Genomic DNA, 84904 nt, shown 5'->3' with positions numbered 1-84904 from the left:
TCTTTGGTAATATCACAAAAGATAATACTTAGTTTGATTAGTTTACTCTCCTACTTGTTAAAAATTTCATCCTGATAATTTAAAATTATTAGGATGGATGTTGTTATATTTTTTTATTTTTGTTTTATTATTTAATTTTATAAAAATATAATTATCTTTTTATGCAACTTATAAGATAATATTAGATTTTAATGTAACTATCAAGGAAAAATATGTTTGATAAAATTCATTATTATTATTTTAATGCTAATTATGAAAAATGTTTAAACTTGAGTGAGCAATTTTTAAAAGAAAGTCCAAAATTTGCTTTAGAATTTGCTACGCTTTCTTCTTATAAACTTTCTCTTTTTCAAAAAGCTTTATATTATGCTCAAGAGCTTTTTTCTTTAAATCCTACAAGTTTTAATGGTCTTATGCTTGCTAAAAGCTATATTGAAAATTTAAGACTTGATGAAGCCTTGAATTTATTACAAACACTTTTAACTCGCAAAGATGATTTAGAGGATGAACTTAAGTTAGAATTGGCTTTTATTTATAAACTGAGCAACAAACTAGAAGAATCTGAACAAATTTTCAAAGAATTGCTTTCTAAAGATATGTATAATCTTAATCTATGGAAAAATTATGCAGAAATTTATTTTAAACATGATTTTACTAAGGCATTAAATGCACATGAACACTTGTGTCATTTTATGCAAGATTTGATTGATAAACTGCAAAAAGGAATCATTGCTGAACAAACCAATCTTAATTTAGTCAAACTCGAAGATAGGCTTCACAGTAAAACCAAAGAAAACCTTACTATTTCTAAAATAGAAGATTTTTTAACTCATCAAATTTTACCCCAAAAAGCATACTTACTTTTTAAGCTTTTTAGAATATCTGATTCTTTAGAACTTTTTCAATCACTACAAGAAACCAATCAACACCATGCACAGTTTTGGCAAAACTATGCTAAGGTCTTAGAATTTAACTCAAACTATCAAGAAGCTTATCATGCTTATAAAAAATGTCTTAGTTTGGATTCTCATGCAACCTATCAATTTGATTTGGCTTATCTTTTGATGCGTATGGGAGTGGATGATAATTTTGAAGAGGGTAAGAAGTATTATGAAAGTAGATTGTTTTATGCTCATAATGAAACTTTTTCTACTTATCATTATAATGAAAGCATAAAAGCTTTTAATAAATTTGGCATTGATGCTTTTAAAAATAAAGAAGTTTTAGTATTTTGCGAGCAAGGCTTTGGCGATACTATAATGTATGCAAGATGCTTAGAAAAACTTTGCAAAATCGCTTCAAAGGTTTTATTTGCTCCTCAAAGTGCCATGTATGAAATGTTTAAAAATCAAATCAAATTTTTAAATCAAAATGATGATATTTTTAAAAATGTAAAGGTTTTAAAAAATCTACCTACAAATTTTGATTATGCTATTCCTATTTGTTCTTTGCCTTTTTTTATTGATATTAAGCTTGATGAGATTTCACGATTAAAAACACCTATATTGCCACAGAAAAAACCGCATAATAAAAGAAAAAAACTTGGTATTTTTTATGCTACTCCTAATGCTGAAAATTCTGATTTATTAAGAAATGTAAAATTTGAATTTTTATTTGATATATTAAAAGACTTAGATTATGAAATCATTTCTTTTCAAATGCAATTAAAAGAAGAATTGCCTAAGGTAATAGAAGATAGAAGCAAGCTTATAAAAAATTGGAATGATACTCTAAATTATTTATATGATATTGACTGTATGCTTAGTATTGATAGTGCTATAGCGCATTTAAGCTTAGCTATGGATATTCCTACTATAGTTCTTTTACATCCTAGATTTGATTGGCGTTGGGGAAAATTTGAAAATCCTAAAAGTTATTTTTGGCCAAAAGCAAAATGTTTTATCATAAAAGAACAAGAAGAAACAAAAAGGAATTTGCAAAAACTGATTAAAGATATTTTAAACTAAAGCTTAGTTTAAGAGCTTTAGGTGGAAAATTTGGTTTTTGATAACATCAGCTAGCATTTTTGGCATTTGGTTTATAATATCTTGATAATTTTGCTTTGCATCTTGATCTTTTAATGTCAAATTTAATTTTGCATTTTTAGCTGAAAGAATTTTTCCATTGCTTGTAGAAATAATTTTAAAATTAACATTAGCCACACCCTCTTTACTAGTTGTGATAAAATAATTTGTAATATTTACATAAAAATCTTGCAAATTTACCACCACAACATAATCTGTAAATTTAGCATACATTTTAGCCTTGTCTTTTTCTTGTGTTAAAAAAGGACTTACATTTATAAGTTTTGCATCTTTAGGACTAAAATGTGACAAAGTTTTAGAACTTTGATAAATACCATTTGCAGCAGAATTAACCCAATTAAGCTTTAAACTTTGAATCAAATTTTTAGCAAATAATGTAGAAAACTCCTTATCACTCACTCTAAAACCATCTAAAAAATAACCAAAATTTTTCCTAAAAGTTAATACAATAGCAAAATCAATATCTTTATCTTTGGTGATTTGTGATTTTTTTTCAATCAAAGTAGAACTATCAAACAATGCTTTTTGTTGATTTAGATTTGGATTTGCAACATTTTGATTTAGATCTATTAGCTCAAAACTATCTGCGCTTTTTTCAATTTTAATAACTTTTTTCTGAGAAAAATTATTTGCCAAAAGATTAGAACTTAAAACTAAACTTAAAAACAAAATGAAACAATACCTCATTTTCATCCTTGTAAATTATTTAAATATAAAATTATACTCTTTATTTTATAAAAAATCTTGTAAAAAATTCATAGATGAAACACAAATAAAAGGACTGGATTTATAATCTAAAGGGTTATATAAAATGTATTTTTTAGAAAAATCCCCCATAAATCCTCCATTTTGATTAATCAAAAAATCTCCTGCTACAATATCCCAAATATTAAGCTTTTCAAATCTTTTATAAACTCCTGCCTTAGCCTCTAAAATAGCACAAAATTTTAATCCAGAGCCTATATTAATAGCTTCTAATTGATGCTCTTTTGCAAAGTCTTCATCTTCTTTGCTAAGATGATTAACACTCAATAAGGCTTTATATTTATTTTTCTCGTATTCTTGCTGGTCAATTTGCAAAGGTTTATCGTTTTTATAAACCTTGGTTTTTGCATGAGCATAGAATATATCACCTTTTGATGGATTTTGTATAAGCGATAAAACAGGGCGATTGTCATGAACCAAACTTATCATAACACAAAATTCATCACTGCCTTTTAAAAAACCACTTGTTCCATCAAGAGGATCGATAAGCCAAAAAGTTTTTAATTCTTCACACTCTTCTTTGCTGAGTAATTTTTCTTCTGATAGAATTTTAATATCCGTAGAACCTAAAATATCATTTAGAATTTTATTAGAAGCAAGATCTGCTGATGTAAGCGGGCTTTTATCTTCTTTTTCCCAAGTTTTAAAATTTTTTCTCTCTTCTAAAATAGCTTTAGAAGCTTGATTGCTAGCATTTATAGCAATTTCTAAAAATTTATCAAGATTAAGCATGATTATAAGACTTTCTATAAGATTTTTTAAAATTATACAAGAAGATTTTGTGGAATTTTTAATTTCCACAAAAATTTTTAATTAAATTTTACTAGTTTCACCCAAATAAAGTTGTCTTGGACGGACTATTTTAAGACTTTCTTGCTCTTTTTGTTCTATCCACTGAGCTATCCATCCTGGGGTGCGTCCTATAACAAATAAAGTAGCAAACATTTCATTTGGAATACCTAAGGCTTTTAAAATAAGTCCACTATGAAAATCAACATTCGGATATAGCCCTCTTTGAACAAAATAATCATCATTTAAAGCAATCTCTTCTATACGCGTTGCTACTTTAATAAGATTGGTATCAATACCCAACTCATCAATAAGTTGATCACGAAGTTTTTTAAGTACTTTTGCTCTAGGATCAAAATTTTTATAAACCCTATGCCCAAAGCCCATCAAACGGAAAGGATCGTTTTTATCCTTAGCCCTTTTGATGAATTCATCTACCCTATCAACACTACCTATTTGCTCAAGCATTCTAATAACACCTTCATTAGCTCCACCATGTGCATGACCCCAAAGTGCACCAATACCTGCTGCTATACAGGCATAAGGATGAGCATGAGTTGAACCCACAGAACGAACCGTTGAAGTTGAAGCATTTTGCTCATGATCTGCATGAAGCATAAAAACTGTATCAAGTGCTTTTACTTCTATAGGTTTAAGCTCTACATGATCGTAAGGATAAGTTCTTAACATATATAAGAAATTTTCTGTAAAACCACGATCTAAATTTGGATAAGCCATAGGAAAGCCATGTTTATATCTATAAGCGGTGGCGACTATAGTAGGGATTTTAGCGACTATTCTAGCTGCCATTTCCATATATTCTTCTTTTACGTTCATATTTAAATGATCAGGATAAAAAGCACTAAGCGATGAAACAGCACCTTGTAAAACTGCCATAGGATGAGCATTATCAGGGAAAGAATCAAAAAGACGATGCATACCTTCATGGATAAAAGAACGCTTTTTCATTTCATAACGAAACGCTTCAAGACGCGTAGCATCAGGTAGTTCTTTATAAAGTAAAAGATGAACCACATCTAAATAAAGTTTGTTTTCAGCAAGCCACTCTATAGGATAGCCACGGTGCATTAAAATTCCGTTTTCTCCATCAATATAAGTGATTTTTGATTTACAAGTAGCTGTAGAAGTCAAGCCCTCATCATAAGAAAACATTCCTGTTTGTTTATAAAAACTTGACATATCCACAACGCTTGGGCCAGTTGTACCATCATATATAGGAAATTCATAGCTTTTTCCATTTCTATTATCGGTTATAGTAACGGAATTTGACATTTTCGCTCCTTTTATTGTTACTTTTATTAATTCTAACAAAAAAGGGCGATTATGAGTTTTTTTATTATTAAATTTTTAAGATTTTGTTTGCTTTTTTGAGTAAAAAAGTAACTTTCATTTTTTAGAATTGGAAAGAAATTTAATCATACTCATAACAATAATAGCCTCAAACAACGCTGTTAAAATAAGTGCTGAATAAAGCTTCTCATCAATAACCTTGCCCGAATAACCCAGAGTAGCTGTTGCTATAAGCAAGGTTAAAGGCATAGAATGACTAAGACCAAATAAAATCATATTTTTAAAACCAATTCTTTTTAAAAAAACACTTGCACATAAAATTCTTAAGCCCACCATAACAAACATAAGTAAAAATGCTTGTAAAACGATTTTATAATCTAAAATCATTTTAAGATCAAAGGTTGAACCTATATGGATAAAAAAAATAGGGATCAAAAACCCGTGTCCAAAAGTAGAAAGCTTGTGCTCAAGATCTTTTTTATGATCAAAAAAAGTAGCTATAAATGAACCTGCTATAAAAGAACCAAGAACGATTTCAAGTTTTGTAATAACCATAGCAACAATGATCAGTATAAAAATCGCCATACAAAATCTTATATCTTTTTCATTTTTATCTTCCCATGGCATAAGCACAACTTTAAGCTGAGGATACCACCAAAAAAGCACACCAAGCATTTTAAACCCAAGCAAACAAAGTCCCAAAAAGATATTAAGATATAAAATACTTTGCACTACATCAATAATACCTGTTCCTTCGCGCAAAAAAGCTCCCGCTATAGTCAAAAGCACAATAGAAATCACCTCAGCTAAAGTAGCTACTATCATAGCAATATTTAGCCAATAACACTCTTTTCCAAAATCCTTAAAAAGTAAAGATAAAAGCCCTACACTCATCACAGGTATAATGATAACAAATACTAAAGAAAGTCCAAAAATCCATACTATAAAAGAAGATAAAGCATAAAGTAAAAAAATATAAAAAAAGCTTTTTTTGACAACTTCTTTATCCATATTGAAAAAAGCTCTTAAATTGACTTCCATACCCGCTATAAACATTAGATAATAAAAACCTACATTTGCTAAAAGTGCAAAATTTTCACTTTTTCCTATGAAACCAAAATACGCTATTATCGCCCCTAAAATAATTTCAGTAGCCGAAAGAGGCAAGCGTAAAATTTTTGCAATATGCGGAGAAAAAAGTAAGCATAAAGCTATAACAATAAGAATTTTTAGATCAATTAAACCTTGCGGATCAATGACACTCTGATGCAAAAGTAAATCCCATTTCTTTTAATTTTATTATATCTTGACTTGGTTCTTCACCTTTAGTGGTTAAATAATCCCCTATAACAATAGCCCCAGCACCTGCTTGAAAAATTTCATATTGTCTTTCTCGTAATACCACTTCACGCCCACCTGCTACCATTACCACGCTTTGCGGTAAAGCCTCTTTGGTATCACGCACGATTTTTAAAGCTTCATCAGCGCCAAGTCTTGGAACTTGTAGTTTTAAATTTTCATTTGCTATAAAAAAATTAATAGGCGTTGAAAAAGGCTGTAATTCTTGCAAAGATTTTCTAAAACTTAGCCTATCTTCTTCACTCTCACCCATACCATAGATTCCACCACAACAAAGCATAAGCCCTGCTTCTTTAGCGTTTAAATTGGTTTGAAATCTACTTTCCCAAGTATGCGTGGTGCAAATTTGTGGAAAAAATTCCTTAGAAGTTTCAAGATTGTGATTATAAGAAAAAATTCCTGCTTTTTTAAGTTCTTTGAGTTGCTCCACGCTTGCCATGCCATTACAGGCAATTAAAAGCAAGTTAGGCACTTCTTTTTGCACAGCCTTAGCAGCTTCGCAAACATACTCAAGCTTTTCATCATCAATCCCAAGTCCTGCTGTAACCAAACAAAAACCCAAGGCTTCATTTTTCTTTGCCATTTTTGCTTCTAAAACGATTTGTGAAAGTTCTTTACGACGATATTTTTGAATATCTGTTTTTACATGGGCACTTTGGGTACAGTATTTACAGTCTTCTGAACAATTTCCACTCGCTATATTTGAAATAGCACAAAGCATGATTTGCATTTTAATCCTTCATTTCTTTTTTGATTTTGCACTTTAAGCATTCTAAGAATGTACCTTTTTTAAGCTCTTTTATCACTAAAGTTTCGCCACACTCTTCGCATTTTTCTTCACTTGGTTTGTATTTGCTTATAAAATTGCATTTTGGATAAGCACTACAACCATAAAATTTACCGCGTTTTGAAAAGCGTTCTACGATTTCACCTTTTTGACAACTTGGACAAGTAATACCTGTACCATTGGCTTTGGCTTTTGCGGCTGTGTTTTCGCTTTCATTTTTACTTTCACTTTTTAAATTTCTTGAATACTTGCATTTTGGGAAATTTAAACACGCTACAAATTCTCCAAAACGCCCTTTTCTAATAGCAAGTTCCCCGCCACAATCAGGACAACTTTCACCTAGTTTTGTGACAGTTTTTTGACTAGCAATTTTTGTTTTTCCTTCTTCGATTTTTCTCATAAAAGGATAGTAAAATTCTTTTAAAATTTCTTGCCAATCTGCCTTATCTTCAGCGATTTCATCTAAGGTGTTTTCAAGGTTTGAAGTAAATTTACTATCTACTATATCGCTAAAATTTTTCTCAAGCACTTCGGTTACATTAAAAGCGATTTCACTAGGAATGAGTTGTTTTTTGTCTATTTTTACATAATCACGGCTTGTAAGTATAGAAATAGTTGGCGCATAAGTAGAAGGGCGACCTATACCCAAACTTTCAAGTTTTTTTACAAGGCCTGCTTCTGAATACCTTGAAGGCGGTTCGGTAAAATGTGAGCTCATTTCTAAATTTTGTATTTTTAAATTTTCACCTATTTTAAGATTTGGTAAAATTTTATCCTTATCCATATCGCCATAAACTTTATAATATCCATCAAAAAGGATTTTTCTACCGCTTATTTTAAAAACTGCTCTATCATTTTTTACAAACACATTTTGAGTTTGAGAAATAGCAGGATTCATCTGACAGGCTAAAAAGCGATTGTAAATAAGTGTGTAAAGTTTTAACTCATCTTTGTCTAAAAATTTAGCCGCAATTTCTGGGGTAAAACTTAAATTTGTAGGGCGTATAGCTTCATGGGCTTCTTGAGCACCTTTGGCCTTTGTAGTATATACATTTGCTTTGCTTGGAAGATAATCTTGGCCAAAATTTGCTTGTATGAATTTTCTTGCATTTTCTATAGCTTCTTTGGCCAAATTTAAACTATCAGTTCTCATGTAGGTAATAACCCCCATCACGCCCTCGTGAGTATTTACTCCTTCATAGAGTTTTTGAGCTATCATCATGGTTTTTTTAGGGTTAAAACCAAGGCGATTGCTAGCACTTTGCTGTAAAGTTGAAGTCATAAAAGGAGGTGGTGGAGCGATTTTTCTTTCTTTGCTTTCAATGTCACTTATAGTATAAGCTTCATTTTTGCAAGCTTCCAGTACAAGTTTGGCACGATCTTTGTTGATAATGGTAAGTTTTTCTATCTTAGCTTTGTCAAACTCAACTAGTTCTGCATCCAAATCTTTTTGAAAAATCATATCTATGCTAAAATATTCCAGTGGTACAAAGGCACGAATTTCTTTTTCACGATCGACTATGATCTTTAAAGCCGCACTTTGAACACGCCCTGCGCTAAGTCCTCTTTGAATTTTTTGCCCCAATAAGGGGCTGAGTTTATATCCTACAATGCGATCTAAAAGGCGTCTAGTTTGTTGGGCATTTACAGAGTGCATATCTAATTTTCTTGGATTTTTTAAAGCATTTTCTATAGCACTTTTAGTAATTTCATGGAAAACGATGCGTGGCAAGGTGTTTTCATCTTTTCCTATAGCTTTTGCAATATGATAAGCTATGGCTTCTCCTTCTCTATCCTCATCCGTTGCAAGATAGACTTCTTTGGCATCTTTGGCTTTGCTTTTAAGTTCTTTAACTAAGGCGCTATGATCGCTTGTGATTCTATACTCAGGGATAAATTCATCATCTTCTATTTTAATCCCAAAGCTTGATTTAGGTAAATCTCTAATATGTCCTTTAGAAGCAATCACTTCATAATCTTTTCCCAAAAAATTTCCTATGGTTTTAGCTTTTGCAGGAGATTCTACTATGATTAAATTTTTCTTCATTTTACACCCTTGTTAAATAAAAAGCTGAATTTAGCTAAAATTATTTAAAATTCTACTTATAAAATATATTTTAAAAACAAAACTATCATAACAAAATAAATAAAATATAATTTTAAGTAATTTTAAATACAAATCATAATTTTTGGAGTATAATAAAATAAAAAAGGCAAAATTATGAATGGCAAAACTTATAAATTTCATCCAAATGATACAAAAATGGATAAAAAAATAATTCAAATTACCGAAAAATCCGGATTTAAAGCAGCTGTGTTTTCTATGGCCGCTATGACTATGCTAGGAAGTGTAGTCATTTCATCTGCTCTACCTGCTATCAACAGACATTTTGAAGAACTTTTAACCCAAAGTGGTGCTACTCTTGCTTCAAGTTTCACATTAGCTCATCTTGATATACTTGTTCGCTTAGTTTTAACCATTCCTGCTATTTTTGTTGTCATTTTATCTCCATTTGCTGGTATTTTAATGGATAAATTTGGCAAATTAAAATTCATTCTTCCGGCTATGGTGGTTTGGACTATTTCTGGGGTAAGTGGCTTTTTCTTAAATGATATTTACGCTATACTGACTTCAAGAGCTATTTTTGGTATGGCAACTGCTTTTATAATGACAGGCGCTTCGGCTTTACTTGGAGATTATTATAGTCGCGGTGGCTTTAATCGCAGAGAAAATGCTTTAAGTCTTCAAGGATTTTTTTGTGCGGTAGGGGGTGCTATTTTTATTTCTATTGCGGGATTTGTTTCAAGTTATTCTTGGCGTTATCCTTTTTTGGTGTATGGACTTGGAATTTTAATTACCTTAATGGCTATCATTTATCTTTTTGAACCTAGAAAATTTAAATTCTATAATCATACAAAAATAGAAGCAAAAACAAATTATTGGCAATTTTTCCCTATCTATTTTATAGGTTTTTTTATCATGGTAGTTTATTATATTTCGCCAACTCAACTTCCTTACTATATAGAAGAACATTTAAGATTGGACCCTAAATATATAGGTATTTCGATGTCTGTATCTGCACTATGTTATGGTTTTTTCTCTCTAAGCTATAGATATATTATAAAATTCTTAAGTATTAAAACTATCTATGTTTTAACTCTTTTTATCGTATCTTGTTCTTTTTTGCTGCTTTTTTTAGTAGATAGCTTTTTCACAGTTTTAATCGCCTTAGCTTTGCTTGGAATGGGCGGAGGTATTATGCTTGTAAATAATACGGCTTATCTTTTTTCAATCTGTCCCGAAAATGCTCGCGCTAGGGCTTATGGAATTTTAGCAAGTTGTATATTTTTAGGACAATTTTTAAGTCCTATTATCTCTCAACCTATCGTTAGGCAAATGGGTCTTGTAGATGCTTTTTTAATATGGTCAATAGTAATTTTTATAGTGTGCATTGTGTTTTTATTTTTAAAGCAAAAACCTAGGATAAATTAGCAAGAAAAATCTTGCTAATTTTATTTATTACAAACCTACTGCACTTAAAGTTTGGTATTTACTCATATAAATTTGAGCTTCAATTTTTCTCATTGTATCAAGCGCTACTTGAACTACAATAAGTACAGAAGTACCGCCAAAATGAAAAGGCACACCCATAAATTTCACCAAAACCCAAGGCAAGGTTGCAACAAGCCCTAAATAAATAGAACCTGATAAAGTTAAACGAGAAGCCACTTCATTAAGATAATTTGAAGTTCCTTCACCTGGACGAATTCCAGGGATAAAACCGCCTTGCTTTTTCAAATTTTCTGCTATGTCTTTAGCGTTAAATACAATAGAAGCATAAAAATAAGCAAAGAAAATTACAAACAAGAAAGTTAAAACATGAAACAAATAACCATTTGGATTTAAAAAGTCATTAATGGCTTGTAGATAAGGATTTGTACTAGTTTGTAAAATCGTTGTTGGAAACATCAAAATCGCACTAGCAAAAATCGGTGGAATAACTCCACTAAGATTGAGTTTAATAGGAATATAATTCATAATGCGTTTGTTTTGATTTTGCATTACAACTTTACGAGAATAAGAAATAGGAATTCTTCTTTCTCCAAGTTCTACATAAATAATCACGCCTATAGTGATTAAAATCAAAGCAAAAATTGCAAAAGCGGTTAAGAAATTCATCTCACCTGAATTAATTTGTCCTACAGTTCCTGAAATCGCTCTTGGAATACCTGAAACAATACCTGCAAAAATGATTAAAGAAATACCATTTCCTATACCTCTTTGTGTAATTTGTTCGCCAAGCCACATTAAAAGCATAGTTCCTGCAAGCATAGAAATAGCACAAAGTGCGATAAACATATTTAAATCTTCCACCATTATAGCCCCTGCGCCACCACGACCATGTAAGCTTTGCAAACCTATAGCAACGCCTATACTTTGAACCAAAGTAATCACAATAGTCGCATAACGGATAATTTGCATATATTTTTGCATACTATCACGCTCTTTTTTCATCTTACCAATATTTGGAAAAGTTGCTGCAAGAAGCTCCATAATAATAGAAGCAGTAATATAAGGCATAATACCTAAAGAAATGATAGAAAAGCGTTCAGCCGCTCCACCACTAAAAACATTAAATAAACCCAAAGCATTGTTTTGATTGTTATTAAAAAATTCCGCAATCACATCAGCATTGACGCCAGGAACTGGCACATAAGCCAGAACCCTATAAGCAAACAAAAATGCTAAGGTGATTAAAATCTTATTCGTCAATGCTCTATTCATTATTTTGATCCGGTGACGCTAATATTCTCGTCTTTGATTTTTGATACTAAATCTTTTGCACTTGCACCAATTAATTTGATTTTATTCACAGATTTTGAAATTTTGTGAACACTTTTAATACTCTCAAATGTAATTTCACTAAGCTCTTTTACAGCTGTGATTTTTTCAACATTGATCACATAAGGTTTTTGAATTTTAGAAGTAAAACCTACTTTTGGTAGTCTTCTTTGAAGCGGTTGTTGACCCCCTTCAAAACCTCTTTTTTCATTATAACCTTTTCTAGCAGTTTGACCTTTACCCCCTTTAGTAGCAGTCTTACCCATGCCAGAACCTTGACCACGGCCAATTCTTTTAGTTTTATGCGTTGAACCCGCTGCTTTTGTTAAATTCATCTTCTTATCCTTTTAACATTGTTAAAGCTTTGATTGTAGCACGAACCACATTAGCTGAATTATTTGAACCCAAAGACTTGGTTAAGATGTCTTTAATACCTGCAAGTTCCACGATAGGGCGTGTAGAACCACCTGCGATAACTCCTGTACCTTCACTAGCTGGTTTAAGTAAAATTCTACTTGCATTATATTTTACCTCTACATCGTGAGCGATAGTTGAGCCTTTAGTTTTAACTTCAACGATATTTTTAAACGCATCGTCAACAGCTTTACGGATAGCATCTGGAACTTCCTTAGCCTTACCATAACCAACACCTACTAAACCTTTGCGGTTTCCAACGATAACTAAAGCAGTAAATCTAAATCTTCTACCACCTTTAACAACCTTAGTAACTCTGCCGATATCGACGATTACTTCTTCAAATTCTTCTCTATTATATTTTTCCATCGATTTACCCCTTATAGCCTAATGCCATTTTCTCTTAAAGATTCAGCCAAAACTGCAATAACACCATGATATACATAACCATTTCTATCAAAAACAGCTTGTTCTATCTTTTTAGCTTTTAAAGTTTTAGCAAATTCAGCAGCGATTTTTTTAGCGCCTTCTTTATTTGCTTTAACGCCAAGTTTGCGTCCATCAACTGCTGCTAAAGTTACAGCTTTTGCATCATCAATCGCTTGGATATATAGAGTTCTGTTCGATTTAAATACAGAAATTCTTGGAAAATTTTCACAACCTGAAATTTTCGCTCTAATTCTTTTTTTTCTTTTGATTCTTAAAGTTAGTTTTCTTTTTAATACATTTGCTCTCATATTCTACCCTTACTTCTTAGATGTCTTACCAGCTTTGCGGATAATGCGTTCATCAGAATACTTAACGCCTTTTCCTTTATATGGCTCTGGTGGTCTAAATTCACGAATTTGAGCAGCAACTTGACCTACAACTTGTTTATCACTTCCTTTAACTGCAATAGTATTTTTATCCACTACAATTTCAATTCCTTCTGGAATATCATAATTAATAGGATGAGAAAAACCAAGGCTTAGTTCTAAAACTTTACCTTTTAAAGCTGCTTTATAACCAACTCCATTGATTTCAAGAGTTTTTGAAAAACCTTGAGTTAAACCTACAACGATATTGTAAGCTAAAGCTCTGTAAGTTCCCCAATAAGCTCTACTTTGTCTATCTTCACCTTTTGGAGAAAAAAGAATATTATTATCTTTAATCTCAACATTTACATTTGCTTTAGTATCAAGTTCTTTTGCCAAATTTCCTTTTTTAAATTTAAGCAAATTTCCTTCTAATTTTACTTCTACTCCTGCTGGAATAGCAATCGGTTGTTTACCTATACGAGACATATTTTTCCTTTTTATTTGTCTAGGATATTTCTACTTTTTTAAAAGAATGGATACCCAATGCCATAAAAAGCAGATTTTTTACCAAATAGTACATAAAATTTCGCCGCCAACACCTGCTTTATAAGCTTCATCATTAGCCAAAACGCCACGACTTGTGCTAACTACAATAGTACCATAACCATTTTTAAAACGCTTGATTTCATCTTTACCTTTATAAACACGACGACCGGGCTTAGAAATTCTTTTAAGCTCATTGATAACACTCTTACCTTTTTCATCGTATTTTAAAACTACATTGATAAATTTCTTTTTATCTTCTTCAATAACGTTAAAACTCTCAATATAGCCCTTAGCTTGAAAAATTCCAACTAAAGCTTCTACAACTTTAGAATGTAAAAGCTTGGTTGTTTCAAGCTTTCTCATTCCTGCATTTCTGATACGAGTGAGTGAATCTGAAATAATATCATTTATCATATTTTATCCTTACCAACTTGCTTTCTTAAGACCTGGAATCAAACCTTCATTGCCCATTTTTCTTAAGCAAACTCTGCAAATTCCAAAATCTCTATAAACCGAATGCGGACGCCCACAAATTTGGCATCTCGTATAAGCTCTAACCTTAAATTTAGGCTTGCGTGCCGCTTTTGCAATCATTGATTTTTTAGCCATCTTACTTTCCTTTTGTAAATGGCACACCGATAAGTTCTAATAACTTTTGTGCCTGTTTGTCATTTTGTGCTGTTGTAACTACAGAAATATTCATACCATGAGTTCTTAAAATTTTATCATACTCCACTTCTGGGAACATCAACTGCTCATCAAGACCGAAGTTATAGTTTCCGCGTCCATCAAAACCATCTCTACTTAAACCTCTAAAGTCTTTCACTCTTGGCAAAGCAATAGAAATTAATTTATCAAGAAAAGCATACATATTTTCTTTTCTTAAAGTTACCATTACACCCACAGGAAAACCTTCGCGAACTTTAAATCCTGCAACTGATTTTTTAGCTTTAGTAATTACAGCCTTTTGTCCTGCAATTAAAGAAATAGTATCTGCAACATTTTGCAATACTTTTTGATCTTTAGCCAACTCACCAGCACCTACGCTGATAACTACTTTTTCGATCACAGGGATAAGCATAGGATTTTTAATATCAAATTCTTTAACCAATGCAGGTTTAATGCTTTGATTATATTTTTCTTTTAATCTCATCATCGCTTACTCCTGAACTTTTGCCACATTGGAAATATCCATTGGCATTTCTTTATTGATAAAACCACCATTTGGGTTTTTCTCACTCGGCTTAATAGCTTTTTTAGCGATTTTACATCCTTCAACTACCACTTTAAGTGTTTTTGGATATACCGCTAAAACTTTACCTGTTTTACCTTTATCATCGCCTGTGATAACCTTAACGCTATCACCTTTTTTGATTTTTAATTTAACCGCCATTATAATACCTCCGGTGCTAGTGAAACGATTTTCATAAAGCCACCATATCTAACTTCTCTGCCCACTGGCCCAAAGATACGAGTTCCGATAGGCTCTCTTTTGTTGTCAAGAATAACCGCAGCATTTTCATCAAAACGAATCAAAGAACCATTATCTCTATGAATTTCTTTTTTAGTTCTAACGATAACCGCTTTTACCACTTGACCTTTTTTAACTTTTCCATTTGGTAAAGCTTTTTTAACAGATGCAACGATTACATCACCTACGGTAGCGTATCTTCTTTTGCTACCCCCTAAAACCTTGATACACATTAATTCTTTTGCACCGCTATTATCAGCAACTGCAAGTCTTGTAAAACTTTGAATCATTACTCAACTCCTGTAGCTAATACAGATTTTAAGCGAAATGATTTTCTTTTTGAAAGTGGTCTGCATTCTACTGCAACAACAGTATCACCCACTTTAACTTCATTTCTCTCATCATGAATTAGATATTTTTTAAAGCGTTTAACAATTTTTCTATATCTTGGATGAACCACTTTTCTTTCAACCAAAACACTTGCGGTTTTTTCACCAGCGATTTTAACAACAACGCCTTGAATTTCTCTTTTAAATGCCATTTTCTCTATCCTTATCTTAAAGCGTTAATTGCTGTATTTATTCTAGCAATGTCTTTTTTTACTTGGCTAATCTCTTTTGGATTAGTAAGTTGCATTGTTTTTAGCTTTTGTTTTAAAGTGAATAAAAGCACCTTTTTTTCTTTTAGCATTGTTGCAAGCTCAGCTGCTGTTTTATCTTTAATCTCAGTATATTTCATTTTGGCTCTCTCTTGTAACAAACTTAGTTTTAAATGGAAGTTTATGCATAGCTAAAGTCAATGCTTCTCTTGCCATTTCTTCGCTTACTCCTGCCATTTCATAAATGATACGGCCTGGCTTGATATTCATTACCCACTCCTCAACAGCACCTTTACCTTTACCCATACGAGTTTCTAAAGGTTTTTTTGTCAAAGGCTTATCTGGGAAAACTCTAATCCAAGTTTTTCCTTGTCTTTTAACAAAACGAGTTAAAGCAATACGCGCTGCTTCGATTTGGCGTGAGTTAATACGTCCTGCTTCAGTTGCTTTTAATGCAAATTCACCAAAAGTAAATTCTGTTCCACGATTAGCATAACCTCTGTTACGCCCTTTCATCATTTTGCGATATTTAGTTCTTTTTGGCATTAACATGATTATTTACCCCTTCTTGTGCGTCTTGGCTTTTTAGCTGGAGCACTTTCTTCAGTTTTTTCAGGTTGCATACCTTTGTGTAATACCTCACCTTTAAAGATCCATACTTTAACCCCTATGTTTCCATAAGTAGTTCTAGCTTCTGCAAAACCATAATCGATTTTTGCTCTTAAAGTATGAAGTGGAACGCGTCCTTCAAGATACCATTCTGTTCTTGCCATTTCAGCACCGCCTAAACGACCAGAAACTGAAACTTTAATCCCTTTAGCACCTGCTTTTTGCGCGCCTTGAATTACTTTTTTCATTGCTCTTCTAAAAGCAATTCTTTTTTCAAGTTGAGTTGCAACACTTTCAGCAGCAAGTTGAGCTGAAGCTCCTGCTTTTCTTTCTTCTTTGATATTGATATTTACATCTTTACCGATTAAATCTTGCAATTCTTTTCTTAAATTATCAACATCACTACCTTTTTTACCGATGATGATACCTGGTCTTGCAGCAACTACAGTAACGCGAAGTTTTTTAGCAGTTCTTTCTACTAAAATTTGGCTAATTCCTGCGTAATAAAGTTTTCTTTTTAAGAAAGCTCTGATTTTGTAATCTTCACCGATATTTTCTACTAAATTTGCTTTAGTTGGAAACCATCTTGATTCCCAGTTTCTATTGATTCCTAGTCTTAGACCAATTGGATTAACTTTTTGTCCCATTAGCTTTCCTTTTTCACTGTTGCTTTTTTAGTGCTTGTTGTTTTTTTAGCTGGAGCTTTTGTTGTAGTAGTTTTTTTAGCTACTGTTTTTTTCTCTTCAGCTTTCACTTCTGCTTTTGCCACTTCTACTAAAATATGTGAAGTTGGTTTTCTAATACGACTTGCACTTCCTCTAGCTCTTGGTCTAAATCTTTTTAACACCGCAGCTGCATCCACGCGACAACTTTTTACAATCACTTCGTTTGCTTCAAAGCCACCATTTGCTACTGCACTTGAAATTGCGTTTGCGATATATTTTGCACCTTTATTTGGCATAAATTTTAAACTAGCCATAGCTAATTCTGCATTCATCCCCTGAACTTCCCTAGCAATCAATCTTGCTTTAGTTGGAGATAATCTTATGAATTTAATTAATGCTTTACTCATATCTTATCCCTTACTTACCAATTTTCTTTTGCACAGAGCCTTTATGCCCTTTAAATGTGCGTGTTGGAGCAAATTCACCAAGCTTATAACCGATATGATTTTCAGTAATATAAACTGGAATAAAGCTTTTACCATTATGAACATTAAATGTAAGTCCTATCATATCAGGAGTAATTGTGCTTCTTCTTGACCAAGTTTTAATTGGTTTATTATCATTAGCCTTTTTAGCAGCGATGACTTTTTTCATTACATGATCATCAACAAAAGGACCTTTTTTTAGTGATCTAGCCATCTTACTTTCCTTTTCTTCTTGAAATTATTAGCTTATCGCTAGCTTTTTTACGACGAGTTTTCGCACCTTTAGTTGGTTTACCCCATGGAGTTACTGGATGACGGCCTGAATTTTTCTTACCTTCACCCCCACCGTGCGGGTGATCTACTGGGTTCATAGCAGAACCACGAGTTTGTGGACGGATACCTCTATGGCGATTTCTACCTGCTTTACCGATAGTTACATTAGCCCATTCTTCATTTCCAACTTCGCCGATACTTGCCATACATTCAGCTAAAACTTGTCTCATTTCGCCACTTGCAAGTCTTAAGATAACATATTTTTCTTCTTTACCCATAAGTTGCGCATAAGCACCTGCAGAACGGATCATTTGACCGCCTTTACCTGGTTTTAACTCAACATTATGAACAATAGTACCCACAGGAATGTTTTTAAGCTTCATTGCATTACCTGGTTTAATATCAAGTCCGCTTTCAGCAGCTGCAACGATATCTCCAACACTTAATCCACGTGGTTGAAGAATATATCTTTTTTCCCCATCTTTATAAGCAATCAAAGCAATTCTACAATTTCTGTATGGATCATACTCGATCGCTTCTACTTTGCCTTCTATACCGAATTTACGACGTTTAAAATCAATAATTCTGTAAAGTTTTTTAGCACCCGCTTCTTTATGACGACTTGTAATTCTTCCATAGCTGTTGCGACCTGCGTGTGCTGGAAGTTTAACAAGTAGTGAGCGTACACTTGGTTTAGCTGTAATATCTTCAGAGCTTAAACCTGTGATATATCTTCTACTTGGAGTATATGGTTTATAAGTTTTAATTGCCATCTTAAGCCTCCGTATTTTCTAAGCTAACACCTTCAGGTAGCTTAACATAGAATTTTTTGTAATCGTTTCTTTGACCTAAACGACCTCTAAAACGCTTAACTTTTCCATCCATTCTTAATGAATTGATGCTTTTTGGAGTTACACCAAAATACTCTTTTAAAACCGCTTTTAAGCCTGTTTTAGTCATCTTTGGTGAAGTTTGAATAACTACGACACCTTGCTCTTGCAAATTCAAACTTTTTTCTGTGTAAAGTATAGTCTTTATATCAGTAATATCTGCCATAATTATCCCTCTTTTGTAATAGATTCTAACGCTGATTTTTCTATGATAACAGCATTAAATACAGATACTAAATAAGCATTTACTTCAGTTACATCAACTACATAGCAATTTGCTAAATTTCTGTAAGCTAAAAGTGTTTTTTCATCTAGTAAATCTTTAACGATTAAAGCATCTTTGACGCCAAGTTTTTTAATCACAGCGTTTGCATCTTTTGTTTTACCACTTTCAATAGCCAAAGAATCAGCAGTAAATAACGTACCTTTAGCTGCTTTATCTGCTAAAGCTCTTTCAAGCGCCAATCTTTTTTGTTTTTTATTTACTTTTTGAAAGTAGTTTCTTTCATTTGTTGGACCAAAAGCAACCGCACCGCCTACCCAAACGTTAGTTCTTGTTGAACCCGCTCTAGCACCGCCACGACCTTTTTGTCTCCAAGGTTTTTTACCACCACCGCTTACATCACTTCTACCTTTAGTATGAGCTGTATTTGCTCTTAAACTTGCAAGGTAAGATTTTACATATAAGTAAAGATTGTGTGGATTTACTTCCGCATATTTTGAAGGTAAATCAAGTTCACCTGCTTTTTCTAATTTATCATTTAAAACAACTACTTTACTCATTTTGCAATCCTTATTTTACCCATAGCACCATTATAACCTGGTACTGCACCCTTAACTACTAAAATTTTGTTTTCAGAATCATAAGATACAACTTCGTTTTTAACGGTTACTTTAGTATTTCCATAGTGTCCTGCCATTTTCATACCTGGTTGAACACGACCTGGCCATTCTCTATTACCAATAGATCCGTGGCGTCTATGAAATCTCGAACCGTGACTTGCTGGACCCCCTGCAAAGTTATGTCTTTTCATAACACCGCTATAACCTCTACCTTTGGTGTTAAAGCTTACTTTTAAAATTTTTGCTTCATTTAATGGAGTTTCATCTAAATCTCCTGCTTCAGTATTTGCTACTTCTAAAGTCGCAAATCTATTGTATTCTGCAGAAAGATTATACTTTTTTTGTTGTCCTGCGACACATTTATTACTTGCTTTACCTTTTGGATATGCTACTAAAGCCTTTCCGCCTTCAACTTCACATACTTTTGCATTTACAACTCTTAGTAAAGTTACAGCGATACTTGGATTAGTAATTGTTCTGCTCATTCCGATTTTTTCTACAATATATTCCATATCTTATCCTTACTTACCCATAGCTCTTACTTCAACGCTTACTTCTGGCGCTAAATCAAGCTTAGTTAAAGAATCAACTGTATCTGGAGTCGCTGCTACTATATCTAGCATACGCGCGTGAATTCTTATCTCAAACTGCTCACGAGAATCTTTGTTAATGTGTGGAGATTTTAAAACTGTATAGCGTTTGATTTTAGTAGGCATTGGTATCGGACCTCTGATATCCGCACCTGTTCTTTTAACAGCTTCTACGATTGCTGCAACTGTTCTGTCTAGTACTCGATGGTCATAAGCTTTTAGCTTAAGCCTAATTCTTTCCATAATATTTCCTTTAAAAAGAACTCGTTAGTTAAAAACTAACCAATTTATAAAAATTGAAATGAGAGTATATAAAATCTTGTTTTCAAAGTCAAGGAATTTGATGAAATTTTTCTATTATTTTCCTTTTAAAAAGGATAATAATAATAGAATTTTTAGAATTTAAAAATTATCATTATTTTTTAAATTTTTGTATATAATGATCAATATCTTATTTCATTAAATTTCAAAAAATCTCTTAATTTTTCATATTCGCCATTTTCTAAATAACGGTGTTTTCCCGCCTTTAACATACCAAGATCTAAAGCCCCAAAAGCAACACGCTTAAGATCCATAACCTCAAGATCAAAATGTCCAAAAAAGCGTCTAAGCTCTCTATTTTTACCTTCATTTATAACCACTCTAAGCTTAGTATAGCCTCCACTTGATCCAAAAATTTCAAAGTCTATAAAAGGAGCAAAACTCATAGAGGTAATTTTAGTTTTTGCATGCGCGCCTTTTTTTTCATTTTTAATCTCAAGTCCATTTTGCATGGCTTCGATGACTTGTTTGCTCACCGTGCCTTTAACTTTAAGGTAGTATTCTCTTTCTAAATCGCTATGCATTAAAGCATCGGCAATCACAGGAGAATCTGTAAGCAAAAGTAAGCCTTCACTTGCATAATCCAGCCTGCCTACGCTAAGCCAAGTACTAAATTGTCTTGGCAAGGTATCATATATAGTTTTTCTTCCACGATCGTCTTTTTTACTGACAATTTCACCTTTTTGTTTATGGTAGATTATCACGCTAAATTGCGTTCTTTTTTGTACTCTTTTACCTTTAACAAAAACTTTATCATCAAATTTAACTTCATCGCTTAAAAGGGCAATTTTGTTGTTTATTTTTACTAAGCCTTGTTTGATAAGTTCATCGGCTTCACGGCGTGAATAGCGGGTGTTATGGGATATAAATTTATTAATTCTCATTTGATCTTCCTTAAAAAGGGCGTTTTTGCCCTTTTTTACATTACAAAAATAGTTGGAACTATGGTTGGGTATTTTTTAATCTTTCTAAAGATGTGTTTTCTTAAAACTTGGCGGATTTGATTTTCTAAAAATCTTGGATCATTGAGTACTTCATCTTTAACATTGATGAAAAATTGTCCTAAAACTTCAGCCATATCTTTGCTAAAAGCATGATCGTGTTTGTCAGCTACTAGCCCATAGCTAAATACTCTTGGTTTGTTGATCAGTGTTTTTGTAGCTTTGTCAATTTGTGCGATAATAACTACTATACCACTATCTGCAAGTTTTTGGCGATCTATAACTACATCATCGGCGATTTGTTTGTTGATTTGATTATCTACAAAAACTTTACCTGTTTTTACGGTTTTTATGCGTTTGACATATTTTTGGCAAAGTTCTACTTGATCGCCATCACTCATAAGATAAATATTTCTTTCAGGGATACCGCACTTCATTGCTGTTTCTTTGTGTTTGGTGATATGGTTGTATTCCCCATGAACCGGTAAGAAAAATTTAGGTTTAGTAAGAGTTAGCATAAGCTTTTGCTCTTCTATACTAGCGTGTCCGCTTACATGAATTTCACTAAATTCTTGATACGCTACTTTAGCTCCTGCTTTTAAAAGATAGTCAAGCACTGCAGAAACGCTTGCTTCATTTCCTGGTATAGCTTTAGCTGAAATGATTACTTGATCTGTAGGTTTGATTTTTATAAATTTATGCTCATCTGTTGCCATTCTATAAAGCGCACTCATAGTTTCACCTTGACTTCCTGTAGTTACGATAAGCACTTCATTGTCTTTGTATTTGCTTACTTCATCAGCATCGATGAAAATTTTTCTATCAAGTTTGATATAGCCTAATTCCATAGTAGTATAAAGATTTCTTTCCATAGAACGACCGATCACACAAACTTTTCTACCGTATTTTAAACCATAAGTGATAGCTTGATAAACGCGGTGGATATTAGAACTAAAAGTACTCATGATCACCCTGCCTTTGGTACGTGCAAAGATTTGATCAAAAGTTGGCCCTACGGAGCTTTCACTTTTTGTATAACCTTCTTTGTACGAATTTGTACTATCGCTTAAAAGACATAAAACCCCTTCTTCTCCATAATGTGCCAAACGCCCTAAGTCTGTTGGATAGCCATCGATTGGAGTTTGATCAATTTTAAAATCACCTGTGTGGATAATCGTTCCTGCTTTTGTTTTGATCGCAAGTGCTGAAGCATCAATGATAGAATGCGTGATGTGGATCCACTCTATATCAAATTCACCTATTTCATAAACTTTACGTTTTTCTACAGGACGAAACCATTTGCGTTCTGCTTTTAAGCCATGTTCTTCAAATTTGTTTGAAATCATTCCTAAAGCCAAAGGTGTAGCGTAGATAGGAAATTGAAATTCTTTAAAGAAATAAGGCACCGCACCGATATGATCTTCGTGTGCATGAGTGATCACTATACCGCGAATTTTATCTTTAATTTTTCTTACATAGTCAAAATCAGGGATGATAATATCTACCCCATGCATAGTTCCATCAGGAAAACTCATACCTATATCTACTATAATTGCGTCTTTATTGGTTTCAAAAACACTGATATTTCCACCAATTTCCCCTAAGCCTCCTAAAGGAGTGATGCGGATTTTATGTTCGCTAGAATTATTATATTTTAAGGGGTGTAAGCGGTTTTCATGTGAAACACGGTTAGCTTCTATACATTCTGCAAGAGCGATTTGCCAATCTTCATTGCCTGTGAGTTTTGAAGGAAGATTGCGATTTTTTTTCTTTTTTTTCTCAGTTTTATTCTCTGAGTTTTCAGAAATTTCCTTGTTAGAATTTTGATCGATTTTTGAAGTATCGTTTTCATTTTGCAAAGAATCGGCTAATTTTTTTCTGCGATTTTTATATTTATAGCGTTTATTGTTTTTTGAATTTGAGTTCGGATTTTGTTCGTTTTTATTTATCTCTTTGTTTTCGTCCATATTCATCCTTTAATTTGTCATAAATTTTAAGGTATGAATCAACGCAAATTTCATGTGGTCTGATGTTTTCTTTTAAGCCAAGAGTGCTTAAAACTTCTAAAACTTTTGCTTTGTATGTTTTTAAATTTCCTAAGAGTTGTTTTCTAGGAGCTTTAAAACAGTCTTTTAGAAAATTTTTGAAATTTTCTATTTCGCAAAGTTCATCAAAATCCTTAGTTTTAATTAAACTCATCACCGCTGACATAACTTTTGGCGGTGGATTAAAACATTGTGGATCAACATCAAAAAGTATTTTTCTTTTGCAAATCATTGCACTTAAAACACCTAAGGAAGAAAACTCACTATTTCCTTCTTTAGCGCAGAATTTTTCAGCCATTTCTTTTTGCACCATTACAATAAGCCCTAGACAATTTTTATCTTCTAAAGCTTTTAATATAATGTGACTTGCAACATAATAAGGCAAATTTGCAACCAAAAAATATGCTTTTTCATCAAGACTAGGATTAAAAGCTTCGCTTGCGTCTTGATGAATCAAGTTAAATTTTCCACATTCAAGTTCTTTATGAAATTTCTTTTTTAAAATAGGTATGAGATCATTATCGATTTCATAAGCTTTTACTTGAGAAATTTTTAAAAGTTCTTGCGTTAAATCACCTAAGCCAGGCCCAATCTCGATGATATTGTTCATCTCTTTGGGTATGGCTTGGATGATTTTTACTAATACGCTTTTATTGATTAAAAAATTTTGTCCGTATTGTTTTTTTGCTTTAACCATAAGAAATAATTTTATCTAAAAATTCTTAATTAAGTCTTTTTAGGTAGAATTATTTTTGTAAAATTTTATAAGGATCAAAATGATTGTTTGTGCGGGTGGAAATGAAAATTTTTCTTTTGCAAAAGCTATAGGCATAGGTTTGGTTGAATCAGCTTTTCATTTGAGTCAACTTTGTTTCAAAGAAAAACCATCAAAACTTATATTTATAGGAACTTGTGGGCTTTATGATAAGGGAGAGATTTTAGAAATTTATAGAAGTTTGCACGCTTTTAATGTAGAATTTTCTAAAATTTCACATGCATTTTATACTCCTGCAAAATATGAAATTTGCTTAGAAAAAGAAAATGTTTCTCGTGAAACAATAAAAATCAATTCTTCAAATTATATTTGTCAAAATTCAAAAGCAGCAAAAGAATTTTCAAAATTAGGTTTTTTTGCAGAAAATATGGAAGCCTTTTCTGTTTTGAGCGTAGCTAAAAATTTAAATATTGATGCAGAGTGTATTTTGTGTGCAACAAATTTTTGCAATGAAAACGCTCACGAAGATTTTATAAAAAATCATCAAAAGGCAAAAGAAAAATTAGAAGAATACTTAAAAAAATATCATTATATTTAAAAATTCAAAAAAGGAAAATAATTTTGAAAGAGCTTGTTAATATTTTAGATTTTTTACCTGAAGAATTAGGAGAAAAAATCAAACCGATGTTTCGCGTGAAACAAATTTATCAATGGATTTATCAAAAATACGCCAATAATTTTTCCGATATGTCAAGTTTACCAAAAGATCTACGTTTAGAACTTACGCAAAATTTTCATTTCTCTCCTGTAAAATGTGTTAAAAATGAGCAAAGTAAAGATGGAAGTATAAAATATCTTTTTGAACTCGTTGATGGTTTAAGGGTAGAAAGTGTGCTTTTGCCTATGAAAGAAGAAAAAATAGACGCAGAAGGCAAAAGAATTTCTTATGCAAGATACACTATCTGTGTTTCTTCTCAAGTGGGTTGTAAAAGTGGATGTAGTTTTTGTCTTACTGCCAAGGGTGGTTTGAAAAGAAATTTAAGTGCAGGGGAGATAGTCGGACAAATTTTATGGATCAAAAAACAAAATAATATCCCTTATGAACGCCGTGTAAATATAGTATATATGGGTATGGGCGAGCCTTTGGATAATCTTAAAAATGTTTCTAAAGCGGTAAAAATTTTAGCACAAAATGATGGGCTTGCCATAAGTCCTCGCCGTCAAACCATCAGTACTAGCGGTTTGGCAAAACAAATCAAAGAATTAGGTCAAATGAATTTAGGTGTTTTACTTGCTATATCATTACACGCGGTTAATGACGCGCTTCGAACCGAACTTATGCCTATCAATAAAGCTTATAATATCGCTACGATTATGGATGCGGTGCGTGAATTTCCTATAGATCAAAGAAAAAGAGTGATGTTTGAATATCTTTTAATTGATGGTATCAATGATAAGCTTGAACACGCTAAAGAATTAGTCAAGCTTTTAAACGGCATTAAAGCTAAAGTGAATTTAATACTCTTTAATCCACATGAAGGAAGTTTATATAAACGCCCTAGTTTAGAAAACGCGATTAAATTTCAAGATTTACTCAGCAATAAAGGTGTAACTTGTACTATAAGAGAAAGTAAAGGACTTGATATCTCAGCTGCTTGTGGACAGCTTAAAGAAAGGGCGAAAGAACAATGACAATGCTAGATATTTTCGAAATCATTTTTATAACAGCTGTTGTAATTATAGGTTTTGGTGGAATTGTTTTTGTAGTAACAAAAGAAAAAAAATAATTCTTACACTTAATGGTGTCAAGGGGGAGACTTGAACTCCCGACCTCCGGCTTATGAGACCAGCGCTCTAACCAGCTGAGCTACCCTGACTAAAATAAAAATATAATTATACTACTTTTTACTAAAAATTTTCTGATTTTTTTAAAAAATAATTTTATTTTCAATATTTACAAAATTTCTTTATTTTTAAAGCTTTTATTAGATATAATGAACACTTTATTTCATAGACAGGTGTCCGAGCGGTTGAAGGAGCACGCCTGGAACGCGTGTAAAGTGCAAGCTTTCGAGGGTTCGAATCCCTTCCTGTCTGCCATTCTTATTTTTAATATTTAAAAATTATTGTTTTGTCAAAAGTTATTTTATTGTTTACAAATTCTTAAATTTTTGATAAAATATTAAAAATTTTATTTATTAGGTTTTTTATAATGCTACAATCAAGACTTTTGATGAATTTAAAAGGAATAGGAATATCTTTTATACCAAGATATTTTTTTCAAATAAATTTAGATAAAATTTTTAATGATATTTTAAAATACAATATTAAAGACTTAGAAGAAATACAAACTCGAGTTAAATATTATAATCAAATAAATGAATTTTTTACACCTACAGCAAAGGAAAAAATAGGAAAATTTCCTTTTAAAGACACCTCTTATGCTTTTGATGCTTATGAAATCAGTAAATACTTTAAAGATGAATTTTTATGGAATAAAGAATTTGGCGATGTAAGACATACTTTTAAAGAAGCAACTATTTGCAAATCGAGATCTTTGGAAAATAATATAAATAATATTTTATTAAAACTTGATAAAAATAGGCATTTTTGCTTTTTAAAAGATAACATAAACTATGAAAATAAAAAGGATATAGCGATATTTAGAGGAGCGGTATTTCAAAAACATAGAAAAGAATTTTTTGATTCTTATTTTGGTAGAACTTTTTGCGATATAGGAGATACTTCAAAACAATCTAGCCAATGGAAAAAAACTTTTTAAATAAAAAAGAACAAATGAAGTATAAATTTATAATTTCTTTAGAGGGTAACGATGTAGCAAGCAACTTAAAATGGGCTATGAATTCTAATTCTTTAGTTTTAGCTCCAAAAATAACTTGCGAAACTTGGTTTATGGAAGGAACTCTAAAACCAAATTATCACTTTGCTTTGATTGATAATGAGAATTTGTCAGCAGTAATTGAATATTTTAAAAGTCGCCCAAAAGATGCATTGGAAATTATGAATAATGCTCATCAATATATTAAGAAATTTTTAGATAAGAAAAAAGAATTCCATATAGGAATTTTGGTTTTGACCAAATATTTTTATTATTCCAGACAACTTGAACTTAACAAAAAAAGAGATATTTTAGAATTAATCAAATAGTAAAATTACTCTCATTAATTCTCTAATTTTTCATAAAAAATAAATCTTTTTATACATTTATCACAGCTTATCATTTTTGGCAAAAATATATGGGTATTGTTAAATTTGGGAAAAATGGTTTTGTGCTTACATCGAATATAGATGAAGATGCGGAACAAGGTGGAGAAATAACTTATTATGAAAAATATTATTATAATTTTGAAATCGTAGGCAATATCCATGAAAACAAGGAGTTATTAGAAGTTAAGGAGTGAAAATTTTATAATATAATACTATATAATATAATATTGATTATCTTTGGAATAAAAGGAGAAAAAAATGAATAACAAAAGAAAAGTTAGGGAATTTCTGTCTTATATGGAGAAATATCTGTTTTTTGTATTGGGATGGTTAAATTAATAGAAAAATTGATAAAATAAAAAAAAATATTCTATCATTATAAAAAATAGGAAAATAAAATGAATTTAAAAGATGTTCTAAAGGAAATTGATATTCTAAAAGATTTTTTGAAAGAACACAAACTAGCTTTTGAAACTAAAAAATCACTAGAAGAAGATTTTAAATTAAGATATACAAATGATTCTAATGCAATCGAAGGAAATACACTTACCTTATTTGAAACAAAAGCAGTGCTTGAAGGTATGACTATTGCAGGAAAAAGTGTAAAAGAACACTTAGAAACCATAAACCATTCACATGCTATTGATTTTATGTTAGAACTTGCAAATGCTAATACAACTTTAAATGAATTTGATATTAAATCTTTACATCAAATTATTTTACAAACAATTGATATAAAGAATGCTGGAGTATATAGAAAGGCTAATGTAGTGATTAGCGGTGCAAAACATATTCCACCTGATTATTTGAGTATTGATTTTGAAATGAAAAACTTTTTAAATTGGTATGAGAATGAAGCACAAAATTTACACCCTATTATTAGAGCTTCAAGAATACATATTGACTTTGTTAGAATACACCCATTTATTGATGGTAATGGAAGAATGTCAAGGCTTTTAATGAATTATGAGCTTGTTAAAAATAATTATCCACCTATCAATATTAAGTATTCTTCAAAAGAAGAATACTTTCAAGCTTTGGAAGAAGCTTGTTATTATAAAAACTTTGAAAAATTTGACACAATAGTAATAAAAGAAGTTAAAAATGAACTAGAAAAAAGAAAACATTTCGCTCTAAAAAATGAAAAAAATGAATATCAAGAAAATTTAAAAGATAAAATAAGAAGGAACTAAAATGAAAAAAGAAAAAAGTTTGCATTTAATTATTTTTGGATTATCTTTAATTTTTATAGGTTGTGGAGAACCTAAAACTTAAAGAATATACTTATAATTCAGAGCAAGGAAGTAAAGAAGGATATGAATTTGCACTTAAAAAAATTGATGAAGAGTATAAAACACGTGGAAAGTATTCTTTAATTGATTTAAACGAAATAAAAAATATTAAAACACTTAAAGAAAGAGATTATAATTTTCTTTTAAATTCACAAAAAGAATCTAAAAAAGAAATTGAAAATGGAAGATATCAATATGCTGATATAATGATTATAAATTATAATGATCATTATAGTATACTTAGCGTTGAGTGCAATTTGCGAAGGAAATTTTGTGATATTTCTAATAATTAAAATGTTTTTATGGGTTGAGTTGTGTTAATGCCTAACTCTTCAGCTTTTTTATCTAGTGTTTCTTTGAGTTTAGCATTTTTCGAAAAAACTTTTAATCACTTTCGATTAAAAGTTTCCATATCTTTCATAATAAGATGATAAATATGGAAAACCTAAACTGTCAGCTCTCTCTTGAAGGTATTCTTTCGTCTTATCGCTAATTCTTAATTGTATAAGATTGCTCCCCTTACTTTCTTTCTCTTCTACCATTTTCTTTTTATCCTTTTCTATATCTTTTTCTTTTGCATTTGGATTTGTAATCATGATATCAAGATGATTTTTTCTACTTCCTATAATCAGTTCCTAAAAATTTTTAAAACATTTCTCTATGCTACAAAATCATAATAATCTGTTTTTTTCATTTTAAATCCTTGTATTTAAATAAATTTAAATAAATTTAATTTTTCAAGTTCTTCTTCTATAAATTTTTCATTTATTTTTATATAATTTGCTTTTTCTAATCCATAATAAAGCATTTTTTCATCATAATCATTGCCTCCAAAACCATCTGTTACAATTTTAAATCTATCTACCCATACATTTTCTTTATCTTTTTGGAAATATATGTTAATCATTCCTTTTCTTTTTTTATCAATTATTCTTATGAAATATTCTTTTGTTGTTGAAACTAACAAATTTTCAAATTGTTTGTCATCAATGATAAGATTTTTATATAACTCATTTAAAAAACAAATAAGCACAAGGTAACTTCTTTTTTTTATTGAATGCTTCCTATCTTTATCAAATAATTTTAATTTATCTTTTATATTTTTTTAAATTCATTGTTTCTAAATACATTATCAAAAAATATTTCCATTTCAGCATTTTTTAAATTATGGAAATGCTTTAAATTTACAAACTTTGTATTTTCATTTCTTGCTAGGGTTAAAATTGCAAAAAATTTATCCATATAATTTTTTGCAATATCATCAATATCATTTTGTAAGGAATGAAAAAAATACTGATTATTTTCTTGTATATTCTCTAATAGCATTTTAACTCCTTTTTTCTTGCTAACTAAAATTTTTTATGCAAAAGTTTATACTCATCTTCAATTGATTTACTGCAAAGAATGGTGGTTATATATTTTAATTCTTTAACTTTTAGTTCTTTTAGAAACATAAAAATTGTTTTGGGCTTAAATTTTCATTATTGCCTAATTGAAAATAAGGAATTATTTTTATATTATGCTTTTTAAAAAAATCGGGGATTATAAAATCCCAATTTTTAAAATCAATCTTGATAGTTTGTTCTGCTAATTCTTTGAAAAATGGGGTTTCCATAAATAATTTCACAACTTCCATATTGTTTTCCACTTTTGGATTATTAAGAAATTCATCAAAATATTCTTTTCCTACCCACACTCTAAGCGACATTTCAAAATAATCATCGCTATCATATTTCTTTTCATTTTTATAACCAAATATAACTCTTATTACATCGTTTTCTATAAACTCTTTATAATAGTCTTTCTTGTCCATCATTGCAAGTTCCATCATTAAATTGCTCATTTTCTTCTCCTTTGAAATTTATATTCTTTATTGGAATTTTCTTCTTTTATATTATTTTTGTTAAAATTAATAATGTGATTTACTACTTTTTCAATATCTTTTAAGCATAAATCTTCATCTAACTGAGTATTTATCCTACTTTTATTCCAAGAATGATTTTGATCAAAAAATATGATTTTAGTAACATTCTCGTCTTTTTCAAATAAATCAGTGTCAAATTTTTCTAAATAAATAGGGGCTATACAAACTTCATTTTCCAACTTATTAAAATCTAATTCTTGTTCGTGTTTTAAGCCAATATAGCCACAAAGCCATTGTCCTTTGTCATTTTGCATTAATAAATCCTTATCTTTTAATTCTTTTAGATTAGGATATTCAACTTTCAAAATAACATATGGAATGTCATTGATTTGTCCTTCTTTTCTTTCAAGTTCTATATATTTTTTTCATTTTATTTTCCATTTTATTCCTTTGTATATATTTGGTTTAGTTGAGATTTCTTTAAACAATATTTGCTCTCTTGTTTAAAGTGTTTTCCATACCTTGAGAAATCATTTCACTTTGTTTTCCATCAATACCTACTAATGATAAAGCCCATGAAGACCCTTTAATAATTAAATTCCACATAATTACCGCTGAAGCAATTTTTGCAAATATAGTTAATAAGCCTGTGATTGCACCTATAATAAAGTTAGTGTGAAAATTATATACGCTAGTTTTAATTCCTGTAAATTGTTCTACAGAAACAAATAAGAAAAATTCGTCTACTAAAACATTTATAAATAATGATAAATATATAAAGAGAATAATTAATACGGGTTTTAAAAATATAGCCATACCATTAATTAAGAATTCAATAATTTTATCCATTCTTTTAGTTGCTAAGGAGAAAGCTACAACGAATGGTGAAATATAAAAATATTTTATCAAAGAAACTAAATAAGATACAAATATTATAATAGAAGCTGTAGTGCAAACCAATAATGGTATTTTTTGAAAAGTCCATTCTATTAACATTATAGCTATAGCATATCCTGTAATTGTTGAGGCAACTGTTCCTGTTATGTATCCAACGATAGCTCCACCTACTGTTCCTATGATTGGCACAGTAGAAGCTGCTGCTGCTTGAATTACAGCCATGAATTTTCCAGTATTTTCCATTACAAAATCTTTTATAGTTGAAGCTCCTGGTAACATCATCCATACTAATTTACCTGCTATCCATCCTAAAGAGCTATCTGTAATATCATCTTTACTAATTTCAATATCTCCTTTATTTATATTTTCTTTAGTGTTTTGAATATTTTTTTTAGTTGCTTTAATCATCCTTTCTTTTTGTTCATCTTCATCACCTTGCTCTTCTTTAAACATAGTTACTTCTGCTAAAATTGCACTACTTGGCGTAAATAAAGAATTTATCCATCCAAGTTGCATTTCTCTTACTGCAAAATAAGCATCAAGATTTTTCATTTCATTGATTTTTTGAGTGTTATCTCTTAATTTATCAATTTTTTCCATTTGAGAATTTATTTTAGTTATTTCATTTCTTGCTTTTAAAATATCAGCTTCTAAAGCTATACAAGCTTCCAAGGAAATATCGCCATTTTTTCTTGCCATATCATTACTATCTTCAGCTAAAAATCGTTTTATTTTTTCTTTATCTTCATCTGTTAAAGAAGTGATATAGCTTTCTCTAATAGCAGATAGTTGGTTTTTATATCTTAAAGAACAAGTTTTTTTATAAATTTCATCTCCTTAACTTATAAGAAACTCATTTTCTTTCTTTTTTTCTAATAAGGCTTTAATACCTTGAATATTTACTCCACCTATACTTTTATAAATTTTATCCATATAGGTTTTTCCACCAATTGCACTAGCCATATCTGCAATATCTGTTGATTTTAATGCAAAATATCTAATGACGTTTTGCATAATTGTTGAGCGAGCTAAACCATTTCCTTCAGGTATAGGCATAAAAAATGTTCCTATCATAATCATTGGAATATAAAATTTATGTAAAAATTTTTGTTTTCCTTCGCTTTCACCCTTATTTTCTAAGTAAGCTTGAATTTTTTCTGCACTAATTGAAGTAAGAAAAAATCCGCCAACTAAAACAAGAATTAGAATTTGTAAATGTTGATAAATTTTTTCATTGGTTAAAAATAGATTTGAAAAATACGCCATATTGTTTTTATTAAAACCATCTACAGCTGAAGCTTCTTGCAAACTTATACTTGAAGTAGAAAATCCTTTATTTTGATTTAAAACAGAATTTGGAGCTATCAAAAAATCCATAAAACTTTGATTTTTTTGTATAGTTTTAATGCTAAAATTATCTATACCATCTTTTAAGGTTAATTCTCCTAAATTATAAGTTTTTTCTCTATCAATAATATTTGGATTTAAAGTTGCTAAAGCAACTAAATATTTTGCAAAATTAATTTTAGTATCGCTTGGCGTCCATTTAATTATACTTTCTAAATTAATTTTTCTATCTATATTTTCATAATTTTTTAATTCAGTATCAAGTCCTGTATACACTTGTTTAGCACAAGATAAATTAGTTTTTGAAGCATTAAATTTTAAATCTAAATCAAAATTTTCATTTTTATAAACTCTACAAAAAGTTGTCCCATTTTTAAAATCAAATCCTATGATTTGAGTTCCATATCCGCTATTAACCTTTCTACACTCCCAACTACATCCATCATTAGTTTCTATGTCATCATTTCTATTAGAAAATATTTTTTGCATTTCTTCTTTAGTAGTTTCAGAAATAACTCCTTGCCCATTATTTGTTCCTTCTGCAAATAAGAAATTAAACAGCAATAAAAATAAAATTATTTTTTTCATTTGTATTTAACCTTTTGCTTATAATTGTTTTGAAAATTATTTTTAGCATTTAAATTAGGTTCGCCATTTAATTCAGGACACATAAATTTACAACCATTTTTCCATTCAGAACAACCATACCAAAATTTGTTTTTTTCATTTTTACTTTCTCTTTTTATTAAGTTTCCTTGATTACATTGAGGACATTTAAAAGATGTATTTAAATTAGTGCTTTTATTTTCTAATTCAGGTTTTCCATTAACAGATTTTGCCTTAAAATCACAACCATTAGAATATTCAGAACAAGAAAAGAATTTTCCAAATTTTCCATTTATTTCTCTTAAAAAACCTTTTTGACATTTAGGACAAGTTATTTTTTCTTTTTCTTCATTAGAAACAATTTTTTTGTTTAAACTCTTTTCATTATCAATTATTTTTAAAATAAAATCATTAATTGAATTTAAAAAATCGCTTCTTTTTAGTTTTCCTTCTTGTATTTCTTTTTGAGATTCAAACCATAAAGCTGTCATGTCTGGATTTGTCAATATAGGATCTAAATTTTGGATTAAATTAATTCCAAGTTCTGTAGCATTAACAACTTCCTTTTTATCCTTTGAAACTACAATATAGCCTCTGTTTATTAAAGTTTCTATGTGATTACTTCTTGTTGCTGGAGTTCCTATTCCGCCATTTTCGCCTTTTTTATCTTTATCTTTTTCTATTAAAAGTTTTTTAATTTTTTCATCTTTAACATACTTAGAAACTTGATTTAAATCTTTTAATAAAGTAGTATATTACATCATAAATTAAAAATTTGATTTTAGTTTTCAGCCAAAAACAAGTAATATTACGATAAAATCTCGGACTTACAAAGGGGCATTAGCTCAGCTGGGAGAGCACAACGCTGGCAGCGTTGGGGTCAGCGGTTCGAACCCGCTATGCTCCACCATATGGTTCCGTAGCTCAGCTGGTAGAGCACTACCTTGACATGGTAGTGGCCGTTGGTTCAAGTCCAATCGGAGCCACCATCACCCTTCCTTATACAAAGGATTATCATGCAAAACACTATCATACAAAAAGCCATCCATAAAGATTTAAATTCTATACTTGAAATCACAAAAGATGCTTTAAATGCTATGAAAGCTATGAATTTTCACCAATGGGATGAGAATTATCCCAATGAAATAGTTTTTCAAGAAGATATACAAGCACAAGAACTTTATGTGTTTAAAGAAAATGATGAAATTTTAGGCTTTATCTGTATCAATGAAAAATTTGAACCTGAATTTTATAAACAAGTTATTTTTAACAAAAATTATGATGATAAAGCCTTTTATCTACACCGTTTAGCCGTCAAACAAAAGGCAAAGGGCAAAGGCGTAGCACAAAAACTTTTAAATTTTTGCGAAAATTTTGCCTTGGAAAATCACAAGGCAAGTTTAAGAGCAGATACTCATAGTAAAAATTTTCCTATGAATTCGCTTTTTAAAAAGCTCGATTTTAATTTTTGTGGAAATTTTAACATACCTAATTACCAAGATCCTTTTTTAGCTTATGAAAAAATTCTAAACCAAAAAGCTTTTTGAGTTTTTCTCATAGGCTTTGATTTGTGCTTCATGTTTTAAAGTCAAAGCTATATTATCAAGTCCTTCCAAAAGACAAATTCTGTGAAAATCATCTAAATCAAAAGAAAAAATCTTATCTTTAAAAAATACTCTTTTTTTCCAACAAAGAAATTTCTATATTTTATCTTGGGATTTTTTTAACTCATCAACTATTTCCAAAACCTCATCTTTAGTAAGTTCTATGGTAAGCAAACCATTTCCTAAGGCATTGTTTTTAAAAATATCTGCAAAAGAAGGTGCGATAATAACTCTAATACCATAATCAACCAAAGCCCAAGGCGCATGCTTTCTTGAAGAGCCGCTACAAAAATTTTCAAAACTCACCAAACATAAACATCATCTAAATTATAAATATTTTCATCGTAGTCTAAATTTTCAAGGCAAGTTTTTATCGCCATAACCACTTCTTCTAAATCGCATTTTCCACATCACGCAAAGTGGTATCAAAGATTATGATTTTATTATCTTTCATGATTTAATCCTTTAAAACCAAATAGACTAAATGAATAAAATTTCAAAAACTTAACAACAATGATAAAAAATTAAAAATGTAAAAAATGATTAAAAATAAAATTGAGTTTTAGAGTGAGAGTTGCAGTAGCAGATTAAAAGTATTGTCTTTACTTTTTTGTTGGACTGAATTTGAAATTTACAAATTTGCTTCATCTTTTCCTCCTTTGTTAAAACTAATCCTTGATGTATCATATTTTTAGTAAATGTATTTGTAAAATTCTTAAATTAAGAAAATTATTGATATAATTGTAATTTTAAGTAACAAAAAGGATGTTGATGTTAAAAGAACTCTTAGAGATTAAAAAAGAAATGGAACCTGTTATTCACGAAGCCAATGTAAAATTAAATATGCTAGCCCGTGAAGTCATAGTCCGAAAAAAAGAATACGAAATTTATGGCCCTATGGTAGATCGTGTTTATCTTGATAATGCCATTTATGTTAAAGTTATGTCAAGTGGACGCGATGTAAAAACAGACAATGTAGCTATAAAAAACGGTTTTTACATGGTTTTTGTCGCCCCTGAAAAGGAAAGTACAAAAGATATCAAAAACAAACTCAAAGTAGCTTATGAGGGACTTGATAACAAATTTATCGCTACACTCATACGATCTTGCCAACGCTTTAAAGAAATCATAAATAAAACCCAAGCCACACTCGCTAAAGCTTCTAAAATGAATGTAGTAGTAAAAACAAATTTAGGAGAAGCAAGCGCTGCGCTAAAATTTAACATCAATATAGAATACACTAGAGACACTCAAAAACTCACTCGCGAAAATTCAAAATCAGCAGGAAGCTTTAGAGATACTAAAACTTATATAAATCTTATAGTAGAAAAAAATACAGATTCTCAAATTTGTGAAAAATTACTTGATGATGTAGAAAAATACTTTATCGGTGGAGGTTGATTTCATTAATGCAAGTTATAAAAACTTGCATTAGATTAAAATTTATAATTATATCCTAAATATACACCATAATTTGTTTGTTTAGGATCGTAAAAGTTTGAGCCCACTTTATTTTGATAAAAATTTCTAGAATTATAATGAATTTGCTCTGCTTTAAAGCCTAATTCTATTTCATTATGTGGTGTCAAATCATATAAAGCACCTATTTTCGCTCCATAAAAATAACCGTCAAAATTTTGCGACAAAGATAAAAAGCTTGTTTTTAAGGTAAGATCTGTTCTTGCATATCCTCCATACACACCTAAAACAGCTCTGGTTTTTTCAAAAAGCTTAGGAGTAAAATCATAACCTGTTAAAAATTTATGTGTAGTAAAATCACCTTCGATTTGAATTCTAGGAGTTTTGATAAAATCACTAAATTCATCAGAATAATTATAACCAGCATAAATTCTATGATTTTCATTTAAACGATATCCAAGTTTTAGACCAAATGATGGTATATTACCTGAAATATCTCCATTAAAATTTTGCTTTGTATTCTTATGTTTTAACTCACTTTTTACTTGAGCATGCATCCAAGCTGCATCAGCACCTATAAAAAAACCGGAATTCTCATCTGCTAAAGCCAAATTTGAAAACAAAGTAGCACTTGCGACAATGCTTAAGAATTTTTTATTCATAACCTAACTCCTTATAATAAAATTCGATCTAAAAATTTTAGATCTTTTTATATTATATATTCTTCAAAGATTAAATAAGAATTTTTTATAAAATATTTAATCTTTACATAAAAATATGTGAATATTTTACTCAAATATTATTTTGGAACAACTATATCACTACGACATTCTATTACCGTATGCACATTTCCACGCGGGTTAAAATCCCCCACAACTTTAATCCATTTTGGTTTTAATTTATCTTTTAAAGTATTATAAATTTCATTGATACTTGCTTCATGTGAAACATTTCTATACATAAAAGTATTGATATAAAGCTTTATCGCCTTAAGCTCAACCACAAATTTATCAGGCATATATTCAAGATAAATCGTCGCAAAGTCAGGATAACCCGAACGCGGACAACAACACATAAATTCAGGCAAAGTAATTTTAATGATATAGTCATTTTTCGCATCATTTGGCCAAATTTCCATATTTTCTACATCAAATTCTTTGATTTCTTTTTCACCATAACGCATAGATTTTCCTTAAAAATTTAAATTTCGAGCAAAAATTATAACAAAATAAGTTTTTAAAACGATTATGATACAGATAAGAAAATGCAATTTTATTGCAACTCACCCCTAGCAAGAGTGAGTTAGCAATAAATTGAAGGCAGTTCAAGCCTAAGCCTAGTATTACAAGACTACCAAGATAGGCTTGTAAAGCAAGGCTTGCTCCCTTTAAGGGAGCAAAAAACAATATTTTATAGAATACTAAGCTTAAATTATTGTTTAAGCTGGATCAAGGTTTGAAGCATTTGATCACTGGTTGAAATGGTTTTTGAGTTTGCTTGATAACCCCTTTGGATAATGATAAGTTCTGTTAAAGAACGGCTCAAATCCACATTTGACATTTCAAGAGCTGAGGTTTTCATCTCACCACGACCCCCTGTTCCTGCTTCACCTACTACGATATTACCACTATTTGCAGTAACTTTGAAAAGGTTTCCGCCGATTTCCTCAAGACCTGAGTTATTAGCCACTGAAGCCATAGCGATTTTTGCTACAGCAAAGGTTTTACCATTGGTAAATTCGCCCAAGATATTTCCTTTATCATCAACGCGGATTGCATCAGGTTTTAAATTCCCTGAAGTATAACCATCGGTTGCTTGTCCTGTTAGAGTTGAAGCAGAATTTGAGCTTACAAGGCCGTCATTGCTTCCGCTTGTTCCAAAGGAAAGTTTGATTTGTTGATTTGGCGCAGCACCATTATTTGGTGAGAAATTGATCGTTTTTGGTGTATAGCTTGCCAAAGATCCATCATTATTAAATCTTGCAGTCCCTACGATGATATTGTTTGGACCTTCTCCTGTGGTATTGATTTCCGCAGGTTCTGGCACACGGATGATCATTTGCCATTCATTACCCCCATCTTGAGTGGTGCTTTGTTTTACAAATTGCACTTCTAAAGTGTGTTTTGAACCTAAAGAATCATAGATATCAAGCGCGGCTGAAAAAGATGAAAGTTTAAATTGCTCACTTTCTTTGATCGATCCACCTACAACCAAAGGACCATCAAAAGCTTTAAACATAGCTGTAAAAGCATCATTTTTACTGACTGTGCCTTCTTTGTTAGTATAAGCTGTGATATTAAAGCTCATATTTTTTGGATTAGTCGTTTGTGTTGTTCCCGCTATAGCATTTGGAGGAATAGTAGAATCTTCTTTTGCATTAGATATAGCAAAATTTCCGTTTTCTGTTACCACTACTTTTACAGCTTGATTGATATCTGCTGCTGCAAAAGTTCCACTTCCATCATAATCCACCCCATATCTAGCATCTCTTTGTAAAAGCTCTCTTAAATCTTCAGTCGTTCTAAAAGTTCTTGCATCTGTATTTAAAAGCTTGCCATGAACTGCATCATAATAGGCTGCTGAAGCAGGATCTGCTGGTCGTGTATTTTGATCAGCTCCACCTTTAAATCCAGGACCACCATCAGGATTATACATAGGACCTATATCCACAGGATTTGAACTATAAATATATTTATGAGCTGTAATAACTTTTACTGGATTTCTATCACCTTCTAAAGCACCTGCATTTCCACCTGTTGCTGTCCATAAAGAAGTTTTATCTTGTTTATTATGTGTAAAAGTATGTTTTTGTGTAGCATTATCCCATTTTGCTGTCCAAACCTCACCTGCTGTATTTGTAGTTAAAACACTAAGATTAATATTTTTCATATTATCTGTAGTGCCATCAGAATTTGTATTGATAAAATCAATTCCACTGCCATCTTTATTTTTAACCGCTTTTACCCCTGTTCCATCTCTAGTATCGGTTGGTGCAGTGAAAGTATTAATATAAGCTATAGCATCATCTATGCTTTGAATATCACTATTTGTAATTCTTACACCATTTAAAGTTATATCTAAAGTTACTTTTTGATCTGCTGTTCCCCAAAAAGCTGCAGTTTGATTGCTTTGTAAATTTGGATCAAAAGCGCTTACACCTAATTTATTTGTAGAGTATTTCGCATCCGCATAAGATACCCAAATTCCTTGTCCATCTCTTAAATTTAAGCCTTGCCCTTTTGCATTAAATAACGATCCTGCATCCACGCCTTTTTCTGTTACTTCTATAGCATTTTTAGAAGTAGTATAAAACTGAGTCGTTCCTGTATCATTTTCATCTTCTGCTCTGTTGGTTTTATTATTATAACCATGAACAGAATCAAGTGCATAAAGATTTCTACTTGAAGTTCCTATATTTAAACCACTATTTAAATTTGCTTTGATAGCTACTTCGGTTGATTTTGCTGCAGGGATATGCATACCTGGATCGATAAAGATATTTTGCGGAGTTCTTGAACTATCTATAGTTTGATCGTCCCAATTGATATTCCAACCTTGCACAACAAAACCGGCATTATTTACGAAATTCCCATAAGCATCAAGTTTAAAATCCCCGCTTCTTGTAAGATAGTTTGTAAGACCACCATCATCACTCACCATGAAAAAACCATCACCATTGATAGCAACGTCAGTGTTTTTATCTGTAGTTTGAACTGAACCTTGAGAGTGAATTCTTGTAGTAGAACTTACTGAAACGCCAAGACCGATTTGAAGTGGGTTTTGTCCGCCTCTTCCATCAGTTGGAGCAGTAGCGATTTTTACTGTTTGGCTAAACATAGTTCCAAAATCTGCACGAGAGTATTTAAAACCAGTAGTATTAACATTTGAAATGTTATTACCTTCAACATCCATCGCAACTTGATGTGCTTGTAGTCCGCTTACGCCAGACCAAAGTGATCTCATCATCTTAAATCCTTTATAAAATATTGCTTTAAAAATTTAACGCTTTGGCTTTAAAAAACTTTTGCGTTTATGTGAAGTTTTACAAGCAAGTTCTGTTCCAACTTTTGAAATTTTTTATGAATTTTTTAAAAATTTATAGAAAAAATTTAAAGGTATTTTAGGAGTTTATGGAACTTTGGGCTTTTATGTAATAAAAATTACCAAAATCACACCCTAACTCTTAAATTTGCCGCATGGGTTAAAGCCACTGCTATAGCATCTGTGATATCTAAAGGCTTGATATCTTTACTAAGTCCTAAAAGTCTTTTTACCATAAAAGCAACTTGTTCTTTGGTTGCTTTGGCTTTTCCTGTGACGGCTTTTTTCACTTGTAAGGGAGTGTATTCTGCAAAGTCTCCATGAATTTGAAGAATTTTTAAAGATAGAGCTCCACGAAATTGTGCAAGTTTTAAAACGGTTTTTGGATTGTAAGCAAAAAAGATATCTTCTATAGCCACCTCATCAAAAGAATGATTTTTAAAAATCAAATCCAAACCCTCGCAAAGCTCTGTGATTTGATACTGTAAGATGCTTGGCTTTATCTTTATAAGCCCTGCTTCTATGAGAATGTTTTTTCCTTTGCTGGCTTCTATAATAGCATAACCACAATTTCTCGAACCTGGATCTATACCTAAAATTTTCAAATTCATACCTTTTGAAAATAAAATACAAAAGCGGATTTTAACCTTTTTTTATGAAATTTAAGATAAAATTTATACATTATGCAAAATTTAAAGAGAGATTATGAATCCAAGCCAAATACTTGAAAATTTAAAAAAAGAATTAAGCGAAAACGAATACGAAAATTATCTATCAAATTTAAAATTCAACGAAAAGCAAAGCAAAGCAGATCTTTTGGTTTTTAACGCTCCAAATGAACTCATAGCTAAATTCATACAAACAAAATACGGCAAAAAAATCGCACATTTTTATGAAGTGCAAAGCGGAAATAAAGCCATCATAAATATACAAGCACAAAGTGTTAAACAAAGTAACAAAAGCACAAAAATCGACATAGCTCATATAAAGGCACAAAGCACGATTTTAAATCCTTCTTTTACTTTTGAAAGTTTTGTTGTAGGGGATTCTAACAAATACGCTTATGGAGCATGTAAAGCTATAATACATAAAGACAAGCTTGGAAAACTTTATAATCCTATCTTTGTTTATGGACCTACAGGACTTGGAAAAACACATTTACTTCAAGCGGTTGGAAATGCAAGCCTAGAAATGGGAAAAAAAGTCATTTACGCTACAAGTGAAAATTTTATCAATGATTTTACTTCAAATTTAAAAAATGGCTCTTTAGATAAATTTCATGAAAAATATAGAAACTGCGATGTTTTACTTATAGATGATGTGCAGTTTTTAGGAAAAACCGATAAAATTCAAGAAGAATTTTTCTTTATATTTAATGAAATCAAAAATAACGATGGACAAATCATCATGACTTCAGACAATCCACCCAACATGCTAAAAGGTATAACCGAACGCTTAAAAAGTCGTTTTGCACATGGGATTATAGCTGATATAACTCCACCTCAACTAGATACAAAAATAGCCATCATAAGAAAAAAATGTGAATTTAACGATATCAATCTTTCTAATGATATCATAAACTATATCGCTACTTCTTTAGGGGATAATATAAGAGAAATCGAAGGCATCATCATAAGTTTAAATGCTTATGCAACCATACTAGGACAAGAAATCACACTCGAACTTGCCAAAAGTGTGATGAAAGATCATATCAAAGAAAAGAAAGAAAATATCACCATAGATGACATTTTATCTTTGGTATGTAAAGAATTTAACATCAAACCAAGTGATGTGAAATCCAATAAAAAAACTCAAAATATAGTCACAGCAAGACGCATTGTGATTTACCTAGCTAGGACACTTACGGCTTTGACTATGCCACAACTTGCGAATTATTTTGAAATGAAAGATCATACAGCTATTTCACATAATGTTAAAAAAATCACAGAAATGATAGAAAATGATGCTTCTTTAAAAGCAAAAATCGAAGAACTTAAAAACAAAATTCTTGTTAAAAGTCAAAGTTAAGTGAAAGGATGTGAAAAATAAATTCTAGAGTGTGAAAAAAAGAAATTAAGCAAAGTATGATAAAATACAAATTTGATTATTTTGCTTTGAAGAATTTCACAATTTCAACAAGCTTATTATTACAACGAATTTAAAATTAAAATAAACCAAGGAGAAAAAATGAAGTTAAGTATCAATAAAAATACTTTAGAATCTGCAGTGATTTTATGTAATGCTTATGTAGAAAAAAAAGACTCAAGCACTATTACTTCTCATCTTTTTTTTCATGCTGATGAAGATAAACTTCTTATTAGAGCTAGTGATTATGAAATAGGTATCAACTATAAGATAAAAAAAATCCGCGTAGAATCAAGTGGTTTTGCTACTGCAAATGCAAAAAGTATTGCAGATGTTATTAAAAGCTTAAACAATGAAGAAGTTGTTTTAGAAACCATTGATAATTTTTTATTTATAAGACAAAAAAGTACAAAATACAAACTTCCTATGTTTAATCATGAAGATTTTCCAAATTTTCCAAATACAGAAGGAAAAAACCAATTTGACATTGATTCAAGTGATTTAAGCCGTTCTCTTAAAAAGATATTACCAAGTATTGATACAAACAACCCAAAATACTCCTTAAATGGTGCATTTTTAGATATAAAAACAGATAAAATTAACTTCGTAGGAACCGATACAAAACGCCTTGCAATCTATACTTTAGAAAAAGCAAATAATCAAGAATTTAGTTTTAGTATCCCTAAAAAAGCTATTATGGAAATGCAAAAACTTTTCTATGAAAAAATAGAAATTTTTTATGATCAAAATATGCTTATTGCTAAAAATGAAAATTTTGAATTCTTTACAAAACTTATCAATGATAAATTTCCAGATTATGAAAAAGTTATACCAAAAACTTTCAAACAAGAACTCAGCTTTTCAACTGAAGATTTTATAGATAGTCTTAAAAAAATTAGCGTTGTAACTGAAAAAATGAAACTTCATTTTAACAAAGATAAAATCATCTTTGAAGGTATAAGTTTAGACAATATGGAAGCAAAAACAGAGCTTGAAATTCAAACAGGAGTGAGTGAAGAATTTAATCTTACTATAAAAATCAAATATTTACTTGACTTCTTAACTTCTATAGAAGAAGAAAAATTCACTTTAAGTGTAAATGAACCTAATTCAGCATTTATAGTCAAATCCCAAGGACTATCAATGATTATCATGCCTATGGTTTTATAATAAGAACAAGTAAAAGATAAAGGAAAAATATGCAAGAAAATTACGGTGCGAGTAATATTAAAGTCCTAAAAGGCCTAGAAGCTGTTAGAAAACGCCCAGGTATGTATATAGGAGATACAAACATAGGCGGACTTCATCATATGATTTATGAAGTTGTGGATAATTCTATCGATGAAGCTATGGCAGGACATTGTGATACTATAGATGTAGAAATCACTACTGAAGGAAGCTGTATAGTTAGTGATAATGGTCGTGGTATTCCTGTTGATATGCACCCAACTGAAAATATGCCAACTTTAACCGTTGTTTTAACTGTCCTTCATGCAGGGGGAAAATTCGATAAAGATACTTATAAAGTTTCAGGTGGTTTGCACGGTGTTGGGGTTTCAGTTGTAAATGCACTCTCTAAAAAACTTGTAGCTACAGTTGAAAGAAATGGAGAAATTTATCGTCAAGAATTTTCAGAAGGTAAAGTTATCAGTGAATTTGGTGTGATAGGAAAAAGTAAAAAGACAGGAACAACTATAGAATTTTGGCCTGATGATCAAATTTTTGAAGTGACTGAATTTGATTATGAAATTTTGGCTAAAAGATTTCGTGAACTTGCATACTTAAATCCAAAAATCACTATAAATTTTAAAGATAACCGCGTAGGCAAACATGAAAGTTTTCACTTTGAAGGTGGAATTTCTCAGTTTGTTACAGACTTAAATAAAAAAGAAGCTTTAACTAAAGCAATTTTCTTTAGCGTAGATGAAGAAGATGTGAATGTTGAAGTAGCTTTGCTTTACAATGATACTTATAGCGAAAATTTACTCTCTTTTGTAAATAATATCAAAACTCCAGATGGTGGAACACACGAAGCTGGTTTTAGAATGGGCTTAACTCGTGTGATAAGTAACTACATAGAAGCAAATGCAAGTGCTAGAGAAAAGGATAATAAAATCACGGGTGAAGATGTGCGTGAAGGTTTAATCGCTGTTGTGAGTGTAAAGGTGCCTGAACCACAATTTGAAGGACAAACCAAAGGAAAACTTGGTTCAACTTATGTGCGTCCTATAGTTTCAAAAGCAAGTTTTGAGTATTTGACTAAATATTTTGAAGAAAATCCTATCGAAGCAAAAGCTATTATGAATAAAGCTTTAATGGCTGCTCGTGGTAGAGAAGCAGCGAAAAAAGCCAGAGAATTAACGCGTAAAAAAGAAAGTTTAAGCGTAGGAACTTTACCAGGGAAATTAGCTGATTGTCAAAGTAAAGATCCAAGTGAAAGTGAAATTTATCTTGTGGAAGGGGATTCTGCAGGAGGTTCTGCAAAACAAGGTAGAGAAAGATCTTTCCAAGCTATATTGCCTTTGCGTGGTAAAATTTTAAATGTTGAAAAAGCAAGACTGGATAAAATTTTAAAATCTGAGCAAATTCAAAATATGATTACCGCTTTTGGCTGTGGTATAGGTGAAGATTTTGATCTTTCAAAACTAAGATATCATAAAATCATCATCATGACAGATGCGGATGTTGATGGATCACATATACAAACCTTGCTTTTAACTTTCTTCTTCCGTTTTATGAATGAACTTGTAACAAATGGACATATTTATTTAGCACAACCGCCTTTATATCTTTATAAAAAAGCTAAAAAGCAAATTTATTTAAAAGATGAAAAAGCTTTGAGCGAATACCTGATAGAAACGGGAATAGAAGGTTTAAATTATGAAGGTATAGGAATGAATGATTTAAAAGATTATTTAAAAATCGTTGCAGCTTATCGTGCGATTTTAAAAGATCTTGAAAAGCGTTTTAATGTGATTTCTGTGATACGTTATATGATAGAAAATTCAAATTTAGTTAAAGCAAATAATGAAGAATTATTTAGTGTAATCAAACAATTTTTAGAAACACAAGGACACAATATCTTAAATCATTATATCAACGAAAATGAAATTCGAGCTTTTGTTCAAACTCAAAATGGCCTAGAAGAACTTGTGATCAATGAAGAACTTTTCACTCATCCACTATATGAAGAAGCAAGTTATATTTTTGATAAGATTAAAGATAGAGGCTTGGAATTTGATAAAGATATTTTAGAAGTTCTTGAAGATGTTGAAACCAATGCTAAAAAAGGTGCTACTATACAACGCTATAAAGGTTTAGGGGAAATGAATCCTGAGCAACTTTGGGAAACTACAATGGATCCAAGCGTAAGAAGACTTTTAAAAATCACTATTAAAGATGCACAAAGTGCAAATGATACCTTTAATCTCTTTATGGGTGATGAGGTTGAACCAAGACGCGATTATATCCAAGCACACGCTAAAGATGTAAAACATTTGGATGTGTAAATTTATCATTGAAGAAATGATTTCTTCAATGAGTTTTGTTTTGTAAGAATATAGCTAGAGGAATTCTTCTTCTTGTATCGTATTTTTCTCCATAATATTTTTCAAGATAATTTAAAATTTTTTCTTCATCTTCAGGTTCTATTTCCCAAAGTCCTTCACTATCTTGCATCCATCTTATAGCTGCTAACCAAGCTTTTCTACTTGCGTGCATATTGGTAATGAGATTGGATCCATGACAAGCTAAACAATTTGCTTCCACTAAAGGTGAATCAGGATCGATAATCAATCCTGTATCAGGGTTAATTTCAAGATTTTGAGCCCAACTTGCACTTAAAAACAATGCTAAGATCAATATAATTTTTTTCACCATTCTTAAACTCCATAAACATTAACTCTATGGCATGCATTATTGATATATCCTCCTGGATTCCACTGTGCTAAAACCATAGGTTGACTGTTACCTTGACTATCGATAGCTCTTGCCCAAATTTCATAATATCCTTTTGTCGGTATTGATATTTGAGCACTCCATTTTTGCCATGCTAATCTATTTAATGGTTTTTCTACTTTTGCTTTGGTCCATGTTACGCCATAATCATTGCTTACATAAACTTCACTAACTTCAAGTTCGCCAGCCCAAGCTTTACCTCTAACTTCAAATTTTTTATTTGCTTTTATTTCAGAACCATTTTTGATATTAGTGATTACAGATCTTACAGGCATTGATTCTATGATTTTCATCTCGCCTTTATAGTTAAAATCTCCTGGTTTTACTGGATTTACAGGAACTTTATAAGAACCTTCCATTTTTTCACCATCATGAATTTTATTTCTTACTGAAATTTTATAAAGCCATTTACCGCTTGTACTTGCAGGGTAACCACCACAAACAAGTCTAAGTGGATAGCCATTGACTAAAGGAATATCTTTGCCTTCATAAGCCCAAGCTATTAGAGTTTCATCTTGTAAAGCTTTAGAAATAGGAACTCCTCTACTAATAGGTGAAGTTTCTTCACCATTTAATTTTGTATCTATGCCATAATATCCGATATAAACCGCATCATTTTTGATGCCACAATCTTTTAAAATATCTTTTAAACGCACTCCTGTCCATCTACCACAAGCTACTGCACCATAACCCCATTGAGTTCCTTTTGTGCTAGGTATAACTTCAGATCTACCATTTCCACCGCATTCAACTGTTAAGGCATAAGTATAGGTTTTAAATTTCTTTTTTAAATCTTCTATGGTGTAAGATTTTTTATTGATAATACTTTCTCCATCGATTTCTAAAGTCCAACCTTTATGAAGTCTTTCTTTTATCGTTTCTAGGCTTGGTGGTAAGCCATTATTTCTAACAAAGAAATTTTCAGGTTTTGTAAAATCAGAATCAAGAGCATAAATTTCAGTTTCTGCTGTTAATGGTTTTTCACCATGATAGATAAGATCTTTTTTACCTTCTATTTTAAAATCAGGTAATTCTTTTGCCAAAGCCTTACTTCCTAAAAAATTCTCAAAAGAAAAATTTGACAATACACTAATGCCAAATAAACCAAGTCCTATATTTTTTAGAAAGTCTCTACGATTTTCTTTTTGATCGTTCTGTTTCATTGAAATATCCTTAAATATTTATATAATCTTTTATTTTATTATAAATTTTAAAAATTTAAATAATTAATTATATTAATTATTTAAATTAAAAAAATTAATTATTTTTATAATTTTACATATTAAATAAAATCATCATATGTTCGAGTTTTATTACATTTTAACTAAGTTTTTTCTACAATTAAATTTTTAAAATTATTTAAGGAATGATTTTGACTTTACTTACTAATCCTATCATTATCAGTGTTGTTTTGATGACTTTACTTTGTTTGTTTCGTTTTAATGTGCTTTTGAGTCTTTTGATTTCAGCTCTTGTTGCAGGTGTATTTTCTCATCTTGAACTCGTAGATACTATGAATATACTTATAAGCGGAATGAAGGAAAATTTAAAAACAGCTCTTAGCTATATACTCTTAGGGGCCATTGCCGCAGCGATTTCAAAGACAAATTTAACTGCATATTTGATTAAGATAGTAAGCCATTTTATATCTCATAAAAAATATTTATTGCTTTTGTCTATAGCTTTGATTTCTTGTTTTTCTCAAAATTTAATTCCTATTCATGTGGCTTTTATACCTTTGTTGATTCCACCTCTTTTAAGTCTTTTTAATAAACTTAAAATCGATCGTAGAGCGGTTGCTTGTGCTTTAACTTTTGGACTTACTACGCCTTATATGGTTTTGCCAGTAGGCTTTGGACTTACTTTTCAAGATCTTTTAAAAGATAATTTAAATGCAAATAATGTAAGTGTATCTTTAAATGATGTTACAAATACTATGTATTTTGCTGCTATTTGTATGATAACAGGACTTTTTTTAGCGCTTTTTGTGTTTTATCGTAAGCCAAGAGAGTATCAAGAATTAGAAATTGCTAAAGTGGATTTAGAAAATCTTGAAATGACGCGTAAGGAATGGGGCGTTTTAGCTGGGCTTGTTCTAACTTTAATTTTACAAATTTTGACTATGAATTTACCTTTATCAGGACTTTTGGGTTTTGTTTTAATGGTTATTTTGGGTGGAGTTGAATTTTCAAAAGTCAATGAAGTTTTTGATGATGGGCTTAAAATGATGGGTTTTATAGCTTTTGTTATCCTTGTTGCTGCAGGATATGGAGAAGTTTTAAAAGAAAGTGGATCAGTAGTAGAGCTTGTAAATTCAGTCGTTCCTTGGATGGAACAAAGTAAATTTTTAGCAGTATTTTTCATGCTTTTAATAGGACTTATCATCACTATGGGTATAGGTACTTCTTTTGGAACTATACCTATCATAGCTACGCTTTTTTGTCCTATTTGTTTGGAACTTGGTTTTAGCATAGCACTTATTATATTTATCTTAGGAGTAGCAGGAGCTTTAGGAGATGCAGGAAGTCCAGCCAGTGAAACAACCATGGGAACTACTGTAGGATTAAATGCTGATAAACAACACGATCACATTAAAGATACTTGCATACCAACTTTTATTTTCTATAATGGTCCATTATTGATTTTAGGTAGTATTATCGCCATGTTTTTATAATTTTTGCAAATCTATTAAAATATTTTTTAATTTATTTATTTTTAAGATAAAAATTATATCGATTTTAAAAAAATGTATGCTATAATCCTTATAAAGCTAACAAAATTTAAATCAGCCTTATAAGGAGAGCAAAATGGATTTAGAAAATATCCTAGAAAATAATCAAAGCATAGGTTTATATCATCCAAAGAACGAACACGATGCCTGTGGCATCGCTGCAGTTGCTAATATACGCGGTATTGCCTCTTATAAGGTTATTTGTGATGCTTTAGAAATTTTGATGAATCTTGAGCACCGAGGTGGTGTAGGAGCTGAAGAAAATTCAGGTGATGGAGCGGGGATTTTGATCCAAATTCCACATGATTTTTTTAAAACTCAAGAATTGGGTTTTGAACTTCCTAAAAAGGGTGATTATGCTGTAGCACAGATGTTTTTATCACCCAATACTGATGCAAAAGAAGAAGCAAAAGAGATATTTTTACAAGGTTTAAAGGATAAAAAACTTGAATTTTTAGGTTTTAGAGAAGTGCCTTTTAATCCTAGCGATATAGGTGCAAGTGCTTTAAAAGCTATGCCTTATTTTTTACAAGCCTTTGTGAAAAAACCAAGTAAAATAAGTGCAGGACTTGAGTTTGAAAGAGTGCTTTATAGTACGCGTCGCCTTATAGAAAAAAGAGCTATTAATGTGCCAAAATTTTATTTTTCAAGTTTTTCTTCACGCACCATAGTTTATAAAGGAATGCTTCTTTCAACTCAATTGAGCGATTTTTATCTTGATTTTAAAGATGTCAATATGAAATCAGCCATCGCTTTGGTGCATTCTCGCTTTTCGACTAATACTTTTCCAAGTTGGGAAAGAGCCCACCCAAACCGCTATATGGTGCACAATGGAGAGATTAATACCATACGCGGAAATGTTGATAGCATAAGAGCTAGAGAAGGCTTGATGCAAAGTGAGTATTTTGAAAATTTAGATGAAATTTTTCCCATCATAGCTAAGCCTAGCAGTGATTCTGCAATGTTTGATAATACTTTAGAATTTTTAGCTCTAAATGGTCGTACTTTAGAAGAAGCTTTTATGATGATGGTGCCAGAACCTTGGCATAAAAATGAAAATATGGAAAGCAAAAAGCGTGCTTTTTATGAGTATCATTCTTTATTGATGGAGCCTTGGGATGGACCTGCTGCTATAGTTTTTACCGATGGAGTGATTATGGGGGCGAGTTTGGATAGAAATGGTTTTCGTCCTTCAAGGTATTATCTTACAAAAGATGATATGCTCATACTTTCAAGTGAAACAGGGGCTTTAAAACTTGATGAAAAAAATATCAAAGCCAAAAAACGCTTAGAACCTGGAAAACTTTTACTCGTTGATACAGCAAGAGGTAGGGTTATAGCTGATAATGAAATCAAAGAGCATTATGCTAATGCTAAGCCTTATAAAAAATGGCTTAAAAATTTAGTTGAACTTGAAAAACAAAAAAGCGGAGTTTATAAACATCAGTTTTTAAAAGAAGATGAGGTTTTAAAACTCCAAAAAGCTTTTGGTTGGAGTTATGATGAGCTTAAAATGAGTGTGGCTGCTATGGCTCAAAATGGTAAAGAAGCTATAGCAGCTATGGGTGTAGATACTCCTTTGGCTATACTTTCTAAAACTTATCAACCTTTGTATAATTATTTTAAACAACTTTTTGCACAAGTAACTAATCCTCCTCTTGATGCCATAAGAGAAGAGATCGTTACTTCTACAAGGATTTATCTAGGAAGCGAAGGCAATTTGTTAAAACCCGATGAAAACAATGCAAAACGCGTAAAAATAGCCCTGCCTGTGATAAGCAATGAAGAACTTTTTGAAGTTAAGGCTTTAAATAAATTTCAAGTTAAAGAATTTTCTATACTTTATGATTATTCTAAAAAAACTTTAGAAAAGGCTTTAGATGAACTTTGTGTTAAGATAGAAGATGAGGTTAAAAAAGGTGTTTCTATTATCATTTTAAGCGATAAAGGAGTCGATGAAAAAAACGCTTATATCCCTGCTTTGCTTGCTGTTTCTGGAGTGCATAATCATCTAGTAAGAAAAAATTTAAGAACACACACAAGTCTTATCATCGAAAGTGGTGAACCTAGAGAAATTCATCATTTTGCATGTCTTTTAGGTTATGGTGCGACTGTTATTAATCCTTATTTGGTTTATGAGAGCATACAAAAACTCATTGCCAATAAAGATTTAAATTTAAGTTATGAAAAGGCGGTAGAAAATTTCATCAAGGCAAGTTCAAGTGGCATAGTCAAAATTGCTTCTAAAATGGGAGTTTCTACCTTGCAAAGTTATAATGGCTCTGCACTTTTTGAATGTTTGGGCTTAAGCTCTAAGGTGATTGATAAATACTTCACTTCTACAACTTCACGCATTGAAGGTATGGATTTAGAAGATTTTGAAAAAGAGCTCATTGCTTTACACAAACATGCTTTTAACGATACACATAAGGCTTTAGATTCTAAAGGAATTCATGGTTTTAGAAGTGCTAAAGAAGAACATTTAATCGATCCGCTTGTGATTTTTAATCTTCAGCAAGCCTGTCGCAACAAAGACTATAAAAGCTTTAAAAAATACTCGGCTTTAGTAGATGAAAAACAAGTTAATTTGCGTTCTTTGATGGAATTTGATTTTAGTGAAGCTATCAGTATAGATAAGGTTGAAAGTGTAGAAAGTATAGTTAAACGCTTTAGAACAGGAGCGATGAGTTATGGTTCTATTTCTAAAGAAGCGCACGAGTGTTTAGCACAGGCTATGAATAAAATAGGTGCTAAATCAAATTCAGGCGAAGGTGGCGAGGATGAAGAACGCTATGAAATCAAAGAGGGTGTGGATAAAAACTCAGCCATTAAGCAAGTAGCAAGTGGGCGTTTTGGCGTGGATTTAAACTACTTAAGTCATGCAAAAGAAATTCAAATCAAAGTCGCTCAAGGCGCAAAACCAGGTGAAGGCGGACAATTAATGGGCTTTAAAGTCTATCCTTGGATAGCCAAGGCTAGGCATTCTACTGCAGGTGTGACGCTTATTTCCCCACCTCCTCATCATGATATTTATTCTATAGAAGATTTGGCTCAACTTATTTATGACCTAAAAAATGCTAACAAAGACGCTAAAATTTCAGTAAAACTTGTAAGCGAAAATGGCATAGGAACGGTTGCTGCAGGTGTGGCTAAGGCAGGAGCGAATTTAATCCTTGTTTCAGGTTATGATGGAGGTACGGGTGCAAGCCCTAGAACTTCTATACCGCATGCAGGAATTCCTTGGGAGTTAGGTTTGGCTGAAACACATCAAACTTTGATTTTAAACAGGCTTAGAGATAGGGTAAGATTAGAAACTGATGGAAAGCTTATGAATGGGCGTGATTTAGCCATAGCAGCACTTTTAGGAGCTGAAGAATTTGGTTTTGCAACCGCGCCTTTGATTGTTTTAGGTTGTACGATGATGAGAGTTTGTCATCTAAATACCTGTCCTTTTGGTATAGCCACTCAAGATATAGAACTTAGAGATCGTTTCAAAGGCAAAGTAGATGATGTGATTAATTTCATGTATTTTATAGCCCAGGAGCTTAGAGAATACATGGCAAGGCTTGGTTTTGAACGCCTAGATGATATGATAGGTCGCGTGGATAAACTCCGCCAAAAAAGTGTGCAAGGTAAAGCAGGAAAGCTAAATTTAGATAAAATTTTAAAATCCTTGCCTACTTATAATAAAACTGCTGTGCATTTTAAAGATTATAAAGACAATAAACTTGAAAAAACGATTGATTATAGAATTTTACTACCGCTTTGTAAAAATGCTGTGGAGAAAAAAGAGCCTATCAAACTTTCTTTAGAAGTAGGAAATCAAAGCCGTACTTTTGCGACTATGCTTTCAAGTGAAATTTTAAAAACTTATGGAAAAGATGCTTTAGACGAAGATAGTATCCATATCAAAGCTATAGGCAATGCAGGCAATAGCTTTGGAGCGTTTTTGTTAAAGGGCATTAAACTTGAGATTATAGGCGATAGCAATGATTATTTAGGCAAGGGTTTAAGTGGTGGCAAAATCATAGCAAAAATTTCAAATGAAGCTACTTTTTCGCCTGAAGAAAATATAATCGCAGGAAATGCTTGTTTATACGGAGCTACAAAAGGTGAAGTGTATTTAGATGGTATAGCAGGGGAAAGATTTTGTGTAAGAAATTCAGGAGCTTTGGCTGTGGTTTTAGGAACAGGCGTGCATGGTTGTGAATATATGACAGGGGGGCAAGTTGTAGTGCTTGGCGATGTGGGTGCGAATTTCGCTGCTGGTATGAGTGGGGGCGTTGTTTATATCTTTGGAAGACACAATGAAGCACATGTAAATACCGAGCTTGTAGATATTAAAGATCTTAATGCTAAGGATGAAAAAGAATTAAAAGCTGTGATAGAAAAACATATCGCTTATACAGATTCTAAAAAGGCTAAAGATATCTTAGAAAAATTCGATAAAAAAGACTTTTTTAAAGTCATGCCAAGAGATTATGAAAAGATGTTAAAAATGCTTGATCTTTGTAAAAATGAAAAAGATCCAAATTTAGCAGCATTTTTGAAAATCACACAAAAATAAGGAGTAAAAATGGGAAATGCAAGAGGTTTTTTAGACTTTAAAAGAATGGATTTTAAAAAAATTGCTCCTAAGGAAAGGGTTTTAAATTACAAAGAATTTACTATACCTTTGGATAAAAAAGAACAAGAATTTCAAGGTGGGCGTTGTATGGATTGTGGCGTGGCCTTTTGTCATACGGGTGTGATGAGCGAAGGAAAAGATGTAGGCTGTCCTTTAAACAATCTCATTCCTGAATGGAACGAACTTATTTATCGTTCTTTATGGAAAGAAGCTTATGAAAGACTTGAACTTACTAATCCTTTTCCTGAATTTACCGGTCGTGTTTGCCCTGCTCCTTGTGAAGATTCTTGTGTGTGTGCGATAAATGGTGTAAGCGTGAGCATCAAAAATAATGAATTATCCATCATAGAAAATGCTTTTAAAGAAAATTTAGTAAGAGTAAATAAACCTAAGCAATACAATGGCAAAAAAATTGCTATCATAGGAAGTGGGCCTGCTGGGCTTGCTTGTGCTAATACTTTAAATTCACTAGGTTATAAAGTAAGTGTTTTTGAAAGAAGCGATAAAATAGGCGGACTTTTGATGTATGGTATCCCTGATATGAAGCTTGATAAAAGTATAGTTCAAAGACGGGTGGATTTGCTTAAAAAAAGTGGGATTGAATTTAAAGCGAATGAAAATATAGACAGCAAAGATAAGGTTTCAAAACTTCTAAAAGAATTTGATGCTTTGGTACTTTGTACAGGAGCAAGCAAGCCTATAGATCTTGATATAGAAGGTAGAAAGCTAAAAGGGGTTGAATTTGCCCTTGATTTTTTAACGCAAAATACCAAAACTTTGTTAAAAACAGGCAAGGGCGCAGATACGGCCAAGGGTAAAAATGTCTTAGTTATAGGAAGTGGGGATACAAGTGTTGATTGTATCGCTGTAGCGACAAGACAAGGGGCCAAATCTATAGTGCGTTTTGAAAGAAGTCCAAAAAGACCTTTGCAAAGAAGCCAAAAAAATCCTTGGCCTTTAAAAGCTGACATTTTTACTACTGATTATGGTTTAGAAGAAGCCATTGCTGTATATGGCAAAGATCCTAGGGAATATCAAAAAATGACAAAGAAATTTTTAGGAAAAACTCATGTAGAAGGCGTTGAAGCAAATGATTTAAAACGCGAGTTTAAAGAAGGCAAAGCTATAAATGTTGAAATTCCAAATTCTAAAAAAACTTATAAAGCGGATTTAGTGCTTTTAGCTATGGGTTTTAGCGGGTGCGAAGAAGCTATCGCTAAAAATTTTGGAGTGAAATTAGATGAGAAAAACAACATAAGCACAGAAAATTTCCAAACCACTCATAAAAAAATCTTTGCTTGTGGAGATGCTAGAAAAGGACAATCTTTAATTGTTTGGGCTATAAAAGATGGTATAGAATGTGCTTTGAGTTTGCATCAAAATTTAGCAAAATAATCATAAAAGTTTAAAACTTTTTCGGTGGAGTTTGCAAATTCCAAATTTAGCTATAAGTTCTTTATGAGCTTTTGTGCCATAGGCTTTGTTTTTTTCAAATTCATAACAAGGAAAGTCTTTAGCTAAGAAATTCATCACCCTATCTTTACTAACTTTTGCAAGTATGCTAGCTGCACTTACTTGTAAAATGCTAGCATCGGCTTTGATTTGTGTTTTTATCCCGTTTATACCTAGGTTGGTGTTTCCATCATATAAGAAGTTATTTTCTGTTTTAAAATGCTTTTTTATAAGCTTTAAGCCTGTTTTTAAACAAGTGCTTAAGCCTAGTGCGTCGATTTGCTCTGAAGAAAAAGCAAGTATGAGATAATTTGAATTTTTGATGATGATTTCATAAAGTTCTTCGCGTTTTTTTTCGCTTAGTTTTTTAGAATCACACAACCCATCAAGTTTTTTGTTCAGTTTGCAAGCTGCCATCATCATAGGACCTGCTAAAGCACCGCGTCCTGCTTCATCAATACCGATTAAATTTATATCAAATTCGTTTAAAAGTTCTTTTGTGTCAAATAAAGTTTTCAAATTTTTCTAAAAAGAAGGGCAAAAATGCCCTTTTATTCTACTGTGATATCATTTTTGATTTTTTCAAAAAGCTTATCACCTATGCCTTTAACTTTTTTAAGATCATCAATACTTGTAAAATTTGCTTCTTTACGGTATTCTAAAATTGCTTTAGCCTTAGCTTCGCCAATACCATTTAAACTTTTTAATTCTTTTAGCGTTGCAGTGTTGATATTTACAGCACCAAAGAGAAAAGCCGTTAAAGCAAAAAATAAAAATAGTAATTTTTTCATTTTCTTATCCTTTTATTAAAAAATCATTATAATATTATCTTAAAAAGGATAAGAATTTCTTAACTTAACCCAAAAATTCGCGTTTAAAATACTCTTTTGGTGCTTTACATAAAGGACAGGCTGCTGGAGCTTTTTTACCACGATGTATATGTCCGCATACTTCACAAACCCATAATTCTTCTACTTCACTATTGAAAAATTCTTCTTCTTCGAGCATTTTTTTAAGTGCTAGATATTCTCTTTCGTGTTCAATTTCTACTTTACCAATAGCTGTAAATAATCTCGCTATAGCCTTTTTGCCTTCATCTTCAGCAATTTTTGCAAAATTTGGATACATAGTTGTGTGCTCATAGTTTTCACCTTCTGCAGCACTTACTAGGTTTTTTGTAGTTACTTCTAAAGGTTTGCCATCAACGATTTCATGATAAGCTTTAAATTCTGCTCTTGCATGCCATTTTTCATTTTCAGCTGCTTCTCTAAAATGTCTAGCAACCGCATGCCAACCTTCTTCTTCAGCTACATCAGCAAACAAATCATATTTGTTTCTTGCCATAGATTCGCCTGCAAAAGCTTTCATCAAATTTACTGCAGTTAAATCTGTAGTGATACATTTCATTTCTTCACCACAACAGCTAAGCTTACCGCCACCTACATTTTGAACTTCTACTTCATTACCACATTTTTGGCATTTATAGGTTTCATATTGTCTCATTTTGACTCCTTTTTTGATTATCAAAAAGCATTGTATTATAAAAAAATATTTTTGTCAATTAATAATTTTTATCATTTATGAAAATGTATATCAAAATAAATTTCACAAAAATTAAGCTTTGCTAAATATAATTTTAAAAAATTATTATCAGGAGTTACAATGAGAAGCGATGCGATAAAAAAAGGACATTTAAAAGCACCTAATCGTTCTTTACTTCGTGCTTGTGGTTTGAAAGATGAAGATTTTGATAAACCTTTTATAGGTGTAGCAAATAGCTATATAGACATAATCCCAGGGCATTATTTTTTAAATGATTATGCTAAAATCATTAAAGACGAGATACGCAAAAATGGTTGCGTGCCTTTTGAGTTTAATACCATAGGCGTAGATGATGGTATAGCTATGGGGCATGAAGGTATGCTTTATTCTTTACCAAGTCGTGAAATTATCGCAAATTCCATTGAAACAGTGATGAATGCTCATCAACTTGATGCTTTAATCTGTATCCCAAACTGCGATAAAATCACTCCTGGTATGTTAATGGGAGCTTTAAGGGTCAATGTTCCAACCATTTTTGTAAGCGGTGGCCCTATGGCTTCAGGAGTAACCAAAAAAGGAGAAAAGATCAGCCTTAGCTCTGTTTTTGAAGCTGTAGGGGCTTATGAAGCCAAAAAAATTAGCGAAGAAGAATTTAAAGACATAGAATGTTCAGCCTGTCCAAGCGGTGGATCTTGCTCGGGAATGTTTACAGCAAATTCTATGAATACCTTATGTGAAGCTATGGGTATAGCACTAGAAGGTAATGGAACCATCTTAGCCTTAAGCAAAGAAAGAGAAGAGCTTTTAAGAAAAGCAGCGCGTCGTATTTGTGAAATCGCCTTAGATGAGCGTTTTAAAATTCGCAATATCATCACTCAAAAAGCCGTGCGTAATGCTATAGTAGTAGATATGGCAATGGGTGGAAGTAGCAATACAGTTTTACATATGCTTGCCATTTCACGTGAAGCAGGGGTAGCGCTAGACATTAAAGATTTAAATTTCATCTCAAGCAAAGTCGCACACATAGCAAAAATAGCCCCATCACTAAATAGTGTTTATATGGATGATATCCACAAAGCAGGGGGTGTGAGTGCAGTTATGGCTGAAATTTCAAGCAGACAAGGACATATTTTAGAACTTGATGCACTGACTATCACAGGAGAAAGTCTCAAAGAACGCTTAAAAAATGCCAAAGTCAAAGATGAAAATATCATTCGCAAAGTAGATAATGCTTACTCAAAAGTAGGTGGACTTGCTATTTTGTTTGGAAATTTAGCTGAGCAAGGTTGTGTTATAAAAACCGCAGGAATAATCGGAGAAAGAAAATTTAAAGGCAAAGCTGTTTGTTTTAACTCTCAAGATGAAGCTATAAAAGGTATTATTAAAGGCAAGGTGCAAAAAGGAAATGTTTGTGTGATACGCTATGAAGGTCCAAAAGGGGGTCCTGGTATGCAAGAAATGTTAAGCCCTACTTCACTTTTAATGGGTATGGGTTTGGGCGCTGATGTAGCTTTAATCACCGATGGTCGTTTTAGTGGAGCTACAAGGGGTTTAAGCGTGGGTCATATTTCTCCTGAAGCAGCTGAAGGTGGTCTTATAGGACTTTTAAAAGATGGAGATGAAATAGAAATTGATGTAGATGCTTATACCATCCATGCAAATTTAAGTGAAGAAGAAATCACTCAACGCAAAAAAGAATTTGCATTGCCTCAAAAAGAGGTGCCTTCAAGATGGCTTAGAATGTATCAAAAACTTGTTAGCAATGCTAGTAAAGGTGCAGTTTTGGATATGGAATGAAAGGAAACCTTTCATTCTTCTATTTCTTTGGTTATACGATTTCTTATATCTCTACGAACTATTTCCATGCCCCACAGCCAAACAATATGTCCAAAAATTTCAGACAGGTGTTCATCAAAAGGAATTTCAGAAAGTGGTGGAACTTCTGCAATTAAAGGCATTACAATAACATGGGCAAAAAGATAAACAAAAAATCCAAAAACTGCACCTTGCCACATAGTAATGCGGTGCCATTTTTCCGCTATCATACAATAAGCCACTCCAAAAACAATAGAAAAACCAACATGCACTATAAAAATTGACAAAGGCATTTGCATACCTGAAAACATATAAGTCCAATCAGTAGGTAAGCCTAGTTGTTCTAGAAAAATTTTAGGTGGAGTAACACGTTCTAAAGCATCTGCTGGCCAAAAAACATTGGGATTTCTTGGAGGAAAAGGTACTTCCCAACCCCATTTAACAATAGCTCCGAAAATACCCGCTAATATACCTATAAAAAAGGCTAAAGTATAGCGCTTTTGAAAGTATTTTTTCATAATAACTCCTTTATATTTTATACAAAATAAAATTTGAATTTATAATATTTTTGTTTAAAATATATTGAAAATAGGAGCATAAAAATCTTATTTAAATTTTAAAATACTCTCTTAAACTTTCACAAATTTCAAAAAAATTTACCCCATCTATAGTAGGATTTTCTTTAAAAAACTCATGCATTCCTAAAAAACCACTTTCAAGTTCTTTAGACTTTACACCATAGCTTATACTAAGTCCTGCTTCTATAAAAGCAGCGATTTTATCACAGTATTTAAGCGCCTTACCATCTATAGCACCAAATTCATTTTCATTAAAAGAACTTAAACTTCCGCTGCAAAGTTCTATTTTAGCATTTTTATAGGTGCGATTTTCAAACTCATTTTTTACAAAATTTGACTCACCGTTTCTACCTTCTCTAATGCCTAAAATATAAGAAAATTCAGCCCTTAAACCCTCAGGTACAAAGGGTAAAATTCTTTCATTAATAAGTTTCATTTCATAATCATTTATAATATCATGAAGCCCATCAATGCCGTATTTTACAGGGCTTATAATATCACGCGTTAAAGACTCTGGCAAATCATGAAACAAAGCACAATAAAAATTATTCTCAAGTCTTTTATCGCAAGCCTTGATTTTTAGTGAGTAAAAATATCCTAAAATCGCCACCACAAGCATATGTCCTAAAACCGCAGTTTCTGGTATGCGTGGAGTTTGAGCCCAACGCTTTTGAAAGCGAAGTCTTCCGCTAAGATCGATGATTTTGGCTATTTTTTGATTTAAAGCGATTTTTCTAGCTCCTATAAGCTCATAGTAATCTTCTAATTCTTCTTCAACTTTGTTTTTAATCTCATCAATATCATTTAAAAAAGCTGAGGTTTGATAAACTATGTTAAATTCCCATCTTGTAGCAAAATACGAAGCTGCTTTTAAGATAAGCCTTTCTTTAGCGTAAGCATTGCCGTTTAAATACGCTTCAAAACGCTTTAAAAACTCTCCTTCTTCTATATCTTCTATCATAGGTTCGATTTTGCTTAAAACCCAAGCATTAACTTCAGCTTTTTTTTGACGCACGATTTCATGATACACATCAGGGCGTATATCGGTTACTACCACACGACTTAAAAACTCAAAAATTCCCCCTTCTATAATCACTCTCATATCCACATCTTTTTCCATTTTAGCGATGAAATATGCGATGATGAATTTATGAGCTTGTTTGTCAAGTTCAACCAAAGTTGCCATTCTTGGATAATCATTCCAACGACTGATAGAAGCGGCTTTAAAAATGTGTTCTATGAGTTTTATGCTTATCATGCTTTTGCCTTTTTTTGCAATTTAAATTTAAAAATTTTTGTTAAAATTGCGAAATTATAGCAAATTTAAGGATAAAAATGAGTAAAAAAGCGCTTTGTATCATAAGTGGCGGTATGGATAGCACTTTGTGTGCTTATCTAGCCAAAAAAGAAGGCTATGAAATCATCGCTTTGCATTTTGACTATGAACAACGTACCCAAGAGAAAGAAAGAGAATGTTTTAAGCAAATTTGCAAAACTTTAAAAGTAGAAAAATCTTATATTTTAGATGTGAGTTTTATCAAAGATATAGGGGGTAATGCCTTAACCGATAAAAGTATAGACATTCCTAAAAATGAGCTTTGTGTAAGCGATACTCCACCTATCACTTATGTGGCTTTTCGCAATGGAATTTTCTTAAGTATAGCAGGATCTTTGGCTGAAAAGGAAAATTGTGAGAGTATTTTTATAGGGGTGGTAGAAGAAGATGGCAGTGGTTATCCTGACTGTACTGATGAGTTTATACAAAAGGCACAAGAATTTATCAATGAAGGTACGAGTAAGAATTTTAAAGTTTATATAAAAACTCCACTTGTTAGACTGAACAAAGCTAAAATTGTAGAACTAGCTTTAAAAGAAAATGTGCCTTTAGAGCTTACTTGGTCTTGTTACGAGAGTGAAGATGAAGCTTGTGGGGAGTGCGATAGTTGTTTACTTCGTTTAAGAGGTTTTGAAAAAGCAGGATTTAAAGATAAGATCAAATATAAGTCCTAGTTTTCACTAGGACTTAAAGCTTAGTTTAGAGTATAAAGCTTGTTTGCTCCATCTTGATAAGAAAGAATGTTGATTTTTCCATCTTTAAAGAAAATGCTTCTAGCATTAGTGATAGAGCTTGGGAAAGCGATAGTTTTTACTACTTCTTCTTTAACTGGATCAATTACAGCAATCACATTGTGATTTTTGCTTAGTGCATAAATTTCTCCATCTTTAAAAGTCATAGAAGTTACATAAAGATCGCCTAAAGTTTTACCTTCTTTAAGATTTGCTTTTGGAGTAAATTCTCCTGAAAGAACACGATCTTTTAAAGAAACTTTAGAGATTACAAAAGTTTTAGCGTCTTTGTTGTTTGGAACAGTTGCAAGATAAAGATAATTTCCATCTGTAGTCATGCTTGCTACATGGTTAAATTTCGCTCTTACAGTATCAAGTCTTCCACGACCTAAACCTTCACCTTGGCCTTTAAATTTATCATTACCTTTTACAAAATCAGCGTATTGTTTAGCGATATCTTCTTCACTTGCATTAGGATTTTTTGCAAATCTTAAGAAAGATTTGTTTGAGCCCATAAGAATGAATTTATCGTTCATATAAGGTATAATACCAATAATTGGATCGATAGTAGCTGAAAAATAAGGATCAAGCTCAAAACCTTCTTTAACGCTAAAATTATTATCTAAGAAAGCCACATCCCATTTAGAACTTGCTACAAATTCATTGTTGATATAATCAAGAGTATTGATGGCTTTGTCAAAATTTATGGTTTGTTCATTTGTGATTTTAAGCTCATCATTGATTTTTGCAAATGGAGCATTGTTGATATCATTATCAAATTTTATGCCAAGTTTTTCACTTGCAGGTGCAAAAGCATAATCAGGAGCTTTAACATCGCGCTTTCCTAAGAAAGAAATATTTTGCCATAAACCATTCCAACCTTCTTTACTCCAAATGATGTATTTTGGATTTAAGCTAAATCTTACAGGATCGCCTTGTCCCACATAAGGAGGAATTCCTGTGCTTACAAAAGCTTGGAAAACATTTGAAGCTACTACAATCGCACTGATAACTACAGCTGCGAGAGAAAATTTCGTATATTTTCTAAATTTTTCTCCATTTAATTCTGCTTCAAAAGCATTAAATTTAGGAGCAAAAGCAAAAATCACACCTAAAAGCAATACAACAGCCCAAAATACCACTTCAGCCCAAAAATAAGTATGGATACCAAAAACTGCTAAACCAAAACCTTGATCTAAATCTCTATGAGCGTGATTGCCATAGTGAGCAAAAGATTGATAAAGGCCTACTGCTGTCATGATTAAAAGAGCAGCAAGGTATTTACCTTTCATACCATAACGAACAATGAAAAGCGCCATCACACCGATAAAGATCATTGCTTCTCTTTGTCCCCAGCAAAGTGTGCAGGGACTATCACCCAACATATAACCAAATACAAAATTTGCAATACCTACAGGTAAGAGTATGATCAAAAAGCCTGCTAAACACATTAGTGTGTAGAAATTTTTTGTTTTATTGATTTCGTTCATTTAGCCCTCCCTTACAGATTCATTATTGTTAATAGTGCGCCTGTTTTGTGGCCAACATAGAAAAAAACCATTAAAAGCCAAGCTACCATTACTAAACCAAAAGCCAAATTTTCTTTTTCTGGTTTTTTGATAATCAGTATCAAGGCGATTAAAACTAATAAAAGTTCAAGAAACTCCATAGTATCTCCTTATGAAATAAAAACCGTTAATTTTACTTTAAAAACATAAATTAAAGATAAATTTTTTATTAAAATTTCGTGTTAATTTAAATTAACACGAAAAAAGTTACTGAAAGCTACTTAATTTTTCAGAGAGTTTAGACGCACCATTTAGAACATTTTGAGAGATATTATTGATTTCGGATGATAAATCTTTAACAGAATTTGCAAGTTCATTAACCTTGTCTATGCTTGTTCCTAGGATAAGCATTTTATCTTTTACTTCCATGCTTTTATCTTTCATGGTTTGGGTTGATTCTATAGAGCTTTCTAGTTTATGCATAGAATTTACAAGTTCTTGTTGTAAATCATTGGTTTTTAAAGAGGTTTCTTTCATAGAATCATGGATAAGATCCATCAAGGCTTTGTTGTCATTGATTTGTTGGACTATAGCATTAACAGTAGCATTTATATTTAAAAGAGATTTACTTGTTTTATCGGCAAGTTGACCTACTTCATCAGCAACAACTGCAAAACCCCGTCCATGTTCGCCCGCTCTTGCAGCTTCAATAGCTGCATTCAAGGCAAGTAGATTGGTTTGATCGGCTATATCTCTAATAGAACTCGTAATTTCTATAATATTATCTGCACTTTGAGTTAGATTATCCATATTGGCTACTATATTTTGCTCTTTTTCATTATTTTCATTTATTAAATTTACAAGTTCAGATAGAGTAAGTTCTACCTTATCCATCAGTATGTGCATATCTTGCATATTTTCTATGCTTTCTTGTGCTAAATTTCCCGCAAGATTGATATGATCATCTAAGACATAGGTGATTTCTTTAACGCCTTGAATTTGTTCATGTTGTGAATTAGAACTGTTTTCAAGCATCATAGAGTTGTTTTTGAGCTTTTGTGAATTTTGATGACTTGATTTAGCATTTTCTATGGCTTCTATGATTGAGTTTTGAACGGTGGATATAAATGAATTAATATATTGAGCACTTTGTCCAAGTTCGCTTTTTGGATCTATATTTAAACGAGAGTGTAGATTGGCTTCTTTACTAGCTAAATTAGCGCTTAGTTTTTCTAAAGTATGAATTGGCATGATGACTTTTTTTAGTGTTAATAAAATAAAAAATACAAATAATACAAGAGTGATTCCAAATACTGTTAAAGCGATATAAAATTTAAATAAATTAGATTGTTCTACAGCATTTTGAGTGAAAGCGTTAAGTTGTTTTAACTCTTTCATAAGAGAATTATTCTCATAAATAGAAGAATTATCTTGCATAATAGAAATCTGTTTTACAATCATTTTATAGTGTTTTAGAAAAAGTTGTAAATTTTCACTTTTTGTATCGTTTTTGATTTCTTTCATAAGGCTGTTGAGTTGATTGAGTGTTGTTTTTTGCAAAATACTTTCAGTTGAAAGAACGCTTAACATAGAACTCATTGTTCTATAGTTGTTTTTATTTGTTTCATGGTTTTGTTCTAATTCTTCAAAATAATTTTTAGCTAATTCAAACAAATAAAGTTTTGAATTTACCGCTATGGAATTTGCGGATTTGAAATAATTAAGCTGGATTAGTTTGGCATTAAAAATTTCTTCCGCTTTGCTTATATCAATCCCAAAAGTTTTAAGTTTTTTAAAGTTTTCTTGCATTTTTTTTATTGCTTGAACACTTGGATCATAGTTAATAAAATTAAAACTATTTTGAAAAACGGAATTGATTTTTTCATCTGAAATTTGTAGCTGTTGAACTATGTTTATTAAGTCTTTATTATCTTTAGATGAGGAGTAGTTGTTAAAAATAATACCTAGCAAAACAAGAATAAAAGCTAAAACTAGCGTAGATAAAATAATAAATTTTATCAAAAATGAATTTTTTTTATTTGTCATGATATTCTCCTGTCAAGCTTTCTAGGAATGCAACTATATTATCAACTGTTTTTTGATCTAAAAATTTTCCTAGTTGATAGTAAGCCATAAACTGAACACAAGCATCTAAAGTAGGTATAGAACCATCATGAAAATAAGGCGCGGTTTTGGCTATATTTCTTAAACTAGGAACCTTAAATATCATTTTATCAGCTTCTCTTTTTGTGATTTCATAGCGTCCTAAATCTTCTTGATTTGGGTATTCTTCAAAAATACCGATTTTTTGAAACATATTTCCACCTATATTTTGACCTTGATGACAAGAAATGCAGCCATTAGCTTTAAAATCTTCATAACCTTTTTTAGCTTGAGCTGAAATAGCATTTTGATCTCCGCTAAGATAGCGATCAAAAGGAGAATTTGGAGTGATTAAGGTTTTTTCAAATTCTGCAACTGCAAGAGCTATGTTTTCTACCGTAACTTCTCCATAAAGTTTTTTAAAAGTTTTTACATAATCTTCATTAGAATTAACTTTTTGTAAAAGAAGTTCAGGACTTAGTCCCATTTCTTTTGGATTAAAAAAAGGCACTTTTGCTTGTTCTGCTAAATCTTTGGCTCTGCCATTCCAAAATTGCACAAAATTAAACACAGAATTAAAGGTTGTAGGAGTGTTAAAAGGTTTATCAAGTTGATTATCAACTCCTATTGAAAATTCAAGTCCATCAACGCCGTGTTGATCAAGCCTATGGCAGGTATTACATGAAACTTTTCCATCTTTGGATAAGCTTTTATCCATATAAAGACTTTTTCCAAGCTTAGCTTTTTCTTTATCATAAGGGATGGAATTTGGAATAGGGGTTATCATATCTACTGCAAAGACTATATTTGCATAAGATAAACATAAAATTATTATTATTTTTTTCATAATAAATTTCTACCTTAAGTTTAAATTTCTCAGAATGTCATTATACTTTAATTTTGGTAAATTGTTTAATATATTGATATTTTTTATTTAAAGTTTTTTTATTTTGTTGCAAAGTTCTCCTAAATTTTCTATGACACAACGTACTTTATCTCCTGATTTTAAAAAAGTAGGTGGATTTAACCCCATGCCCACTCCACTAGGAGTTCCCATAGATATAATACTTCCAGCTTTTAAAAGCATGCCCGCGCTAAGTTCTTCTAAGACATAAGCAATATCAAAAATAAACAATTGGGTGTTAGAGTTTTGGCGTAGTTCATCATTGACATAGCTTTGAAGTTGGAGTTTAGGAGGATAAGAAATTTCATCTACGCTTGTGATATAAGGTCCCATTATAGTGCTACCTTCAAGACTTTTTGCTCGGTAGAATTGTTTGTGGCGTTTTTGAAGTTCGCGAGCTGAAATTTCATTGATAATAGTATAGCCAAAGATATAATTTTTTGCATCTTTAGCTTTGATTTTATAAGCATCTTTACTTAAAATAAATGCAAGCTCACATTCATAATCAAGCTGAGAAGTTACATCTGCATGTAAAGGTATATCACCAAAAGGTGGCGTAGCTTGATTGCAGCGTTTTCCAAAATATACAGGATATTCTCTTTCTTCAAATTTTTCACCCTTAAATTTGGCAGATTCTTTGGCATGATCTAAAAAATTAATCCCAAGACATATAATATCTTGACGAGGTTCTATAATAGGAGCTAGATAATCTTCTTTTGGAATTTCATAGGCTATTTTAGAATCCAAGTCTGTAAGCTTGTGTTTAAATTTATCAAAATAGATAATAAATTCATTCATATCGTTAGTTTCAATGCCAAGATCAGCAAAACTTACAATTTTTCCACTAGAATTTAGTACTCCTAGATTGGGTTTTTGATCCTGTATAAAATTAACAAATTTCATTAAAAAATCTCGCTTTTTTATTTAATTATACTTAAAGTTTTAGCAAGAATTATTTTTTTGTTTTAAAATTTGGTAAAAAAGTGATTGATTGTAGCGTAGTGAAACATCATTTTATTTTATGGAATTGTTGAAAATTTCTTTTATGTTTATTTTTGAGTTGATATCAAAATTTTGATTTTTATATTGAAATTTCAAACGATAAGAATGTAAACACAAACGCAAGGCACCTGTAAGTTTTAAGCGTTCTTTAGGATTTAATTTTTCATCTAAAATGCTTTCGATTTGTTCTTTGCTAAGCCCATAAAGCGGATCTCCTAAAATGGTATGGTTTTTATAGTGCAAATGCACTCTTATTTGGTGTTGCCTGCCTGTTAAGGGTTTGCAAAGTAAAAGAGTAGCGTTGATTTTAGGAAAGTATTCTAAAATTTCAAATTCAGTGATAGCTTGTTTTCCTTCTTTGCAAATTTGCATTCTTGTTTTTACATCATCGTAGTTTTTAGTTAAATTTATAGCTTTATCAACTATAAAATTTTCTTCTATTTTTCCATGAGCTAGAGCAAGGTATTCTTTTTGAACTAGTTTTTTTTCAAATAAGCTTTTAAGATCAATTTGTGCTTTTTTATTTTTGGCTATAAGTATAAGTCCGCTCGTTTCTTTATCGAGCCTGTGTGTTACGCAAGCTTCTTTTCCCCAAAGATGCCAAATTTCATCACTAAGACTGTATTTGCAATGTCTACCATTTGGATGGCTTAAGATCCCACTTTCTTTTTCAAGTATGGCAAAGTCTTCATTTTCAAAGACAATTTCTATTCCTTTGGGGTTGTTTTCATAGACTATAAGCTCTACTAAACCATTTAAAATTTTATTCTTTTCTTCTACTAAAATTCCATCACAAAAAAGTCTTTTTTTGTCTATGAGTTTTTGTGCTTCATTTATGCTAATTTTTAAATTTTCCATAAGGACTTGAAACGCCTTTTTTCCATTATTTGAGAGTTTTATTTTTATGTAGGCCATTTAATAACTTTCTTAGGATAATTTGATATAATTTCCGTTTTTTAAAATATAAAATTATAGCTAAAAAGGTTTCAAAGATGGTTGAAAGATATAGCAGAGAAATCATGGCTAAAAAATGGGACATGCAAGCAAAATATGATGCGTGGTTAAAAGTAGAATTAGCTGCTGTAAAAGCTTGGAATAAACTCGGTCTCATTAATGACACAGACTGCGAAAAAATTCTTAAAAATGCAAAATTTGATATTGCAAGAATAGACGAAATAGAAAAAACCACAAAACACGATGTTATCGCTTTTCTTACAAGTGTAAGTGAAAGTTTGGGAGAAGAGAGTCGTTTTGTGCATTATGCAATGACAAGTTCTGATTGTATAGATACAGCTGTTGCTTTACAGATAAAAGAGAGTTTGGAGCTTATTTTAGAAGATGTTTCTTTGCTTTTAGAAGTGATCAAAAAGCGTGCTTTGGAGCATAAAAACACCTTAATGGTAGGAAGAAGTCATGGAATTCATGGAGAGCCTATCACTTTTGGTTTGGTGTTAGCTATTTGGTATGATGAAATTTTGCATGCAAAAGAGCTTTTAGAACATGCAAAAGAAGTGATAAGCTATGGAAAAATCAGCGGTGCAATGGGAAATTTTGCTCATGCACCTTTGGAATTTGAAGAAGAAGTTTGTAAAAATTTAGGTCTTAAAGCCGCTCCTGTTTCAAATCAGGTGATTCAAAGAGATCGTTACGCTCAAGTTATTTCTGCTATTGCGATTTTAGCTTCAAGTTGTGAGCAAATCGCTGTAGCCATAAGACATTTTCAAAGAACTGAAGTTTATGAGGCTGAAGAGTATTTTAGTGTAGGACAAAAGGGAAGTTCAGCTATGCCACATAAAAGAAATCCCGTTTTAAGTGAAAATATCACAGGGCTTTGTCGTGTGCTTAGATCTTTTGTAACTCCAGCTTTAGAAAATGTTGCACTTTGGCATGAAAGAGATATATCTCATTCTAGTGTCGAAAGATTTATTTTGCCTGATGCTTTTATCACGGCTGATTTTATGCTTATGCGTCTTACAAATATGATTGATAAGCTTTTGGTTTATCCTGAAAATATGATGAAAAATTTAAATCTTACAGGCGGGCTTGTATTTTCAGGGAGGGTGCTTTTAGAGCTTCCATTTAAAGGCATTAGTCGTGAAGAAGCTTATAAAATAGTTCAAAGAAATGCTATGAAAGTTTGGGCGGATTTGCAAAATGGCAAGGCTGCTATCAATGAAAAAAATGAAAGTTTGTTTTTGTTGGCACTTTTAGAGGATGAGGATTTAAGAAAAAGTTTGAGCGAAGAGGATGTAAGAAAATGTTTCGATTATAACTACTATATAAAAAATGTTGATGCAATTTTTAAAAGAACATTTAAATAAAAAGCAAGGAAGGCAATGAAAGTTATTAAAAGAAATGGTCGCACAGAAGAATTGGATATTTCTAAGATTAAAAAATGCACCTCTGATGCTGTAAAAGATTTAGAAGGTGTGAATTTAAGCGAACTTGAACTCGATGCAAAGATTCAATTTCGCGATGGAATTTCAACTGAAGAAATTCAAAAAACTTTAATTAAAACCGCGGTAGATAAGATAGATATTGATTGTCCAAATTGGACCTTTGTTGCAGCTAGACTTTTTTTATTTGATTTGTATAAGAAAGTTAATGGTATGAATCGCTATAATCATTTGCGTGAATATTTTGAAAAGGGCGAAAAAGAAGGAAGAATTTTACTTGGTCTTAAAGAAAAATACGATTTAGATGATTTAAATGCTTATATTAAGCCTGAACGCGATATGCAATTTACTTATCTTGGTATTAAAACTTTATATGATAGATACTTGATTAAAGATAGTAAAGGTATGCCTATAGAACTTCCTCAACAAATGTTTATGGCCATTGCGATGTTTTTAGCGCAGAATGAATTTAATCCCCAAGAATGGGCAAAGAAATTTTATGATCTTATTTCTAAATTTGAACTCATGCTTGCAACTCCAACTTTATCAAACGCTAGGACAACGCGCCATCAACTTAGCTCTTGCTATATAGGTTCAACTCCTGATAATATTGAAGGCATTTTTGATTCTTATCAAGAAATGGCTTTGCTTTCTAAATTTGGTGGCGGTATAGGTTGGGATTGGTCTAAAGTGCGTGCTATGGGTGGAAGCATAGATGGACATAAAAACGCTGCAGGAGGGATTATACCTTTCTTGAAAATTACTAATGATATTGCCGTGGCAGTAGATCAACTAGGAACCAGAAAAGGAGCTATAGCCGTTTATATAGAACCTTGGCACATGGATATAAGTGATTTTATTGATTTGCGTAAAAATTCAGGTGAAGAAAGACGCCGTGCTCATGAACTTTTCCCTGCTTTATGGATCAATGATCTTTTTATGAAGAGAGTAAGAGCTAATGATAAATGGACTCTTTTTGATCCTGCAGATACAGCGGATTTGTGTGATTTATATGGCGAGGCTTTTGAAAAACGCTATGAAGAATATGAAAAAGATGAAAGCATTACCAAAGAAATCGTAGAAGCTAAAGAGCTTTGGAAGAAAATTTTGCTAAATTATTTTGAAACAGGCTTGCCATTTTTATGTTTTAAAGATAGTGCTAATAGAGCAAATCCAAATGCTCATGTAGGAATTATTAGAAGTTCAAATTTATGTACTGAAATTTTTCAAAATACCGAGCCAAATTATTATCAAATTAAAGTAGTTTTTGAAAATGGAGATGAGCTTCATTTTGATGAAGAACAAAAAGTTGTGACCGATGGGGGATATGAAAAACCAGCCAAAAAAATCTCAACTTTAGATAGTATTGATGGTAATAAAGTTTATATAGTGGAAAAATATAAAAATGATGGAAAAACAGCCGTTTGTAATTTAGCAAGTATAAATCTTAGCAAAGTATATACCAAAGAAGATATAGAGCGTGTTGTGCCAACGGCTATTCGTATGCTTGATAATGTAATTGATTTAAATTTTTATCCTCATAGAAAAGTAAAAGATACAAATTTAAAGTCTCGTGCCATAGGTCTTGGAGTCATGGGTGAGGCACAAATGCTTGCTGAGGCTAAGATTCATTGGGGAAGTGATGAGCATTTAAATAAAATCGATGAGATTATGGAGCAAATTAGCTTTGAGGCTATTAATGCGAGTTCAAATTTAGCTCTTGAAAAAGGTTCTTATGAAGATTTTGAAGGATCAAACTGGAGCAAGGGGATTTTTCCTATTGATGTAGCAAGTCCTAAGGCTAAAGCTTTAACTTTAAGAGAAGGTTTATTTGATCAAAGTGAATGCGATTGGGTTAAACTTAGAGAAAAAGTTAAAAAAGATGGTATGAGAAATGGTTATCTGATGGCCATTGCACCTACTTCTTCTATTTCTATCTTGGTGGGTACTACGCAGACTATAGAACCTGTTTATAAAAGAAAGTGGTTTGAACAAAATTTAAGTGGTATGATACCTGTTGTTGTGCCAAATTTAAGCCTTGATACTTGGCAATACTATACTCCAGCCTACGAACTTGATCAAAAAATTCTTGTAAAGGCTGCTGCTGTGCGTGGTAAGTGGATCGATCAAGGGCAGAGTTTAAATATCTTTTTGTCGCTCGATAAAGCAAGTGGGGGATATTTAAATGAAATTTATCAACTCGCTTGGGAGCTTGGAGTAAAATCTACTTATTATTTAAGAAGTGAAAGCCCTGATAGTGAAAAAGTCAATGTTGCAGATCGTAGCATAGAATGTGAAGGTTGCCAATAAATACTAAAACCCAATGAAAAGCATTGGGTTTTAAAAGATTAAGAATTGTAAATTTCTTTATCTAGAGCTTTTAGATTTTTTGCGGTACAAAGTGCCGAAGTCATAGTTCCTGAGACATTGCTTGCTGTTCTTGCCATATCTATAATAGGATCTATGGCTAAAATCAAACTTAGCATGACAAAATTATTACCAAATCCAATCCCTGCTAGCATAATAGAAGCTGCCATAGTTGCGCTTCCAGGTACCCCAGCTATACCCAAGGATCCAATCACAGCTACCAAAACTATCATTAAAGCAAATGTAAAATCAATATGTGTATGTGTAGCAAAAGCTACAAAAACTGCTGCTAAAGCTGGAAAATATCCTGCGCAACCATTAAGTCCTGTTGTTGTACCTATAGATGCTACAAAATTAGCTATAGCTGAATTAACTCCAAATTTATTTTGCAAAGTTGAAGTGGTCATAGGTAAAGTGCCTAAAGAAGATCTTGAGCTAAATGCAAATAACCATACAGGAAAGGCTTTTTTTGCATATTTTATAGGGTTTAACCCTTGTGAAGCAAGAAGTAAAAAATGCACCCCAAACATTATAAACATAGCTATATAAATAAGCATTATAAAAAGTCCAGCTGTTTTGATAGCTTCAAAACCATTGCTTAAAAGCACATTAGCCATCATACAAACTACAGCATAAGGCATAAATCTAATAACTGTAGCAGTCATGTTCATCATAATATTATAAAAGGTTAGGATAAAATTATGAAAACTTTTAAAGGCTTGTTCATACTCTTCTTTTTTAGAAATTTTTTTAGCACTAATTCCTATAAAAAAAGAAAAAATGACAATAGCTATAATATTTTCTTTATTAATAGCTGTAATGATGTTGCTAGGTATTAGTCCTAGTATAATATTTGAAAAAGTTTGAATTTCGCGAATTTGTTTATCTCCTTCATGTATAGCAAAATTACTTCCTAAATCAAAACTATAACCTAAAAATATACCCAAGGTTGCAGCTATGGCTGTGCTAAAGAGTATCCAAAAAAGACTTATTCCAAGCAAGGAGGATATTTTGATATTTTTATCAATTTCTATAATTACTTTTATAATGCAAATGCTTACAAGAGGAACAACTAGCATTTTTATAAAAGCTACAAAAACAGAACTTACAAATGCAAACCAATGTTTTGTTTCACTATACCAAAGAATATTACTTGCTTCTTTAGCATCTGGAAAATTTGCCAAATATTGCAAAGCAAAACCAAACCCCAAACCCATTAAAAGCGCAAATAGCATGCGAAGAGAAAAATTGATTTTTATATCCCGCATTTTTTTTAATGCGTAAAAAACAACATAAAGCATAGCAAGAGTAGTTATAGTATGAGCTTGTGAAATCATTAGAAAATCTTGAAAAAATTGTTTATCCATAAAAAGTCCTTATAAGAAACTATAATCAAGCACAAGGTATATGAAAATATACTTGCATAAAGCTTGATTTTATAAATGGTAGCATAAAAATATTTTAAATAAGATAAAATTAGTATGATTTATTCTATATCTTTATGTAAGCAATGTTCAAATATAAATTTGTGTTCTTGCGGTAAGGCTTCAAATAAAGCATTTGCTAAATTTCTAATCTCCCAAAGAGCTGATTTTGAACTACGCAAAGATATGAAATTTTGTAAACTTCTTGCATTAATCGTTAGTGTAAGTTCGGTTTTATAGCTTTCTGGTAAGCAGTATTTGGCTATATCTAGACTAATGCTTTTTTGTAAAATAGTGCGTAAATTTTCTAAGGCTTTAATGCTTGCGTTATCAACCTCTTCATTACCACAAAGCACAAGATAACGGCTTGCATTTTCAAAATCTCCTATTTTAAATTCAGCTTCATTGCGAAGTTCTTTTAAGGTATAACGCGTGCTTTTTACACTAGGACTAGTGTGACGGTGTCTTGCAACTTCTTGCAAACAAGCTCTTGAAATTCCTTGTATATAAAAAGTATAGTTTAGATGTTCTAAGGTTGAAGCGTGTTTGAATTTATTGCCCACGCGATCGATAAGTTCTTTATCTTTTTCGCCACCGCAATCGCCTTTTTCAAAGCTTTGCCAACAAGTTCTTGTTGCATGAGAACAAACAGATAATGGAGTGTGAAAAAGTAAAGTGATTTGCATGCTTATTCCTTTTTTGATAAAAATATTTTTTGTAATTCTTGCATTTTTTACTTAAAATTCTAATGAAATAAAAAGTTTTATCAAGCTATAATTAGATAAAAAAATAAGGCTTATTATCAATGAAACAAACAAAATATATTTTTGTAACAGGTGGAGTTTTAAGTTCTTTGGGTAAAGGGATAGCTGCTGCTTCTATCGCAACACTTTTAAAAAATTCAGGGCTTAAAGTGAGTATTTTAAAAGCTGATCCTTATATCAATGTTGATCCAGGCACTATGAGTCCTTTTGAGCATGGAGAGGTTTTTGTAACTGATGATGGAGCAGAAACGGATCTTGATTTGGGGCATTATGAGCGTTTTTTGGATGAGAGTTTATCTCAAGATAATAACTTTACTACAGGACGGGTTTATCAAAGTGTGATTGAAAAAGAAAGGCGTGGAGAATATCTTGGCAAAACCATTCAAGTTATCCCTCATATAGTAGGAGAAATCAAAGATCGCATTAAAAAAGCAGGAGAAGGCAAAGATATACTTATCGTTGAAATAGGCGGAACTGTTGGGGATATAGAAGGCTTGCCTTTTTTAGAAGCTATTCGTGCTTTGCGTTTGGAAGTGGGTAAAAATAATGCTATGAATATTCATCTTACTCTAGTACCGTTTATCAAGGCTGCAGGGGAATTAAAAACAAAGCCAACTCAACATAGTGTAGGCGAGTTAAGACGCATAGGCATTAGTCCTGATATGATTATTTGTCGTAGTGAAAAAGCTCTTGATAGAGATTTAAAAGATAAAATTGCTATTTCTTGTGGGGTGGAAAAAAATTGCGTGATAGAAAGTGTTGATGCGGCTAGTATTTATCAAATTCCACTTAATTTTTTAAAGCAAGATATTTTAAGCCCTATTGCTGAAATTTTGGATTTGAAAAATTTAAAACCTAATATGGAAAATTGGGATTCTTTGGTAAAAAGAGTTATAGCTCCAAGTAATGAAGTTAAAATCGCTTTTGTAGGTAAATATGTGGATTTAAAAGAAAGCTATAAAAGCCTTACTGAAGCTATTATACACGCAGGTGCAGCCCTAGATACTAAAGTGGAGTTAAAATGGGTAGATAGTGAAAAACTTGAAAATATGGAAAGTGCTGAAGTATTTAAAGATGTGAGTGGAATTTTAGTTGCAGGGGGATTTGGATATCGTGGTGTAGAAGGTAAGATAAAAGCCATTCAATACGCAAGAGAAAATAAAATTCCTTTTTTAGGAATTTGTTTGGGTATGCAGCTTGCTTTGGTGGAATTTGCTAGAAATGTATTAAAACTTAAAGATGCAAATTCAAGTGAATTTGATGAGAAATGCCAAAATCCTGTGGTTTATTTGATTGATGAATTTATGGATACAAATGGAGAAAAACAAATTCGTACTGCAAAAACTCCTTTAGGCGGAACTATGCGTTTAGGAGCTTATAAATGCGATATTAAGGAAAAATCCCTTTTGGCTAAGGTTTATAATGAAGCAAAAAGTGTAAAAGAACGCCATCGTCATCGCTATGAAGCAAATCCAAAATATAGAGCAGATTTTGAAAAACACGGTTTGATTGTAAGTGGTGAAAGCAAAGGATTGATCGAAGCAGTTGAGCTTAACTGTCATCCTTTTTTCTTGGCTGTGCAATTTCATCCAGAATTTACTTCAAGACTTGAGCATGTTAATCCTGTGATTTGCGGTTTTATCAAGGCAGCTATAAACTATGAAGATAATTAATAAAAATGAAATTAAAAAAATTTTGGCTTCACGCTTTGAAAAAGATTTGCATACCAAACTTTGTGATCTGCCTTTGCCATGCTGTTTAAAGGATGCATATAAAGCAGCTAATCGCATCAAAGAAGCTGTAGAAAAAAATGAGAAAGTCGCTATAGTAGGGGATTATGATGTTGATGGAATCATTTCTTGTGTTATTATGGCGGAATTTTTTGATGATATAGGTTTTGATTATATAGTAAGAATTCCAAATCGTTTTAAAGATGGATATGGATTAAATGCTGAGATTATCAACGAACTTGATGTAAATTTAATAATAACAGTAGATAATGGAATAGCTGCTCTTGAAGCAGCCAAACTCTGCAAAGAAAAAAATATAGATTTGATTATCACTGATCATCATATGCCTCAAGATGTTTTGCCTGATGCTTTTGCCATTATCAATCCAAAGCAAAAAGATTGTGATTTTCCAGAAATTGAAATTTGTGGAGCACAGGTAGCTTGGTATTTGATAGCGGCTTTAAAAGAAGTTTGCAAGCTTAAATACGATATGAGTAAATTTTTAGAACTTTTGGCGATTGCAATTATTGCAGATATGATGGAGCTTAGAGATTTAAATCGTGCTTTAGTAAGGCGTGGTATAGATCATATTAACAAATCCAAAAGAGCTGCTTTTAGGGCTATTAAGCATTATTATCAAAAGGATAAATTTGCTCTTGATAATATAGGGTTTTTAATTGCTCCGCTTATAAATAGTGCTGGAAGAATGGATGATGCAAGTATTTCTTATGAATTTTTACACACTAAAGATTTTAATAAAGCTTTAGAATATCTAGAGCAAATTGTTAGTTTTAATGAAAGTCGTAAAGATGAAGAAAAACAGCTTTTTGAAGATAGTTTAAATCAAATCGATGAAAACGATTCTTGTATTGTGGTATCGGGCTTAAATTGGCATGAAGGGGTTTTAGGGATTGTGGCAAGTCGTTTAGCTAAACATTTTAATAAACCTGCTTTTGTATTTTCTCAAAATGAAGAACACTTAAAAGGCAGTGCAAGAAGTGTTGGCAAGATTGATATTTTAGCTTTAATTTCTAAGACAAATTCTATATTAAGCAATTATGGCGGTCATAAAGGTGCTGCTGGAATCAGTTTAAACTCTGAAAATTTTGAACAATTTAAAAATAAAATCAAAAAAGAATGTTCGCAAATTTCTGAAAGTGAATTTTTGGATACGGATGAAATTTTAGGAATCTTAGAACCTAGCGAAATTGATTTTGAAATGCTTGAAATTTTAGAATCTTTTGAACCTTTTGGACATAAAAATCCACGACCTTTTTTTGTTTTAGAAAATCTTTGTGTAAAAAATAAAAAACTTCTAGGTAAAGATGAAAAACACTTAAAGCTTATTTTAACCAAGGAAAATAAAACCATAGAAGCTTTATTTTTTAATTTTGATAAAGAGCCAGAATTGAATCAAAATATTTCTTTGCTTGGAAGTATTTCTAAGAATGAATTTAGAGGATTAGTAACTCCACAATTTGTTATTAAAGAAATTTTATAAATTTTATAAAATTTTTATTTATTATTTATTAATATTATATAAGTTTCATTAATGAAACGAATTTTAACAAAATAAGGGGAGAATTGTGAAAAAGTTACTATTATGTGTATTAGTATTTTTATCTATAGGAGCATGTATGGCAGAAGCTAAACCAAAGATTGCTATTTTAGCAACAGGTGGAACGATAGCAGGTTCTATTGATAGTGCTGTTGCCACAACAGGTTATACAGCTGGGGTTGTTGGTGTAGATGTTTTAATCAAAGCGGTTCCACAAATTCAAGATTTAGCTAATATTAGTGGGGAACAAATAGCAAATATTGATAGTTCAAATATGCGTGATGAAATTTGGCTAAAGCTTGCTAAAGAAATCAATAAGCTTTTTGCCGAAGGGGTGGATGGTGTGGTTATAACTCATGGTACTGACACCATGGAAGAAACTGCTTATTTTTTAAATTTAACCATTAAAAGTGATAAGCCTGTAGTTTTAGTTGGCGCTATGCGTCCATCAACCGCTATAAGTGCAGATGGGCCAAAAAATCTTTACAATGCTGTAGCATTAGCTGCTGATAAAGAGTCTAAGGACAAGGGTGTTATGGTAGCTATGAATGATAAAATTTTAAGTGCTAGAGGCGTGGTAAAAACCCATAGTTTAAATGTTGATGCTTTCTCTTCTCCCGATTTTGGGGATTTGGGTTATATAGTAGATGGTAAAGTCTTTTTTTATAATAATGTTACCAAAGCTCACACAAAAAACGCTCCTTTTGATGTAAGTAAACTCACAAGTTTACCAAAAGTAGATATTCTTTATAGCTATTCAAATGATGGCAGTGGTGTCGCTGCAAAAGCTTTATTTGAACATGGAGCTAAGGGCATAGTTGTTGCAGGAAGTGGTGCAGGAAGTATACATGAAGATCAAAAAAATGTTTTAAAAGAGCTTATAAAAAAAGGACTTGATGTTGTTGTAAGTTCAAGGGTTGTAGCAGGTCGTGTTGCTGTGAGTGATTCAGATGAAAAATTAGGTTTTATCAGTGCTGAAGATTTAAATCCTCAAAAAGCAAGAGTTTTGCTTATGTTAGCGCTTACAAAAACAAGTGATCCTAAAAAAATTCAAGAGTATTTTTTAAAATATTAAAATTTTTTAAATATTTCTAAACTTAGGGAATTTATCTTCCCTAAGTCAAGCCTTTCAATCCTATTAATAGTATATTTTTTATTATCATTTAAAATAACCCCCCCCCGCCATTTTTTAACCCACCAAATACTTATATAAATACTTACACAAATATTTATATTGTTTAATCCCTCTTTAAGTTTAATTGGTTATACTTTCATTTCCTTTTTTGAAAAAAGGACTTAAAATCTTTTAAATTATAAAGTTTCATTAGCTTACGTAGATTTTATAAATTAACTTTATTTTAGATTTTTTAAGTTTTTAAATTATTTGAGTTTTTAACTTTCTTAATTTTTTAATTTAAAGCTAAAAAGTTTTATTTATAAATCTTAGTTTTTTAATTTAAAAACTTTTCTTTTAAAAATGATTTTTTGTTTTGTTCTTTTAACTTAGTATTGTTATTCAAATCTTATTAGTCAATCTTTGAAATCTAAATAAGTGATCGATTGAGCCAGAAAGATTTAGGCATAAGCAATTATGTAAAATCTATTCAATCTAATTTAAAAAGATTAAAAGCTTTTCTTTTAATCTTTTATAACTTTTTCTTTGAAGAAAAAGATTAAACTATCTATAAAAGTAATAAGGTTTATCTCTTTAATACAATCTAAGTAGTTTATCTATTAGGTTGGCGGGGTAGGCCTTTAGCTTGCTTCTTAGTCAAGGCTTTGCCTTGATGCTAAAGAAGGTTTATTATGGAGAGTTTGATCCTGGCTCAGAGTGAACGCTGGCGGCGTGCCTAATACATGCAAGTCGAACGATGAAGCTTCTAGCTTGCTAGAAGTGGATTAGTGGCGCACGGGTGAGTAAGGTATAGTTAATCTGCCCTACACAAGAGGACAACAGTTGGAAACGACTGCTAATACTCTATACTCCTGCTTAACACAAGTTGAGTAGGGAAAGTTTTTCGGTGTAGGATGAGACTATATAGTATCAGCTAGTTGGTAAGGTAATGGCTTACCAAGGCTATGACGCTTAACTGGTCTGAGAGGATGATCAGTCACACTGGAACTGAGACACGGTCCAGACTCCTACGGGAGGCAGCAGTAGGGAATATTGCGCAATGGGGGAAACCCTGACGCAGCAACGCCGCGTGGAGGATGACACTTTTCGGAGCGTAAACTCCTTTTCTTAGGGAAGAATTCTGACGGTACCTAAGGAATAAGCACCGGCTAACTCCGTGCCAGCAGCCGCGGTAATACGGAGGGTGCAAGCGTTACTCGGAATCACTGGGCGTAAAGGGCGCGTAGGCGGATTATCAAGTCTCTTGTGAAATCTAATGGCTTAACCATTAAACTGCTTGGGAAACTGATAGTCTAGAGTGAGGGAGAGGCAGATGGAATTGGTGGTGTAGGGGTAAAATCCGTAGATATCACCAAGAATACCCATTGCGAAGGCGATCTGCTGGAACTCAACTGACGCTAAGGCGCGAAAGCGTGGGGAGCAAACAGGATTAGATACCCTGGTAGTCCACGCCCTAAACGATGTACACTAGTTGTTGGGGTGCTAGTCATCTCAGTAATGCAGCTAACGCATTAAGTGTACCGCCTGGGGAGTACGGTCGCAAGATTAAAACTCAAAGGAATAGACGGGGACCCGCACAAGCGGTGGAGCATGTGGTTTAATTCGAAGATACGCGAAGAACCTTACCTGGGCTTGATATCCTAAGAACCTTATAGAGATATGAGGGTGCTAGCTTGCTAGAACTTAGAGACAGGTGCTGCACGGCTGTCGTCAGCTCGTGTCGTGAGATGTTGGGTTAAGTCCCGCAACGAGCGCAACCCACGTATTTAGTTGCTAACGGTTCGGCCGAGCACTCTAAATAGACTGCCTTCGTAAGGAGGAGGAAGGTGTGGACGACGTCAAGTCATCATGGCCCTTATGCCCAGGGCGACACACGTGCTACAATGGCATATACAATGAGACGCAATACCGCGAGGTGGAGCAAATCTATAAAATATGTCCCAGTTCGGATTGTTCTCTGCAACTCGAGAGCATGAAGCCGGAATCGCTAGTAATCGTAGATCAGCCATGCTACGGTGAATACGTTCCCGGGTCTTGTACTCACCGCCCGTCACACCATGGGAGTTGATTTCACTCGAAGCCGGAATACTAAACTAGTTACCGTCCACAGTGGAATCAGCGACTGGGGTGAAGTCGTAACAAGGTAACCGTAGGAGAACCTGCGGTTGGATCACCTCCTTTCTAGAGTACAAAGTAATAAGTCTCACCACTATTACTTCAATATATAAACTCAATTGATTCTTGTTTAGATTTCAAAGATTGATGATAAAGCTAATTGTTTATGGGGAATTAGCTCAGCTGGGAGAGCGCCTGCTTTGCACGCAGGAGGTCAGCGGTTCGATCCCGCTATTCTCCACCATTTATTAAGGGCCTATAGCTCAGCTGGTTAGAGTGCACCCCTGATAAGGGTGAGGTCACAAGTTCAAGTCTTGTTAGGCCCACCATAAAAAAGATTTGAATAAAAAAGCTTTAAAATCTAAAGCAAGTATATAAAGTAGATTAAATATAAAATATAAACTCTATACTTAGATTTATTTTTATCTTTAGCTATAAAAGAATATACTTTAAATAGATATAAGTAGCATATACATTATGTATTTATATTTATAATGATTATATTAATATATATATATACTTCCTTTAGGTTTTAAACCTAAATGTTCTTTTTAATTATCATTGTTAAGAGTCACAAGCAAGTTTTAATAAAAACAATTTTACAGGACTTGTTAAAGGATAAAACCTATTTATCTTTTCTTTGGTTTAACTTATATCTTTTAATTATCTTTATTTCTATAATAAAGAGAATATTAGATTTAAGATTTGTAAATTAAAGACAAGTTTCAAACTCACAGCTTAGTTAAGACTAAATCATTTAGTTCTATATTAAGTGTTTGAATGCTTTCCGTCTTAAGATAAAGAAGTCTTATCATAAAAACTTTAACAAGGAAGTGATGCGTTTTAGAATCAATAAAAAAGGTAGAAGTTAGGTTATATCTAACTTTTATGCAAATTGTTTTTTTAGCGATTAAGAATTGAAGCTTTATCTACATTAATTTTTTAATGAATGTTTAGTTTATTTCGTTTTAAGCCTAATATCTTTTAGGTTGGCGGGGTAGGCCTTTAGCTTTGGTTCTTTAGGATGAGCTTTGCTCATCTGCTAAAAGAACATCAAAAGGTAAGCTACTAAGAGCGAATGGTGGATGCCTTGACTGGTAAAGGCGATGAAGGACGTACTAGACTGCGATAAGCTACGGGGAGCTGTCAAGAAGCTTTGATCCGTAGATTTCCGAATGGGGCAACCCAATGTATAGAGATATACATTACCTATATAGGAGCGAACGAGGGGAATTGAAACATCTTAGTACCCTCAGGAAAAGAAATCAATAGAGATTGCGTCAGTAGCGGCGAGCGAAAGCGCAAGAGGGCAAACCCAGTGCTTGCACTGGGGGTTGTAGGACTGCAATGTGCAAGAGCTGAGTTTAGCAGAACATTCTGGAAAGTATAGCCATAGAGGGTGATAGTCCCGTATGCGAAAAACAAAGCTTAGCTAGCAGTATCCTGAGTAGGGCGGGACACGAGGAATCCTGTCTGAATCTGGGTCGACCACGATCCAACCCTAAATACTAATACCAGATCGATAGTGCACAAGTACCGTGAGGGAAAGGTGAAAAGAACTGAGGTGATCAGAGTGAAATAGAACCTGAAACCATTTGCTTATAATCATTCAGAGCACTATGTAGCAATACAGTGTGATGGACTGCCTTTTGCATAATGAGCCTGCGAGTTGTGGTGTCTGGCAAGGTTAAGCAAACGCGAAGCCGTAGCGAAAGCGAGTCTGAATAGGGCGCTTAGTCAGATGCTGCAGACCCGAAACGAAGTGATCTATCCATGAGCAAGTTGAAGCTAGTGTAAGAACTAGTGGAGGACTGAACCCATAGGCGTTGAAAAGCCCCGGGATGACTTGTGGATAGGGGTGAAAGGCCAATCAAACTTCGTGATAGCTGGTTCTCTCCGAAATATATTTAGGTATAGCGTTGTGTCGTAATATAAGGGGGTAGAGCACTGAATGGGCTAGGGCATACACCAATGTACCAAACCCTATCAAACTCCGAATACCTTATATGTAATCACAGCAGTCAGGCGGCGAGTGATAAAATCCGTCGTCAAGAGGGAAACAACCCAGACTACCAGCTAAGGTCCCTAAATCTTACTTAAGTGGAAAACGATGTGAAGTTACTTAAACAACCAGGAGGTTGGCTTAGAAGCAGCCATCCTTTAAAGAAAGCGTAATAGCTCACTGGTCTAGTGATTTTGCGCGGAAAATATAACGGGGCTAAAGTAAGTACCGAAGCTGTAGACTTGCACACAACTTAGATTATTTAAGTTGAGAATATAAAAAACTAAGTTATATGTTTTAAGTTATATTTTTACTGATTTTTATAGAGTAAAGATAGAAATAAAACTTAGTAAAATCAATAAAAATATTCTTAGGCTAAAGTTAAGTAGTTTAAGTTGTGTGCAAGTGGTAGGAGAGCGTTCTATTTGCGTCGAAGGTATACCGGTAAGGAGTGCTGGAGCGAATAGAAGTGAGCATGCAGGCATGAGTAGCGATAATTAATGTGAGAATCATTAACGCCGTAAACCCAAGGTTTCCTACGCGATGCTCGTCATCGTAGGGTTAGTCGGGTCCTAAGTCGAGTCCGAAAGGGGTAGACGATGGCAAATTGGTTAATATTCCAATACCAACATTAGTGTGCGATGGAAGGACGCTTAGGGCTAAGGGGGCTAGCGGATGGAAGTGCTAGTCTAAGGTCGTAGGAGCTTATACAGGCAAATCCGTATAAGAACACTCCGAGAACTGAAAGGCTTTTTGAAATCTTCGGATGGATAGAAGAACCCCTGATGCCGTCGAGCCAAGAAAAGTTTCTAAGTTTAGCTAATGTTGCCCGTACCGTAAACCGACACAGGTGGGTGGGATGAGTATTCTAAGGCGCGTGGAAGAACTCTCTTTAAGGAACTCTGCAAAATAGCACCGTATCTTCGGTATAAGGTGTGGTTAGCTTCGTACTAGGATTTACTCCGAAAGCGAAGAAACTTACAACAAAGAGTCCCTCCCGACTGTTTACCAAAAACACAGCACTCTGCTAACTCGTAAGAGGATGTATAGGGTGTGACGCCTGCCCGGTGCTCGAAGGTTAATTGATGGGGTTAGCATTAGCGAAGCTCTTGATCGAAGCCCGAGTAAACGGCGGCCGTAACTATAACGGTCCTAAGGTAGCGAAATTCCTTGTCGGTTAAATACCGACCTGCATGAATGGCGTAACGAGATGGGAGCTGTCTCAAAGAGGGATCCAGTGAAATTGTAGTGGAGGTGAAAATTCCTCCTACCCGCGGCAAGACGGAAAGACCCCGTGGACCTTTACTACAGCTTGACACTGCTACTTGGATAAGAATGTGCAGGATAGGTGGGAGGCTTTGAGTATATGACGCCAGTTGTATATGAGCCGTTGTTGAGATACCACTCTTTCTTATTTGGGTAGCTAACCAGCTTGAGTTATCCTCAAGTGGGACAATGTCTGGTGGGTAGTTTGACTGGGGCGGTCGCCTCCCAAATAATAACGGAGGCTTACAAAGGTTGGCTCAGAACGGTTGGAAATCGTTCGTAGAGTATAAAGGTATAAGCCAGCTTAACTGCAAGACATACAAGTCAAGCAGAGACGAAAGTCGGTCTTAGTGATCCGGTGGTTCTGTGTGGAAGGGCCATCGCTCAAAGGATAAAAGGTACCCCGGGGATAACAGGCTGATCTCCCCCAAGAGCTCACATCGACGGGGAGGTTTGGCACCTCGATGTCGGCTCATCGCATCCTGGGGCTGGAGCAGGTCCCAAGGGTATGGCTGTTCGCCATTTAAAGCGGTACGCGAGCTGGGTTCAGAACGTCGTGAGACAGTTCGGTCCCTATCTGCCGTGGGCGTAAGAAGATTGAAGAGATTTGACCCTAGTACGAGAGGACCGGGTTGAACAAACCACTGGTGTAGCTGTTGTTCTGCCAAGAGCATCGCAGCGTAGCTAAGTTTGGAAAGGATAAACGCTGAAAGCATCTAAGCGTGAAGCCAACTCTAAGATGAATCTTCTCTAAGCTCTCTAGAAGACTACTAGTTTGATAGGCTGGGTGTGTAATGGATGAAAGTCCTTTAGCTGACCAGTACTAATAGAGCGTTTGGCTTATCTTTAATAAAGCATCACTTCCTTGTTAAGGTTTTTATAAAGCTTTGAATGTTTTATATGAAATATTTATATAAACATTATGTTTTTAAGCTAATAAAATCTTTCAAGTAAAGTTTATATTAGAACTTGCTCTTAACATTGTTTTTTAAGTATTCTATATAAAAACTTATCAAAGATAAAAGATAAGTAAAGAAGAAAGAAAAACAAAAGAAGAAAGAGAATAAAGAAAAAAGTAAAGAAATAAAAAGATTAAGCTTTATTTTTTAAATTCAATCTTTCAAAGAATATTTAAATAACAATGTCCGTGATTATACAGATGTGGAAACGCCTTGCTCCATCCCGAACCAAGAAGCTAAGCACATCGTGGGTGATGATACTACGCCTTACTGGCAGGGGGAAAGTAGCTCATTGCGGACTTGTTAAATGTCTTCATTACTTACTTTATATATAAATCCTATGTTTATTTTTATTGTTGTTTTAGATGACACTTAGAATAGTGTTTAAAAAAGAGTTTGTTGCTGGTTAGGGTTTTT

Annotated in this window: 82 protein-coding genes, 6 tRNA genes, 3 rRNA genes and 2 pseudogenes; 33 read left to right on the top strand and 60 right to left on the bottom strand. The window is 32.2% G+C overall.

Annotated features, from left to right (window positions below):
• Nucleotides 1-212: 212 nt before the first annotated feature.
• Nucleotides 213-1967, top strand: a complete 1755-nt coding sequence (locus tag AJ886_RS06820) for a hypothetical protein (RefSeq protein WP_070287131.1) — start codon at nucleotides 213-215, stop codon at nucleotides 1965-1967.
• A 3-nt stretch (nucleotides 1968-1970) separates the two neighbouring features.
• Here the strand turns inward: AJ886_RS06820 and AJ886_RS06815 are convergent, their stop codons facing one another.
• The 6 genes from AJ886_RS06815 to topA form a co-directional block, all read right to left on the bottom strand.
• Nucleotides 1971-2738 (bottom strand): hypothetical protein, encoded by a 768-nt coding sequence (locus tag AJ886_RS06815; RefSeq protein WP_083267249.1) that lies wholly within the window; start codon nucleotides 2736-2738, stop codon nucleotides 1971-1973.
• Nucleotides 2739-2777: 39 nt separating this feature from the next.
• The gene (locus AJ886_RS06810; RefSeq protein ID WP_070287438.1) at nucleotides 2778-3542 is read right to left on the bottom strand and encodes a 3'(2'),5'-bisphosphate nucleotidase CysQ; all 765 of its coding nucleotides are present in this window, start codon (nucleotides 3540-3542) and stop codon (nucleotides 2778-2780) included.
• A gap of 81 nt (nucleotides 3543-3623) precedes the next feature.
• On the bottom strand, nucleotides 3624-4892 hold the full coding sequence (locus tag AJ886_RS06805; RefSeq protein WP_052949469.1) for a citrate synthase: 1269 nt from the start codon (nucleotides 4890-4892) through the stop codon (nucleotides 3624-3626).
• A gap of 114 nt (nucleotides 4893-5006) precedes the next feature.
• Entirely contained in the window at nucleotides 5007-6182 is a 1176-nt protein-coding gene (locus AJ886_RS06800) for a cation:proton antiporter (RefSeq protein WP_070287436.1), read from the bottom strand.
• Nucleotides 6163-6999, bottom strand: a complete 837-nt coding sequence (locus tag AJ886_RS06795) for a biotin synthase (RefSeq protein WP_070210588.1) — start codon at nucleotides 6997-6999, stop codon at nucleotides 6163-6165. Before AJ886_RS06795 ends, AJ886_RS06800 begins: the two co-directional genes overlap by 20 nt.
• Nucleotide 7000: 1 nt before the next feature.
• The gene (gene topA / locus AJ886_RS06790) at nucleotides 7001-9103 is read right to left on the bottom strand and encodes a type I DNA topoisomerase (RefSeq protein WP_070243352.1); all 2103 of its coding nucleotides are present in this window, start codon (nucleotides 9101-9103) and stop codon (nucleotides 7001-7003) included.
• A gap of 174 nt (nucleotides 9104-9277) precedes the next feature.
• Here topA and AJ886_RS06785 point away from each other — a divergent pair, with 174 nt between their 5' ends.
• Nucleotides 9278-10549, top strand: coding sequence for an MFS transporter (locus AJ886_RS06785; protein WP_070210590.1), 1272 nt, complete (start codon nucleotides 9278-9280; stop codon nucleotides 10547-10549).
• A 27-nt stretch (nucleotides 10550-10576) separates the two neighbouring features.
• On the opposite strand, the gene secY is transcribed toward AJ886_RS06785, so the two are convergent.
• From secY to rsmA, 24 genes are all read right to left on the bottom strand, one after another.
• Nucleotides 10577-11842 carry a preprotein translocase subunit SecY gene (gene secY, locus AJ886_RS06780; RefSeq protein ID WP_002860827.1) on the bottom strand — a complete coding sequence of 422 codons (1266 nt, stop codon included), beginning with the start codon at nucleotides 11840-11842 and terminating at the stop codon, nucleotides 10577-10579.
• Entirely contained in the window at nucleotides 11842-12234 is a 393-nt protein-coding gene (gene rplO / locus AJ886_RS06775) for a 50S ribosomal protein L15 (RefSeq protein ID WP_002851292.1), read from the bottom strand. Before rplO ends, secY begins: the two co-directional genes overlap by 1 nt.
• A gap of 4 nt (nucleotides 12235-12238) precedes the next feature.
• Nucleotides 12239-12682 carry a 30S ribosomal protein S5 gene (gene rpsE, locus AJ886_RS06770; protein ID WP_002779428.1) on the bottom strand — a complete coding sequence of 148 codons (444 nt, stop codon included), beginning with the start codon at nucleotides 12680-12682 and terminating at the stop codon, nucleotides 12239-12241.
• Between the two features lie 11 nt (nucleotides 12683-12693).
• Entirely contained in the window at nucleotides 12694-13050 is a 357-nt protein-coding gene (rplR, locus tag AJ886_RS06765; RefSeq protein ID WP_002860829.1) for a 50S ribosomal protein L18, read from the bottom strand.
• 9 nt (nucleotides 13051-13059) lie between these two features.
• Nucleotides 13060-13596, bottom strand: coding sequence for a 50S ribosomal protein L6 (gene rplF / locus AJ886_RS06760; RefSeq protein ID WP_002851302.1), 537 nt, complete (start codon nucleotides 13594-13596; stop codon nucleotides 13060-13062).
• Between the two features lie 78 nt (nucleotides 13597-13674).
• Entirely contained in the window at nucleotides 13675-14070 is a 396-nt protein-coding gene (rpsH, locus tag AJ886_RS06755; protein ID WP_002860830.1) for a 30S ribosomal protein S8, read from the bottom strand.
• Nucleotides 14071-14079: 9 nt separating this feature from the next.
• The gene (locus AJ886_RS06750) at nucleotides 14080-14265 is read right to left on the bottom strand and encodes a type Z 30S ribosomal protein S14 (protein ID WP_002851478.1); all 186 of its coding nucleotides are present in this window, start codon (nucleotides 14263-14265) and stop codon (nucleotides 14080-14082) included.
• A gap of 1 nt (nucleotide 14266) precedes the next feature.
• On the bottom strand, nucleotides 14267-14812 hold the full coding sequence (gene rplE / locus AJ886_RS06745) for a 50S ribosomal protein L5 (RefSeq protein WP_070283720.1): 546 nt from the start codon (nucleotides 14810-14812) through the stop codon (nucleotides 14267-14269).
• Between the two features lie 3 nt (nucleotides 14813-14815).
• The gene (gene rplX, locus AJ886_RS06740) at nucleotides 14816-15049 is read right to left on the bottom strand and encodes a 50S ribosomal protein L24 (protein WP_002779437.1); all 234 of its coding nucleotides are present in this window, start codon (nucleotides 15047-15049) and stop codon (nucleotides 14816-14818) included.
• A complete protein-coding gene (gene rplN, locus AJ886_RS06735; RefSeq protein ID WP_002779438.1) occupies nucleotides 15049-15417 on the bottom strand; it encodes a 50S ribosomal protein L14 in 369 nt (122 codons plus the stop codon). Before rplN ends, rplX begins: the two co-directional genes overlap by 1 nt.
• Nucleotides 15417-15668, bottom strand: coding sequence for a 30S ribosomal protein S17 (rpsQ, locus tag AJ886_RS06730; protein ID WP_002851549.1), 252 nt, complete (start codon nucleotides 15666-15668; stop codon nucleotides 15417-15419). Before rpsQ ends, rplN begins: the two co-directional genes overlap by 1 nt.
• Nucleotides 15669-15679: 11 nt before the next feature.
• Nucleotides 15680-15865 (bottom strand): 50S ribosomal protein L29, encoded by a 186-nt coding sequence (gene rpmC / locus AJ886_RS06725; RefSeq protein ID WP_002851566.1) that lies wholly within the window; start codon nucleotides 15863-15865, stop codon nucleotides 15680-15682.
• The gene (rplP, locus tag AJ886_RS06720) at nucleotides 15852-16277 is read right to left on the bottom strand and encodes a 50S ribosomal protein L16 (protein ID WP_002779441.1); all 426 of its coding nucleotides are present in this window, start codon (nucleotides 16275-16277) and stop codon (nucleotides 15852-15854) included. Before rplP ends, rpmC begins: the two co-directional genes overlap by 14 nt.
• 2 nt (nucleotides 16278-16279) lie before the next feature.
• Nucleotides 16280-16981 carry a 30S ribosomal protein S3 gene (rpsC, locus tag AJ886_RS06715; protein ID WP_002851138.1) on the bottom strand — a complete coding sequence of 234 codons (702 nt, stop codon included), beginning with the start codon at nucleotides 16979-16981 and terminating at the stop codon, nucleotides 16280-16282.
• Entirely contained in the window at nucleotides 16981-17406 is a 426-nt protein-coding gene (rplV, locus tag AJ886_RS06710; protein WP_044778597.1) for a 50S ribosomal protein L22, read from the bottom strand. Before rplV ends, rpsC begins: the two co-directional genes overlap by 1 nt.
• A gap of 10 nt (nucleotides 17407-17416) precedes the next feature.
• Entirely contained in the window at nucleotides 17417-17698 is a 282-nt protein-coding gene (gene rpsS, locus AJ886_RS06705; RefSeq protein WP_002851509.1) for a 30S ribosomal protein S19, read from the bottom strand.
• Between the two features lies 1 nt (nucleotide 17699).
• A complete protein-coding gene (gene rplB / locus AJ886_RS06700) occupies nucleotides 17700-18530 on the bottom strand; it encodes a 50S ribosomal protein L2 (protein WP_002825501.1) in 831 nt (276 codons plus the stop codon).
• A 1-nt stretch (nucleotide 18531) separates the two neighbouring features.
• A complete protein-coding gene (locus AJ886_RS06695) occupies nucleotides 18532-18813 on the bottom strand; it encodes a 50S ribosomal protein L23 (RefSeq protein ID WP_002856384.1) in 282 nt (93 codons plus the stop codon).
• Nucleotides 18814-18815: 2 nt separating this feature from the next.
• Nucleotides 18816-19430: a 50S ribosomal protein L4 gene (gene rplD, locus AJ886_RS06690; protein ID WP_070240243.1), complete on the bottom strand. Its 615-nt coding sequence runs from the start codon at nucleotides 19428-19430 to the stop codon at nucleotides 18816-18818.
• A complete protein-coding gene (rplC, locus tag AJ886_RS06685) occupies nucleotides 19427-20002 on the bottom strand; it encodes a 50S ribosomal protein L3 (protein WP_070240244.1) in 576 nt (191 codons plus the stop codon). Before rplC ends, rplD begins: the two co-directional genes overlap by 4 nt.
• Before the next feature lie 9 nt (nucleotides 20003-20011).
• Nucleotides 20012-20323, bottom strand: a complete 312-nt coding sequence (gene rpsJ / locus AJ886_RS06680; RefSeq protein WP_002779353.1) for a 30S ribosomal protein S10 — start codon at nucleotides 20321-20323, stop codon at nucleotides 20012-20014.
• A 200-nt stretch (nucleotides 20324-20523) separates the two neighbouring features.
• Entirely contained in the window at nucleotides 20524-21285 is a 762-nt protein-coding gene (locus AJ886_RS06675) for a pseudouridine synthase (RefSeq protein ID WP_002853086.1), read from the bottom strand.
• Nucleotides 21286-21320: 35 nt separating this feature from the next.
• On the bottom strand, nucleotides 21321-23315 hold the full coding sequence (locus AJ886_RS06670) for a ribonuclease J (protein WP_083267248.1): 1995 nt from the start codon (nucleotides 23313-23315) through the stop codon (nucleotides 21321-21323).
• Nucleotides 23284-24084, bottom strand: coding sequence for a 16S rRNA (adenine(1518)-N(6)/adenine(1519)-N(6))-dimethyltransferase RsmA (gene rsmA / locus AJ886_RS06665; protein WP_070283722.1), 801 nt, complete (start codon nucleotides 24082-24084; stop codon nucleotides 23284-23286). Before rsmA ends, AJ886_RS06670 begins: the two co-directional genes overlap by 32 nt.
• A 79-nt stretch (nucleotides 24085-24163) precedes the next feature.
• On the opposite strand from rsmA, the gene AJ886_RS06660 reads away from it, so the two are divergent.
• Genes AJ886_RS06660 through AJ886_RS06650 form a run of 3 tightly spaced genes read left to right on the top strand, consistent with a single transcriptional unit; the run spans nucleotide 24164 to nucleotide 25889 of the window.
• Complete coding sequence (locus tag AJ886_RS06660) at nucleotides 24164-24700, top strand: purine-nucleoside phosphorylase (protein ID WP_070283723.1); 537 nt, start codon at nucleotides 24164-24166, stop codon at nucleotides 24698-24700.
• 23 nt (nucleotides 24701-24723) lie between these two features.
• Nucleotides 24724-25794 (top strand): 23S rRNA (adenine(2503)-C(2))-methyltransferase RlmN, encoded by a 1071-nt coding sequence (gene rlmN, locus AJ886_RS06655; protein WP_070283724.1) that lies wholly within the window; start codon nucleotides 24724-24726, stop codon nucleotides 25792-25794.
• Complete coding sequence (locus tag AJ886_RS06650; protein ID WP_002867513.1) at nucleotides 25791-25889, top strand: hypothetical protein; 99 nt, start codon at nucleotides 25791-25793, stop codon at nucleotides 25887-25889. Before rlmN ends, AJ886_RS06650 begins: the two co-directional genes overlap by 4 nt.
• A gap of 13 nt (nucleotides 25890-25902) precedes the next feature.
• On the opposite strand, the gene AJ886_RS06645 is transcribed toward AJ886_RS06650, so the two are convergent.
• A tRNA-Met gene (locus AJ886_RS06645) sits at nucleotides 25903-25979 on the bottom strand.
• Nucleotides 25980-26114: 135 nt separating this feature from the next.
• Here AJ886_RS06645 and AJ886_RS06640 point away from each other — a divergent pair.
• The 6 genes from AJ886_RS06640 (at nucleotide 26115) to AJ886_RS06625 (ending at nucleotide 28915) form a co-directional block, all read left to right on the top strand.
• Nucleotides 26115-26202: transfer RNA gene (locus AJ886_RS06640), tRNA-Ser, on the top strand.
• A gap of 112 nt (nucleotides 26203-26314) precedes the next feature.
• The gene (locus tag AJ886_RS10780; protein ID WP_261662759.1) at nucleotides 26315-26884 is read left to right on the top strand and encodes a hypothetical protein; all 570 of its coding nucleotides are present in this window, start codon (nucleotides 26315-26317) and stop codon (nucleotides 26882-26884) included.
• Nucleotides 26866-27270: a glycosyl transferase family 90 gene (locus tag AJ886_RS10775; RefSeq protein ID WP_261662757.1), complete on the top strand. Its 405-nt coding sequence runs from the start codon at nucleotides 26866-26868 to the stop codon at nucleotides 27268-27270. The genes AJ886_RS10780 and AJ886_RS10775 overlap by 19 nt, the downstream gene beginning before the upstream one ends.
• A gap of 89 nt (nucleotides 27271-27359) precedes the next feature.
• Complete coding sequence (locus tag AJ886_RS10270) at nucleotides 27360-27524, top strand: YopX family protein (RefSeq protein ID WP_079860130.1); 165 nt, start codon at nucleotides 27360-27362, stop codon at nucleotides 27522-27524.
• 204 nt (nucleotides 27525-27728) lie between these two features.
• Entirely contained in the window at nucleotides 27729-28523 is a 795-nt protein-coding gene (locus tag AJ886_RS06630; protein WP_070283726.1) for a Fic family protein, read from the top strand.
• Between the two features lie 62 nt (nucleotides 28524-28585).
• Nucleotides 28586-28915, top strand: a complete 330-nt coding sequence (locus AJ886_RS06625; RefSeq protein WP_004305859.1) for a hypothetical protein — start codon at nucleotides 28586-28588, stop codon at nucleotides 28913-28915.
• A 105-nt stretch (nucleotides 28916-29020) separates the two neighbouring features.
• Here AJ886_RS06625 and AJ886_RS10540 read toward each other — a convergent pair whose 3' ends face one another.
• The 9 genes and pseudogenes from AJ886_RS10540 to AJ886_RS11025 all read right to left on the bottom strand — a co-directional run.
• Nucleotides 29021-29218: a hypothetical protein gene (locus AJ886_RS10540; RefSeq protein WP_186820745.1), complete on the bottom strand. Its 198-nt coding sequence runs from the start codon at nucleotides 29216-29218 to the stop codon at nucleotides 29021-29023.
• A gap of 113 nt (nucleotides 29219-29331) precedes the next feature.
• Nucleotides 29332-29655 (bottom strand): hypothetical protein, encoded by a 324-nt coding sequence (locus tag AJ886_RS06620; protein ID WP_004305863.1) that lies wholly within the window; start codon nucleotides 29653-29655, stop codon nucleotides 29332-29334.
• A 62-nt stretch (nucleotides 29656-29717) separates the two neighbouring features.
• Complete coding sequence (locus tag AJ886_RS10535) at nucleotides 29718-29948, bottom strand: hypothetical protein (protein WP_004305866.1); 231 nt, start codon at nucleotides 29946-29948, stop codon at nucleotides 29718-29720.
• A 118-nt stretch (nucleotides 29949-30066) separates the two neighbouring features.
• On the bottom strand, nucleotides 30067-30465 hold the full coding sequence (locus AJ886_RS06615; protein ID WP_180371432.1) for a hypothetical protein: 399 nt from the start codon (nucleotides 30463-30465) through the stop codon (nucleotides 30067-30069).
• Complete coding sequence (locus AJ886_RS06610; RefSeq protein ID WP_053872653.1) at nucleotides 30462-30800, bottom strand: hypothetical protein; 339 nt, start codon at nucleotides 30798-30800, stop codon at nucleotides 30462-30464. The genes AJ886_RS06615 and AJ886_RS06610 overlap by 4 nt, the downstream gene beginning before the upstream one ends.
• A gap of 166 nt (nucleotides 30801-30966) precedes the next feature.
• Nucleotides 30967-32082 (bottom strand): hypothetical protein, encoded by a 1116-nt coding sequence (locus AJ886_RS06605; protein WP_070287434.1) that lies wholly within the window; start codon nucleotides 32080-32082, stop codon nucleotides 30967-30969.
• Nucleotides 32083-32220: 138 nt separating this feature from the next.
• On the bottom strand, nucleotides 32221-33318 hold the full coding sequence (locus AJ886_RS06600) for a hypothetical protein (RefSeq protein WP_070287433.1): 1098 nt from the start codon (nucleotides 33316-33318) through the stop codon (nucleotides 32221-32223).
• Nucleotides 33315-33671, bottom strand: coding sequence for a topoisomerase DNA-binding C4 zinc finger domain-containing protein (locus tag AJ886_RS11030; protein WP_374220175.1), 357 nt, complete (start codon nucleotides 33669-33671; stop codon nucleotides 33315-33317). The genes AJ886_RS06600 and AJ886_RS11030 overlap by 4 nt, the downstream gene beginning before the upstream one ends.
• Before the next feature lie 99 nt (nucleotides 33672-33770).
• Nucleotides 33771-34055 (bottom strand): annotated as a pseudogene (locus AJ886_RS11025) (DNA topoisomerase); the annotation flags it as partial.
• 115 nt (nucleotides 34056-34170) lie between these two features.
• Here AJ886_RS11025 and AJ886_RS06590 point away from each other — a divergent pair.
• The 3 genes from AJ886_RS06590 (at nucleotide 34171) to AJ886_RS06580 (ending at nucleotide 34883) form a co-directional block, all read left to right on the top strand.
• Nucleotides 34171-34246, top strand: a tRNA-Ala gene (locus tag AJ886_RS06590).
• A gap of 3 nt (nucleotides 34247-34249) precedes the next feature.
• Nucleotides 34250-34325: transfer RNA gene (locus tag AJ886_RS06585), tRNA-Val, on the top strand.
• 27 nt (nucleotides 34326-34352) lie between these two features.
• A complete protein-coding gene (locus tag AJ886_RS06580) occupies nucleotides 34353-34883 on the top strand; it encodes a GNAT family N-acetyltransferase (protein ID WP_053872649.1) in 531 nt (176 codons plus the stop codon).
• Here AJ886_RS06580 and leuD read toward each other — a convergent pair.
• A pseudogene (gene leuD / locus AJ886_RS06575) lies at nucleotides 34863-35249 on the bottom strand (3-isopropylmalate dehydratase small subunit); the annotation flags it as partial. The gene AJ886_RS06580 and the pseudogene leuD sit on opposite strands and share 21 nt — an antisense overlap.
• Before the next feature lie 462 nt (nucleotides 35250-35711).
• Here leuD and AJ886_RS06570 point away from each other — a divergent pair.
• Nucleotides 35712-36341: a hypothetical protein gene (locus AJ886_RS06570; RefSeq protein ID WP_002860843.1), complete on the top strand. Its 630-nt coding sequence runs from the start codon at nucleotides 35712-35714 to the stop codon at nucleotides 36339-36341.
• A 35-nt stretch (nucleotides 36342-36376) separates the two neighbouring features.
• Here AJ886_RS06570 and AJ886_RS06565 read toward each other — a convergent pair whose 3' ends face one another.
• From AJ886_RS06565 to ruvC, 4 genes are all read right to left on the bottom strand, one after another.
• A complete protein-coding gene (locus tag AJ886_RS06565; protein WP_070287432.1) occupies nucleotides 36377-37021 on the bottom strand; it encodes an outer membrane beta-barrel protein in 645 nt (214 codons plus the stop codon).
• 137 nt (nucleotides 37022-37158) lie between these two features.
• Nucleotides 37159-37542 (bottom strand): preQ(1) synthase, encoded by a 384-nt coding sequence (gene queF, locus AJ886_RS06560; protein ID WP_044778580.1) that lies wholly within the window; start codon nucleotides 37540-37542, stop codon nucleotides 37159-37161.
• A gap of 248 nt (nucleotides 37543-37790) precedes the next feature.
• Nucleotides 37791-40325, bottom strand: coding sequence for a flagellar hook protein FlgE (flgE, locus tag AJ886_RS06550; protein ID WP_070287431.1), 2535 nt, complete (start codon nucleotides 40323-40325; stop codon nucleotides 37791-37793).
• Nucleotides 40326-40528: 203 nt separating this feature from the next.
• Complete coding sequence (gene ruvC, locus AJ886_RS06545; protein ID WP_079860129.1) at nucleotides 40529-41011, bottom strand: crossover junction endodeoxyribonuclease RuvC; 483 nt, start codon at nucleotides 41009-41011, stop codon at nucleotides 40529-40531.
• Between the two features lie 94 nt (nucleotides 41012-41105).
• Here ruvC and dnaA point away from each other — a divergent pair, with 94 nt between their 5' ends.
• The 3 genes from dnaA to gyrB all read left to right on the top strand — a co-directional run bounded on the left by dnaA (nucleotide 41106) and on the right by gyrB (nucleotide 45994).
• Complete coding sequence (gene dnaA / locus AJ886_RS06540) at nucleotides 41106-42428, top strand: chromosomal replication initiator protein DnaA (RefSeq protein ID WP_070287430.1); 1323 nt, start codon at nucleotides 41106-41108, stop codon at nucleotides 42426-42428.
• A gap of 159 nt (nucleotides 42429-42587) precedes the next feature.
• Nucleotides 42588-43655 carry a DNA polymerase III subunit beta gene (dnaN, locus tag AJ886_RS06535; RefSeq protein ID WP_002860849.1) on the top strand — a complete coding sequence of 356 codons (1068 nt, stop codon included), beginning with the start codon at nucleotides 42588-42590 and terminating at the stop codon, nucleotides 43653-43655.
• Nucleotides 43656-43684: 29 nt separating this feature from the next.
• The gene (gyrB, locus tag AJ886_RS06530) at nucleotides 43685-45994 is read left to right on the top strand and encodes a DNA topoisomerase (ATP-hydrolyzing) subunit B (RefSeq protein WP_070240267.1); all 2310 of its coding nucleotides are present in this window, start codon (nucleotides 43685-43687) and stop codon (nucleotides 45992-45994) included.
• A 25-nt stretch (nucleotides 45995-46019) separates the two neighbouring features.
• Here the strand turns inward: gyrB and AJ886_RS06525 are convergent, their stop codons facing one another.
• Both AJ886_RS06525 and AJ886_RS06520 read right to left on the bottom strand, forming a co-directional pair.
• Nucleotides 46020-46361, bottom strand: coding sequence for a monoheme cytochrome C (locus AJ886_RS06525; RefSeq protein ID WP_002857673.1), 342 nt, complete (start codon nucleotides 46359-46361; stop codon nucleotides 46020-46022).
• 5 nt (nucleotides 46362-46366) lie between these two features.
• The gene (locus AJ886_RS06520) at nucleotides 46367-47605 is read right to left on the bottom strand and encodes a sulfite oxidase (RefSeq protein WP_044778576.1); all 1239 of its coding nucleotides are present in this window, start codon (nucleotides 47603-47605) and stop codon (nucleotides 46367-46369) included.
• 203 nt (nucleotides 47606-47808) lie between these two features.
• Here AJ886_RS06520 and AJ886_RS06515 point away from each other — a divergent pair, with 203 nt between their 5' ends.
• The 3 genes from AJ886_RS06515 to AJ886_RS06505 all read left to right on the top strand — a co-directional run bounded on the left by AJ886_RS06515 (nucleotide 47809) and on the right by AJ886_RS06505 (nucleotide 55195).
• On the top strand, nucleotides 47809-49116 hold the full coding sequence (locus tag AJ886_RS06515) for a Na+/H+ antiporter family protein (protein WP_070276304.1): 1308 nt from the start codon (nucleotides 47809-47811) through the stop codon (nucleotides 49114-49116).
• A gap of 133 nt (nucleotides 49117-49249) precedes the next feature.
• Nucleotides 49250-53740 (top strand): glutamate synthase large subunit, encoded by a 4491-nt coding sequence (gene gltB, locus AJ886_RS06510; protein ID WP_070287429.1) that lies wholly within the window; start codon nucleotides 49250-49252, stop codon nucleotides 53738-53740.
• A gap of 9 nt (nucleotides 53741-53749) precedes the next feature.
• Nucleotides 53750-55195: a glutamate synthase subunit beta gene (locus tag AJ886_RS06505; RefSeq protein ID WP_070276300.1), complete on the top strand. Its 1446-nt coding sequence runs from the start codon at nucleotides 53750-53752 to the stop codon at nucleotides 55193-55195.
• Here the strand turns inward: AJ886_RS06505 and AJ886_RS06500 are convergent, their stop codons facing one another.
• The 3 genes from AJ886_RS06500 to AJ886_RS06490 form a co-directional block, all read right to left on the bottom strand.
• Nucleotides 55196-55771, bottom strand: coding sequence for a ribonuclease HII (locus AJ886_RS06500; RefSeq protein WP_002866799.1), 576 nt, complete (start codon nucleotides 55769-55771; stop codon nucleotides 55196-55198).
• A 32-nt stretch (nucleotides 55772-55803) separates the two neighbouring features.
• Complete coding sequence (locus AJ886_RS06495; protein WP_002855574.1) at nucleotides 55804-56043, bottom strand: ComEA family DNA-binding protein; 240 nt, start codon at nucleotides 56041-56043, stop codon at nucleotides 55804-55806.
• Nucleotides 56044-56107: 64 nt separating this feature from the next.
• Entirely contained in the window at nucleotides 56108-56755 is a 648-nt protein-coding gene (locus tag AJ886_RS06490; RefSeq protein ID WP_002855562.1) for a ferritin family protein, read from the bottom strand.
• A 159-nt stretch (nucleotides 56756-56914) separates the two neighbouring features.
• Here AJ886_RS06490 and ilvD point away from each other — a divergent pair, with 159 nt between their 5' ends.
• Nucleotides 56915-58591, top strand: a complete 1677-nt coding sequence (gene ilvD / locus AJ886_RS06485) for a dihydroxy-acid dehydratase (RefSeq protein WP_070276299.1) — start codon at nucleotides 56915-56917, stop codon at nucleotides 58589-58591.
• Between the two features lie 11 nt (nucleotides 58592-58602).
• Here the strand turns inward: ilvD and AJ886_RS06480 are convergent, their stop codons facing one another.
• A complete protein-coding gene (locus AJ886_RS06480) occupies nucleotides 58603-59127 on the bottom strand; it encodes a YagU family protein (protein ID WP_002860860.1) in 525 nt (174 codons plus the stop codon).
• A gap of 91 nt (nucleotides 59128-59218) precedes the next feature.
• Nucleotides 59219-60445 carry an HD domain-containing protein gene (locus AJ886_RS06475; RefSeq protein WP_070276297.1) on the bottom strand — a complete coding sequence of 409 codons (1227 nt, stop codon included), beginning with the start codon at nucleotides 60443-60445 and terminating at the stop codon, nucleotides 59219-59221.
• Between the two features lie 77 nt (nucleotides 60446-60522).
• Between AJ886_RS06475 and queC the strand changes: the two genes are divergently transcribed.
• Complete coding sequence (queC, locus tag AJ886_RS06470) at nucleotides 60523-61197, top strand: 7-cyano-7-deazaguanine synthase QueC (protein WP_070287428.1); 675 nt, start codon at nucleotides 60523-60525, stop codon at nucleotides 61195-61197.
• A gap of 20 nt (nucleotides 61198-61217) precedes the next feature.
• Here queC and dsbI read toward each other — a convergent pair whose 3' ends face one another.
• The 6 genes from dsbI to AJ886_RS06440 all read right to left on the bottom strand — a co-directional run bounded on the left by dsbI (nucleotide 61218) and on the right by AJ886_RS06440 (nucleotide 67686).
• The gene (dsbI, locus tag AJ886_RS06465) at nucleotides 61218-62744 is read right to left on the bottom strand and encodes a disulfide bond formation protein DsbI (RefSeq protein ID WP_070274830.1); all 1527 of its coding nucleotides are present in this window, start codon (nucleotides 62742-62744) and stop codon (nucleotides 61218-61220) included.
• Nucleotides 62745-62755: 11 nt separating this feature from the next.
• Nucleotides 62756-62923: a disulfide bond formation protein Dba gene (gene dba / locus AJ886_RS06460; protein WP_002779270.1), complete on the bottom strand. Its 168-nt coding sequence runs from the start codon at nucleotides 62921-62923 to the stop codon at nucleotides 62756-62758.
• Nucleotides 62924-63029: 106 nt separating this feature from the next.
• Complete coding sequence (locus AJ886_RS06455) at nucleotides 63030-64808, bottom strand: methyl-accepting chemotaxis protein (protein WP_070287427.1); 1779 nt, start codon at nucleotides 64806-64808, stop codon at nucleotides 63030-63032.
• Nucleotides 64798-65712 carry a cytochrome-c peroxidase gene (locus AJ886_RS06450; protein WP_044778565.1) on the bottom strand — a complete coding sequence of 305 codons (915 nt, stop codon included), beginning with the start codon at nucleotides 65710-65712 and terminating at the stop codon, nucleotides 64798-64800. The genes AJ886_RS06455 and AJ886_RS06450 overlap by 11 nt, the downstream gene beginning before the upstream one ends.
• A gap of 87 nt (nucleotides 65713-65799) precedes the next feature.
• Nucleotides 65800-66672, bottom strand: coding sequence for a fumarylacetoacetate hydrolase family protein (locus tag AJ886_RS06445; RefSeq protein ID WP_002860866.1), 873 nt, complete (start codon nucleotides 66670-66672; stop codon nucleotides 65800-65802).
• A 111-nt stretch (nucleotides 66673-66783) separates the two neighbouring features.
• Entirely contained in the window at nucleotides 66784-67686 is a 903-nt protein-coding gene (locus AJ886_RS06440) for an RluA family pseudouridine synthase (RefSeq protein WP_070287426.1), read from the bottom strand.
• Nucleotides 67687-67763: 77 nt separating this feature from the next.
• Between AJ886_RS06440 and purB the strand changes: the two genes are divergently transcribed.
• A complete protein-coding gene (gene purB / locus AJ886_RS06435; RefSeq protein WP_070276294.1) occupies nucleotides 67764-69092 on the top strand; it encodes an adenylosuccinate lyase in 1329 nt (442 codons plus the stop codon).
• Nucleotides 69093-69107: 15 nt separating this feature from the next.
• A complete protein-coding gene (locus AJ886_RS06430; RefSeq protein WP_070287425.1) occupies nucleotides 69108-71477 on the top strand; it encodes a ribonucleoside-diphosphate reductase subunit alpha in 2370 nt (789 codons plus the stop codon).
• Nucleotides 71478-71515: 38 nt separating this feature from the next.
• Here the strand turns inward: AJ886_RS06430 and AJ886_RS06425 are convergent, their stop codons facing one another.
• Together AJ886_RS06425 and thyX are read right to left on the bottom strand one after the other, a co-directional pair.
• Nucleotides 71516-72901 carry a cation:dicarboxylate symporter family transporter gene (locus AJ886_RS06425; RefSeq protein ID WP_070287424.1) on the bottom strand — a complete coding sequence of 462 codons (1386 nt, stop codon included), beginning with the start codon at nucleotides 72899-72901 and terminating at the stop codon, nucleotides 71516-71518.
• A 119-nt stretch (nucleotides 72902-73020) separates the two neighbouring features.
• Nucleotides 73021-73644 carry an FAD-dependent thymidylate synthase gene (gene thyX, locus AJ886_RS06420; protein ID WP_002853111.1) on the bottom strand — a complete coding sequence of 208 codons (624 nt, stop codon included), beginning with the start codon at nucleotides 73642-73644 and terminating at the stop codon, nucleotides 73021-73023.
• Between the two features lie 119 nt (nucleotides 73645-73763).
• Between thyX and AJ886_RS06415 the strand changes: the two genes are divergently transcribed.
• From AJ886_RS06415 to rrf, 8 genes are all read left to right on the top strand, one after another.
• Nucleotides 73764-75395: a CTP synthase gene (locus AJ886_RS06415; protein WP_002860871.1), complete on the top strand. Its 1632-nt coding sequence runs from the start codon at nucleotides 73764-73766 to the stop codon at nucleotides 75393-75395.
• The gene (gene recJ, locus AJ886_RS06410; RefSeq protein ID WP_002866784.1) at nucleotides 75382-76953 is read left to right on the top strand and encodes a single-stranded-DNA-specific exonuclease RecJ; all 1572 of its coding nucleotides are present in this window, start codon (nucleotides 75382-75384) and stop codon (nucleotides 76951-76953) included. The genes AJ886_RS06415 and recJ overlap by 14 nt, the downstream gene beginning before the upstream one ends.
• Before the next feature lie 85 nt (nucleotides 76954-77038).
• Nucleotides 77039-78085 carry a type II asparaginase gene (locus AJ886_RS06405; protein ID WP_083265156.1) on the top strand — a complete coding sequence of 349 codons (1047 nt, stop codon included), beginning with the start codon at nucleotides 77039-77041 and terminating at the stop codon, nucleotides 78083-78085.
• Between the two features lie 728 nt (nucleotides 78086-78813).
• Nucleotides 78814-80326: ribosomal RNA gene (locus tag AJ886_RS06400) — 16S ribosomal RNA — on the top strand.
• A gap of 102 nt (nucleotides 80327-80428) precedes the next feature.
• Nucleotides 80429-80504 (top strand) — tRNA-Ala (locus AJ886_RS06395).
• 8 nt (nucleotides 80505-80512) lie between these two features.
• Nucleotides 80513-80589, top strand: a tRNA-Ile gene (locus tag AJ886_RS06390).
• Nucleotides 80590-81318: 729 nt separating this feature from the next.
• Nucleotides 81319-84376 (top strand): 23S ribosomal RNA (locus AJ886_RS06385).
• A gap of 295 nt (nucleotides 84377-84671) precedes the next feature.
• Nucleotides 84672-84788, top strand: a 5S ribosomal RNA gene (rrf, locus tag AJ886_RS06380).
• The 16S, 23S and 5S rRNA genes sit together here with 2 tRNA genes alongside, the layout of an rRNA operon.
• Nucleotides 84789-84904: the final 116 nt, after the last annotated feature.

It is taken from the genome of Campylobacter sp. BCW_6465, from assembly GCF_001762815.1.
Taxonomy (GTDB): domain Bacteria; phylum Campylobacterota; class Campylobacteria; order Campylobacterales; family Campylobacteraceae; genus Campylobacter_D; species Campylobacter_D jejuni.
The sequence above is the reverse complement of the archived record's forward strand: the minus strand, read 5'-3'. Positions and strand labels throughout refer to the sequence as shown.

What these genes read in the sequence shown, in the direction of transcription:
- rplO (WP_002851292.1), bottom strand. Translation starts at nt 12,234, where the DNA reads ATGAATTTAACAAAAGCAGCGGGTTCAACGCATAAAACTAAAAGAATT.
- AJ886_RS06495 (WP_002855574.1), bottom strand. Translation starts at nt 56,043, where the DNA reads ATGAAAAAATTACTATTTTTATTTTTTGCTTTAACGGCTTTTCTCTTT.
- AJ886_RS10270 (WP_079860130.1), top strand. Translation starts at nt 27,360, where the DNA reads ATGGGTATTGTTAAATTTGGGAAAAATGGTTTTGTGCTTACATCGAAT.
- AJ886_RS06415 (WP_002860871.1), top strand. Translation starts at nt 73,764, where the DNA reads ATGAAACAAACAAAATATATTTTTGTAACAGGTGGAGTTTTAAGTTCT.
- AJ886_RS06440 (WP_070287426.1), bottom strand. Translation starts at nt 67,686, where the DNA reads ATGGCCTACATAAAAATAAAACTCTCAAATAATGGAAAAAAGGCGTTT.
- AJ886_RS06805 (WP_052949469.1), bottom strand. Translation starts at nt 4,892, where the DNA reads ATGTCAAATTCCGTTACTATAACCGATAATAGAAATGGAAAAAGCTAT.
- AJ886_RS06520 (WP_044778576.1), bottom strand. Translation starts at nt 47,605, where the DNA reads ATGAAACAGAACGATCAAAAAGAAAATCGTAGAGACTTTCTAAAAAAT.
- rplB (WP_002825501.1), bottom strand. Translation starts at nt 18,530, where the DNA reads ATGGCAATTAAAACTTATAAACCATATACTCCAAGTAGAAGATATATC.
- rpsC (WP_002851138.1), bottom strand. Translation starts at nt 16,981, where the DNA reads ATGGGACAAAAAGTTAATCCAATTGGTCTAAGACTAGGAATCAATAGA.
- AJ886_RS06600 (WP_070287433.1), bottom strand. Translation starts at nt 33,318, where the DNA reads ATGAAAAAAATAATTTTATTTTTATTGCTGTTTAATTTCTTATTTGCA.
- AJ886_RS06580 (WP_053872649.1), top strand. Translation starts at nt 34,353, where the DNA reads ATGCAAAACACTATCATACAAAAAGCCATCCATAAAGATTTAAATTCT.
- AJ886_RS06615 (WP_180371432.1), bottom strand. Translation starts at nt 30,465, where the DNA reads ATGAGCAATTTAATGATGGAACTTGCAATGATGGACAAGAAAGACTAT.
- secY (WP_002860827.1), bottom strand. Translation starts at nt 11,842, where the DNA reads ATGAATAGAGCATTGACGAATAAGATTTTAATCACCTTAGCATTTTTG.
- rpmC (WP_002851566.1), bottom strand. Translation starts at nt 15,865, where the DNA reads ATGAAATATACTGAGATTAAAGATAAAACAGCAGCTGAGCTTGCAACA.
- AJ886_RS06810 (WP_070287438.1), bottom strand. Translation starts at nt 3,542, where the DNA reads ATGCTTAATCTTGATAAATTTTTAGAAATTGCTATAAATGCTAGCAAT.
- queF (WP_044778580.1), bottom strand. Translation starts at nt 37,542, where the DNA reads ATGCGTTATGGTGAAAAAGAAATCAAAGAATTTGATGTAGAAAATATG.
- ruvC (WP_079860129.1), bottom strand. Translation starts at nt 41,011, where the DNA reads ATGAATTTGAAAATTTTAGGTATAGATCCAGGTTCGAGAAATTGTGGT.
- rplR (WP_002860829.1), bottom strand. Translation starts at nt 13,050, where the DNA reads ATGAGAGCAAATGTATTAAAAAGAAAACTAACTTTAAGAATCAAAAGA.
- dba (WP_002779270.1), bottom strand. Translation starts at nt 62,923, where the DNA reads ATGGAGTTTCTTGAACTTTTATTAGTTTTAATCGCCTTGATACTGATT.
- AJ886_RS06605 (WP_070287434.1), bottom strand. Translation starts at nt 32,082, where the DNA reads ATGGCAAGAAAAAATGGCGATATTTCCTTGGAAGCTTGTATAGCTTTA.
- rpsS (WP_002851509.1), bottom strand. Translation starts at nt 17,698, where the DNA reads ATGGCTAGATCACTAAAAAAAGGTCCTTTTGTTGATGATCATGTAATG.
- gyrB (WP_070240267.1), top strand. Translation starts at nt 43,685, where the DNA reads ATGCAAGAAAATTACGGTGCGAGTAATATTAAAGTCCTAAAAGGCCTA.
- rplD (WP_070240243.1), bottom strand. Translation starts at nt 19,430, where the DNA reads ATGAGTAAAGTAGTTGTTTTAAATGATAAATTAGAAAAAGCAGGTGAA.
- gltB (WP_070287429.1), top strand. Translation starts at nt 49,250, where the DNA reads ATGGATTTAGAAAATATCCTAGAAAATAATCAAAGCATAGGTTTATAT.
- AJ886_RS06450 (WP_044778565.1), bottom strand. Translation starts at nt 65,712, where the DNA reads ATGAAAAAAATAATAATAATTTTATGTTTATCTTATGCAAATATAGTC.
- topA (WP_070243352.1), bottom strand. Translation starts at nt 9,103, where the DNA reads ATGAAGAAAAATTTAATCATAGTAGAATCTCCTGCAAAAGCTAAAACC.
- purB (WP_070276294.1), top strand. Translation starts at nt 67,764, where the DNA reads ATGGTTGAAAGATATAGCAGAGAAATCATGGCTAAAAAATGGGACATG.
- rplN (WP_002779438.1), bottom strand. Translation starts at nt 15,417, where the DNA reads ATGATTCAAAGTTTTACAAGACTTGCAGTTGCTGATAATAGCGGTGCA.
- AJ886_RS06475 (WP_070276297.1), bottom strand. Translation starts at nt 60,445, where the DNA reads ATGATAAGCATAAAACTCATAGAACACATTTTTAAAGCCGCTTCTATC.
- AJ886_RS10535 (WP_004305866.1), bottom strand. Translation starts at nt 29,948, where the DNA reads ATGCTATTAGAGAATATACAAGAAAATAATCAGTATTTTTTTCATTCC.
- rsmA (WP_070283722.1), bottom strand. Translation starts at nt 24,084, where the DNA reads ATGGTTAAAGCAAAAAAACAATACGGACAAAATTTTTTAATCAATAAA.
- flgE (WP_070287431.1), bottom strand. Translation starts at nt 40,325, where the DNA reads ATGATGAGATCACTTTGGTCTGGCGTAAGCGGACTACAAGCACATCAA.
- AJ886_RS06425 (WP_070287424.1), bottom strand. Translation starts at nt 72,901, where the DNA reads ATGGATAAACAATTTTTTCAAGATTTTCTAATGATTTCACAAGCTCAT.
- AJ886_RS06445 (WP_002860866.1), bottom strand. Translation starts at nt 66,672, where the DNA reads ATGAAATTTGTTAATTTTATACAGGATCAAAAACCCAATCTAGGAGTA.
- thyX (WP_002853111.1), bottom strand. Translation starts at nt 73,644, where the DNA reads ATGCAAATCACTTTACTTTTTCACACTCCATTATCTGTTTGTTCTCAT.
- AJ886_RS06650 (WP_002867513.1), top strand. Translation starts at nt 25,791, where the DNA reads ATGACAATGCTAGATATTTTCGAAATCATTTTTATAACAGCTGTTGTA.
- rpsQ (WP_002851549.1), bottom strand. Translation starts at nt 15,668, where the DNA reads ATGGCATTTAAAAGAGAAATTCAAGGCGTTGTTGTTAAAATCGCTGGT.
- rpsH (WP_002860830.1), bottom strand. Translation starts at nt 14,070, where the DNA reads ATGATAAATGATATTATTTCAGATTCACTCACTCGTATCAGAAATGCA.
- AJ886_RS06630 (WP_070283726.1), top strand. Translation starts at nt 27,729, where the DNA reads ATGAATTTAAAAGATGTTCTAAAGGAAATTGATATTCTAAAAGATTTT.
- AJ886_RS10775 (WP_261662757.1), top strand. Translation starts at nt 26,866, where the DNA reads ATGGAAAAAAACTTTTTAAATAAAAAAGAACAAATGAAGTATAAATTT.
- rplC (WP_070240244.1), bottom strand. Translation starts at nt 20,002, where the DNA reads ATGGAATATATTGTAGAAAAAATCGGAATGAGCAGAACAATTACTAAT.
- AJ886_RS06490 (WP_002855562.1), bottom strand. Translation starts at nt 56,755, where the DNA reads ATGAGACAATATGAAACCTATAAATGCCAAAAATGTGGTAATGAAGTA.
- rplV (WP_044778597.1), bottom strand. Translation starts at nt 17,406, where the DNA reads ATGAGTAAAGCATTAATTAAATTCATAAGATTATCTCCAACTAAAGCA.
- AJ886_RS06670 (WP_083267248.1), bottom strand. Translation starts at nt 23,315, where the DNA reads ATGAATATGGACGAAAACAAAGAGATAAATAAAAACGAACAAAATCCG.
- AJ886_RS06570 (WP_002860843.1), top strand. Translation starts at nt 35,712, where the DNA reads ATGTTAAAAGAACTCTTAGAGATTAAAAAAGAAATGGAACCTGTTATT.
- AJ886_RS06455 (WP_070287427.1), bottom strand. Translation starts at nt 64,808, where the DNA reads ATGACAAATAAAAAAAATTCATTTTTGATAAAATTTATTATTTTATCT.
- rplE (WP_070283720.1), bottom strand. Translation starts at nt 14,812, where the DNA reads ATGATGAGATTAAAAGAAAAATATAATCAAAGCATTAAACCTGCATTG.
- AJ886_RS10780 (WP_261662759.1), top strand. Translation starts at nt 26,315, where the DNA reads ATGCTACAATCAAGACTTTTGATGAATTTAAAAGGAATAGGAATATCT.
- AJ886_RS06695 (WP_002856384.1), bottom strand. Translation starts at nt 18,813, where the DNA reads ATGGCAGATATTACTGATATAAAGACTATACTTTACACAGAAAAAAGT.
- AJ886_RS06430 (WP_070287425.1), top strand. Translation starts at nt 69,108, where the DNA reads ATGAAAGTTATTAAAAGAAATGGTCGCACAGAAGAATTGGATATTTCT.
- AJ886_RS06785 (WP_070210590.1), top strand. Translation starts at nt 9,278, where the DNA reads ATGAATGGCAAAACTTATAAATTTCATCCAAATGATACAAAAATGGAT.
- dnaA (WP_070287430.1), top strand. Translation starts at nt 41,106, where the DNA reads ATGAATCCAAGCCAAATACTTGAAAATTTAAAAAAAGAATTAAGCGAA.
- AJ886_RS06480 (WP_002860860.1), bottom strand. Translation starts at nt 59,127, where the DNA reads ATGAAAAAATACTTTCAAAAGCGCTATACTTTAGCCTTTTTTATAGGT.
- recJ (WP_002866784.1), top strand. Translation starts at nt 75,382, where the DNA reads ATGAAGATAATTAATAAAAATGAAATTAAAAAAATTTTGGCTTCACGC.
- AJ886_RS06660 (WP_070283723.1), top strand. Translation starts at nt 24,164, where the DNA reads ATGATTGTTTGTGCGGGTGGAAATGAAAATTTTTCTTTTGCAAAAGCT.
- AJ886_RS06675 (WP_002853086.1), bottom strand. Translation starts at nt 21,285, where the DNA reads ATGAGAATTAATAAATTTATATCCCATAACACCCGCTATTCACGCCGT.
- rplP (WP_002779441.1), bottom strand. Translation starts at nt 16,277, where the DNA reads ATGTTAATGCCAAAAAGAACTAAATATCGCAAAATGATGAAAGGGCGT.
- rpsJ (WP_002779353.1), bottom strand. Translation starts at nt 20,323, where the DNA reads ATGGAAAGAATTAGGCTTAAGCTAAAAGCTTATGACCATCGAGTACTA.
- AJ886_RS06505 (WP_070276300.1), top strand. Translation starts at nt 53,750, where the DNA reads ATGGGAAATGCAAGAGGTTTTTTAGACTTTAAAAGAATGGATTTTAAA.
- queC (WP_070287428.1), top strand. Translation starts at nt 60,523, where the DNA reads ATGAGTAAAAAAGCGCTTTGTATCATAAGTGGCGGTATGGATAGCACT.
- AJ886_RS06815 (WP_083267249.1), bottom strand. Translation starts at nt 2,738, where the DNA reads ATGAAAATGAGGTATTGTTTCATTTTGTTTTTAAGTTTAGTTTTAAGT.
- AJ886_RS06820 (WP_070287131.1), top strand. Translation starts at nt 213, where the DNA reads ATGTTTGATAAAATTCATTATTATTATTTTAATGCTAATTATGAAAAA.
- rplF (WP_002851302.1), bottom strand. Translation starts at nt 13,596, where the DNA reads ATGTCTCGTATAGGTAAACAACCGATTGCTATTCCAGCAGGAGTAGAA.
- dnaN (WP_002860849.1), top strand. Translation starts at nt 42,588, where the DNA reads ATGAAGTTAAGTATCAATAAAAATACTTTAGAATCTGCAGTGATTTTA.
- rpsE (WP_002779428.1), bottom strand. Translation starts at nt 12,682, where the DNA reads ATGGAAAAATATAATAGAGAAGAATTTGAAGAAGTAATCGTCGATATC.
- AJ886_RS06515 (WP_070276304.1), top strand. Translation starts at nt 47,809, where the DNA reads ATGATTTTGACTTTACTTACTAATCCTATCATTATCAGTGTTGTTTTG.
- AJ886_RS06565 (WP_070287432.1), bottom strand. Translation starts at nt 37,021, where the DNA reads ATGAATAAAAAATTCTTAAGCATTGTCGCAAGTGCTACTTTGTTTTCA.
- AJ886_RS06795 (WP_070210588.1), bottom strand. Translation starts at nt 6,999, where the DNA reads ATGCAAATCATGCTTTGTGCTATTTCAAATATAGCGAGTGGAAATTGT.
- rplX (WP_002779437.1), bottom strand. Translation starts at nt 15,049, where the DNA reads ATGGCGGTTAAATTAAAAATCAAAAAAGGTGATAGCGTTAAGGTTATC.
- ilvD (WP_070276299.1), top strand. Translation starts at nt 56,915, where the DNA reads ATGAGAAGCGATGCGATAAAAAAAGGACATTTAAAAGCACCTAATCGT.
- AJ886_RS10540 (WP_186820745.1), bottom strand. Translation starts at nt 29,218, where the DNA reads ATGATTACAAATCCAAATGCAAAAGAAAAAGATATAGAAAAGGATAAA.
- dsbI (WP_070274830.1), bottom strand. Translation starts at nt 62,744, where the DNA reads ATGAACGAAATCAATAAAACAAAAAATTTCTACACACTAATGTGTTTA.
- AJ886_RS06610 (WP_053872653.1), bottom strand. Translation starts at nt 30,800, where the DNA reads ATGCAAAATGACAAAGGACAATGGCTTTGTGGCTATATTGGCTTAAAA.
- AJ886_RS06750 (WP_002851478.1), bottom strand. Translation starts at nt 14,265, where the DNA reads ATGGCTAAAAAATCAATGATTGCAAAAGCGGCACGCAAGCCTAAATTT.